The 115,343-nt window shown below is 49.9% G+C and carries 107 protein-coding genes and 1 pseudogene (1 of these 108 only partly in view); 66 read left to right on the top strand and 42 right to left on the bottom strand.

From position 1 onward, the window contains the following. The 3 genes from A6301_RS01845 to A6301_RS01835 all read left to right on the top strand — a co-directional run. A protein-coding gene (locus A6301_RS01845) for an LLM class flavin-dependent oxidoreductase (RefSeq protein WP_234256961.1) crosses the window boundary here: on the top strand, positions 1–88 show its end. Its footprint begins 893 nt before the window's first position; 88 of the gene's 981 nt are visible here — the last part of the coding sequence; the start codon falls outside the window, past its left edge; its stop codon occupies positions 86–88. Between the two features lie 81 nt (positions 89–169). Further along, entirely contained in the window at positions 170–676 is a 507-nt protein-coding gene (locus tag A6301_RS01840) for a ClbS/DfsB family four-helix bundle protein (protein WP_215483009.1), read from the top strand. 803 nt (positions 677–1,479) lie between these two features. Next, a complete protein-coding gene (locus tag A6301_RS01835) occupies positions 1,480–3,432 on the top strand; it encodes an autotransporter domain-containing protein (protein ID WP_234256960.1) in 1,953 nt (650 codons plus the stop codon). Positions 3,433–3,525: 93 nt separating this feature from the next. Here A6301_RS01835 and A6301_RS01830 read toward each other — a convergent pair whose 3' ends face one another. Continuing rightward, the gene (locus A6301_RS01830; protein WP_234256959.1) at positions 3,526–4,539 is read right to left on the bottom strand and encodes a LacI family DNA-binding transcriptional regulator; all 1,014 of its coding nucleotides are present in this window, start codon (positions 4,537–4,539) and stop codon (positions 3,526–3,528) included. Between the two features lie 360 nt (positions 4,540–4,899). Between A6301_RS01830 and ascF the strand changes: the two genes are divergently transcribed. The 4 genes from ascF (at position 4,900) to A6301_RS01810 (ending at position 9,302) form a co-directional block, all read left to right on the top strand. Next, on the top strand, positions 4,900–6,360 hold the full coding sequence (ascF, locus tag A6301_RS01825; RefSeq protein WP_234256958.1) for a PTS cellobiose/arbutin/salicin transporter subunit IIBC: 1,461 nt from the start codon (positions 4,900–4,902) through the stop codon (positions 6,358–6,360). A 40-nt stretch (positions 6,361–6,400) separates the two neighbouring features. Further along, positions 6,401–7,831, top strand: a complete 1,431-nt coding sequence (locus A6301_RS01820; RefSeq protein WP_234256957.1) for a 6-phospho-beta-glucosidase — start codon at positions 6,401–6,403, stop codon at positions 7,829–7,831. A 234-nt stretch (positions 7,832–8,065) separates the two neighbouring features. Next, the gene (gene hisN / locus A6301_RS01815; protein WP_234256956.1) at positions 8,066–8,866 is read left to right on the top strand and encodes a histidinol-phosphatase; all 801 of its coding nucleotides are present in this window, start codon (positions 8,066–8,068) and stop codon (positions 8,864–8,866) included. Between the two features lie 49 nt (positions 8,867–8,915). Continuing rightward, positions 8,916–9,302: a VOC family protein gene (locus A6301_RS01810; protein ID WP_234257175.1), complete on the top strand. Its 387-nt coding sequence runs from the start codon at positions 8,916–8,918 to the stop codon at positions 9,300–9,302. 101 nt (positions 9,303–9,403) lie between these two features. On the opposite strand, the gene A6301_RS01805 is transcribed toward A6301_RS01810, so the two are convergent. Together A6301_RS01805 and zinT are read right to left on the bottom strand one after the other, a co-directional pair. Further along, positions 9,404–10,021 carry a hypothetical protein gene (locus tag A6301_RS01805; RefSeq protein WP_234256955.1) on the bottom strand — a complete coding sequence of 206 codons (618 nt, stop codon included), beginning with the start codon at positions 10,019–10,021 and terminating at the stop codon, positions 9,404–9,406. Positions 10,022–10,242: 221 nt separating this feature from the next. Further along, the gene (gene zinT / locus A6301_RS01800; RefSeq protein ID WP_370642155.1) at positions 10,243–10,953 is read right to left on the bottom strand and encodes a metal-binding protein ZinT; all 711 of its coding nucleotides are present in this window, start codon (positions 10,951–10,953) and stop codon (positions 10,243–10,245) included. A gap of 149 nt (positions 10,954–11,102) precedes the next feature. Here zinT and zigA point away from each other — a divergent pair, with 149 nt between their 5' ends. Together zigA and A6301_RS01790 are read left to right on the top strand one after the other, a co-directional pair. After that, a complete protein-coding gene (zigA, locus tag A6301_RS01795; protein WP_107169556.1) occupies positions 11,103–12,326 on the top strand; it encodes a zinc metallochaperone GTPase ZigA in 1,224 nt (407 codons plus the stop codon). A 621-nt stretch (positions 12,327–12,947) separates the two neighbouring features. Then, a complete protein-coding gene (locus A6301_RS01790; RefSeq protein WP_234256954.1) occupies positions 12,948–14,813 on the top strand; it encodes a rhamnogalacturonan acetylesterase in 1,866 nt (621 codons plus the stop codon). Between the two features lie 132 nt (positions 14,814–14,945). On the opposite strand, the gene aztD is transcribed toward A6301_RS01790, so the two are convergent. From aztD to aztA, 4 genes are read right to left on the bottom strand one after another with little or no spacing between them, the layout of a single operon-like run. Next, a complete protein-coding gene (gene aztD / locus A6301_RS01785) occupies positions 14,946–16,202 on the bottom strand; it encodes a zinc metallochaperone AztD (protein WP_234256953.1) in 1,257 nt (418 codons plus the stop codon). 39 nt (positions 16,203–16,241) lie between these two features. Continuing rightward, entirely contained in the window at positions 16,242–17,177 is a 936-nt protein-coding gene (gene aztC, locus A6301_RS01780) for a zinc ABC transporter substrate-binding protein AztC (protein WP_234256952.1), read from the bottom strand. 6 nt (positions 17,178–17,183) lie between these two features. After that, entirely contained in the window at positions 17,184–18,074 is an 891-nt protein-coding gene (gene aztB / locus A6301_RS01775) for a zinc ABC transporter permease AztB (RefSeq protein ID WP_234256951.1), read from the bottom strand. Beyond that, positions 18,074–18,799 carry a zinc ABC transporter ATP-binding protein AztA gene (gene aztA, locus A6301_RS01770; RefSeq protein WP_205543346.1) on the bottom strand — a complete coding sequence of 242 codons (726 nt, stop codon included), beginning with the start codon at positions 18,797–18,799 and terminating at the stop codon, positions 18,074–18,076. Before aztA ends, aztB begins: the two co-directional genes overlap by 1 nt. A 410-nt stretch (positions 18,800–19,209) precedes the next feature. Here aztA and A6301_RS01765 point away from each other — a divergent pair, with 410 nt between their 5' ends. The 4 genes from A6301_RS01765 (at position 19,210) to A6301_RS01750 (ending at position 22,590) form a co-directional block, all read left to right on the top strand. Next, positions 19,210–19,803, top strand: coding sequence for a hypothetical protein (locus A6301_RS01765; protein WP_234256950.1), 594 nt, complete (start codon positions 19,210–19,212; stop codon positions 19,801–19,803). 239 nt (positions 19,804–20,042) lie between these two features. Beyond that, positions 20,043–21,107 carry an MBL fold metallo-hydrolase gene (locus tag A6301_RS01760; RefSeq protein ID WP_234256949.1) on the top strand — a complete coding sequence of 355 codons (1,065 nt, stop codon included), beginning with the start codon at positions 20,043–20,045 and terminating at the stop codon, positions 21,105–21,107. Between the two features lie 377 nt (positions 21,108–21,484). Beyond that, the gene (locus A6301_RS01755) at positions 21,485–22,093 is read left to right on the top strand and encodes a hypothetical protein (RefSeq protein ID WP_234256948.1); all 609 of its coding nucleotides are present in this window, start codon (positions 21,485–21,487) and stop codon (positions 22,091–22,093) included. After that, positions 22,090–22,590 carry a surface-adhesin E family protein gene (locus tag A6301_RS01750; RefSeq protein WP_205542471.1) on the top strand — a complete coding sequence of 167 codons (501 nt, stop codon included), beginning with the start codon at positions 22,090–22,092 and terminating at the stop codon, positions 22,588–22,590. The genes A6301_RS01755 and A6301_RS01750 overlap by 4 nt, the downstream gene beginning before the upstream one ends. A 122-nt stretch (positions 22,591–22,712) precedes the next feature. On the opposite strand, the gene ychF is transcribed toward A6301_RS01750, so the two are convergent. Both ychF and pth read right to left on the bottom strand, forming a co-directional pair. Next, positions 22,713–23,804 (bottom strand): redox-regulated ATPase YchF, encoded by a 1,092-nt coding sequence (gene ychF / locus A6301_RS01745; protein WP_005968457.1) that lies wholly within the window; start codon positions 23,802–23,804, stop codon positions 22,713–22,715. Positions 23,805–23,933: 129 nt separating this feature from the next. Then, positions 23,934–24,521 (bottom strand): aminoacyl-tRNA hydrolase, encoded by a 588-nt coding sequence (gene pth, locus A6301_RS01740; protein WP_107169547.1) that lies wholly within the window; start codon positions 24,519–24,521, stop codon positions 23,934–23,936. A gap of 313 nt (positions 24,522–24,834) precedes the next feature. Between pth and ychH the strand changes: the two genes are divergently transcribed. Next, positions 24,835–25,104 carry a stress-induced protein YchH gene (ychH, locus tag A6301_RS01735; protein WP_107169546.1) on the top strand — a complete coding sequence of 90 codons (270 nt, stop codon included), beginning with the start codon at positions 24,835–24,837 and terminating at the stop codon, positions 25,102–25,104. A 170-nt stretch (positions 25,105–25,274) separates the two neighbouring features. On the opposite strand, the gene prs is transcribed toward ychH, so the two are convergent. The 3 genes from prs to lolB form a co-directional block, all read right to left on the bottom strand. After that, positions 25,275–26,222 (bottom strand): ribose-phosphate diphosphokinase, encoded by a 948-nt coding sequence (gene prs / locus A6301_RS01730; RefSeq protein WP_005968468.1) that lies wholly within the window; start codon positions 26,220–26,222, stop codon positions 25,275–25,277. A gap of 137 nt (positions 26,223–26,359) precedes the next feature. Beyond that, a complete protein-coding gene (gene ispE / locus A6301_RS01725; protein ID WP_234256947.1) occupies positions 26,360–27,232 on the bottom strand; it encodes a 4-(cytidine 5'-diphospho)-2-C-methyl-D-erythritol kinase in 873 nt (290 codons plus the stop codon). A gap of 3 nt (positions 27,233–27,235) precedes the next feature. Beyond that, positions 27,236–27,859 (bottom strand): lipoprotein insertase outer membrane protein LolB, encoded by a 624-nt coding sequence (gene lolB / locus A6301_RS01720; protein ID WP_107169544.1) that lies wholly within the window; start codon positions 27,857–27,859, stop codon positions 27,236–27,238. A 232-nt stretch (positions 27,860–28,091) separates the two neighbouring features. Here lolB and hemA point away from each other — a divergent pair, with 232 nt between their 5' ends. The 6 genes from hemA to kdsA all read left to right on the top strand — a co-directional run bounded on the left by hemA (position 28,092) and on the right by kdsA (position 33,458). Next, positions 28,092–29,348, top strand: coding sequence for a glutamyl-tRNA reductase (hemA, locus tag A6301_RS01715; protein ID WP_137741328.1), 1,257 nt, complete (start codon positions 28,092–28,094; stop codon positions 29,346–29,348). A 33-nt stretch (positions 29,349–29,381) separates the two neighbouring features. Beyond that, positions 29,382–30,464, top strand: a complete 1,083-nt coding sequence (prfA, locus tag A6301_RS01710) for a peptide chain release factor 1 (protein ID WP_107169542.1) — start codon at positions 29,382–29,384, stop codon at positions 30,462–30,464. Next, entirely contained in the window at positions 30,464–31,309 is an 846-nt protein-coding gene (gene prmC, locus A6301_RS01705) for a peptide chain release factor N(5)-glutamine methyltransferase (protein WP_234256946.1), read from the top strand. Before prfA ends, prmC begins: the two co-directional genes overlap by 1 nt. A gap of 5 nt (positions 31,310–31,314) precedes the next feature. Then, on the top strand, positions 31,315–31,716 hold the full coding sequence (locus A6301_RS01700) for a SirB2 family protein (protein WP_107169540.1): 402 nt from the start codon (positions 31,315–31,317) through the stop codon (positions 31,714–31,716). A gap of 2 nt (positions 31,717–31,718) precedes the next feature. After that, the gene (gene sirB1 / locus A6301_RS01695; protein WP_234256945.1) at positions 31,719–32,528 is read left to right on the top strand and encodes an invasion regulator SirB1; all 810 of its coding nucleotides are present in this window, start codon (positions 31,719–31,721) and stop codon (positions 32,526–32,528) included. A gap of 75 nt (positions 32,529–32,603) precedes the next feature. After that, entirely contained in the window at positions 32,604–33,458 is an 855-nt protein-coding gene (gene kdsA / locus A6301_RS01690) for a 3-deoxy-8-phosphooctulonate synthase (protein WP_234256944.1), read from the top strand. 80 nt (positions 33,459–33,538) lie between these two features. Here the strand turns inward: kdsA and ydgH are convergent, their stop codons facing one another. Further along, positions 33,539–34,492 carry a DUF1471 family protein YdgH gene (gene ydgH, locus A6301_RS01685; RefSeq protein ID WP_107169538.1) on the bottom strand — a complete coding sequence of 318 codons (954 nt, stop codon included), beginning with the start codon at positions 34,490–34,492 and terminating at the stop codon, positions 33,539–33,541. A 581-nt stretch (positions 34,493–35,073) separates the two neighbouring features. On the opposite strand from ydgH, the gene pntA reads away from it, so the two are divergent. Continuing rightward, the gene (gene pntA, locus A6301_RS01680) at positions 35,074–36,603 is read left to right on the top strand and encodes a Re/Si-specific NAD(P)(+) transhydrogenase subunit alpha (protein ID WP_205542466.1); all 1,530 of its coding nucleotides are present in this window, start codon (positions 35,074–35,076) and stop codon (positions 36,601–36,603) included. A 10-nt stretch (positions 36,604–36,613) separates the two neighbouring features. Then, a complete protein-coding gene (pntB, locus tag A6301_RS01675; protein WP_103860658.1) occupies positions 36,614–38,002 on the top strand; it encodes a Re/Si-specific NAD(P)(+) transhydrogenase subunit beta in 1,389 nt (462 codons plus the stop codon). Between the two features lie 134 nt (positions 38,003–38,136). On the opposite strand, the gene uspE is transcribed toward pntB, so the two are convergent. From uspE to ogt, 3 genes are all read right to left on the bottom strand, one after another. Beyond that, complete coding sequence (uspE, locus tag A6301_RS01670; protein ID WP_234256943.1) at positions 38,137–39,087, bottom strand: universal stress protein UspE; 951 nt, start codon at positions 39,085–39,087, stop codon at positions 38,137–38,139. Between the two features lie 189 nt (positions 39,088–39,276). Further along, positions 39,277–40,023: a fumarate/nitrate reduction transcriptional regulator Fnr gene (gene fnr / locus A6301_RS01665; protein WP_005968491.1), complete on the bottom strand. Its 747-nt coding sequence runs from the start codon at positions 40,021–40,023 to the stop codon at positions 39,277–39,279. Between the two features lie 267 nt (positions 40,024–40,290). Beyond that, positions 40,291–40,824: a methylated-DNA--[protein]-cysteine S-methyltransferase gene (gene ogt / locus A6301_RS01660; RefSeq protein ID WP_107169535.1), complete on the bottom strand. Its 534-nt coding sequence runs from the start codon at positions 40,822–40,824 to the stop codon at positions 40,291–40,293. A gap of 487 nt (positions 40,825–41,311) precedes the next feature. On the opposite strand from ogt, the gene A6301_RS01655 reads away from it, so the two are divergent. Beyond that, entirely contained in the window at positions 41,312–42,607 is a 1,296-nt protein-coding gene (locus tag A6301_RS01655) for a Gfo/Idh/MocA family protein (RefSeq protein WP_234256942.1), read from the top strand. 108 nt (positions 42,608–42,715) lie between these two features. Beyond that, positions 42,716–44,035: an ABC transporter substrate-binding protein gene (locus A6301_RS01650; protein WP_107169683.1), complete on the top strand. Its 1,320-nt coding sequence runs from the start codon at positions 42,716–42,718 to the stop codon at positions 44,033–44,035. Between the two features lie 67 nt (positions 44,036–44,102). Here A6301_RS01650 and sodC read toward each other — a convergent pair whose 3' ends face one another. The 11 genes from sodC to A6301_RS01595 all read right to left on the bottom strand — a co-directional run bounded on the left by sodC (position 44,103) and on the right by A6301_RS01595 (position 58,170). Next, the gene (gene sodC, locus A6301_RS01645; protein WP_234256941.1) at positions 44,103–44,627 is read right to left on the bottom strand and encodes a superoxide dismutase [Cu-Zn] SodC; all 525 of its coding nucleotides are present in this window, start codon (positions 44,625–44,627) and stop codon (positions 44,103–44,105) included. Between the two features lie 110 nt (positions 44,628–44,737). Further along, positions 44,738–45,538, bottom strand: coding sequence for an N-formylglutamate amidohydrolase (locus A6301_RS01640; protein ID WP_234256940.1), 801 nt, complete (start codon positions 45,536–45,538; stop codon positions 44,738–44,740). Positions 45,539–45,685: 147 nt separating this feature from the next. After that, positions 45,686–46,915: a cyclopropane-fatty-acyl-phospholipid synthase family protein gene (locus A6301_RS01635; RefSeq protein ID WP_234256939.1), complete on the bottom strand. Its 1,230-nt coding sequence runs from the start codon at positions 46,913–46,915 to the stop codon at positions 45,686–45,688. Further along, entirely contained in the window at positions 46,912–47,637 is a 726-nt protein-coding gene (locus A6301_RS01630) for a DUF1365 domain-containing protein (RefSeq protein ID WP_107169532.1), read from the bottom strand. The genes A6301_RS01635 and A6301_RS01630 overlap by 4 nt, the downstream gene beginning before the upstream one ends. Then, entirely contained in the window at positions 47,630–48,904 is a 1,275-nt protein-coding gene (locus A6301_RS01625; protein WP_234256938.1) for an NAD(P)/FAD-dependent oxidoreductase, read from the bottom strand. The genes A6301_RS01630 and A6301_RS01625 overlap by 8 nt, the downstream gene beginning before the upstream one ends. Before the next feature lie 4 nt (positions 48,905–48,908). Then, positions 48,909–49,625 (bottom strand): SDR family NAD(P)-dependent oxidoreductase, encoded by a 717-nt coding sequence (locus A6301_RS01620; protein WP_234256937.1) that lies wholly within the window; start codon positions 49,623–49,625, stop codon positions 48,909–48,911. Beyond that, positions 49,622–50,101 (bottom strand): nuclear transport factor 2 family protein, encoded by a 480-nt coding sequence (locus A6301_RS01615; protein ID WP_234256936.1) that lies wholly within the window; start codon positions 50,099–50,101, stop codon positions 49,622–49,624. Before A6301_RS01615 ends, A6301_RS01620 begins: the two co-directional genes overlap by 4 nt. A gap of 257 nt (positions 50,102–50,358) precedes the next feature. Continuing rightward, positions 50,359–52,821: a putative virulence factor gene (locus A6301_RS01610; RefSeq protein ID WP_107169528.1), complete on the bottom strand. Its 2,463-nt coding sequence runs from the start codon at positions 52,819–52,821 to the stop codon at positions 50,359–50,361. Then, a complete protein-coding gene (locus A6301_RS01605) occupies positions 52,818–55,805 on the bottom strand; it encodes a virulence factor SrfB (protein WP_234256935.1) in 2,988 nt (995 codons plus the stop codon). Before A6301_RS01605 ends, A6301_RS01610 begins: the two co-directional genes overlap by 4 nt. Before the next feature lie 2 nt (positions 55,806–55,807). Beyond that, positions 55,808–57,193 (bottom strand): SrfA family protein, encoded by a 1,386-nt coding sequence (locus A6301_RS01600; RefSeq protein WP_234256934.1) that lies wholly within the window; start codon positions 57,191–57,193, stop codon positions 55,808–55,810. A gap of 287 nt (positions 57,194–57,480) precedes the next feature. After that, entirely contained in the window at positions 57,481–58,170 is a 690-nt protein-coding gene (locus tag A6301_RS01595; RefSeq protein ID WP_234256933.1) for an expansin EXLX1 family cellulose-binding protein, read from the bottom strand. Between the two features lie 330 nt (positions 58,171–58,500). On the opposite strand from A6301_RS01595, the gene A6301_RS01590 reads away from it, so the two are divergent. From A6301_RS01590 to A6301_RS01565, 6 genes and pseudogenes are all read left to right on the top strand, one after another. After that, complete coding sequence (locus A6301_RS01590; RefSeq protein ID WP_215483032.1) at positions 58,501–58,929, top strand: OsmC family protein; 429 nt, start codon at positions 58,501–58,503, stop codon at positions 58,927–58,929. Positions 58,930–59,217: 288 nt separating this feature from the next. Next, entirely contained in the window at positions 59,218–59,613 is a 396-nt protein-coding gene (locus A6301_RS01585; protein ID WP_107169523.1) for a cytochrome b562, read from the top strand. A gap of 110 nt (positions 59,614–59,723) precedes the next feature. Next, positions 59,724–60,302 (top strand): TetR/AcrR family transcriptional regulator, encoded by a 579-nt coding sequence (locus tag A6301_RS01580; protein ID WP_234256932.1) that lies wholly within the window; start codon positions 59,724–59,726, stop codon positions 60,300–60,302. After that, positions 60,247–61,152: pseudogene (locus A6301_RS01575) on the top strand (MFS transporter); the annotation flags it as partial. The gene A6301_RS01580 and the pseudogene A6301_RS01575, both read left to right, overlap by 56 nt. Positions 61,153–61,300: 148 nt before the next feature. Then, the gene (locus A6301_RS01570) at positions 61,301–61,789 is read left to right on the top strand and encodes a GNAT family N-acetyltransferase (protein WP_107169520.1); all 489 of its coding nucleotides are present in this window, start codon (positions 61,301–61,303) and stop codon (positions 61,787–61,789) included. A gap of 168 nt (positions 61,790–61,957) precedes the next feature. Further along, a complete protein-coding gene (locus A6301_RS01565; RefSeq protein ID WP_107169519.1) occupies positions 61,958–63,931 on the top strand; it encodes a methyl-accepting chemotaxis protein in 1,974 nt (657 codons plus the stop codon). Positions 63,932–63,995: 64 nt separating this feature from the next. On the opposite strand, the gene A6301_RS01560 is transcribed toward A6301_RS01565, so the two are convergent. Next, positions 63,996–64,262, bottom strand: a complete 267-nt coding sequence (locus A6301_RS01560) for a DUF3811 domain-containing protein (protein ID WP_107169518.1) — start codon at positions 64,260–64,262, stop codon at positions 63,996–63,998. A gap of 130 nt (positions 64,263–64,392) precedes the next feature. On the opposite strand from A6301_RS01560, the gene A6301_RS01555 reads away from it, so the two are divergent. From A6301_RS01555 to A6301_RS01495, 13 genes are all read left to right on the top strand, one after another. After that, positions 64,393–64,728: a nuclear transport factor 2 family protein gene (locus A6301_RS01555; RefSeq protein WP_107169517.1), complete on the top strand. Its 336-nt coding sequence runs from the start codon at positions 64,393–64,395 to the stop codon at positions 64,726–64,728. 70 nt (positions 64,729–64,798) lie between these two features. Beyond that, entirely contained in the window at positions 64,799–65,593 is a 795-nt protein-coding gene (locus tag A6301_RS01550; protein ID WP_234256930.1) for a hypothetical protein, read from the top strand. Positions 65,594–65,917: 324 nt separating this feature from the next. Then, positions 65,918–66,220 carry a hypothetical protein gene (locus tag A6301_RS01545; protein WP_015840314.1) on the top strand — a complete coding sequence of 101 codons (303 nt, stop codon included), beginning with the start codon at positions 65,918–65,920 and terminating at the stop codon, positions 66,218–66,220. Between the two features lie 411 nt (positions 66,221–66,631). Next, positions 66,632–67,675 (top strand): replication initiation factor domain-containing protein, encoded by a 1,044-nt coding sequence (locus tag A6301_RS01540; RefSeq protein WP_234256929.1) that lies wholly within the window; start codon positions 66,632–66,634, stop codon positions 67,673–67,675. 8 nt (positions 67,676–67,683) lie between these two features. Further along, positions 67,684–67,953: a hypothetical protein gene (locus A6301_RS01535; protein WP_234256928.1), complete on the top strand. Its 270-nt coding sequence runs from the start codon at positions 67,684–67,686 to the stop codon at positions 67,951–67,953. 11 nt (positions 67,954–67,964) lie between these two features. Continuing rightward, positions 67,965–68,282, top strand: coding sequence for a DNA-binding protein (locus tag A6301_RS01530; protein ID WP_234256927.1), 318 nt, complete (start codon positions 67,965–67,967; stop codon positions 68,280–68,282). 302 nt (positions 68,283–68,584) lie between these two features. Then, positions 68,585–68,821, top strand: a complete 237-nt coding sequence (locus tag A6301_RS01525) for a hypothetical protein (protein ID WP_234256926.1) — start codon at positions 68,585–68,587, stop codon at positions 68,819–68,821. 137 nt (positions 68,822–68,958) lie between these two features. Next, positions 68,959–70,206: a hypothetical protein gene (locus tag A6301_RS01520; RefSeq protein WP_234256925.1), complete on the top strand. Its 1,248-nt coding sequence runs from the start codon at positions 68,959–68,961 to the stop codon at positions 70,204–70,206. Positions 70,207–70,222: 16 nt separating this feature from the next. Further along, positions 70,223–70,501: a DUF2523 family protein gene (locus A6301_RS01515; RefSeq protein ID WP_255764361.1), complete on the top strand. Its 279-nt coding sequence runs from the start codon at positions 70,223–70,225 to the stop codon at positions 70,499–70,501. A gap of 5 nt (positions 70,502–70,506) precedes the next feature. Next, on the top strand, positions 70,507–71,538 hold the full coding sequence (locus A6301_RS01510) for a zonular occludens toxin family protein (protein ID WP_234256924.1): 1,032 nt from the start codon (positions 70,507–70,509) through the stop codon (positions 71,536–71,538). Continuing rightward, on the top strand, positions 71,535–72,716 hold the full coding sequence (locus A6301_RS01505) for a type II secretion system protein GspD (RefSeq protein ID WP_234256923.1): 1,182 nt from the start codon (positions 71,535–71,537) through the stop codon (positions 72,714–72,716). Before A6301_RS01510 ends, A6301_RS01505 begins: the two co-directional genes overlap by 4 nt. A 196-nt stretch (positions 72,717–72,912) precedes the next feature. Beyond that, positions 72,913–73,167 carry a hypothetical protein gene (locus A6301_RS01500; protein WP_234256922.1) on the top strand — a complete coding sequence of 85 codons (255 nt, stop codon included), beginning with the start codon at positions 72,913–72,915 and terminating at the stop codon, positions 73,165–73,167. 16 nt (positions 73,168–73,183) lie between these two features. Continuing rightward, a complete protein-coding gene (locus tag A6301_RS01495) occupies positions 73,184–73,507 on the top strand; it encodes an MbcA/ParS/Xre antitoxin family protein (protein WP_234256921.1) in 324 nt (107 codons plus the stop codon). Between the two features lie 68 nt (positions 73,508–73,575). Here A6301_RS01495 and A6301_RS01490 read toward each other — a convergent pair whose 3' ends face one another. Then, positions 73,576–74,109 (bottom strand): hypothetical protein, encoded by a 534-nt coding sequence (locus A6301_RS01490; RefSeq protein ID WP_234256920.1) that lies wholly within the window; start codon positions 74,107–74,109, stop codon positions 73,576–73,578. A 777-nt stretch (positions 74,110–74,886) separates the two neighbouring features. Between A6301_RS01490 and A6301_RS01485 the strand changes: the two genes are divergently transcribed. The 4 genes from A6301_RS01485 to A6301_RS01470 all read left to right on the top strand — a co-directional run bounded on the left by A6301_RS01485 (position 74,887) and on the right by A6301_RS01470 (position 79,797). After that, the gene (locus A6301_RS01485; RefSeq protein ID WP_234256919.1) at positions 74,887–75,177 is read left to right on the top strand and encodes a VF530 family DNA-binding protein; all 291 of its coding nucleotides are present in this window, start codon (positions 74,887–74,889) and stop codon (positions 75,175–75,177) included. A 5-nt stretch (positions 75,178–75,182) separates the two neighbouring features. Next, positions 75,183–76,478, top strand: a complete 1,296-nt coding sequence (locus A6301_RS01480) for a glycoside hydrolase family 10 protein (RefSeq protein WP_234256918.1) — start codon at positions 75,183–75,185, stop codon at positions 76,476–76,478. A 412-nt stretch (positions 76,479–76,890) separates the two neighbouring features. After that, complete coding sequence (locus A6301_RS01475) at positions 76,891–78,276, top strand: diaminobutyrate--2-oxoglutarate transaminase (protein ID WP_193555665.1); 1,386 nt, start codon at positions 76,891–76,893, stop codon at positions 78,274–78,276. An 18-nt stretch (positions 78,277–78,294) separates the two neighbouring features. Beyond that, positions 78,295–79,797: an aspartate aminotransferase family protein gene (locus A6301_RS01470; RefSeq protein ID WP_370642165.1), complete on the top strand. Its 1,503-nt coding sequence runs from the start codon at positions 78,295–78,297 to the stop codon at positions 79,795–79,797. 71 nt (positions 79,798–79,868) lie between these two features. Here A6301_RS01470 and pptA read toward each other — a convergent pair whose 3' ends face one another. Next, entirely contained in the window at positions 79,869–80,099 is a 231-nt protein-coding gene (gene pptA, locus A6301_RS01465; RefSeq protein WP_107169511.1) for a tautomerase PptA, read from the bottom strand. A gap of 247 nt (positions 80,100–80,346) precedes the next feature. On the opposite strand from pptA, the gene A6301_RS01460 reads away from it, so the two are divergent. From A6301_RS01460 to A6301_RS01430, 7 genes are all read left to right on the top strand, one after another. Continuing rightward, positions 80,347–81,123 (top strand): MBL fold metallo-hydrolase, encoded by a 777-nt coding sequence (locus tag A6301_RS01460; protein ID WP_234256916.1) that lies wholly within the window; start codon positions 80,347–80,349, stop codon positions 81,121–81,123. Positions 81,124–81,167: 44 nt separating this feature from the next. Next, complete coding sequence (locus A6301_RS01455) at positions 81,168–82,130, top strand: GlxA family transcriptional regulator (protein WP_234256915.1); 963 nt, start codon at positions 81,168–81,170, stop codon at positions 82,128–82,130. A 383-nt stretch (positions 82,131–82,513) separates the two neighbouring features. Further along, on the top strand, positions 82,514–83,698 hold the full coding sequence (locus A6301_RS01450) for a histidinol-phosphate transaminase (protein WP_234256914.1): 1,185 nt from the start codon (positions 82,514–82,516) through the stop codon (positions 83,696–83,698). Between the two features lie 248 nt (positions 83,699–83,946). Then, positions 83,947–84,696: a bifunctional NADP-dependent 3-hydroxy acid dehydrogenase/3-hydroxypropionate dehydrogenase YdfG gene (gene ydfG / locus A6301_RS01445; protein ID WP_205542434.1), complete on the top strand. Its 750-nt coding sequence runs from the start codon at positions 83,947–83,949 to the stop codon at positions 84,694–84,696. 263 nt (positions 84,697–84,959) lie between these two features. Continuing rightward, positions 84,960–85,310 carry a DUF1283 family protein gene (locus tag A6301_RS01440; RefSeq protein ID WP_107169506.1) on the top strand — a complete coding sequence of 117 codons (351 nt, stop codon included), beginning with the start codon at positions 84,960–84,962 and terminating at the stop codon, positions 85,308–85,310. Positions 85,311–85,463: 153 nt separating this feature from the next. Beyond that, positions 85,464–86,081: a hypothetical protein gene (locus A6301_RS01435; RefSeq protein WP_205542433.1), complete on the top strand. Its 618-nt coding sequence runs from the start codon at positions 85,464–85,466 to the stop codon at positions 86,079–86,081. Between the two features lie 103 nt (positions 86,082–86,184). Next, a complete protein-coding gene (locus A6301_RS01430; protein ID WP_205542431.1) occupies positions 86,185–86,484 on the top strand; it encodes a DUF1161 domain-containing protein in 300 nt (99 codons plus the stop codon). A 49-nt stretch (positions 86,485–86,533) separates the two neighbouring features. Here A6301_RS01430 and A6301_RS01425 read toward each other — a convergent pair whose 3' ends face one another. The 4 genes from A6301_RS01425 to A6301_RS01410 form a co-directional block, all read right to left on the bottom strand. Further along, positions 86,534–88,021 carry an MDR family MFS transporter gene (locus A6301_RS01425; RefSeq protein ID WP_215483051.1) on the bottom strand — a complete coding sequence of 496 codons (1,488 nt, stop codon included), beginning with the start codon at positions 88,019–88,021 and terminating at the stop codon, positions 86,534–86,536. Between the two features lie 102 nt (positions 88,022–88,123). After that, on the bottom strand, positions 88,124–88,789 hold the full coding sequence (bioD, locus tag A6301_RS01420) for a dethiobiotin synthase (protein ID WP_107169502.1): 666 nt from the start codon (positions 88,787–88,789) through the stop codon (positions 88,124–88,126). Positions 88,790–88,921: 132 nt separating this feature from the next. Continuing rightward, positions 88,922–90,139 (bottom strand): ROK family transcriptional regulator, encoded by a 1,218-nt coding sequence (locus A6301_RS01415; RefSeq protein ID WP_234256913.1) that lies wholly within the window; start codon positions 90,137–90,139, stop codon positions 88,922–88,924. 181 nt (positions 90,140–90,320) lie between these two features. Then, a complete protein-coding gene (locus A6301_RS01410) occupies positions 90,321–91,217 on the bottom strand; it encodes a LysR family transcriptional regulator (RefSeq protein WP_205542424.1) in 897 nt (298 codons plus the stop codon). Positions 91,218–91,331: 114 nt separating this feature from the next. Here A6301_RS01410 and A6301_RS01405 point away from each other — a divergent pair, with 114 nt between their 5' ends. Both A6301_RS01405 and tus read left to right on the top strand, forming a co-directional pair. Then, positions 91,332–92,600 (top strand): MFS transporter, encoded by a 1,269-nt coding sequence (locus A6301_RS01405; RefSeq protein WP_234256912.1) that lies wholly within the window; start codon positions 91,332–91,334, stop codon positions 92,598–92,600. A gap of 151 nt (positions 92,601–92,751) precedes the next feature. Next, on the top strand, positions 92,752–93,687 hold the full coding sequence (gene tus / locus A6301_RS01400; protein ID WP_234256911.1) for a DNA replication terminus site-binding protein: 936 nt from the start codon (positions 92,752–92,754) through the stop codon (positions 93,685–93,687). Positions 93,688–93,745: 58 nt separating this feature from the next. Here tus and fumC read toward each other — a convergent pair whose 3' ends face one another. Further along, positions 93,746–95,143 carry a class II fumarate hydratase gene (fumC, locus tag A6301_RS01395; protein WP_107169496.1) on the bottom strand — a complete coding sequence of 466 codons (1,398 nt, stop codon included), beginning with the start codon at positions 95,141–95,143 and terminating at the stop codon, positions 93,746–93,748. Between the two features lie 240 nt (positions 95,144–95,383). Between fumC and manA the strand changes: the two genes are divergently transcribed. From manA to add, 4 genes are all read left to right on the top strand, one after another. Further along, positions 95,384–96,556 (top strand): mannose-6-phosphate isomerase, encoded by a 1,173-nt coding sequence (gene manA / locus A6301_RS01390; protein ID WP_234256910.1) that lies wholly within the window; start codon positions 95,384–95,386, stop codon positions 96,554–96,556. Between the two features lie 95 nt (positions 96,557–96,651). Continuing rightward, a complete protein-coding gene (locus A6301_RS01385) occupies positions 96,652–98,202 on the top strand; it encodes a YdgA family protein (protein ID WP_205542414.1) in 1,551 nt (516 codons plus the stop codon). Between the two features lie 100 nt (positions 98,203–98,302). After that, complete coding sequence (locus A6301_RS01380) at positions 98,303–99,280, top strand: arsenic resistance protein (RefSeq protein ID WP_234256909.1); 978 nt, start codon at positions 98,303–98,305, stop codon at positions 99,278–99,280. A 121-nt stretch (positions 99,281–99,401) separates the two neighbouring features. Next, positions 99,402–100,415, top strand: coding sequence for an adenosine deaminase (gene add / locus A6301_RS01375; RefSeq protein WP_234256908.1), 1,014 nt, complete (start codon positions 99,402–99,404; stop codon positions 100,413–100,415). A gap of 100 nt (positions 100,416–100,515) precedes the next feature. Here the strand turns inward: add and A6301_RS01370 are convergent, their stop codons facing one another. From A6301_RS01370 to A6301_RS01340, 7 genes are all read right to left on the bottom strand, one after another. Further along, complete coding sequence (locus A6301_RS01370; RefSeq protein ID WP_107169491.1) at positions 100,516–100,974, bottom strand: SgcJ/EcaC family oxidoreductase; 459 nt, start codon at positions 100,972–100,974, stop codon at positions 100,516–100,518. A 227-nt stretch (positions 100,975–101,201) separates the two neighbouring features. Beyond that, positions 101,202–102,194 (bottom strand): bile acid:sodium symporter family protein, encoded by a 993-nt coding sequence (locus tag A6301_RS01365; protein ID WP_107169490.1) that lies wholly within the window; start codon positions 102,192–102,194, stop codon positions 101,202–101,204. Positions 102,195–102,311: 117 nt separating this feature from the next. Then, complete coding sequence (locus A6301_RS01360; protein ID WP_205542410.1) at positions 102,312–103,358, bottom strand: oxidoreductase; 1,047 nt, start codon at positions 103,356–103,358, stop codon at positions 102,312–102,314. Between the two features lie 115 nt (positions 103,359–103,473). Next, on the bottom strand, positions 103,474–104,406 hold the full coding sequence (gene araC / locus A6301_RS01355) for an arabinose operon transcriptional regulator AraC (protein WP_107169488.1): 933 nt from the start codon (positions 104,404–104,406) through the stop codon (positions 103,474–103,476). 63 nt (positions 104,407–104,469) lie between these two features. Next, complete coding sequence (araH, locus tag A6301_RS01350; protein ID WP_107169487.1) at positions 104,470–105,456, bottom strand: L-arabinose ABC transporter permease AraH; 987 nt, start codon at positions 105,454–105,456, stop codon at positions 104,470–104,472. Between the two features lie 18 nt (positions 105,457–105,474). Beyond that, on the bottom strand, positions 105,475–106,998 hold the full coding sequence (gene araG / locus A6301_RS01345; protein WP_107169486.1) for an L-arabinose ABC transporter ATP-binding protein AraG: 1,524 nt from the start codon (positions 106,996–106,998) through the stop codon (positions 105,475–105,477). A gap of 96 nt (positions 106,999–107,094) precedes the next feature. Then, the gene (locus A6301_RS01340) at positions 107,095–108,078 is read right to left on the bottom strand and encodes an arabinose ABC transporter substrate-binding protein (RefSeq protein WP_107169682.1); all 984 of its coding nucleotides are present in this window, start codon (positions 108,076–108,078) and stop codon (positions 107,095–107,097) included. Between the two features lie 374 nt (positions 108,079–108,452). On the opposite strand from A6301_RS01340, the gene A6301_RS01335 reads away from it, so the two are divergent. The 6 genes from A6301_RS01335 to rsxC all read left to right on the top strand — a co-directional run. Beyond that, positions 108,453–110,138, top strand: coding sequence for a ribulokinase (locus A6301_RS01335; RefSeq protein ID WP_234256907.1), 1,686 nt, complete (start codon positions 108,453–108,455; stop codon positions 110,136–110,138). A gap of 37 nt (positions 110,139–110,175) precedes the next feature. After that, positions 110,176–111,681, top strand: coding sequence for an L-arabinose isomerase (araA, locus tag A6301_RS01330; RefSeq protein ID WP_107169484.1), 1,506 nt, complete (start codon positions 110,176–110,178; stop codon positions 111,679–111,681). A 239-nt stretch (positions 111,682–111,920) separates the two neighbouring features. Next, a complete protein-coding gene (gene ydgT / locus A6301_RS01325; protein ID WP_107169483.1) occupies positions 111,921–112,136 on the top strand; it encodes a transcription modulator YdgT in 216 nt (71 codons plus the stop codon). Between the two features lie 225 nt (positions 112,137–112,361). Next, a complete protein-coding gene (gene rsxA / locus A6301_RS01320) occupies positions 112,362–112,943 on the top strand; it encodes an electron transport complex subunit RsxA (RefSeq protein WP_010296121.1) in 582 nt (193 codons plus the stop codon). Then, complete coding sequence (gene rsxB / locus A6301_RS01315; protein WP_107169481.1) at positions 112,943–113,521, top strand: electron transport complex subunit RsxB; 579 nt, start codon at positions 112,943–112,945, stop codon at positions 113,519–113,521. The genes rsxA and rsxB overlap by 1 nt, the downstream gene beginning before the upstream one ends. Further along, the coding region (gene rsxC, locus A6301_RS01310; protein ID WP_234256906.1) for an electron transport complex subunit RsxC at positions 113,514–115,343 on the top strand (1,830 nt) is incomplete at its 3' end. The genes rsxB and rsxC, both read left to right, overlap by 8 nt.

The following is a 115,343-nucleotide window of genomic DNA, read 5'->3' as shown; positions in this document are numbered from 1 at the left end:
CTTTGGAGTCGATGAATTCATTATCCACACGCCCGTGACGTCCTCGCGCGAACGTGAGGCGTCGATCCGACTGTTAGCGCAACGCTGAGAAACATGAGCAACAACAACACTGCGCTGTATCGCAGGCGGTAGTCTAGGTCTCTCAGGGGCAGAAAACCGAGGTGATGCGATGGCAGTGCCGGAAAGCAAAGAAGCCTTGATCAAGGCAATTAACGGTCAGTTTGCGCTATTAATGAAGAAAATCGATGCAGTATCTGCTGAACGAGCCTTCTCACCGGAGATGGTGGGACATGCACAGGGAACGCAGATGAGCCCCGCCAATCTGGTAGCATATTTGCTGGGGTGGGGAAATCTGGTGCTGAAATGGCATGAGGACGAAGAACAGGGTAAACCTATCGATTTCCCTGCGTCCGGTTATAAATGGAATCAACTTGGCCTGCTGGCGCAAAAATTCTATCGGGACTACGCCCATATCACCGACTGGGAGGAGCTGGTCGCGCTGCTTGTCGCGAATCAGTTGGCGCTTATCGCGCTGGTTGAACGCTATAGCGATGCACAACTCTATGGTGAATGTTGGTACGGCAAGTGGACGCGTGGGAGGATGATTCAGTTTAATACCGCTTCGCCTTATAAAAATGCGGCTGGTCGGTTGCGCGCGTGGGAGAAAAATAAATAACGGTTTGATAGTCAATCAGAATGATTTTTGGCCTGACCTTTCCCTTTATGAGTACTGCATCGGCGGCGTTTTTTCAGACAAAACCTTACATATTCCCCCTGTTTGACTGTTCTATACTCAGTAATAAGCAAGATAAGTTTTACTGACAGATGAGATAGATAGGGGGAAAGAAAAATGATTGGTCTCAACCTAGTTTCTCCAGTGTCATATTACGCTACGCCTGACAAACTTGATTATGTCCAAGGCATTTCCCGTTCGTCGCAGCTGTCTGGTTATCCTAATCAGGATGCTTCTACCCGAACTCGGGTAGCGTACGAGAATAGCGGTCCCGTCTTTACGCCACCTATAGCCGATGGGGTTAATCGCCCGACGGCAAATAACCAGCTTAATGTTTACGTTTAAATTTCCGACAAAAACGGGCAATCGCGTGCTGTAAACGATCGTTTTCGGTGCGTGTTTTGCCTTTTTGCCCTTACTACATCCTCGTAAAAGTATTTCCATCAATCCTGCCGTGTTTCCACTACTTTTTTATTCTCGTTCGACCCTGCCTGTTATTTGTGTCAATTCATGGCTAACCCTATGATTAATCAGGGTTACATAATCCTGATGATTTCCTTTCAGTTTGCTGTTTTTTGACACATTTCATCATATTTTCTTCTGCCCCCTGGTTTTGGAATGAATATTGCTGCTATTTTCCTTTCTTTAACAAAGACATGACCTGAATTAGGTTCCTCTGGCACTGCTATTGATAACGACAGCGTTCGATAGTGAAAAAGTCTATAACGAGAAAGGGAGTGGTGTTTATGTTGAAACAAGTAGCCGTTGCGGTAGGGATGGCGTGTTTATGTGTACCGGTCTGGGCTTATGATTACGGCGACTATGCACGCGAGACGGTGGATACGCTCATTAATGATTATCCCGGTCGCTATCGCGACACAGCCAATTTTGCGGGTGCGGCGGATTGGATGACGCAGCGTATGGCACCAGGCTATAGCACGGTCAGGCAGGATTTTTCCTGGACGGCAGGCGGCGCGACGCGTTCGTCACAAAACGTGCTGGCCTCTAATGTTGGGTTGAGCAGCGAATACATCATTACCGGTGCGCACTTCGATACCTTCTTCGGGCGGCCAACGCTACAAGGGTTGGATGACAACGCATCCGGTGCTGCCATTCTGACGGAAGTGGCGCGTAATTTTAGCGGCATCCAGACGGAAAAAACGCTGGTCTTTGCTGCCTTCGGTGCAGAAGAAGAGGGGCTACGCGGTTCGCGCGCGATGGTTAACGATCTGATGGCGCAAGGAACTGCGGGCGATCTGAAGGCCATGATTAACATGGACAGTATGATCACTGGCGATAAACTTTATGCTCACGCTGGCGATAACAGCGTGGCAAATCCCGCTCTGGCAAGCCTGCGTGAACAAACGCTGCGTATTGCGAATGAACTGGGCATCGATCTGTTCACCAATCCGGGGTTGAATGCCAGTTATCCGGCTGGAACGGGATGTTGTAGCGACGGCGATAGCTTCAATGCAGCGTTTGATATTCCCGTGCTCTATATGGAGGCCACCAACTGGGATATTGGCGATCGGGATGGTTATGAACAAACCACGAACCCCGCGGTGCCGGGGGGCGCGACATGGCATGATCCTACCGTTGATAACGAAGCCTTTCTGACCAGCGTGCTCGGGCAGGAACGTATCGACCAGCGCCTGCGTGACGTTTCGCGGATGGTGACGCGATTGCTGCTGGAAATCTCCAATACTGATTTGCTGCATTCGGCGTATTCCGCTGCCGCGATGCAACAGGCAATGGAAGAGAGCCTGAAGCGTCAGCGCCAGTCATTGAGTGACTTGCATAATCAGCGTTGGTTGCTATTGCAAAATACCACTCGTCGCGCGGGCACGCTGGATACGGCGATCGGAATTAAGGGCGATGTTATCCCGTCAAAGGGCTTTGACCGCGCACCGCAGCAGCGTTCTCGGCAGGCGATGGCCTATGCGCTAATGGATTATCAATTAAGTGACGGTGTCACTATTGGTGGCAGCCTGAGCCTGCTGCGTAGTAAGGATAAACTGGAGCGCAATGGACACCTTGAAAGCGATACCTGGCAAGCGGGAGTCTATGGTTTGCTGAATCACGGCGGGCCCGCCTGGTTGGGCAGCGAAGTGACGGCGGGGCGAGCGGCGATTGAATCACGCCGTTCGGTGCATCTGCAATCTGCGGGCGGTCCGGTTCTGTTGAACAACACGCTGGATGGCAATACTGAAGCGCAGTTTATCGGTGCCCGCGTGACAGGCGGTTATGACTTCCCGCTGGGTGGCCTGCGCACCGGTCCGGTTGCAGGGCTGGATTACGCGCGTTATCGCATCAATGCGTTTGATGACAAAGGCAATCTGCGAACTGGCGTTCGGTATGAAAAACAGGATGTCGATTCACTGGAGGCCAGTGTGGGCTGGCGCGTGCGTGGCAACGTGGAATTCAGCAACACAATGTCGTTACAACCTTACGCGACGGTGGCCTGGGTGCGTGAACTGGCCGATGGACTCGATTCCAGTTTTACCATAAAAGATCATGTCGATGGTGCAAACCGCCGTATTGCCGTGAGAGAGCAGGATAAAAATTTCGGCAAGGCGACGGTCGGTTTGCAGTGGCTTGCCGCAGAGAATCTGAATCTGTACTCCGAAATTGGCAGCCGTTTCGGTCATCGGGATGGCGAGCAAACGCGCTACAGCGTGGGCGTGCAGTGGCAGTTCTAGTCTGTTGACGCAGGCTCTTGTTGAAGATTAATGCTGACATAAGGCGCTAACGCGGGGTCTGAAACGACCCCGTATCTGATTCAGGCGGGTTGGTTACCCGTACGGCCCGTTTTGAACCGAGTCTCTGACTCGCAGTTCAGACAAGAACAGGTTATCTTTCGAGAAGTATCCGCCGTCCAGCATCGCGATCAGGCGGTTAATCACTTCGTTGATCATATCGCTCACCGGATCTTTTACGCTGGAGAGTGATGGCTTCAAAAACGGAGCAGTGGGAATATCGTCGAACCCGACCACAGAAACATCGTTCGGCACGGCAACACCGGCTTCATCCAGCGCTTTTATCGCGCCGATCGCCATATCGTCATTACTGGCGAGAACCGCGCTGAACGATATCTGGTTATTGCGCAGGGTGCTTATGGCGAGCGAACCACAGCGCGGCGTCCATTTTCCTCTCACAATCAGTTCATCCCGCACCGCAATGTTAGCTGCTGTCAGCGCGTCTTTATAGCCGGAAAGACGTTCGATAGCGGTCGGTGAATCCAGCGAGCCGGTGATAAACGCGATGTCTTTATGACCGCGTGCGATCAAATGCTGTGTGGCGTTATAGCTGGAACCTTTGTGATCGCAGCAGATGCAGTGACTTTGGTGTCTACGCAGTTTACGGTTGACCACCATGATTGGTTGCTTGTGTTGATCGATGATGTCATCCATCTCATCCACGTTGAGAAAACGAGGGTAAATGATAATCGCATCGCAGCGCAAACCGAGCAGGAATTGAATCGCGGCGCGTTCTTCATCCGCGCTGTGTTTACCGTCGACCAGAATGAGCTGACGCCCGTTGTCTTCCAGTTTCTTAGCGGCCTGCGACAGCAGTTCGTTAAAATAGCTACCGTGATAGAGCGTGTTCGTCACCACCAAACCGATACAGGCTGACTTGCTGGTCGCCAGATTACGTGCCAGTAAATTTGGCTGATACCCCGTCTCCTCAATAGCCTGATAGACCAGCGTTTTGGTTTCTTCACTGGTATAGCCTTTGCCTGAAAGCACGCGCGACACCGTCGCTTTTGATACGCCTGCTTTCTTCGCCACTTCCTGCATTGTTGACATGGGACATCCTGAGACGTTGAACACGCCCATCATTTTACACACTTTGGACCAGTAGCAGGGTGATGAGTGCAGAACCGAAGCGAGCGAGGGGAGTAATACGCTATTCATGACGATCGCGATCACATAAGAAAAATATTCATAAAAAAATTATTGAAATTACGTTCATATATAAACACTATCATGTGGAACCGGTTACCCATAAGCGTTTCATCACGTGGCATGGAGCAGGGATACCGGCATGAATAATTTCATAACTCCATGAAATTAAATAATAAATGTTCGTTAGCTAAACAATAAACTTGCGATGAGCAGTTTGTTGAAATCGGTGTAACGTGCGCGATTACGAGAGATTGTCTATCCATGTCAAAGAATTATGCGGCTGTATCCCGTTCGATTGTCGATGCCATCGGTGGTGCTGATAACATCGCTGCGGTAACCCACTGTATGACGCGTCTGCGCTTTGTGCTGAAAGATAATGATGCGGCGAATGTGGCCGAATTGAAGGCGATAAGCGGCGTGCTGGGTGTGGTGAAAAATGATAACCAGTGTCAGGTCATCATCGGCAACACTGTCTCTCAGGCCTATGCCGAGGTGGTGAAGCTGCTGCCGGAAAGTGCGGCGGCGGAAAAAGCGGTACCGGTGAACAATAAAATTACGCTGCGACGCATCGGGGCAGGGATTTTGGATGCGCTGATTGGCACGATGTCGCCGCTTATCCCGGCGATTATCGGTGGTTCGATGGTGAAGTTGCTCGCTATGATCCTCGATATGACCGGACTGTTTGAGAAAGGGGCGTCAACGATCACGATTCTGAACGTGATTGGCGACGGCGCATTCTTCTTCCTGCCGATCATGGTAGCGGCGTCTGCGGCGGTAAAATTCAAAACCAATATGTCGCTGGCAATTGCCATCGCCGGGGTATTGGTGCATCCGACATTTATCGATCTGATGGCAAAAGCAGCACAGGGCCAGCAGGTGGTATTTATGGGGCTGTCGGTCACGGCGGTGAAGTATACCTATACCGTGATTCCGGCGCTGTGTATGACCTGGATTCTGTCTTACATTGAAAAATGGGTAGACCGCATTACGCCAGCGGTGACCAAAAACTTCCTCAAGCCGATGTTAATCGTGCTGATTGCCTCTCCAATTGCCATTATGCTGATCGGCCCGATTGGGATTTGGATCGGTAGCGGTATTTCTGCGGTGGTGTACACGGTGCATGACTATCTGGGCTGGCTGTCCGTTGCCATCATGGGCGCTATTTGGCCGCTGCTGGTAATGACCGGTATGCACCGCGTGTTTACCCCGACCATTATTCAAACCATTGCCGAAACCGGCAAAGAGGGCATGGTCATGCCGTCTGAAATCGGTGCGAACCTGTCGCTTGGCGGTTCTTCACTGGCGGTTGCCTGGCGCACCAAAAACCCGGAACTGCGCCAGACGGCGCTGGCGGCGGCGGCCTCGGCCATTGTTGCTGGGATCTCTGAGCCCGCGCTGTACGGCGTCGCGTTACGCCTGAAACGTCCGCTGATCGCCTGTTTAATCACCGGTTTTATCTGTGGTGCCGTTGCTGGCATCGGTGGGTTGGCAAGCCATTCAATGGCGTCGCCAGGGCTATTCACTAGCGTACAGTTCTTCGATCCGACCAATCCGATGAGCATTGCCTGGGTGTTTGGCGTCATGATTCTGTCCGTCGTGATTTCCTTCTTCGTTACCTTGCTATTGGGCTTTGAAGACATTCCGGTAGAAGAAAAACCAGAAGAGAAACGCGTACAGAACGATGAGGCTTCCGCGCCGCAGCATGCAACGAACACGCATTAAATTAAGCACTAATTAGCTGAAGTACAAAGGAGAATAGCGTATGTCTGCATCAACATTTCCCAACGGGTTCTTATGGGGGGGCGCGATTGCGGCCAATCAGGCAGAAGGCGCGTACCTTGACGGCGGCAAAGGGCTGACGACGGTAGACATGATTCCCCACGGTGTGAATCGTCTACCGGTGAAGCTGGGGCAAGAGCCGCGTTTTGCGCTGCGTGAGGATGAGTTTTATCCCAGCCACCGGGCGATCGATTTCTATCATCGCTATAAAGAAGATATCGCGCTGATGGCGGAAATGGGGTTTACGGTGTTCCGTACCTCTATCGCCTGGAGCCGTCTCTATCCGAACGGGGATGAACTGACGCCCAACGCGGACGGCATCGCCTTTTATCGCGATATGTTTGCCGAGTGCAAGAAGTACAACATGGAACCACTGGTGACGCTGTGCCATTTCGATGTGCCGATGCATCTGGTCACGGAATACGGTTCATGGCGTAACCGGAAAATGGTGGAGTTCTTCACGCGTTACGCTCGCACCTGTTTTGAAGCCTTTGATGGGTTAGTGAAATATTGGCTGACGTTCAATGAAATCAATATCTTGCTGCATAGCCCGTTTTCTGGTGCGGGGCTGGTCTTTGCCGAAGGGGAAAATCAGGAGCAGGTGAAATATCAGGCTGCGCACCATGAACTGGTGGCGAGCGCACTGGCGACGAAAATTGCGCATGAGGTTAACCCGAACAATCAGGTCGGCTGTATGCTGGCCGGCGGAAATTTCTATCCGTGGTCGTGCAAACCGGAAGATGTCTGGGCGGCGCTGAATAAAGATCGTGAGAACCTGTTCTTTATTGACGTGCAGGCGCGGGGCTCTTATCCGGCGTATACCGGTCGGTTGTTTAAAGAGAAGGGCATCACGATTGCCTCTGAGCCGGGCGATGATGAGATTCTCAAGAACACGGTAGATTTTGTGTCCTTCAGCTATTACGCCTCCCGCTGCGCCTCGGCGGATATGAACGAGCACAACAGTAGCGCGGCGAACATTGTGAAGTCGTTGAAGAACCCGCACATCAAGGCAAGTGAATGGGGCTGGGGAATCGATCCGCTGGGTCTGCGCATCACCATGAACATGATGTATGACCGCTATCAGAAACCGCTGTTTTTGGTGGAGAACGGGCTGGGGGCGAAGGACGAGATTAACGCGCAGGGCGAGATTGATGATGACTATCGTATCAGCTATTTGCGCGAGCACATCAGCGCGATGGCGGACGCTATCGGCGATGGTATCCCGGTTATTGGTTACACCTCGTGGGGCTGTATCGATCTGGTTGCCGCGTCCACCGGTGAGATGAGCAAACGCTATGGCTTCATCTATGTCGATCGCGATGACCGAGGCGAAGGGACATTAGCCAGAAAGAAAAAGAAATCGTTCTACTGGTATAAGAAGGTGATTGCCAGCAACGGTGCTGACCTGAGCTAAAGGCAATAAGGCCGCTCGGTGATTCCTGCTATAGCCCCCTGACGGAGACGTCTGGGGGCTATTTTTTTCCAAAAAATGCGAAGAATGTGAATGGTGTTGGCTTACTTCCTTGTGCATAATCGAGCATATTAATTATGAACATAACGCATAATCGAGCTATAGTGAGCAATGCGGTTTATCATCGTCAGTACTCAACAACGCTGTCACGCAAACGCGATAGGAAGGTAAAAAACCATGAGTCAGTCGCTTCCCGATATTGCCTTTTTTCATGAACTCGCCACGCTGGCGAGTCAGGAAACGTTACCGCGTTTTCGTTCCCTTACCGCAAACCAAATCGATACGAAGCCAAAAGAGGGCTTTCGCTTTGATCCGGTCACGGAAGCCGACCGAGAGGCTGAGCGAGTCATCCGTGAGCACATCACGCGGCATTACCCCGAGCACGCGATTATGGGCGAAGAATTTGGCCTGAGCGGAGAAGGTCCGGTGCGTTGGGTTTTAGATCCCGTCGATGGAACCCGACCTTTCCTATGTGGGCTACCCGTGTGGGGAACGCTCATCGGCCTGCTGCACCATGAACGAGCCGTGATGGGGATGATGAGCCAGCCGTTTACCGGGGAGCGCTTTTGGGCCGATGGATCACTGGCCTGGCGCAGCGATCGGCAGGGCGAAACACGCTTAAGCACGCGTAAAGGCGTGTCGCTCGAACAGGCGATTCTTCACACCACCGCGCCGGAAGCGCTGAGTATGCATCCGACCGTTCGCTTCGCCGAACTCACCGAAAGTACACTGATGACGCGCTACGGCGGTGAGTGTTACGCGCTGGCGATGCTGGCAGCAGGTCAGATTGATATCTGCGTGGAATTTGCATTGCAGCCTTACGACATTGTCGCGCTGATTCCGATTATTGAGCAGGCAGGCGGCATCATCACCGATCTCAACGGACAGCGAGCGGAAGCGGGCGGCACGGTGGTCGCAACCGGTAACCCCGAGCTGCACCAACAGGTGTTAGCCATTCTTAATGGGACGCGGTCATAACCGCTTGTTTGTAAAACCAGCAAAAGACAACGGCTAATAAGGAATCATGATGAAAGTGGCACACGTTGCACTATGGACAGCCGATCTGGCCGCCCAGGCGACATTTTGGCAAGAGTTCTTCGCTGCTCAGGTGGGAGAAAAATATGTGAGTCAGAATCGCCCTGGGTTTGAATCGCATTTCGTTCAACTTAGCGAAGGGGCATCCATTGAACTGATGACGCTACCGGTGCTGGCAGAAGCGTTAACCAATAAAGAAGGCTGCGGCTGGGCGCACGTTGCGATTTCGGTCGGGAGCAAAGCGGATGTCGAAGCATTAGCCAGCAAAGCGGCGGAACGCGGCATTCTGGTTGCCCCACCTCGCATGACGGGGGACGGATTTTACGAAGCGATCGTCAGCGACCCTGATGGTAATCTGATTGAGATAACGTCAGACTGATACGGAAATCATTTTGTATGCGGCACGCACAGCATTCATTCGATCGACAACATAGCGCGATGTTAATTTATGCTGGTGCGTGCTTTGGCTACGTTAATGACTCAATCTTCCCAATGGAACAAGGCATCGAACTGTGTAAAACCGCGATCCGTGAGTACCGTCGGTACGCGAGTTCCAGTAGGTAGTCGCGCGGTTAACTGCACCTTATAAGCGCGAATAAGCCCGCACTTTTCCAGTTCTGACTGAACCTGTTGGCTCAATGCAATAACGGCAGGCGTCTCCAGCCTATCGAGCATTTCCAGTTCTGGAAGCGCCTGAGACCCTCCGCGCGCGTGCCAATTTTTCTCACTCTCCATAAAAACGAAGTAAGGCGACAGGCGGCTCAGTAAGACGGTTAACCCGGTGTGTTCTTCACCACAGCGAAGCGGACGTTTGACGTCAAAAGCCGGCGTGTTCTTATAAAACCAGGCGTCGACAAAAGAGGCATAACCAGAACCGTAATGATTCCATTCGATTCTCGATTGGGTATTGGTCAGACGCATAACCTGTGCACAAACGCCTTTAAAATGTTTATCGATCAACGTTTCATCATTGCTTACCCAGGGATATTCATCCGAAATACACTGCGATACGGGGTGTAAAAGAAGACGCGTGATTTCGTGTGACGAAAGCAGCGGCGAGACGGTGTGATGACTTTTACTTGCTGAACCACGTGCCATTTTTCGCTCCTTAAGTAATGGCTTAGCTTTTACAACAAACCGCATACATTTCCGAATACGGCAAACGCTTGCTGCATCTATCTTAACATTCTAATTTAGGAACTTGCTGTCTGGTTGGAGAAAGAAAAGGAGGGCAGGAAAATCGCTTCATTCTGGAGGCAGATCGGTAAGGCATAGCCTGAAAATGGGCGATGCCTTCCGGTTCGGGAATTCAACGGCTATTAATGATGCAGCAGCTCATCAACAACCTGATCGCTGGTGAGCTGATATGGGTAGTAAGTTGGCCAGTTGTCCATTTCTTTGAGGATCTCTGCTTGCGACGTATTTCCCATAAAAATATGGAAATGGGCGGATTTGCGCGGCGCAATGGTGTGATCGCTGAACTGAACGTATTTAGGTGCTTTTGACTGAGCATCTTTACATTCAAACAGATAGCGAACGCCTTTTTTACCCGATACATAGGTCAGTATCTTATACCCAGAATAGTCGTAATGGCATGAGGCCACTTCACCCTCTTTGTGGAACGTCATGACGCCATTGTCGACTTTTATTTCTGACACATCAGTGGCGTAACCTTTGCGGTAATAATCTTTAACTTGTTCAAATGTTTTGCTTTTATCCTGCTCAGCCTTCTTTTTAAAAACAGGGTCCATCTCACCCGATAGCATAATCGGGTTGACCGATTGCCACATTCCTTCCCAGTCGGTAAGCGCTCTGTCTTTCACATCGCTGTCATTGAAAACGCCATTGGATGCTTTCTTTTCGATTTCGGTCATAGGTTCGCCATGTGAATGAGCGTGAGTATGACCATGAGAATGGCTATGCGAATGATCGCCGTGCGCGGCAACCTGACAGGTTACGAAGAAGGCTCCCAGAGCCAGTGCAAGTTTCTTAATATTATTAGACAAAGCAAAATCCTCAATGATTTTCATGGTTGAATTGTTATGTTATAACATACCATTAAATGCATGGAAAGATTATCGCTATGGGTGTTCAAAAACGAAACATTTGTGGTGATAAATCATTCCAAAGCGGAACCGTAAACACGTAAACGACCTTGAATCATCAGAGAGTGTGAAATATGGCTGACGTTGTAGCTAGACAGAAATCAGAGGCAAGATTACCCGTAACCGTTCTATCCGGCTTTCTCGGCGCGGGGAAGACCACGTTGCTTAACCATATTCTGAATAATCGTGATGGCCGACGCGTCGCGGTGATCGTTAATGACATGTCAGAAGTGAATATTGATGCTGCCCTGGTGAGGGAGGGTGGCGCTGAGCTGTCACGGACGGACGAAAAACTGGTGGAGATGAGCAACGGTTGTATCTGTTGCACGCTGCGTGAAGATCTCCTGCTCGAAGTCAATCGGCTGGCGAAAGAGGGGCGTTTTGATCAGTTGGTTATTGAATCAACCGGCATCGCGGAGCCGCTTCCTGTCGCGGAGACATTCACCTTTGCGGGTGATGATGGCGAAAGCCTTTCTGAAGTGGCTCGTCTGGATACCATGGTGACCGTTGTCGATGGGTATAATTTCTTAAACGATTATGCTTCGGTGGACAGTATCCATTCACGCGGAGAGTCGTTAGGAGAGGGGGATGAGCGTAGTGTTGTGGATCTGTTGATCGACCAGATCGAATTCTGCGATGTGATCATCCTTAACAAAATCGATCTTATTGATGTGGCTCAACAACAGAAGCTGGTTGCGATTATTCGTTCACTGAATCCGAGCGCGAGAATACTTCACGCCGAGTTTGGGGCCGTGCCGTTGAACGAGGTACTCAATACGGGATTATTTGATTTCGACAAAGCAGCACAAGCTCCTGGATGGCTGAAAGAGCTACGCGGTGAACATACGCCTGAAACTGAGGAATATGGTATCGCCAGTTTTGTGTTCCGCGCGCGTCGGCCTTTTCACCCTGCTCGCTTTGCGCAAGTCATGGAAAGTTCGCTCGCTGGGGTTGTCAGATCCAAAGGCTATTTCTGGTTGGCGAGCCGCCCGGAATATGCCGGATCATGGTCTCAGGCTGGAGGCGTGGCGCGTCAAGGGCTGGCTGGTTCATGGTGGGTCAGTGCGCCGAAAGAAAGGTGGCCGACAGATAGTGAGTCGCTTGATTATATTCGTTCCATTTGGGTGGATGGCGTGGGCGATGCGCGGCAGGAACTGGTGTTTATCGGTATCGATATGGATGAGCACGCGTTGAGAACTCGTCTGGATGCCGCACTGTTGACGGACAAAGAAATGGCCGAAGGTCTGGCGGCGTGGATATCTTATCCTGATCCGATAGAGCCTTGGTTTGCGTCATAAACGTGCGGGAAAGGTAAAAAAGGCCTGATTTTTTCAGGCCGCGAGAGGATTTATCGTCCCCGTACGTTTCGAGGACGATAAGTTGAACGATGAAAAACGGCATTATTGTGGTGCAGAAATATGCGAGCCCGTTTAGCACGCAGTGGCTGAGCCAGAGTAACCCTTCTCCACAACGATCAAGGCGTACTCCAGCTTGAATTCGGAAGGAGATATTCATTTTATTTTCTTAGTTATGAAATCGATTATTAAATTTTCGATTAATAATAAAAATCATTTTATTATTAAGGCCGAAAAAACGATTATTTAAAATAAAAATAGCCTTCATGAATAGTGATTGACATGGAATTGCCAACCTCATTCATTGGAATGCGGAAATGAAAAAGGTGATGGTCAGTCAACTGCCAAGTCATATTCCATTTCTACCAAAAATAGTCATTACACACGCAAGCGGTAGCACGGTGAATACCGTAAAACACGAAATATTGGATAGCAGTCTACTGAAACACGTCTACAACAACATGAAAAATAGGAAATATCTATTTTTAGTGATGCTCGCCACATAATAATAAACTATATCGTGAAATATTACGGCGTACTCTGACTGCATGAATACACTGATGAATGACCACCGTGAATCAGCATAATTATTTTGGCAAAATGTTAATAGCGGTAGCCAGTGTGGTCATTGATGACAATACAATTAAAAAAAGGAGAGAATATTACATGAAGTATCCTGCTTTATTTGGAGCGCTAGCTCTGAGTGTTTTCGTTAATGCCTACGCAGCGGGCGGTAATGGGGATTCCTCGATAGTGAGTTATTCCAATTCGCAATCTAGCATGAGCGCCAGTAAACCGAGCAATCAAAAAGCCGTCACGATCCACATGCTTGGTGACTCAACGATGACACACTATACAGATGCCCGTAGACCGCAAATGGGATGGGGTGAAGCGATGCCCCAATTCTTCAATTCAAACGTCACCGTTAAAAACTGGGCGCTTGGCGGGCGTAGTTCGCGCAGTTTCTTTTATGAAGCCACGCGTTGGCCAGAGATCTTGCCTCAAATTCAGGCTGGCGATTATGTCATTATACAATTTGGGCATAATGACCAAAAAACGGACGCTAGCTATGCCGCATACGGTACTTATGCATATTGTAGCGATGGAACAATCGAGGGGGATACGTGTGCAGGTTCGCCGGATGCGATTGATCCGACAGTAGATAAATCTGAGCATTCGTACTATCAATTTTTGAAAAGATATATCACTGCGATTAAAGCGAAAGGCGCATACCCCATTCTGATGACGCCGATTGTACGCAAATACTTTGAAGGCACGACGATCAAACCAGAAGGCCGCCACAATGTGGGTGTCAAGAACGGCGAGATCTATGAACGTGGCAATTACCCAGCAGCGATGAAAGAGGTTGCCGCCAAATACCATGTGCCGATCGTCGATCTCACGACGGAAACCAAAACTATCGTAGAGGCTTACGGTGATGCGGCAGCCAAGGCAAATTTATACATTGCGGCGGATAGTACACACCCACAAATTCTGTTCGCCAATTTGATTGCCAAGCGCGCCGTCGAGGGAATGTCCAGGTTGGGCATCTTGAAGAATTACATGGTGTCTGTTACTTCGCTGATCGCCAGCCCGAACCCTCTTGCATGGGGTACACGCTACACTGGGGTTGCGACGATTAAGGCGATGACGGTTTCCGCCTTCGATCTGACCCCGGATCTGGGCACGGTGACGGTTCAGTCTCCTTCTACGAATTTTGAACTGTCGTTCGATCAAACGGCGTGGAATTCGTCACTCAACATTCCATACACGAATGGTTCTTTTACAAAAACAGTATACGTCCGTTTCACGCCATCCGATGTCGTAGATTACAACAAGGTCATCTCGTTTACTCTCGGTTCGTCTACTATCGGTTCTCTAACCGTATCGGGCAAGGGAGTGCAGGCGGGAGCAGGTCTTGATTCTTACGCGTCTTGGTTTAGCACGGGTTCATCCCTGGCACCAACCACTGATGGAACACTGACGGCAACGGATGCCACAGTAAGCAATCTAAGGACGACAACGACCAAAGTGATGGCCGTCGATGGTCAAGATACGAGCGTAGTTCGCTATGTAGTAGATACCTGGACATCGCGTGACAATACAAAATATCTGCAATTCATGGCAACACCGACAGGTTCGTTGAACGCTAACAAAATATCAATGCATTACGCGACAAGCGGCGGTTCGACAGTGCAAGCCGATATGGAGTACTCGACCGATAACATCAAGTGGACGCGCCTCAATGGGAGTAAACCCTTGTCTTCAGCGAAGGATGTGATGACATATGTGGAGTATGATAACCTTGCCATTCAGGTACCGTCAGGCAAATCCCTGTATATCCGTATCTATCCGTGGAATACGGCAGGTACAGCGGGTAAATCCCTCGCGTTGTATGGCGTGAAGGTGACAGGTAAAGTATCTAAGTAAGAAAACGTGATGAAAAGGTCGTAGCCATGCGGCAACTTTTCAGACCGGTGGACAGCGTCGAAAGCCCGCATGTTTCGCGGGCTTTCTTCATGGTGTCTAGCTCCCCAGCTAAGCTGGGGTTCCGTTTAGATCTTAATGCTGATGGTCATGGGAATGGCCATGCTCATGGTCGTGGGAGTGACCGTGTTCATGCACTTTTCCTGAACCGCCAACGGCAACAATATTGAAAGGATGTCCCTGTACCGTAATCGTACTGGTTTCTTTCAAATCCACCGCGTTCAGCACGTGAACTTTGCTCTTCAGAGGATCGGTAATATAGATATTGTCAGCCGCAATCGCGATACGTGGACGCGGATCGTTCCAGTGACCGTCCATAGAGTAGGGCTCCGTGACGCGTACTGATTTGGTAATTTCCCCCTTCAGCACATCAACCTGATTTAACTTGCCATCTTCCGTAAAGACGTAGGCGAATTTCGGACGTACCGGGTCGACGGCAAAATGTACGCGGCGGGTCGGAAGTTGCACCAGGCGGAAACTTTGGGCTTCGGTTGGGTCGATAAGCACGATACGATCTGGACCATAGTTACCGATGAAATACTGCATACCTTTGCCACCGATAAGTGTGGAGACGCTGCCTTTCGGTAATGTGCTGGAGTAAGGCAGATGGCGTATTTCAGGCGTATCGCCTTTCTGAGTGATCAGTAACAGACCCGTTTCGCAGGACAGGGCGTAAGTGTCACCGGAACCGGCAGAGCCATGCAGACCTGGGCAGGCCACATTGTCGCCGACAATTTTACTGTCCAGGCTAATCACTCGAGCACCGATCGGGCGTTTGGACGCGTCTTCTGGGTTCGGAACAGAGACAACGGCATGGTTGTCATATGGCACGGCAACACCATGATGCGGGGCGCTGACGAACACGCGTTTCGCATCATTGACGCCATCCAGCGCGGCGGCTTCGCTATAGACCATCGTGTAACGCTCACCGTCAAACCATTGAGCAACCTTACCCTGACGCTCAACGAAATGGCCCGGTTTGCCGCCGGTTAGCTGAGTTTTCAGTAGTTTGGGTTCATCGATGTCAATATCAGCGTGATCGCCGTGATCGTGAAACGAAATCCCAGAGCCGATCATCGATACGGTTCCTGCGCTGCCCTGAACGGCATACACTGTAGCACCGCTTTCACTGCGATAGAGCGCCGCGGGCCCTTTCAGGGCGAAGGAAGTCAGTTTGTCACCATCAAGGGCATCAATCACATTCACCACGGGTTTATCGTGATCGGCGACGAAAAGACGCCAGGCGGTAACATCCTCTTCTGCCGCCATTGCTGAGCCAACTGAGCTTAGCAAAAGCGCTGAAATGGACAGTGATAATAAACGCTTTTTCATGTGGTTCTCCATTATAAAATAGTCTGGATTAGGATGAAATCAGGGGACATGCTTGTCGTCGGCCAGCGCTGACACGATGGTGTTGACGTTATGCTGCATCATGTCGATATAGCTCGGTGCAGGGCCGGAAGGCGCGGAGAGCGCGTCGGAATAGAGCACACCTGAGACGGATAAACCGGCTTCGGATGCAATTTGTTCCACCATACGTGGGTTTGAAATATTCTCAGCGAAAACCGCTGCGGCATGGTTTTTCTTTATCTCGCGCAGAATGCCGGCGACATCTGCGGCAGAGGCTTCAGACTCGGTCGATACTCCCTGAGGGGATAAAAAGTGAATGCCGTGTTCGTGTTCGAAATAGCGAAAAGCATTGTGACCGACCACGACGGTACGGCGCGATTCCGGGATACGGGCTAGCGCGTTATTAATGTTTACGCCAAGTTTGGTCAGTTTTTCCTCATAGGTTTTGGCGTTCGCCTGATAAGTCTCACAGCCGTTTTTATCCGCTGCGCAAAACGCGGCGGTGATGTTCTTTACGTAGATATGCGCATTGGACAACGATTGCCAGGCATGAGGATCGAAAGGTGCGGCGTGGAACACGGCTTTGCCATTGTAGAAATGGTAATGACCACCTGCGGGGTCGCGAATGATCTCTGCGCCGTTTGTCGCTTCAATGACCGGAGCCTTACTCTCACTGGCCTGAATTAGCCGGTTGATAAAGCCCTCGAACTGTAATCCATTGATTAAAATCACGTCAGCTTTGGCCATGGCAATCGCATCCGCCGGGGATGGCTCATAGACATGCGCATCGCTATTGGGGCCAACGAGGGTACGTAATTCAATGCGATCCTGACCGATATTTTTCGCCATATCGCCAAGAATGGAAAAGCTGGCGATAACGTTAAGTCTGGCGCTGGCCTGTAGCGAGAACGACAGGAAAAGCAGGGCGGCGACGCCAAGCGTCGTGGTAATTCTCATGATGATTTACTCCGTGCGGGAAAGGCGCGTGTTAACTAAGGATGCATGAGGACGGCGTCGGGCGTTTTTCATCATCGCCACGCTGGTTGAGAGCAGATAGAAAACGCCGTTGGCGAGAATAATGGCTGGGCCTGATGGCAGCGAATAATGGTAGGAGAACAACAGGCCGGAAATGCAGGCCACCATGCCGATTAACACTGAAACCAGACAAAGTGTGATGACGCGCCGAGTCCAGAAGCGAGCGGTGACGGCGGGGAGGATCATCAACCCCACCGACAGCAGCGTGCCCAACGCCTGGTAGCCTGCCACAAGGTTTATCACCACCAGCGTGAGGAACAGAAAATGAACCGCCGAGCCGAGTCGGGACACTGTGCGTAGGAACAGCGGGTCCAAACATTCGGCAATTAAGGCACGCCACAGCAGCGACAGTATTAGTAAAGAAACAGCGGACACCGAGGCGATCAGTATCAGCGCCTCTGCATTCAGCGCCAAAACGGAACCGAATAGAACATGCATCAAGTCGACGCTCGAGCCGCGTAGTGAGACGATAAGTACCCCGAGCGCCAGCGAAATAAGGTAAAACGCTGCCATTGAGGCATCTTCCTTTTGTACCGTTAACCGCGATACGATGCCGGCACCCAGTGCTACCACTAATCCGGCGACCATGCCGCCGAGCGTCATCGGAATGATTTCCAATCCGTAGAGCAGAAAACCAATAGCGGCACCGGGCAGCACGGCATGGGACATGGCATCCCCTACCAAACTCATACGACGTAGGGTCAGAAATACGCCTACCGGACATGCGCTGAGCGACAGTAATAACGCACCCACTAGCGCTCGGCGCATGAAGCCAAATTCAACAAACGGGTTAATAAGCAGATCGTAAAGCCAGAGCATTATCGACCTCCTACTGCATACCGTACGGTATTATGCTGGCAGAAGACGGGCGAGTGCAGGCTATGTTCCATCACCCATTGGGTTTCTCCCCAGGCGACTACTGTACCGTTGACCATTAATGTCTCAGGAAAATGGCGAAGCACCAGTTCAGGGTCGTGGATCACTACGATGACGGTACGTTCTTGGGCGTGCCAGCTTTTAATCAGCGTCAGCATCTCTTGTGTGGTCGCGGTATCAATGGCATTAAAGGGTTCATCGAGCAAAATGATATTGGCATTCTGAACAATCACCCGTGCAAACAGAGCTCGCTGAAACTGCCCGCCAGACAGAGCACTGAGTGGCTTATTGTCAAAATTAGCTAGCCCGACGGTGGCAAGCGCCTGAGATATACGCATCCGATCGTCACGGCGATGCCAGCGTAATAAACCTCGATCCTGCCAGAGTCCCAGTGAGACCAGATCGCGCACGTTAGCAGGAAAGCTACGATCCAGTTCCGATAGCTGTGGCAGATAAGCAATGCGGGCACCCGATGCGATTCGGCAGGCGCCTGATAGCGGCTGGAGTATTCCGGCAATCCCTTTCAGCAACGTTGATTTACCTGAACCGTTTGGCCCGACTACTGCTGTCAGGGAGCCTGTGTGTACCGAACCGCTGACAGCGCTCAATGCTGGATTTCCATCGTAACCGAGGGTCAGTTCTTCGATCTGTACTGCAAAATCCGTCATCTCACTCATGTTCCATTCCAGTTTTAACAAGTGAAATGTTATAACATTACATTAATGAGTGTAAATATCTAAGACGCCTTTTGCTGCAAAAACTGAACACGGTATGAAAATTAACCCAATAAAAACGCACTAAGCGCAGGGAAAATTCCCTGATGATGTTTTTGATGACATCGAAATGTTTTATAACAGTAAATGCCGGCACGGTTTGAGTTGCCAGATTTCACTGGCTGAATATGAGCAACCGTATTATCAATGACTCGATGTTGCCTTAGCGGTGTTATTTCATTGGCAGAGATGCTGCTGTCGCGTTTAAACGTGGTAAAAAAGCCATAAAACTATCGACGTTAGCGTGATAAGAATTGCGAGTGGTGAGATAGAGTAATGCACACAATAAAGAGTAGGGGAATACAATGAAAACCAGTGTGATAAAGAAAGGGATTGCAGGGCTATTACTGGTACTGCCGCTGTTCGGGGTTGCCGAGACAAAGGACCCAGATTTGTTCGTCGGCTATACCACTCAAGATCTTACCGATGCGTTACCTACGCGGTTGTTGAGTATGGTTCAGCGAGACAAAGTCGTCGATGCGCCAAACCACATGGTTCAGACCGAATATGTTGACCCTACGACAGGCAATAAGGCGCTGGTTTCATTGTTTATGTTGCCACCAGATAAAGATGGCACTATCCCGATTGCCTCTAAACCCAGCGATTTGGATGCGGTGATTGCCAGTACGGAAAAAGAGATGCTGCGTCAGCGTATCAAACCCGATCAGCGCGCGGGAAAAATTGACGATGCGACGCCTTTTCGCTGCTTACAAACGATTCTGAATAACAAGGTTCTGCATTCGCTGTGCTCGACGCTGATTAAAGGACGCGTACTGGAAGTTCAGGCGATCAATACCGTCGAAAATATTCAGGATGAGGTCGGATTAAATAAAGTCATCGGACAACAGAACGAATTCGTTATCGGGATGGGAAAAACGCTGCTGGCGCTTAAAAAATAGTATTCAGGTGGCGCAGTATAAGAGAGGCGCCATCGATGAGATATCGCGGTTATTTCTCATCAAAGCCCTGAGCGAAGGCGAATGTCTTCGCTTTTTTTGCACCAAAAACCCCCCGATTCTCCCTTGCCATACTCTCTGCGTTCGTGCATAACTGCCAGAGCCAGAGAGTTGATGCCTGATATTATCATTACGAAAAAATATTCATTGTATTCATTACAAAACGACACCGGATAAACCCTATGCTTTTGTTACTCGTTTTGGTTGTAATCGTAGTCGCCATCTATGGGTGGTTAAAGCAGCCGCAATATGTTTCACCAGAGGTAAAACCTCAACCGGAAAACCCGCTCTTTCACGATGGCGCATTTCATAACCCAGTGGCTCGCCCGACGGTCGATAGCCAGAACCGATTCGCGCTGCTGTACCGCTTTCTTTTCGAGAAAGACGCTGGCGCGTTGCCAGATACCCGTCTGCCATCGGAAAAAACCGATCTGCATCAGTTAAGCAAAGCGGATAACGTCATCATCTGGATGGGACACTCTAGCTACTTTATTCAATTGGAAGGGAAAACCTTTCTGCTGGACCCGGTATTTAGCGACAATGCCTCGCCCGTGCCGCGCACCAATATCGCCTTTAAAGGCAGCAATGTGTATTCACCAGAAGATGTTCCCGAAATCGACTATCTGTTGATTACTCACGATCATTGGGATCATCTGGATTACCCAACGTTGAACGCGCTACGCGGAAAAATCCGGCGTATCGTCACGTTAACTGGCGTAGGTTCCTATTTTGTAAAATGGGGTTTTCCCCAGGAAAGTATTACCGAAGGTGACTGGTTCAGTTGCCTGAAAGAGAGCGGGGTGGACATTCATGTGCTTCCTACGCAGCATTTTTCCGGTCGGCTTCTCAAGCATAACCAAACGCTGTGGGGGTCATTTGCGCTGATCACAGCACGGCATCGCCTATATCTTGGAGGAGACAGCGGTTACGGTCCACATTACAAAGAGATCGCCAAACGTTTGGGTGGGTTCGATATTGCGATACTGGAATGCGGGCAATACGATCGGGATTGGCCTCATGTGCATATGAAGCCGGAGGAATGCGCGCAGGCAGCCAGCGATTTACAAGCCAAGGCGGTATTACCGAGTCACAACAGTAAATTTAAGCTGGCGCACCATCGCTGGAACGATCCGCTAGAACGTATTTCACAGGCGAGCGAAAACCAGAGCTGGCGATTAATGACGCCCCGTATTGGTGAGCGCGTTCAGGTTGATAACCCGCAGCAGATTTTTAGTCAGTGGTGGTAACGGGGCAAGAGCGAGAGTTAAGTACATACTGCCGTTATCAATTGTCGGGTTGTCGCCATCAACCAAACATTTTTTCACTCAGGCAATCAATGAATGCCCGGAGTTCAGGAGAGATGTCGCGGCTGGATCACATTATCCTGAACGTCATCAATAACCACGCCATCCATAGCGCATTGTTTTGATTGCCAGATGATTCCAGAATCCACGTTAATGAGAAATGTGTATAAAGACGTCGTTACAAGGAAAGTATTGCTGAGCACACTAGTGCCGATAGCAGGAAGCGGATACACATGACCGACATAATCGTGCAAATATAGGCTTTTTACTTCATGCGATACGATAACGTTATGATTTTATTTAAATAGTAAGGATACTTTATGAAACGTGTAGTTTTTCCTCTCGCCTTTCTGACATTCAGCGTGATGGGGCCAGTACAAGCCGAGTCTCTCCAGGAAAGTTTATTGCATTGTGATAATCGTTTCTTCAGCGAACTTTATGTCCAGCAGAAGATGTTCAGCGGATCTGCCCTACTGAAGATTGATAATAAACACCATGCCTGGTTTGTCCCTCCCAAAAATGGAGGAGACGTTATCTGGTTTTCCCAGCCAGTAAAATCTGACAACTTAGTGATTTCTGGCTATTTCATGCGTCAGAATGATTTAGATGAAATGGGAAAATATTACTTCTGGGGCTTGATTATTGATGGTTCAGCCACAGAGGTTGCTGCTGCTTTATCCAAAGCAAATTGGCAAAAAGCGGGAGATGAATATTTCGCTAATCCTATGATAAAACGCCCCGGAGACCAGATGTGGAAACATAACCCTGGAGCTGCAAGCGGTATTGCGCCAGCGAAAGGAAGTGTGGAAAAACTGGCCTTGTTAAGCGACAGCGGGGATAAAGCGCAATTACTATGCTCGGTACAAGGTAGTGTGACTGATGAGATTTTACTGCCTCTGCGCCCTGACCTGATAGGGAGCGAAAAATGATTAAGTCTTTTGGGCTATGTGCAGTATTAGCATTGCTGGCTGGCTGTACCAGCCACAGCCAACTGAAGAAAGAAAATGTAAATCCCCCTCCAGCAGGCGTGATTAAAATTATGGGCGACGAGCAAGTTCTGACCTTTGCGGATTTGCGTAATGTCTCAACTTATCAGGGTAATAACCGTCTTCGTCGGCTATATATGATCAATAACTATACCGAAAGTAAAAAGATCGGTAAAAACCCCGATATTTATATCACGAGCTCACGAGCTATTACCGTCATCAATTGTGACTCTCTTGAAAGGGCGGTATTCGAACGTGTCTATTTTTCGCAGCCTTATGCACTTGGTGATGTAATAACAATCGTAGACGAAATAGGGCAATGGGCTCCATTTCATAAGGAGTCAATGATGGGGCTTATCGCAGGGATGGTTTGCCAAATTGCGCCAGAACGATTGAAACCGGAACTACCAAAAGAAACGCGCACACCAGTGCTAGGATAAAAAACACGGCTATAAATTGTTTATTTGTTTGTTAAGAAAAATCCACGCAACTGCGTGGATTTTATGGGGTTTGTCAGTCTTCATGCGATGCATTGAGATCGCATGAGACAACAAAATCAAATTTAGACGTTGAACAGGAAGTTCATCACATCGCCATCTTTCACAATGTACTCTTTGCCTTCTGAACGCATTTTCCCAGCTTCTTTCGCGCCTTGTTCACCTTTGTAGGTGATGAAGTCGTCATAGGCGATAGTCTGTGCGCGGATGAAGCCTTTTTCGAAGTCAGTGTGAATTTTTCCTGCGGCCTGTGGGGCAGTAGCACCGACAGGAATGGTCCATGCACGAACTTCTTTCACGCCAGCGGTGAAGTAAGTTTGCAGGTTCAGCAGCTCATAGCCCGCACGGATAACACGGTTCAGACCAGGCTCTTCCAAACCTAACTCGGCCATAAATTCTTCACGGTCGGCATCATCCAGCTCTGCAATATCTGATTCAACGGCGGCACAGACGGCTACGACGACAGAACCTTCAGCAGCAGCGATTTCACGCACTTTATCGAGGTAAGGGTTATTCTCGAAACCGTCTTCGTTAACGTTGGCGATGTACATCGTTGGTTTCAGCGTCAGGAAACTCAGATAACGGATGGCTGCTTTATCGTCGTCACTTAAATCCAGCGAGCGCAGCATGCCTGCGTTTTCCAACTGCGGTAAGCATTTTTCCAGTGCAGCCAGTTCCGCTTTAGCATCTTTATCGCCGCCTTTGGCTCTTTTCTGCACGCGATGAATAGCGCGTTCGCAGGTGTCGAGGTCAGACAATGCCAGTTCAGTGTTGATGACTTCGATATCATCAGCCGGATCAACTTTATTGTTAACGTGGATGATGTTGTCGTTCTCGAAGCAGCGTACAACGTGGCCGATAGCTTCTGTTTCACGGATGTTGGTCAGGAACTGGTTGCCCAAACCTTCACCTTTGGATGCACCTTTTACCAAACCCGCGATATCCACAAATTCCATGGTGGTAGGAAGAATGCGTTGTGGCTTAACGATCTCAGCCAGTTTGTCCAGACGTGGATCGGGCATTGGCACTACGCCGGTGTTCGGCTCGATGGTACAAAACGGGAAGTTGGCCGCTTCGATGCCGGCTTTGGTCAACGCATTGAACAGAGTGGATTTACCGACGTTAGGCAGCCCAACGATACCGCATTTGAATCCCATGTTTATATCACCTTAAATAACTTATTAATCAGGCAATTACTTTCTTTTGCCTGTCAGAATGGAAATATTTCGGCCAATTATACACGGAATGGCGATTTATCTCGATCTGCCATCCGCATTATGAGCAGATTATGCCGCTTTGAAGGCATGCAAGCGGTTCATCGCTTTTATCATGTCTTCTTTCATCAGGATTTCTGTGCAGCGCACCGCTTCGTCAATGGCTCCATCGATCAGCGCTTGTTCACTCATCGGTGGTTTACCTAGCACAAAACCGGTCACTTTGCTTTTATCACCCGGATGGCCTATACCAATGCGTAAACGATGGAAATTCGGGTTATTACCCAATTTACTGATGATGTCCTTCAGTCCATTATGACCGCCGTGCCCACCGCCTAGTTTAAGTTTGGCAATCCCCGGTAATAAATCCAGTTCATCATGTGCAACCAGGATCTCATCAGGCTGAATGCGGTAGAAGGTGGCCATTGCCGCGACAGCTTTTCCACTCAGGTTCATGAATGTAGTAGGAACCAGCAGGCGTACATCTTGCCCAGCCAGATTCAGACGGGCGGTGTAACCGAAAAATTTGCTTTCTTCTTTTAGCGACTGACGATAAGACTCTGCCAAACGATCGACAAACCAAGCGCCCGCATTATGGCGGGTGGCGGCGTATTCAGCGCCGGGATTCGCCAGGCCGACAATTAATTTAATGCTGCTCACGGTATATTCCAGATTACGTGCTTAAGCTTACACAGGGTAGCGTGATTATGAGAACGCTAGTTTACACACCGAGTAGGGGATAACCAAATCTCGGTATTGGGAGGTTAATATAATGTTATTTGTTTAGTTTGGTGATTATTGTGTTTTTTGTCTGTTTACTTATTTAAAAGTAAAAAAATATTAATCATTCCTTTTATCTGTGATCCCTCCCGCAATCATCCGAAAGCATTATTGTCTATAATTACATCAATAATAAGAAAGTAAACGGGAATGGCACTCCGATTCATCCACAGAATTAATCTGGAGGTGGCAGATGAAACGTAAAAACGTGACAGCATTGGGTAATGTGTTGATGGGGCTAGGTATGGTTCTGATGGTTGGCGGTTTTGCCTTCACTATCGCCAGTCAGTTCCCGAAACTGAATGTCCCTGAATATATGACTTATATTGATCTGGTAGGTATCTTTTCTGGCGCAATATTTTGGTTAGTGGGGGCGCGTGTTGGCGGGCGCGAAGAAGTCGCAGACCGTTATTGGTGGGTTAAACACTTTGATAAGCGTTGCCGTCGCCAGCATCACCCATAAGCGTTAATGAAGTTGAATGAACATTGAACAGAAAAGCCGCTGTAGCCTCGCTATGGTGGCTTTTTTCGTTTGTGCGTCAATCAAGGCATTACGCGTACAAATAAGAAAGCCACCTTATTACAGGTGGCTTCATCATTATCTTCCGCGATCGGTTACCCGGTCAGCAGTGATTAATGTTCAAACATCGCAGAAATGGATTCTTCGTTGCTGATACGACGAATCGCTTCGGCCAACATACCAGACAGCGTCAATGTCCGAACATTCGGCAGTGCACGAATGTTTTCCGCCAGCGGAATGGTATCGCAGACAATCACTTCATCAATGACAGAGTTTTTGATGTTCTCGTAAGCATTGCCTGAGAAAATTGGGTGTGTGGCATAAGCGAATACACGTTTAGCCCCACGTTCTTTCAGCGCTTCCGCCGCTTTGCACAGCGTGCCGCCAGTGTCGATCATATCGTCAACCAGCACGCAGTCACGACCCGCGACATCCCCGATGATGTGCATCACCTGAGAAACGTTGGCTCGTGGACGGCGTTTGTCGATAATCGCCATGTCGGTATCGTTCAGCAGTTTAGCGATTGCACGGGCACGTACAACGCCACCGATATCAGGAGAAACCACGATTGGGTTTTCCAGATTCTGTTGCAGCATATCTTCCAGCAGGATCGGGCTACCGAATACGTTATCTACTGGCACATCGAAGAACCCTTGAATCTGCTCAGCGTGCAGATCAACGGTCAGAACACGGTCAACACCGACGCTGGATAGGAAGTCAGCAACAACTTTCGCGGTGATTGGCACACGTGCGGAACGCACGCGACGATCCTGACGGGCATAGCCGAAGTAGGGAATAACGGCGGTAATACGTCCCGCGGAAGCGCGACGCAGAGCATCGACCATCACAACCAGTTCCATTAGGTTGTCATTGGTGGGTGCGCAGGTGGACTGGATGATGAAAATATCACCACCGCGTACATTTTCATTGATTTGCACGCTGACTTCGCCATCGCTAAAACGACCGACAGCGGCGTCGCCAAGGCTAGTGTACAAACGGTTGGCAATACGTTGTGCTAGTTCCGGGATGGCGTTACCAGCAAAAAGCTTCATATCAGGCACGAGAAGAACCTCAGGCTTGCGTCCAGAGAAATATTGTACCTGCCAGGCAGGGAAGAGCAACAGGCACAATATGCATACGGGTGTATGAATTAAGTTTGATACAGACAGGCCGCACGGCAACCGGTGTGTATCAAAACCTAACGTTGCCCAGAAAGTTTACGTTGTAGCGGAGAGACGTTAACGCCTCGTGCGACAAAACCGTTTAACCATTCCGGGGCCTGGTCAAGCACCTGACGGGCTGCGAACTCGGTGTCAAACTCTGCAAACACACAAGCCCCCGTTCCAGTCAGGCGCGCCGGGGCATATTCTAGCAGCCATGAAAGTAGCTGTTCAACCTCACGAAAACGTTTTCTTGCGATAGCTTCACAATCATTGACGAAGGTCTGGTTTAATAAAGTTTCTAAATCACGAACTGGCGAATTTCGCGTCAACTCTGGATCGCCGAAAATCAACGGCGTGGCAATGCTCACGCCAGGGTGCGCTACCAGATACCATTTTTCTGGTGGATTCGCGGGTGTTAACTGTTCGCCGATACCTTCGGCAAAGGCGGCATGTCCACGAACAAACACAGGAACATCTGCACCCAGCTGTAACCCCAATTCAGCCAATGAATCAACACTCAACCCGCTTTGCCACAGATGGTTAAGGGCGACTAAAACAGTGGCGGCATTAGATGAACCACCGCCTAGCCCACCGCCCATTGGCAGGCACTTATCGATACGGATGTCTGCGCCGCGCTGGATGGTGAGAATATTATGGTGTTCGCAGTATTGTTGTAGTAAGCGTGCGGCGCGAACGATCAGATTTTGCTCGTTATCGACACCCTCTACCGGTGTAAGCAGATTAATCTCATCGTCATCACGTGACTGAATCGTCAGCGTATCGCCATAATCCAGAAACTGAAATAGCGTTTGCAGCAGGTGATACCCGTCCTGTCTCTGGCCAGTAATGTAAAGAAACAGATTCAGTTTTGCAGGGGCAGGCCATGTCTCGGTAACCGTTGGTTGCATCGCTTATTTAACCATCCAGTTATTCATTTTCAGCTTAATACGCTGTTCCCCCTGTACGAGTTCCAGACTGGTTGGGAGTGGCGGCGTTAGCTCAGTGTTGTAGCTTTGATAGCTGACATTCCAATTCTGATTACCCTGCCGATAGGTGATGGTTTTCAGCAGATAGCGTTCATCCAGTGTGAATTCGGTGGCATCACCCGGTATACCCAGTATCCATTGGCGTAGATTATTCAATGGTATTGCCATGCCGGTCAGTTGCTGAATCATGTATTCGGCATCTTTACCCACATAACGTTTGCCTTGATTGTCGGTGATTTGCACGCCATCAGGTTGGGCTCGTAGTTCTAATTCAGTGCTGCCGAGTGGATTGGTCAGCAGCAGTCGATAACGCTGTGGCGGAGTGTCCTGCCAGAAAAAATTAGCTGATACTCTTTTGCTATCGGAGATATAGGCAAAAGCGCCGCGGGTTTGATATTGGCTGAGTTGCTGTACTTTTTGCTGATGCTGTTGCCACTCTGGCGACGTAGGACTTGTCCCCGTTTGAGTCGGTTGATTAATACTACAGGCGGCGAGCAATACGCTGGCTAAAGGCAGTAAACGCAGGCATCGGACGGTTTTGGTTGGCATGTCGGTCGTATCCTGTAAATGAATGCAGTTCGTGAAATACGTCACGCTAACGGGCTTACCGCTCAGCGTCAATGATTGTTATTGATTAATGACGTTTATTGTTTTTTGTCAAAAAGTGACTACCTCAGACGAGGTGTATCACGTGCTGTCGCTTTTCTTGCACCCCTGCATCAAGTAGAATGCGACTCAAACGAAATCCATACTAAGACCGGTATTACTCAGAAACAGCCTAATGACCCTGCTTGCGCTTGGTATTAATCACAAAACCGCACCGGTTTCTTTGCGTGAACGCGTTGTGTTCTCACAAGATAAACTCGGCGTGGCCCTCGACAGTCTGTTACAGCAACCGCTGGTACAGGGCGGCGTTGTGCTGTCTACCTGCAATCGCACGGAACTCTATCTTAGCGTTGACGAACAGGAAAACCAGCGTGAGCAATTGATTCGCTGGCTGTGTGAATATCATCAATTGCGTCCGGAAGAGGTTAACGACAGCCTGTACTGGCATCAGGGTAACGCGGCAGTTAGCCATCTGATGCGCGTTGCCAGCGGTCTGGATTCTCTGGTGCTAGGCGAACCGCAGATTTTAGGGCAGGTGAAGAAGGCGTTTGCCGAATCACAGCGTGGTCATTCTCTGTCCAGCGAACTGGAGCGGTTGTTCCAGAAATCCTTTACCGTCGCCAAGCGCGTGCGTACAGAAACGGATATTGGTGCCAGCGCGGTATCGGTAGCGTTTGCTGCATGTACGCTAGCGCGGCAGATTTTTGAGTCACTGGCGGATGTCACGGTGCTGTTGGTGGGAGCAGGAGAAACCATTGAGCTGGTTGCTCGTTATCTTCGCGAGCACAACGTACAAAAGATGGTGATTGCGAACCGCACTCGTGAACGCGCACAGGCGTTGGCAACGGAAGTGGGGGCTGAGGTCATCACGCTGGCAGAACTGGATGAACAACTCGTTCATGCCGATATCGTGATCAGCTCAACGGCAAGTACGTTGCCGATTATCGGAAAAGGAATGATGGAACGGACGCTGAAAGCGAGACGGAATCAGCCAATGCTGATGGTGGATATTGCGGTTCCACGTGATATTGAACCGGAAGTCGGCAAACTGCCGAACGTTTATCTCTACAGCGTGGACGATCTGCACGCGATCATTCAGCATAACCTCGCTCAGCGCAAAGCGGCGGCGGTGCAGGCTGAATCCATCGTGCAGCAAGAAAGCTCCGATTTCATGGCGTGGCTGCGTGCGCAGTCAGCGGTGGAAACGATCCGCGATTATCGCGCTCAGGCCGATGAACTGCGTGCGGAAATGACGGCCAAGGCGTTGGCTGCCATCCAACAAGGCAATGACGTTGAAGCGGTGATTCAAGAATTGACACACCGTTTGACCAACCGCCTGATTCACGCGCCGACCAAATCCCTTCAGCAAGCCGCTCGTGACGGCGATCAAAACCGATTACAAATTTTACGTGACAGCCTTGGGCTGGACTAGCATTCATCTCTATTACAGGATTTAACCGCCCGTATGAAGCCTTCTATTGTTGCTAAACTGGAAGCGTTACAAGAACGCCATGAAGAAGTCCAGGCGTTACTCGGCGAGCCCAGCGTCATCGCTGATATGGATCGCTTTCGCGCATTGTCGCGAGAATATGCTCAGCTTACGGACATTACCCGCTGTTTCCAGCAATGGCAGCAGGCGCAAGAGGATCAGCAGACCGCCGAAATGATGTTGGACGATCCCGAAATGCGCGATATGGCCCAGGAAGAACTGAAAGAAGGTAAAGCGACGATTGAAGCCCTGGAGCAGCAGCTTCAAGTCCTATTGTTGCCGAAAGATCCTGACGATGAGCGCGGCTGTTTCCTTGAAGTGCGCGCGGGAACCGGTGGTGACGAAGCGGCGATCTTTGCTGGCGATCTGTTCCGTATGTACAGCCGTTATGCCGAATCACGCCGCTGGCGCGTCGAGGTTGTGAGCGCCAGCGAGGGCGAACATGGCGGCTATAAAGAAGTCATTGCCAAAATCTCTGGTGACAGCGTGTACGGCCAACTTAAGTTTGAATCTGGCGGCCATCGCGTGCAGCGCGTTCCTGCTACGGAATCTCAGGGACGTATCCATACATCAGCGTGTACCGTCGCCGTCATGGCGGAAGTGCCGGAAGCGGAGATGCCAGACATCAACCCTGCTGATTTACGCATCGATACTTTCCGCTCTTCTGGCGCGGGCGGTCAGCACGTGAATACCACCGATTCCGCTATCCGTATTACCCACTTGCCAACCGGTATTGTTGTGGAATGTCAGGACGAACGTTCACAGCACAAGAACAAAGCTAAAGCGCTGTCTGTGTTGGGCGCGCGCATTCGTGCGGCTGAAGTGCAAAAACGGCAGTTGGAAGAAGCGTCAACGCGCCGTAACCTGCTCGGTAGCGGCGACCGTTCCGACCGTATCCGCACTTACAACTTCCCGCAGGGAAGGGTGACCGATCACCGCATTAACCTGACGCTTTACCGTCTGGATGAGGTTATGGAAGGAAAATTGGATACGCTGATCCAGCCGGTAGTGCAGGAATATCAAGCCGATCAGCTTGCTGCGTTGTCCGAGCAGGAATAATGACGTATCAGGATTGGTTCGTTTCTGCGATGACGCAGCTCGCAACGGGAGAAAGCCCAAAGCGAGATGCGGAAATTCTGCTGGGTTTTGTAACTGGCAAGTCTCGTACATTCTTGCTGGCGTTTGGTGAAACTGAGCTAAGCGCTGCTGAACAGCAGCAACTGTCCGAGCTGCTGGCGCGTCGTGAACAGGGCGAACCTATCGCTTATTTAATCGGTGTGCGCGAGTTCTGGTCACTGCCGCTGGCCGTGTCGCCCGCCACGCTGATTCCTCGTCCTGATACCGAATGTCTGGTCGAGCAAGCGCTGTTGCGTCTGCCACAAACGCCGTGTGATGTGCTGGATTTAGGCACTGGAACCGGCGCGATCGCGTTAGCGATTGCCAGCGAACGGCGCGATTGCCGGGTGACGGGTGTCGATCTTCAACCGAAGGCTGTGGCGTTAGCGACGAAAAATGCCCAGCAATTAAGGCTCGATAACGCTCGTTTCTTGCCCGGAAGTTGGTATTCACCGCTCGATCGCATGCGCTTTGCGCTTATCGTCAGTAATCCACCGTATATCGATGCCGACGATGTGCATTTGTCGCAGGGGGATGTTCGTTTTGAACCTGCCAGCGCCCTGATTGCTGCCGACAACGGGTTGGCGGATTTACGCATCATTATTGAATCTGCCCCACACTATTTAGAGGTCGGTGGCTGGCTGCTGTTGGAACATGGCTGGCAGCAGGGCGACGCGGTGCGCCAGCTATTGCAGGCGCGAGGATTTACACAAATAGCAACGTGTCAGGATTATGGTGGCAACGATCGTGTGTCGTTAGGGCGCTGGTTGGATACCATCAATTATTAGGAGCAATGGACGTGATAACTCTTTACCCAGCCACGATATATCTGCATCTGGCAACGATTGGCATCAGTATTTCCCTGTTTGTCATCCGTTTTTTCTGGCTTTGTCGGCAATCGCCTCTGCTGCAACAGCGTTGGGTTAAAATTCTACCGCATATTAACGATACCTTGTTATTGATCAGCGGTATTGGTTTAATCATTCAGAGTCACACTTATCCGTTTACGCCGGAGCAAAGCTGGCTGACGGAAAAACTGTTTGGCGTTATCATTTATATCCTTCTTGGCGCTATCGCCTTGGGGAAACGCCCCCGTAGCCAGAATGTTCGCGGGCTGGCGTTTGTATCTGCTTTAATATGCTTTGGTGTGGTCGTGCTGCTGGCACTGACCCAGTCACCGTTGCTGATGGAATAATTATGAGTGCTATTGCTGATTTTGAATTCAACCAGTCACTGCTAAGTGATGGTGTCGTGTTGGTTTCACAGGCTATTCGCCGCGACTTTCCCGCTCAGGATGTGCGGCAAAATCTGCAACAGCTGGTTGAGAGCGCCCGGGCTGTTATTCCTGACGATCTTGAGCAAGATCTTCAGCTTGAAAAACTGATTGAGCTGTTTTATCACACGTGGGGATTTGGCGGAGCTGGCGGCGTTTATCGCCTGTCTGATGCGCTATGGTTGGATCAGGTGCTGGAATCTCGTCAGGGCATGCCCGTGTCACTTGGTATCATTTTCCTGCATATCGCAAACGAACTTGGCCTACCGCTGATGCCGGTGATTTTCCCGACGCAGTTGATTCTACGTGCCGACTGGCTCGACGAAGAGATGTGGCTGATCAATCCACTTAATGGCGATACGTTAAGTGAGCACGTGCTGGAAGTCTGGCTGAAAGGTAATATCGGCCCGTCAACCCGCCTGCTGGATGAAGATCTGGATGAGGCTGAGAACGTCCTGATCGTGCGTAAAATGCTCGACACGCTGAAAGTCGCTCTGATGGAAGAAAAACAGATGGAGCTGGCGTTGAGAGCCAGCGAAGCGGTGCTGCAGTTTGACCCGGACGATCCCTATGAAATCCGCGATCGCGGCCTGATTTATGCTCAACTGGATTGCGACCATATTGCGCTGTCCGATCTCAACTATTTCGTTGAACAGTGCCCGGAAGATCCGGTGAGTGAAATGATAAAAGTGCAGATTCACTCGATAGAGCAGAAACAGATTGTCTTGCATTAAAAAAACAGTCTTACATTAAGAAACCGTTTTGCAGTAATGCTACGTTAATTTATTTCCCGACATGAAGGTAAAAGTATGACGAATAAAGTGGTCAAGATAGGGGATATCCCCGTCGCCAACGATCTGCCTTTTGTGCTGTTTGGCGGCATGAATGTTCTTGAATCACGCGATCTGGCAATGCGCATTTGTGAGCATTACGTCACGGTCACGCAGAAGTTGGGCATTCCTTACGTGTTCAAGGCGTCATTCGATAAGGCTAATCGTTCCTCTATTCACTCTTACCGTGGCCCTGGTCTGGAAGAAGGGATGAAAATCTTCCAGGAACTGAAACAGACCTTTGGCGTAAAAATTATCACTGACGTGCATGAATCGCATCAGGCTCAGCCCGTTGCCGATGTGGTTGATGTGATCCAGCTTCCTGCGTTTTTGGCGCGCCAAACCGATCTGGTGGAAGCGATGGCGAAAACCGGTGCGGTAATCAATGTGAAAAAACCGCAATTCGTCAGCCCGGGTCAAATGGGGAACATCGTCGATAAATTCATCGAAGGTGGCAACGATCAGGTAATTCTGTGCGATCGCGGCAGCAACTTCGGTTACGACAATCTGGTTGTCGATATGCTGGGCTTCAATGTCATGAAGCAGGCTTCCAACGGTGCGCCGGTGATTTTTGACGTTACGCATGCGCTACAGTGCCGTGACCCGTTTGGTGCGGCGTCCGGTGGCCGTCGTGGGCAGGTGACTGAACTGGCGCGTGCCGGTATGGCCGTCGGTCTGGCAGGGCTGTTTATTGAAGCTCACCCGGATCCTGCGAATGCGAAGTGTGATGGTCCGTCTGCGCTGCCGCTGGATAAACTGGAGCCGTTCTTGCAACAGATCAAAGCGATTGACGATCTGGTGAAAAATTTCCCAGAGCTGGATACCAGCAAATAATCTGTCGTATTGATGACTGATAGCAAAAACCCGCGATATCGCGGGTTTTTTTATAAGGCTTAGCGGCTACACTGCGTCCGTTATTTATAGAGATCGGCACTGATGGTCATGTTGTTGCCTTTACCTTCCCACTGTCTGGTAATGTGGTAGTACTTGGCACCTTTCTCGCCCGCGCGTTTAGCAACCGCTTCGGATATTTGTGTAATATTGGTGTAGTTGCCGCGGAACTGGATGGAGTCGAAAGGCACCATCTGTGCTGCCGTGGCATTGTTAAGTTCCTGAATTTGCGTACCATCAGGCAACGTTACCGTGTAACGTCCACCTTTTGATGACTGCGTTTCAAAGAAGTTGCCCACGCTGCGGCTAGGACTATCAGAGTAAGCAACGCCAGGGATTTCCACCTTCGCGGCTTCAGCACCACCGGCCGCCAGCGCAGCGCGACCCGCATCAGAATCGGCAGGGATCGCATCAGGTTTTTGAAGCTGGCGTTTTGGCGCATCGGCTTTATAGATAAATGCCGTTGCTCGTTGATTAGCGCTATTCGAGTTCACATCAATCTGGCGTACGATGTAAAACGAGTCAGCATTTTTCTCTTTTGCCGCTTTTGCAATTGCATCGATTAGGTCAGGCTGAGTGCTGAATAAACCGCTCACAGTGACCGTGTCATAAGGTTCCAGCAAATAGGCCGCATCTTTCGGCAGTTCTTTCACGCCGTAGATGGTGCGATATTGCACATCTTGTTTCGCTTTTGGCGCATCTTTGCGATACAGGTCAACAGTAACATTCCAAGAGTCGCTTGTATTCGCATCCGTCATAGATTGCACATAAAACGACGCTGCGCCCGCTTTGTCGGCGCGTTTTGATGCTGCGGCTACCGCTTCATTGATTGCGTTAAATCGTCCTTTAAACGTAATACGTTCAAAGGGTTGCAGGGATTCTGCCTGCTCAGGTGTCAGTTCCTGTGCCGCCTGCGCTGAAAATGCCGAGAGTGATAACAATAATGTGGACGCAATAACAGTAGTCTTCAGCTTCATAAAAAATCCTTTCGCCTTCCTGCAACTCGAATTATTTAAGGTATAGCAATCAACCTGTAACGGAATGGGGTTGATTATCGCACGGAATAAATTCTTGTGCTTTAGCATTTTCAGTGGAGCCGAAAAGCCGTAATGCTTCAGCTAAGAACAAGAAAAGTGCTAATAATAACGGTTAATGATTGTTTTGCCATCATAAGGGATATTTATGTGATTTATCACATTAACAACCTTGTAACACATCGTTTTTGTGAAACAGCACAGAAAAATACTTCCATAATAATGCTACAAAAGGCAGAGAAGAGCATGATTTTCGACCAAGAAAGGCTGGCAGAACCTGTGATAACTCGGCTTTTCTGTGAAATTCATTTTATTTATGGATCATCGATCACATTTTCAGTACGTTATAAATGAATTCGCCTACAGTGAGACGCCCCGAAAAAGCGTGTGGTAGAAGATGAGTAAACCCTCTTCCTGCCGCGTGAATGCGGGGATACAGGGTGCAGTGGGTCTCGGCGAATTCGTATAACAGAGTAGGGTGAGAATAATAACCTTCGTTAAAAATAAGCGAAAAGGGTATCAGCATGCGTATTGGTGTACCAAGAGAGCGGTTGGCCAATGAAGCCCGTGTAGCAGCTACGCCGAAAACGGTTGAACAGCTGCTGAAACTGGGTTTTACGGTCTCGATAGAACGTGAGGCAGGAAAACTGGCAAGTTTTGACGATGCGGCATACGAAGAAGCCGGCGCGTCGATTGTTGACAGTTCAGAAGTCTGGCAATCCGATATTGTCCTGAAGGTGAATGCGCCGCAGGATGATGAAATCGAGCTGACCCGTGCGGGCAGTACGGTTGTCAGTTTCATTTGGCCGGCGCAAAACCCGGTACTGCTGGAAAAACTGGCTGCCCGTCAAGTGACGGTGATGGCAATGGATTCTGTGCCACGTATTTCGCGCGCACAGTCACTGGATGCACTGAGTTCGATGGCCAACATTGCAGGCTATCGCGCTATCGTTGAAGCTGCCCACGAATTTGGCCGTTTCTTTACCGGACAGATTACCGCTGCGGGTAAGGTTCCGCCCGCTAAAGTCATGATTATTGGCGCAGGGGTAGCCGGTTTGGCTGCGATCGGCGCAGCAGGTAGTTTAGGTGCTATCGTTCGTGCTTTTGACACCCGCCCTGAAGTGAAGGAGCAGGTTAAAAGTATGGGAGCCGAGTTCCTCGAACTCGACTTTGAAGAAGAGGCGGGCAGCGGTGACGGCTATGCCAAAGTCATGTCTGAAGCCTTTATTAAAGCGGAAATGGAACTGTTTGCGGCCCAGGCAAAAGACGTCGACATTATCGTCACTACCGCCTTGATCCCTGGGAAACCGGCTCCGCGCCTGATTACCAAAGAGATGGTGCTGAGCATGAAGCCCGGCAGCGTGATCGTCGATTTGGCCGCGCAAACGGGTGGGAACTGCGAATTGACCGTTGCCGACCGCGTGACCGTGACGGAGAACGGTGTCAAGATTATCGGTTACACCGATTTACCTAGCCGTCTACCAACACAATCCTCACAGCTTTACGGCACGAATCTGGTAAACCTGCTTAAGTTGCTCTGCAAAGAGAAAAACGGCGAAATCGATGTCGATTTTGACGACACCGTGATTCGCGGTGTGACCGTTATTAAAGAAGGTGAAATTACCTGGCCAGCGCCGCCAATTCAGGTTTCAGCGCAGCCACAACAGGCAAAACCGGCCGCTGCACCGGTGAAAGCAGAAGCCAAGCCAACATCACCGTGGAAGAAATACGCGTTCCTCGTGATTGCCATTCTGCTGTTTGGCTGGCTGGCTGATGTTGCACCTAAAGAGTTCCTGTCTCACTTTACTGTTTTTGCGTTGTCCTGCGTTGTGGGCTATTACGTGGTCTGGAATGTCAGCCACGCGTTGCACACGCCACTGATGTCAGTGACTAACGCGATATCAGGCATTATCGTTGTCGGAGCATTGTTGCAAATCGGTCACGGCGGATGGGTGTCATTTTTCTCATTCATTGCCGTATTGATTGCCAGCATCAATATTTTCGGTGGTTTCACCGTGACTCAGCGCATGCTGAAAATGTTCCGTAAAAACTAAGGGGTAACACATGTCTGGTGGATTAGTAACTGCTGCATACATTGTTGCCGCAATTCTCTTTATTTTCAGTTTGGCCGGGTTGTCCAAGCACGAAACGTCGCAACAAGGGAACATCTTCGGGATCAGCGGGATGGCGCTTGCGCTGATCGCGACGATTCTGGGGCCTGATTCTGGCAACGTTGGCTGGATCATCGTGGCAATGGCGATTGGTGGATCAATCGGTATTTATCTGGCGCGTAAGGTTGAAATGACCGAAATGCCAGAACTGGTCGCTATTCTTCACAGCTTTGTGGGCTTGGCTGCGGTACTGGTCGGCTTTAACAGCTTCCTCGACCACGGTGAAATCACCGATCCAGTGATGGTCAATATCCATTTGACGGAAGTCTTCCTGGGTATCTTCATCGGTGCGGTGACCTTCACAGGCTCAGTTATCGCGTTTGGTAAACTGCGCGGCAATATCTCTTCCAAACCGTTGATGTTGCCTCATCGCCATAAAATGAATCTGGCGGCGCTGGTTGTGTCCTTCCTGCTGTTATTGGTTTTCGTCAACACCGGCAGCGTAGCGTTGCAGGTACTGGCGCTGATTCTGATGACGGCGATTGCGCTGGTGTTTGGTTGGCACTTGGTTGCATCGATTGGCGGTGCAGACATGCCGGTCGTCGTTTCCATGCTGAACTCCTACTCCGGTTGGGCGGCCGCAGCAGCAGGCTTCATGCTGAGCAATGACCTGTTGATCGTGACCGGTGCTCTGGTGGGTTCTTCCGGTGCAATTCTGTCTTACATTATGTGTAAGGCGATGAACCGCTCCTTTATCAGCGTGATTGCCGGTGGTTTTGGTACCGATGGGGTATCCTCCAGTGAGAGCGAAGAGGTCGGAGAATATCGTGAGGCTTCAGCGGAAGATGTAGCTGATTTGCTCAAGAACTCAACCTCGGTCATTATCACGCCGGGATACGGTATGGCTGTTGCACAGGCGCAATACCCTGTGCATGACATCACTGCAAAACTGCGTGCTCGTGGTATCAATGTTCGCTTTGGTATTCACCCGGTTGCCGGGCGTTTACCTGGACATATGAACGTACTGTTAGCTGAAGCGAAAGTGCCTTACGACATCGTGCTGGAAATGGATGAAATTAATGACGATTTCACCGACACTGACACTGTGCTGGTCATTGGCGCGAATGACACCGTTAACCCAGCGGCGCAAGAAGATCCGCATAGCCCAATTGCTGGCATGCCAGTACTGGAAGTGTGGAAAGCGCAGAATGTTATCGTGTTTAAGCGTTCCATGAATACCGGTTACGCTGGCGTACAGAACCCACTGTTCTTTAAAGAGAACACGCAGATGCTGTTTGGCGATGCCAAAGACAGCGTTGAGGCGATTCTGAAAGCGCTGTAAGCGTGGTAGAACGTCAAAAACGAAAGGGGCGAATATCGCCCCTTTTTCACATCTATTATATCTATGATACTGCGAAAAATAATGCCAGCACGAAGGCTGGCATTATTTGATGCTGAAAGCGATGCAACGAGCGATCAATCGTTTTCGCTATCTTCCTGCGTAATCGGCGAAACGAAATCATCGGGCTTGATCGCTAGCAGGTCGCACTTCAGGTGATCAATCACATGTTCGACGGTGTTGCCGATAAAGGCAGCGGAAAGGCCGGTTCTGCCCAACGATCCCAGAACCACGACGCCAGCCTGCAAATGTTCCGCCAAGTCGGGAATCACCTCTTCTGGCAGCCCTTTTTCTACGTGTGTTACGCGTTCATCCAAGCTGAACTTCTGGCGTAGCGATTTCATGGCAATCAAGTGCTGCCCTCGAATCGCATCGTTGTAGACGCTGGGATCGAAATCAGGCAATTCAATGGCGATATTGATGGGGGTAACCGGGTAAGCGCCAACCAAGTGAACTTCGGTTTGGTCAACCTGCTGCGCTAGCTCCAGCGTTTCTGATACCAGTTTGATATTGAGTGGATCGTGATAAGGGTCTTCACTGGCCAGATTGACGGCAACCAATGCACGGCCTTCGGCCGGCCATGGCTGATCTTTTACCATCCACACGGGGCAAGGACATTTTCTCAGTAATTGCCAGTCTGTTGGCGTAAAGATAACGGCTTCCAGCCGATCGTGCTGATGAGCCATTTTCAATAACAGGTCATGTTGCCCAGAAATCACTTCCCGAATGATGGCTTCAAACGGCTTATTGTGCCAGACCACTTTGATCTCTATCGAAACGCCAGCCTCAAGGTAGTGTTTACACTGTTCCTTAATCCACTCGGTCCGTTGCTGAATAACACCTTGACGCATCTCCCCCCTTTCATCAGGGGAAAGCAGGGTAGTCATTTCATAAGAGAAATCATAAATCGGCAGAAATGCCTTAATATGGCCGCCAAGTCGCTGAACCAGATAAACCGCCCGACGCAGCGCTGGTTGGTCATCCTGATTTGGGTCAATAGCTACCAGTAAATTCTGATACTTTGCCATAGCTCCTCCAAACAGCTGTTACTCCACAGCCCGTAAATTAAGAGTACCGCAATGGGATCGTTTTGAACAACAGAGATAAGCCGCAGAATAACAAAATAGGAAATATCACGGATGATGCAGGGAAGGGGAAAACGATGACGCTGCCACAGCAAAAAAAAGTGGTAGCGTCAACGAGTTAGGCTGGAAGTATTATTTACGTGAAGACCCGGCTAATTCGGAAAGCGCATCGATATTCTCGATCGTAATGTATTTCCCTTTTACTGCCAGCGTACCACTTTTCTGGAAACGTCCCAGCAGACGGCTGATGGTTTCAACGGTCAGCCCCAGGTAGTTACCAATGTCACCGCGCGTCATGGTCAGACGGAATTCACGCGGCGAGAAACCACGTTGGGCAAAACGGCGGGAAAGGTTGTAAACAAACGCTGCCAGACGCTCTTCAGCGTTCTTCTTCGACAGCAGCAGAATCATGTCCTGGTCGCCACGGATTTCGCCACTCATCAAGCGCATCATCTGTTGACGGAGGTTCGGCATTTTCCCAGAGAGATCGTCCAGCGTTTCGAACGGAATTTCGCAGACCATTGAGGTTTCCAGCGCCTGAGCGAAACTCGGGTGTTGAGCGGTGCCAATCGCGTCAAAACCGACTAAATCGCCCGCCAGATGAAAGCCGGTAATTTGCTCATCGCCTTGCTCTGTGATGGTATAACTCTTTATCGTACCGGAACGAATCGCGTACAGCGATCTGAGTTCATCACCTGCTTTGAATAGCGCTTGCCCCTTCTGGATAGGCTTCTTCCTTTCAATGATGTTGTCGAGCTGATCGAGCTCGTGTTCATTCAGGGTGAAAGGGATGCATAGCTGACTGATACTGCAATCCTGACAGTGGATTGCACAACCGCCAGACTGGATGCGTCGGATAATTCGCTTTTCCGGGATCATAGGCTTTGCTCAGGCAATAATTGATATTGGTCAATTTTAACAGCTTTTATCGGCCGTGATAAGAGCGGCAATCACAGGAATAGACCAATAAATAGTGAACTAACTATAATTTTTCGATTTTGCTGAAAAATATTCTGATATATAAACTTTGCGTGGCAATAATATTTTCGCCTATCGCGTTACAGAATGGTTAACGCATTGGTTAACCCGAATCACTTACGAATAAGCAATTCGGCGTGGATTTTTTACGTGTCGGACGCGTTATAATTATAACGGTAAACTATTTTGGCGAGCCAAATAACCTTCGTGTTTTAGCAGCCACTGTTTACGGTGAACCCCCCCAGCATAGCCGGTCATCGCCCCACCGGCACCGATAACACGATGACACGGAACGACGATGCTGACAGGGTTTGAGCCGTTCGCCATACCGACTGCACGTGCTGCACCTGTGCGCCCTAATAGCGTCGCAAGCTCGCCATACGTGGTAATTTCTCCGCAGGGGATGTTGCGTAATTCCCGCCAAACCTGCTGCTGAAATTCGGTTCCTACAGAAGCGACGGGCAGCGTATCAATAATCGTTAATTCGCCATCAAAATAGCGTTGCAGGCTGTCGGTCAAACCACCGGGATTATGACGTGGCTGTAACGAAAAGGGATCATTCCGATAACTGCGATTGAGTGAGCGAAATAGATCGTCTTCATATTCGCGCCACTCAACGGCACGCAAATGATTATTTTCATCAGCAATAATCAATAACTCCCCAAGTGGCGTAGCCATGGTGTCCTGGAAAAAAATCTGCATAGTGATTCCTTACGCGCTTGTCGCTTTCTTGCATCTCTCATTAGTTGCACGCCGATTATCCTGCATCATCAGATGGATTGAAAATAAAATGAGAGATGTGTCACGCAGTGAGGCGAAAAAGGAGAAGGCCATCACGATCGTAACCCGTGCCGCTTCGGTGCATTCTCAGTCTGGCAAAAAATGGAAGAACGGGACGCTATTGTGGAGGGAATCCTGCTGGCGTATGAGCAGTTAAGAGAATCAAGTGTGAGGTATGTGGGATAAATCGAATCTAACATTACCAATAAAATCAAACGGTAATATAGTAAATATGCAATTTGTATTTATGAGAGATGGAGCATGCCAATCTTTATCCTACTGCCAGATGACGTTATCACATGGCAATAATATGAAGGTGAATGATGTGGGTATGTTCTATTTTTTATGGCAACGGCGTTTTATGCACGAATAGCTATGTGATCTACGTTATTTGGGGGACATGCGCAGAATGAAAAAGAAATATGCTGTAGTGGGAACGGGTGGCCGAGCGGGCCTTTATCTGGAATCGATCGCCAGAGATTATCAGGAACAGGGGCACTTTGTTGCATTTTGCGATACAAACCAGACGCGAATGGATTACGCCAACCAGATTGTCCATAAATTTGGCCACAATAATGTGGCGACGTATCATGCCGATCAATTTGAGCAGATGATCGCAGAAACCACACCAGATGTTGTTATTGTTGCATCGATAGACCGGACGCATCATCACTATATTATCCGGGCAATGGAATTAGGGTGTGATGTTATCAGTGAAAAACCGATGACGATTGACGAAGAAAAATGTCAGGCGATTATCGACGCAATTAACCGCACCGGCCGTAAATTGCGAGTGACCTTTAATTACCGCTACGCCCCTCACCACAGTAAAGTCCGTGAATTAATTGCCGCAGGCGTTATTGGTGAAGTCTATTCTGTCCATTTTGAATGGCTGTTGAATACCGAACATGGGGCAGATTATTTCCGTCGTTGGCACCGTGACAAACGCAATAGCGGCGGGCTGCTGGTGCATAAATCCACTCACCATTTCGACCTGGTGAATTTCTGGCTGAATAGCGAACCGGAAACCGTCTACGCACAAGGTGATTTGCGCTTTTATGGTAAAGCGAATGCCGAAGCGCGTGGTGTCACCGCATTCTATGCACGTTCACATAATAGTGTTGCAGCAGAGAATGACCCGTTTGCACTGCATATGAATCAAAGCGAACAATTGACGGCTTTATATTTAGATGCCGAACATGAAGATGGTTATTACCGCGATAAAAGCGTGTTCGATGACGGTATTAATATTGAAGATGTGCTGGGTGTCATGGTGCGTTATAAGAACAAAGCCATTATGACGTACTCATTAAATGCCTATTTACCGTGGGAAGGGTTGAATGTGGTGTTTAATGGCAGCAAGGGCCGGTTAGAAATGAAACTGGTAGAAAAATCTTATGTAAACGGAGGCGGACAAAAAGAAGATGAAGGTGCGCTGGATGAATGTGAAATAAAGATCTATCCGATGTTTGACGCGCCTTATACCGTACCGGTTGAATTTAAATCGGGTGGGCACGGCGGCGGCGATCAGGTCATGTTAAACGATCTATTTGGTACACCGGAACCCGATCCATTACATCGTGCAGCAGATTATCGTGATGGGGCGATGTCTATTTTAACGGGTATTGCCGCTAATCGGTCGCTACGCACCGAACTGCCAGTGAAAATAAGCGAGCTGGCCGTTAACCTGAAAAGAGGGAATTAATCAACGTACCTGCTATTTCGCAGCAAGCGCGTCCGCATCCGTAGTACCCGTCTGCCTGTAATAAGGAGAAGGGTGGAAACCTCCAAATACTATTATAAGGGTTTTATTATGGCGAAAACACGGAACACATTACCTCACCTGCTCTTACTCTGTGCAGCTCTTCCCGTCGGGGCTGCTTTCTCTCACTCTGCTGACGCCACGGAGATCCGTATCTCCTGGTGGGGAGGGAATCAACGGCACGAAGCCACACTGGCTGCTATTAACGCGTTTCAAAAAGCCAACCCGACGATTACCGTCAAAGCGGAATATGCTGGCTGGGATGGTTATCTTTCTCGACTATCAACGCAGATGGCTGGGGGGCAAGAACCCGATGTTATGCGTATTGACTGGAACTGGTTACCGCAGTTTTCCCGCAACGGCGACGGTTTTTATGATTTGAATAAGCAAAAAGACGTTTTAGGGTTGGGGGATTTTCCACCTAACTACCTGAAAACGTCCGACGTAAAAGGGAAGCTGCAAGGTCTCCCGATTTCGATGACGTCCCGTAGCATGATTTACAACAAAACCACCTGGGATAATGCGGGTGTTGCTTACCCGAAAACCTGGGATGAACTGTTTGCCGCAGGCCCGGTGTTTAAACAAAAACTGGGTGACAATTTTTACCCACTTGGCGTTGCCCAAGGGGCAAGCGATGTGCTGGATATTCTCACGCTCGGCCGTAGCTACATGGCACAGAAATACGGCATTGATCTCATCGATGAGAAGAAGCAAAGCATTGCCTATAGCCGCGATCAGGTAAGAGAGCTCTTCGGCTTTTATAAAAAGCTGGTTGATTCCCATGTGATACCCGATCAGCGCTATTTCTCCTCGTTCGGGCGGACTAACGTTTATGAAATCCGTCCGTGGATTAACGGTGAATTGGCGGGTATGTATCTGTGGGATTCTGCCATCTATACCTATTCCAGCAATATGCCGAAAGAGACGGTCTTAGAAACCGGGCCATTTATCACGATGCCGGATGCGAAAGATTCCGGGCTGACAAGTAAACCGTCTTCGCTGTTTGCGATCAGTAAAAACAGTAAACATCCGAAGGAAGCGGCGATGTTGATGAGTTTTATGCTGAGTAACCCAGAAGGCGTGAAGGCGGTTGGGCTGCAAAACGGGATGCCGGCTAATCCGAAAGCACAAAAACTGCTGGAGGATATTGGTGTGATCAACGCCGGTAATCTGTTAGCCAATGCTTATCGAGCAGCCGCTGAGCAACCTGCATCGAAGGTGCCCGTTTCACCGTTTATGGAAAATCAGGAGCTAGTACAGCTGTGGACCACGAGCCTGCAAAAACTGGACTACGGCAATGGTGAGGTGAATAAAGTTGCCGATGATTTCCTGAATAGCGCTAATCGCATTTTAAAGCGCGCTATCCGATAACCACCGCTGTTAGTGTGCGATGCCGTATCGTGAAGGATATGGCATCGCATGTCTTGAATGTTATGCCTTACTTAATCACACCACACGCCATTCGGGCTCCGCCACCGCCCAATTTTGCTGGCGTGTCAGCATAGTTATCCCCGCCAACATGAACCATCAACGCATGATTCTTCACCTCAGACAGTGATTTTATCCGTGGAGCCAGAACCGGATAGGTTGACGTGCCGTCGGTATTAGCCACCAATCCGGGTAAATCGCCTAAATGCCCTTGGGCATTATAGGGGCCAAGGTGTTTACCCGTTTTTTTCGGGTCAAGGTGGCCACCTGCCGCCAGTGCAGGAACCGGTTTACCGTCTTGCTCGGCGGGTTCACAGCTGGCATTTTCATGCACGTGGAATCCGTGAATACCCGCGTCCAGCCCCTTCAGATTCGGCGTGAAAAGCAGTCCGTACGGTGTTTCTGTTATGGAGACTTCACCGATACTGCTGCCAGAACCGGTAGGTAACGCTTCATTAAGCGTTACCGTGGTGCTTGCTGCGAAGGTGGAACAGGAAAAGAACACGCCTGTCAGGATAAGTGCCTTCAGATTCATTGTCTTTTACCTCTCATATTCGATGATGGCTGCAACACAAACGGATTTAACATATTGAATTGAAATGGTAGTTGAGTCAGGCTACGCGTCAAATCAGGTGATTGTCCGTATCATGCCTTCACATTCACTCGGGATTGGATTAATTGGTTAAAGGCTCGAATAAGACGAGGCTGCAATGCAGCTAACCTATCGCTATCCAATTCTGGTCGTCCTGGTTCATCGATCTGGTCACAATCCATGTAGTTGGTATAACGCAGCTCAAATTGTATCGCTTCTACCTGCGGGCCATGATGGCGACGCAATATATAAACACCGCCAAAGGGAACATTGACAGAAGTTACGAATCCTTCACTGATAAGGATATTTTGCAGGTGTTCTATCGTGGTCTTACTGCTTGAAATGCCATGCAAGTTGCCTAAACAAATATCGTTCTCTGATGGTCCCATGAAGGCATGTAAATCAATAAACAAACATGAACCGAAACGTGCCACGCTATCTGCCAGTAGCGCTTCCAGTGCTTGATGAAAAGGCTCATGGTAACGCCGTATACGCTCTGCCAGCTCCTCTTCTCCAGGGGGATGAATATGGGTTTGTTGACCGGAAAGAAGTGTTTGAGCAACGGGGGCGCGACCAAATGGTCCGTAAAGTTCGCCACTGGCATCTCGGTTAAGATCGACAACATAGCGACTATGGGTCGCTGTTATAGTTGTTATCCCGAGATCGGGTAAAAAGTTAAAAACGTCAGGAATAAACCAGTCTGTATTTCTCAACCATGCTAAATGCTCGGGTGTGAACTGTTTTGCGATGGTTGGAGGAACAAACAAACCGCTATGTGGAATGCTTGCGATGACCGGTATTGCTTTCGCTCGTGGCGGCGTGATGTTGAAAACAGGATGATTATGGGTACTCATGCGGTTCCTGTAGTAGTTAAAAAGAGTGTAGATAATTTGGCTACCAACCAGACAGCTTGCCCTGCGGCCGACAGATGTGGTGATGATTTATCTTTCGCTTTTTAGAGATGAGTGTAAAGACAGTAATCACGGCCTGCTTTATTTTATTCATGATCTTTCTGCCGTGAGCTGTACCGTGCTAATGGTTCGGGCGCGAAAGCCCGCTTCACAATAGCAAAGATAAAATATCCACAGGCGTTGGAAAGATTCATCAAAGCCCTGCGCATTCAACGTATGCCACTGCTGATAAAAACGCTGACGCCATTCGCTCAGGGTGCGGGCATAGTCCTGACCGATATCGAACAGGTCACGGGTGATAAAGTCGGTATGCCGCGTCATAGTTGCGGTCATCGCGGTGACCGAGGGAAGAAAACCGCCGGGGAAAACATAGCGTTGAATAAAGTCCACATGGCGGGAGTAATGATGGTAGCGTTGGTCGGCGATGGTGATGGCCTGAAGCACCATGCGGCCTTGTGGCTTCAATAATTGCTGACAGCATTTGAAGAAGATGGGTAAATAGGCTTTCCCGACTGCCTCGATCATTTCGACCGAGACCAATTTGTCATATTGGCCGCTCAGGGTGCGATAATCCTGTAGCAGCACCGTGACTTTATGGCTCAACCCTGCTTGCTGGATACGTTCAACTGCGTAGTCATATTGCTGCTGTGACAGCGTGGTCGTGGTGACGTAACAACCGTACTCACGTGCGGCCAGTTCGGCTAACCCGCCCCAGCCGGTGCCAATTTCCAGTAAATGGTCCGTTTCACACAGCGCTAATTGTTCACAGAGACGGCACAATTTGGCGCGCTGTGCGTCTTCTAGCGTCATGTCGGGGTGCTGATACCAGGCGCTGGAATAGAGCATTTCGCTATCGAGAAAGCTGCGATAAAAATGATTGCCCAGATCGTAATGGGCGGCGATGTTTTTCTGTGCCTGCTGCGGACGATTACGACGACACCAGTGTATAAACCGATGGAATGGCGCCGTCAGCCAGCCAAAACGTGCTTCAAGCGTATCAACTAACGCCTGATTCTGCGCCAAGAGCTGAAGAACGAGCGTGAGGTTTGTTGAACTCCAGTCACCATCAATGTAGCTCTCTCCAGCGGCGATGCTTCCACCCAGCAAGATTCGGCGATAGACGCGAGGATGATGTATCGTGATGTCACCTTGCAATGCTGCATGCTGGTCTCCGAAGAGTATTTCATGACCTTCCGGTTCGCGGAGGCGCAAATATCCGCCGTCTATTCGCCCAAGCAGGGCAAAGACCACTTTTCGAGCTCGGAGATAGCGAGCGCTATTGTTCGGGCGACGTACCAGCTGTGTTTCCGTTGAACTCATGGGTTGTCCTTCTTTCCAGACTGCGGATGAGGATAAACGGGGGAACGTTTAATCCACAGTTTCAAAGCCTGCCAATATATGGTGCAGGCGATCTTTATCGTCATTAACGGCAGGGACCAAAGCTGGCTGCGTAGGGCGGCGCGAGTGAGCGGCTGACGGTGTAGCAGCAGCGTTGCATCAAACTCGCGCCCCTGTCTGTGATTCTCGATGTGAATTCTCAGCCGAGCAACGGGCGGCGTGAGTCGCCAGTGGTAGACCATCTCCATCGGGTTAAACGGCGATACATGAAACGCCTTGGATACGGGCTTAGAACCATCGGGGACGACGGCATAAGTATGGCGTTCATTCCAGGGCGTATTACGCACCTCTGCCAGTAACCAGCGCAGTTCATTGTGCTCATCGTATAAATAATAGAAATTAACTGGATTGAAATAGCAGCCGAGATAGCGTAGCTGGCACAGGAGGAAAACCTTCCCTGTGAGACGTTCCCCGGTTAATTCCGCAATTCGATCCTGTGCTTTGGTTTTGATATCGCCGCCACTGAGGTAATCACCGCGATAGAATGACGCTGGGGCAAAGCGTTCTAAAGCGATACCCGCGTGCGGCAAGGCGGGAATTTCATCTAAATCAATGAGCGTCATGAATAGCGCATAGTCAAAACGATGCGTGACGGGCGTGAAGCGCCGATGACGAACTTTACCCACATACAGGGCGCTATTCATACGGCATACCTTGGTCGAATTGGCTAATGACATCCAGCGCGCTTTTTACACCATCTTCATGAAACCCGTTGTACCAATAGGCACCACAAAACCAGCTACGGTGGTGTCCATTAATACGTTCACGCTGCTGTTGGTACTCCGTTGTCTGTTGAGTAAACACCGGGTGATGATAAACCGCGTGGTGCAATGTTTTATCCGGGTCAATATCCTGCTGAGGGTTCAGTGAGACACAGAAGGTGGTGGATGAACGAAAACCTTGCAGGATATTCATATTATACGTGACGGACGCACGCGAACGGCTAAGCGCTTGATCGACCGGCAGACGATAATTCCAACTTGCCCATGCTCGGTGGTTATGGGGTAAGAGTTGGGTATCGGTATGCAGAATCACATGATTAGGTTGGTAGCGTATGCCTCCGAGAATGCGTCGTTCATCGGACGTACTTGTTTCCAGCAGCGCCAGCGCCTGATCGGAATGGCAGGCGAAAATGACCTGATCAAACCGATACACCTGTTCGGCAGTATGCAGCGTAATCCCTGAGTCATCACGTATAACCTGACTGACTGGCGTATGGAGATGGATCGTTGCTCGATCGCGGATACGCTCGGCAATGCGTCGCACATACTCCCGTGAACCGCCAGGCACGACCATCCACTGCGGACGATTGACCAAATCCAACAACCCATGGTGGTTGAAGAAGGTGAGGAAAAGCGATAGAGGAAAATGCCGCATATCCTCAAGCGACGATGACCAAATTGCTGCTCCCATTGGCAAAAGATAGTGTTGTGCAAAGAACGGCGAAAATTTTTCCTGCTGTAACAAGTGGCTTAGCGTCAACCCACACCTTTGGTGTTCTCCACTGGCAAGATATCGCTTGCACACACGATTGAAGCGCACGATTTCCGCAACAAAGCGATAGAACGCAGGGCGGAACAGGTTAGCACGCTGGGCAAACAGCGTATTTAGCGTATGTCCGTTATATTCCAGGCCAGAAACTGGGTTACTGACCGAGAAACTCATTTCCGTGGGTTGGCCGATTAAGCCCAGTTCATCCAGCAGGGCAATGAAGTTTGGATAGGTTCGCTCGTTATAAACAATAAAACCTGTATCGATGGCATAAGGGATGCCATCCTGAACCACATCGACTGTTGCCGTGTGTCCCCCCAGATAATCGTTCGCTTCAAATATCGATACCTGAAAGCGTTCGGATAACCTGAGTGCGCAGGTTAAACCAGAAATACCGCTACCAATAATGGCAATCTTCATACCTTTACCTTACTAACCGGCTGGCCAGCAGACGTTGCCATGACTGTGGGAGCACAGAAATCAATTTGAGTAATAGCGCAAAGCCCAAAGGGAAGGCGATTTCGCGTTTCTTCTTTTCCAGCCCGCGCCGAATAGCATCAGAGGCGTGTGACGCAGAGATCAACATCGGCATGGGGAAATCATTACGCGCGGTTAGCGGGGTATCCACAAAACCGGGTAGGATCAGCGACACGGTGATATTGTGAGCCTGCAAATCCAGCGACAGGCTACGTGCGAAATACGCCAGTGCAGCCTTTGAAGCCCCATAGGCTTCTGCTCGCGGCAGGGGAACGAGGCTGGCGGTTGAGCCGACAAACGCCAGATGACTGTGGCTAGCAAGCTGCGGTAAGAGCACCGACAGACAATTCACGGGTCCTATCACGTTGGTTGTTAGTACCCGGCTGATTTTTTCCGCATCAACGACGCCGTTATCCAGATATTCACAGGTTCCCGCGCAGAGAATCACCAAATCGGCTGTGACGCCGTCTAATGCCTGCCGCGTATCGGCTACGTTCGTCATATCAAATGCTGTGGTACGGAGGGCTGGGAAGGCGGTAGTTAATGCGCGAAGCCGCTGCTCATCGCGCCCGCAGGCGAGGACGTCCCAGCCGTCTCTGGCATAATCCAGCGCCAGTTGTTGACCGATTCCAGAACTGGCTCCGGTAATCAACACGCGTTTCATGCCTGAAGTCTCGATTTTAGGTAACGGATTGACGAGCCCAGCAGGGGAACATGCTGATAAAGCATCGCACCCATGTCGTAGTAATCGCGGTGGTAGATAACTTTGTCGTCAGCAAAGAGTAGGTGGCTACAACCCGCGAGCGTCAGCGGCGCATTATGCTTTAGCGACGGATGGGCATAGTGCATCGTCCAGAACATCGTTGCGCCACCGCGAAAGGTATGGATATCGCTGATATTGAACTGACAATAGCTCAGATTGTTGAGTGAATTGGAAAAGTAACGCTGTAAGGCACTCAGCCCATGATGGTTGGAAATAGGATCGATAAAGTGAATATCCTGATGATAAATATCACCGAGTGCCGTTAATCCTTCGGTTGTCAGTTCTCGATAAAATGCCTTTATTTTCAGCAAAATGGGCTCATACTCGCCGTTTTCTAGCGAGATACCGTCTTCCTCGCGCGCTTTTTCTATCGTCATAACCACTCCTGTTAAGGTCACCCACATCCACGTCGTGGAAATGGCTAACAGATAGAGGAACGTCAACGCTTATTAATTGAAAGTCATCAGCTTAGGTATAGATTGAATCCACCATTCGTCAAATAAGATTTTTAGGAATGACAAGGGCGCGATAAATACATTAGGAGGGGAAAATGTGGCAGAAAAAGGAAACATGACATGAATAATAGTGACAACGTCACGCCATGTTTCCTATATCACTCTTGATAGCCTGGAAATTATTTCTCTGCGGGTTTAATTAACGCCAGAATCGTGCCCAACTGTTCGCGCTGTTCAGCACTGACTTCTCGCGCAGCGGAATAACCAGCATTCTGGATAATCATCTCATTCAGGCCAACTAGCCAGTCATAGATATAAAACGCCGTATTGTTGGTGGGCGTTAGCGATAGCTTAGTTAGGCGCTGCGAAGCACCAAAGCTGACTGCCTGTTTTTGCGGCTTGGCGAAAATTTTATGGCCGCGATTAATCCGGCTGGCAGGGCGCAGAGATTCATCAAGCTGCTGGAAGCCAAGCCAGGCAACAAAGTCCCCGAGAATAGTGAGCACGCGCGAAACCTGGCGGTCAGCTTTATTCTCGCGGTTGATGCCCAACGACTCACCATCGACCAGCATATCGACCAACGCTTCTTCGATCCGCAAACGGATACTACCGGTAATCAATTCTTCAACCAGCATTTCGATCGTTGATTTCGGCACATTCAGCAGATCGAGGAGTGGAGCATTTTCCGGCAGGCCGCGTAGGTAGTTAATCCAGTAACGATAAACGCCATGCGCATAGTCCGCCTCATAGCCATGATCGACGGTAATGACGGGTGCAGCGGGTTGGTCGAGCGCGATCGGTTCATCGGCAAAGAGATCGATTTCGATCCCGACACCAAACGGATCGCTATTGGCCAAGGGGGCTGAAGGGTCTTCAGCATCGGTGAGAAAATTGCCATAGCTTGCGCCTTGCTGTTGCAGATACAAACGGCGCAGTTCATCACGCGAAGGCAGAAGACGTTCCAGTAACTCGCCGTGTACGCCGGTTCGAGTCTGGAGCGATTTAAGCAAGGTTTCTGCGATGCGCTGTTTTTCCGCCGGATCGTCAACATCGACGGGCAAATACCAGTTCCCCAGCAGGTTATCGCTGAGTTCACGCTGGAGTTCGTTAAGCTGTTCACCGATGCGACCGAGTTTCACTTCCCGGTGGACTTCAGCACCCAACCACGTGGCCATACGTGCCACGCCGCGCTTATCCATCGCTAGCATCGTTCCCCAGGCATCGCCTGGGTTACCCACATAACGCTGTACTGCTGCATCGTAGTTTTGCCCGTGGGTAATACGCCGATCGTGGCGAGTGACCGCCCAAATTAGCCCCGGTTTACGGTGGCTACGAACCTGCGCGTTTTCGCCCTGCGTTTGTTTCACCCAGTGATCCAAGGCCTTACCGACCACTTTAACATCACCACGATCGCCAGCGGCGCTGCATACCATCAGTACGTTCATTTCCTGATTATCGGTATAGCGCTCTAGCAGATAGGCGCGTTTTGCACGCAATAATGTATGAGCCAGCGGATACGGTATATGTTGGCGTTTTGCTGGTGGCTCGTCCCGCGTTTCGCGGATTTCACCAAAGCCGGGAAAATCCAACACATCGACCTGCTCGAACAGCGCTTCTTTGGGAGGCAAGTGCAGCGGGACAAGCAACTCTGCGGTCAGCATCGTTAATTCAGCCAGCGAGAGCTCGGTTGTTTTCCCTGCGCGCCCATTCTGAACCGGGCGCACCAACACGCCGGGATCGTCGGCGCTGTGCAAACACTCCAGCGCGGAACCGTCGATCAGACTGTCCGCTGGATTCAAATCATCATCTACTAGCGTTCGTAACGGGGCTAACAGCTTGCTTGTACCGGACAGGTGTTGCAGTGTGTGACTGAAATGGCGATACGCAGCGGTCAGCGAATTCAATTCTCCCCATAACACAGAGAAAAGTTGGGCGCGGTCATCAACGGTGAGATAGGGCGCTAATTCAATCGCAACTGGCCAGAAGTGTGCCTCCAACTGTTTCTGCCGTTTGACATCGTGACGTGCGAGATAGTCCCAGAGTTCGACCACTTCATCGCGGCTCATCCCTTCGACGGGTTCTGGCTGACGGTGCATCAACAGCGTTTTGATGTGCTCGGCGATATGGCGTTCATCGAGTTCCTCGAACGTTGTCTCTTGGTTGAGATCGTTCAAAAATGCGTTGGCCATGATCTTGCCGATATCCAACTCGCTGAGGAGTTGCAACTGAACGGGAAACGATTTGTTCTTCACGCCAGACTGTCGGCTAAAACGCGTGACGAGCGCAGCGGCACGGTCAGACGGGTTAATATGATCGATATAATCCAGCTGTTGCCCTTCAAACGAGGTTTCCAGCTTACCGTTTTCTCCCCCGGCCAGTGACGCGATCAGATAGTTTTTTCCCGCCTGAGATAGGCCAAAAAAGCCGATGGCAATCTCTTTCTGTGCAACATCGGACAGATGCTGCGCTTTATTATGATTACGGCGCAATTTGACGATCAGTCGGTCTGCTTCAATATCCAGGCGTGGGGCGTTCTGGCGCGTGTTTTCAACCCAGTCGATGGCTTGTTCAACACCTTGTGTAACGGCCTGTAGCTGGCCGTGAAGTCGGGTGGAAAGCTGTTTAGGCGTTAATCGTTTCATTTTTTAAATACACTCCCACTATCGATCCAATAATGGGTCGCTCCTGAACCGTTAGCGGATAATGTGTTCAATTTGAGTCGTAAATGATGGGGCGGCACGCGGGTGCCATCTTCCAACACAGCATCGGCAATCTCAAAGCGCTCGGGGCTGTCCTGATCGTCGCTTTTTGTCACGGCCAGCCGGACGCGCAGCTTACTGTCGCCAACAACCTTACGGGCTAAATCCTGATCGACGATTGATAGCATATAAAGCGAGGACGCGGGCCAGCGCTCGTTGTCTAACTGGCGGAATCCGAGGCAGAGTGAACCGCGTACCTGGAAGCTATGTTTCGGATCAAGTACGAAATCCGAGGCATCCAGATCGATATCGCTGTAATACACGTTATCCAGCGTCAGTGCGTTATTGCTGTCCATCATGCCGAGGTAGCGCACCGTCGAGTATGGCTGAAAATCACCGACCTTAAAGTAAAAGCCCGGCAGACGCAGATCGAGCGCCAGCAGGCACAGCATCGCACCGACGGCTGCCGTGGATTTTGGGTTATCGATACGCCCACGTTTGTTAAACGGATACCAGTCGTTGGTGTGATATCCATCCAGTGACAGCATCCGGTTAATCGGCAGCGGTTGCAGGTGGCGGAACAGTGCCTGAATCCCAGGGAAACGCGAAGGACGGCCGGTGAGCAGCAGCACGTCGCACGAATACAGCGACACCACTTCAGACATCAGGCGCAGATTCTGCGTGATATTCATTTTGTTGGACAGGAATTCGCCGTGCAGCTTGTTCAGTTTGAGGATGAGCGGCACCTGCAAAATATCGAATACGACATCGCTAACCGGCAGCTCGCGCTGCACTTCTGTATTGATGTATTCCAGCACTTTACCTGTCGGTGCCTGTTCCAACAATTCGCCGAAGGTGGATTCGATTTCGGCACTGGTGTCCAGTGGGTCAAAGCGCTCATAGGCTTCCAGAATCGCGCGACCGATCGGGATAAAGACCTGCAACGTCACCTGCTGGCGTAGCGTAAGCTGCGCGTCCATACGGCCTTCATTGCCGAACAATTTTGCCATCAACGCATCCGGGCTGGCCAATCCTGCGGTTTTCAGCGCGCTCTGTAGCGCGGGAAGGATGTAAAGCTGAATCACGTCCAGCAGGATATCGTCACCGGCGACCTTAAAGCCTTCGCGGAACAGCAGGCGTGGAATGATTTTAACGTTGTTGCCCACACCGTCATCGAGCAGATACTGCGTAATGGCGAGGTCGGTGGTGCCGCCACCGATGTCGATTGAGGCAATGCGCAGCGTTTTCCCTACGGGTTCGCCTTCGTCAAGTTCTTTATCTGGTCGCGCCATGCTGGCGAAGAAATCTTCCGCTCGGCCACCAAAATTCACCTGCGCTTCGTTATACAGGTAAACCATCTGTCCGCACGTCGCTTCGTCCCATTCGATTTGCACCTCCGGCACCGGAACCCGACTCTGTTGCTTGTCGGCTGGCGTGGTGAAATCGTCATCCATCGGATGCCAGTCCATCGCTTTCCAGACCAGCGCAATAGCCTCATGCATACGGCGACGGAAAATTTCACGTTCAGGCTTCGGCATTGCGGAAGGCAGCGTCAGAATGATATTACGCAACTGGCGCGGCGCGCTGCTGTGAATCATCTTCAACCGTTGAGCGGCGCTATTCATCTGCATGAGCGCCTGTGCCAGCAGTTCGGAGAGCATGAATGTCATGATCGAGCTGCGGCTGTAGTGCGGTGAAAATACCGGTAAACGCTCATCCAGCGGCTGATTGTAGAGAGGTTGACCTTCATCATTTAGCATGATGGTCAACGGCATGGCCGTCGCTAATGGTTCGGTCTGCGAGTGGGCGTCCGTTTGGCTGAAGCGCCAGCCTGGTGCATAGCTTTCTTCGTCCCACAAGTAACGGCGCGGGCTGGAAATCCCGCTCGATCCTTCCGTTCCCTGACGCAGCAGCGCCATGTGGCTAGCCTCACGCCCGACGCGAGTGATCGACGGCCAGATGAAGGCATCATCACGGCCGCTTTCTACAGAGAAGTTTTCCTTGCCGAATTTTGCCTGTGAAAATTCAACGCGGCTCTCAAACAGTTCGTTATACAGATAATGTGGCTCACTCAGATCGCGCAGTTGCAGCTCATAGGTCTGCTTCAGGCCGTTGCTTTCGTCTGCATGATCTTCAACCAGAATGCCGCAGGTGTGCGAGTTGCCAACATCCAAAATCAGGTCAACGTTGACCGCGGGTTCCTGCAATGTGCTGGTATTGATGCGGATTTCCGGCACTTCGAGTTGGTTGCCCAACATATCCAACACATTCAAATAATGTGCCTGATATTCAAATCCTCTGAGCGCCACTTTTACATCATGGCTATCGCGGTTTTCCTGCACTTTAACCTGCTGAGTAAAGACTTCACGCAGCCACCCGTCGACCCAGGTTTCATCGAGGAATTCACCCAATTCATCGCTGTGATAAGCCAGCGCGAAATTCCCCCCCGTTTTGATGTCATTGGCATTCGGTGCCAGGGACTCGTACTCGTGGCCTTCGGGATAGGTTTTGGTATCGAACGCTAAACAAATGCGGTGCGTGTTGCCGTCCTGATCGGGCGTATCTAAAGTGAGAATCTGCATCCGCGCCCAGTTGTCTGGACCGCCCATAAAAGTACGCGGCGGATTGAAACGGAAGAAGGGCAGTGGCAGCCAGACTTTTTCCAACAGCTTAAGCGATTGCTCAAGCGAGATACTCAACTCAGGCTTCACGACTTCCGGTGGCATACCGGTTGCTGAAGGCAGCAGGTATTTGTCCGAGTGTTCATCGTAAAGCAGGTGCAGTAAGGGGCCGTTGGCACTTTTACGCACATAACAGTTAGGCTGTTCAGCTAAAAACTGCGGCTTTAACGCAAAATCCAAAAACTGAATCCCGCTGTCCTGAATCAACGTAATGCGTTGTTTATAATCGGTAATCGTCGCCAGCATGATTATTTACTCTCGCGCTTTATCGTCATCGGGAAAACGGTGTCTGCGTCATAACGACCAATACACTCCGCAGCGGTGCCAGATGCACCTTGTTTACAGACCAGTTCCGGCATTTGGAAACGAGAATTATCGGAACAGCGTGCACCAGAACGACTATTGATGATCAGATTGCCAGAGCCCATTAATCCCGCCTCAACATTGGCACGACACGTGACACCGTCACCATGAGTGATACGCGCAGTCCCTTTGCCATTTTGGATTTGGTAGCGCAGGCTCGGTGGCCTTCCGGTAATTGGGGCTTTTCCATCAACAATGACGCGCCAGTTGCCGTTCAGGAATTTGATAGATCCGATTTTCACCGCATCTGCCGGCATGACTAAGTCATCCCGGCCCGCAGGAAGTGCCGGTACTTGTTCAATAACCGGTTCAACCGGTGGTGTAACAGGCTCTTTGGGTTCAACAACCGCAGGGGCTTCTGGTTTGACTGCCTCTACAATCGGCGGTGCTGAAACGGGTGGCTCAACGGCTTTTACGATCTCTTTTTCTACGACAGGCGGAGCGGGTGGCGGTGTGGGTTCAGCCGGCGTTGAGGCAGGCAGTGCGCGTTTTTCCTGCTTGACCGTTGCAGCCTGTTCGGATGTCGGTTTGTTGTCTTGTCCTGACACGCAGCCACGTATTTGTAATGCCAAAATAGCGAATAGCGCGGCGGCAGGTAACAGCCACCACAGGCGGAAGAATGGCGGGCGAGCAGGTAATGTTGCCGCAGCGGTAGGCGCTGGTGTCGGCTCAACAGGTTCGGGCTGAGCGATAGGCTGTGGTTCTGGCTCGGGTTCAGGGGCAACCAATGGAAGCGTTGGTACGCTTGCTACGGGCGTGGAGGCGACCACAAGCAGTTCAGCTTCCCTGATGACAGGGCGCAGGCAATCCAATGCATCAAGGCGGGATTTCTTATCAAGGTTGACGAAACCCCAGAACGTTAAAACAGGTTTACCATCAACCAGATAGACGTGGTTTGCTCCAGGGAACTGTATCGCTTTTGCCAGCAGGACACCGAAAAGTTTCTGCCCCGCTTTTTCTGCATTTTGCGCACGCAGGCTGATGTCGGCAACCGCGGTTTGATAGGTTTCCAGTAATGACAGCGCCTTTTCCCGTTCTTCTTCACTGGCTGCAATCCAGGAGGTGACTTTACCGTCAATTGGCGCATACCAGTCAATACGGTCGCCATGCTCGTTGGGTTGGGGAATCGCCAGACAATCGGCAATTTGCTGCTGTTTTCTGAGACGTAACGTTTCCCGCAATTGAAGTGCTGATGCGTAAACTGGCTGCCCGTTCTCACCCAGCGCCAGAAAATCATCCAAACTTCCACTACGTAAAAATAATTTTGCCACGCAAAAGAGACCTTTTGTAATGATGCCTAAAGCAGAAAATAGAATGTAATCTGCGACAGGGTATACTGTAGTGCGAATGATGGCGAATCAAACGCTTAAAGAAGTGATAAAACTAACAAATATTTGGGCAATAGAAAAAGTGGGAAGCGAGATGCGTACTCACGAAGAACGGACAATATCCAGATAATACAATGAAGATTCTTAAAAAAGTGTCTACTGCTTCAATCGCAATCTGGCAGAAATGAGGGATGCTGCGTAGTGTCAGCTTCCCTCAAGGTTTTGAGTGATTACAGTTTGACGTTGCCTGTGATCAGATACGCAGATGACGTGCTTTGTGACATCGGCGGCAGCGTATCACTGAGGACGTTGCCTTTTACATCGGTAAATTCAATCGGAATGTTGTTCATTCCGACGTGCTCCACAATAAAGTGGTTGTAATCGGTTTTTTGTGCAGCAATCCATTGGTTATTGCGCATATATTTCATTTCAATAACCGGATATTTCACATTCCTAAATTGCACCGCTGCCCAGTAAGGGTTTGAACCTTCCTTTATACGATAAATAACGTTGCCATTGACTGGCGCTTCGATCAGCGTCCAGTCGATATTAATTTTCCCATCTCGCAGGTCGCCTATTTTCTCGAATGCATTAAACGATAAATCTAATGCGCAATCTCCACCTTCTGGATAAAGATCCGTGACATAAACCACCGTGCTACCTTTTGGACCATTCACTTTCAGGTATGCTCCAGCCAGCGATGCTTTAATACCGCGATAATCCAGTTGGCTCCGGTTTAGCGCGGTGATCTCCATATTTTGTGGAATAGGGTCCAATAAGAGTGCGCCACCCTGATACCCAGAGCCCGTTGCGGTAGCGTAACCGTAACAGATATCGTCCAGTTCCCACTGGGCGTGAGCGGTATTAATCAGGGGGATAACGCATAATGCGGACAACGCTAATGAGGTTATTTTATTCATGTTTCACATCCAATATGATTCAAGAGTAATAACATAGGTGAGTCGTAAAAATAAATGCGCCAAAACAGAATTCCATTTTCTTAAAACCCATTGTTCTGACACATCGATAATCCAGAGTTTGTATAAATAGGTAAATCGGTTTTATCTTAAAATAATAAAGCAGTGAATATATCTCTGAGTTTATTTATATATAGTGAAATAATTATGTGCATAGAATAATTGATTTGGGGTTATGCCAAATATGTTCTACGGTTTAAAGGGCGTGACGATTACATGGCTACGTTCCAACTCGGATAGCTGCCAATGGCTAATCTATAACGAGGAGATTGCATGACTATTCATAAGAAAGGGCAAGCGCATTGGGAAGGTGATATCAAGCAGGGAAAGGGCTCGGTTTCAACAGAAAGCGGGGCATTGCGGCAGCAACCTTATGGTTTCAATACCCGCTTTGAGGGTAAACCCGGCACGAACCCGGAAGAGCTGATTGGTGCGGCGCACGCTGCCTGTTTCTCTATGGCACTATCGCTGATGTTAGGCGAAGAAGGCCATAAGCCCGAGTCGATTGATACTACGGCAGATGTATCGCTGGATAAGGTCGATGGTGGATTTGCGATTACTAACATCGCGCTTCACAGCACAGTGAAGCTACCGGGGATTGATGAAGCCACGTTCGATAAGATTATCCAAAAAGCGAAAGCGGGTTGCCCGGTGTCAAAAGTGCTCAAGGCTGAGATTACACTGGACTATCAGTTGAACTAACGACTGAGCGTGACGACTACGGGAGCGATGAAAGGGCTTGCCAGACGATACTGGTGAGCCTTTTTACATTCATCCAATCAAAAACAGCAAAATGATTAAAAATAATTTAACATCTTTACGATAATAACCATAAAATCAGAATTGCCATTACGGTGTAATCTGGTCGTGGTGTTGTAGGCAATATAGTTGTAGGCAATATAAATAACAAAAGCAATATTGGGCTGGCCGGCGTGTGGGGGCCAGATTCTTTGAGTATGTCGTGCTGTGGAACACAAGCGAGAGTTCAAGATGAATAGAATGACCAAGATCTGTTTTTCTGTGCTGTTGGCCGGTAGTTTGCTGACACCTGTTTTAGCAAATGCGACCGTGTCGGAAGACATGCGCGGTATGCAAAAAAGTTATACTGCCGCGACTAAAGCGGACGATGCTACAACATTGAAAACTGCGTTGAGCACATTCCGTGAACATGTTGTGAATGCCAAAACGCAGGTGCCGCCTGATTTCGCCAAGCAACCCGCTGATGGCCCAGACAGAAAAGCCTATGTGGAAGGTCTGGATAAGATTTTGCAAAAAGTCGACAGCGCGCAGGCTCTAGCGGATGCCGGTAAACTGAGTGAAGCGAAAGCGGCACTAGCAGAAATCAACACCTTGAAAGGTGAATATCACAGTAAATTGAGAGGCTAAACCGCTTTTCGTTTACCATAAGCCGCCAGTGGGAACCAAACTCACTGGCGGCTTTTTTATTATAAGAATTACGATCGCCAGAATTACCAGTTAAAAGGGGGAACAGAACGATGTCACCATCACTCGATGCAACGCATGATGGCAAAGATACACAACACAGAATTCTTGAAGCCGCGCTGGAAGTCATACTGGATCATGGCGTGCGAGGGGCAACCTACCGAAAAATTGCGCAACAGGCAGGGCTGTCACCGGGGACGCTGACCTATCGCTATAGCAGTATTGAACTGCTGCTGAACAACGCGTTCGTTTATATGGTTGATGGCATATCACACGCCTTCCGAGTTCGTCTCAAGCAGGCAAAAGACATCGAGAGCGCGCGCGAAGCGGTGGTTGACTTGATCTGTGGAGATATTTGGGCGACACCGCGTCATCTGACATTGAGCTTTGAACTGTACGCGCTGGCATCGCGTAAAGAAGAGTATCGGCTGATATTGCAGGAGTGGATGACGCGAAGCAGAAAATCACTTCACCTCCATTTCAGTATTGCGACCGCGTGTTCGCTGGATGCGGTGATTGAAGGATATACGATTCATAACTATCTCAATAATGAAGCCGTCAGCCGCGAAGACATTCACACCGGGTGCCTTTATGGGACTGTTGATTTTCGGTGCAGGCGTTGGGCTGGTTGATATCGCCATCAACATTGAAGGTGCGGCGTTTGAGCAACATTTGAAGAAAAGCCTAATGACAACGCTGCACGGTTTCTTTAGCCTGGGAACGCTGGTTGGCGCACTGACTGGGATGGCGATGACCGCGTTCGGCGTTAATACGACGCTGCATTTTGTCACGGTAGTTGCACTGTCGATACTTACCGCTATTTTATTGATGCGCCAAATGCCATGGCTGAGCGATCTAGCCAGTTCTGAGCAAGAAGAGAAAGGGAATTACAAAACCCAGGTTTTCAACGAACTTAAGGACCGCCGTCTGTTGATTCTTGGCGTGGTTATTCTTGCGATGGCGCTTGCAGAAGGTTCAGCCAACGACTGGCTGCCGTTACTGATGATCGATGGCCACAACTTCGGCCACACAACAGGGACGTTGGTTTATGTCGGATTTACGGCAGGCATGACGCTGGGTCGTTTTGCCGGAGGATATTTTGTCGATCGCTTCGGTAAGGTCAATGTCCTCCGATTCAGTGCTGCTTCCGCCGCACTGGGGCTGGCGCTGGTGATCTTCTCTAATGCTCCACTATTGGCCGCCGCTGCGGTTATCTTCTGGGGCATTGGTGCATCGTTGGGATTCCCACTGACGATTTCTGCCGCAGGAAGTGGAGAAAACAGTGCCGTTCGCGTCACGATTGCCGCAACATTGGGTTACTTTGCTTTTCTCGTGGGCCCGCCTGCATTGGGCTTTCTTGGCGAGGTCGCGGGGTTGCGCATCGCGATGTTACCCGTACTTGCCATGGTGATTCTGGCTTTTATTTGTTCTTCTTCCGCCCGCGATCGGGTGGCCAGTACGGCATCTGAAACGCCATCCTGACGTTTTTGCACGGTTCCATTTCGTATTATCGGAACCGTGCAGTTTGTGTCATGATGTTGATTATGTTGAAAATAAATTACGTGATAGCCGCCAATGTTGAATACCGCAATGAGTCTGGCTGTCACACCAATCTAGGAACGCGAACGCAATGGTAAATTTAACGGATATGACCGAGTTGGATTATCCCAACTATCGCCAGTTCTTCATTCTTGAATATGCTCAGGATTTACAAGCATCCCGAGGATATGATGCGGAAAAGGCGAGGGCGATTGCCACGCAATCAATCGATATTGCGCTACCGCAGGGTACTCATACACCCGCCAATAAATTATGGTCCATTCAGTCTTTAAATAATGAAGGTGTCACCATCGGCTATTTGTGGGTAGTGTTGAACGGAAATTCGGCCTGGGTATCTGATTTTTGCCTTCTGCCAGCGTGGCGTGGCCGAGGTTTTGGTAAAGCCTCACTAGCCGCGATGGACGCGGCGATCGCGGCGTTAGGTATTTGTGAAGTCGGGCTGAGAGTCGCTACGCATAACCCGGTCGCCAAGGCGTTATATCAAAAACAGGGATTCCAGATTACCGGTTTTAACATGCACAAAAGTCTGGTGCCAGCCTCATCGTCAGACTGCGACTAAGCCTATGACGTAAAAAACGATCTCCGACGCCCATTGGCCTCCGGCCCTTATCCCTTGTTCATTCCTGCGCCGCTAAAGTTCAAAAAAAAAACGCCGATAGACAAATAGCAGGGAACTCATTGCAAGGGAATGTTGATTACGATAAGGGTCAACACCAGGAGAGCCATAATGGCCAAACAATTAATACAAAAAAAGACAATGAGCACCCGCGCCCAGGTATTGTTAACTGGCGCACTCACCATCGCACTCGGTTTCGCTGTCACCATCGGTGTGCTCAGCTGGCAGTCTAGTCGTGAACAAAAGTCTCTTGCTGAGCGCTATTTACAGCAGATAGCCCAAAGCGAAGCCTTGAGAATTCAACAAGAACTCAACTACGCCCGTGATGTGGCGCATAACCTCGGGCAAGGGCTGGTCGCTTTGCCATCCGCAGGCATTAAAGACCGCGCTGTGGTCGATAAAATGATGGAATATGCCCTGCGGGATAACCCGGAATACCTCTCAGTTTCAGTCATTTTTGAAGAAAATGTGTTTGACGGGCGTGATGCTGAGTTTGCCGATCAGCCGGGTCAGGCACCGAAAGGCCGCTATGCCTGGTTTGTTGACCGCGATCAGGCTGGCAATTACACGATGCATCCTCTGCTTTCTTATCTGACTCCCGGCCAGGGCGATTACTACCTGCTGCCACAAAAGAGCCAGAAAGATACGCTAATCGAACCCTATACCTATGCTTATAATGGCGTCCCAACGCTACTGACGTCAGTTGCTGCACCGATTGTCAGCCAGGGAAAACTGTGGGGTGTCGTCACTTCCGATATTTCTCTTGCGTCATTGCAGCAAAAAATTAATCAGATTAAACCTTGGGAAGGCGGTGGCTACGCGATGTTGCTATCCAGCGCCGGTAAAGTCATCTCTTATCCTGATAAATCCCAAACGAGCAAAGCCTGGCAAGGACCGACTGACAATTTTACGTCTTCAGTGGTACAGCACGACGATGCGATTCTGGGCGAACAGGCGCTGGTGACTTGGCAGCCTGTCACCATCGGAAACAGTACGGAGAAATGGTATTTGGGGATTGTTGCGCCAGTGAGTCAGGTGATGGCCGCGTCTGAGCGCCAGCTAATGAACGCGGTGATCATGATGGTGATTAGCATTCTGTTGGTAAGCGCGCTGTTGGGCTGGGTATTCAGCCGTAAAGTGCTTAAACCAATTGGTGGTGAACCACTTGAAGCCGCAACTATCGCGCTGTCTGTTGCTGAAGGGCGACTGAGTAATGTGATTGACGTGAAAGCCAACGATCGCAGTAGCCTGTTCTTCGCGCTGCATACGATGCAGTCACAACTACGCCAGGTGGTTGGGCAGATCAAAGATGCCAGTGATTCAGTGCGACAAGGTGCCGCGGAAATTGCCAGCGGCAACCTCAATCTTGCCTCGCGTACAGAGCAGCAAGCCGCCGCACTGGAACAAACGGCAGCGAGTATGGAAGAGATCACCGCCACGGTGAAACACAATGCCAACAATGCCCATCAAGCCACAACGTTGACAGAGAATGCCACGAAGATAGCCCAGCGCGGTGAGTCGCTGGTTAGTCAGGTGGTGCAGACGATGTCGCAGATTGATGATAGTGCGAAGAAAATTGGCGACATTACCGCCATGATTAACAGTATCGCTTTCCAAACCAATATTCTGGCACTGAACGCGGCGGTAGAGGCGGCGCGAGCAGGAGAGCAGGGTAGAGGGTTCGCCGTCGTGGCATCGGAAGTTCGCAATCTGGCACAGCGCAGCGCCAGTGCAGTAAAAGAGATTGCCGCATTGATCGAGGAATCCAGTCAGCGCGTTGAAAGTGGCGTTAAACTGGTGAATGATGCGGGTAAAACCATGCAGGATATGACGCATGCCGTCAGTTCAGTACAAAGTATTATCGGTGAGATTGTCACCGCATCGGATGAGCAGGCGAAAGGCATAAGCCAGGTAACGATCGCCGTTAATGAAATGGATGGCGTCACGCAGCAAAACTCCGCGCTGGTACAGCAGATGTCTGCGGCAGCCAGTTCGTTGGAAGATCAGTCCATGCTGCTGGCACAAACGATAGAGCATTTCCGTCTGGAACAGCAGCACACTTTACCTCAGGCGCTTTTAAGATAAAAAGAAATACGATCGCCCGGCGACCCTGAGGTTGCCGGGTAACACGTCTAGTGTTACAGCGTGACTAGCGGCGGCCGCGTAAATTTGTATTCGCGGACCATTCGTAAGTTGTGGATGAATCAGGTTTAAATTTATTTTTCTTCTTCTCTGCTCTGGCTTGTTTTGCCACGGCCTCACGTTCCTTCATCAGCTTATCGATATAATCGTCTTTAATATGATTACCTTCAGAGTTGGTTAACGGACGACCCTGTTTTTTTCTCGCCTGATCGAGTAACGTCTTAAGCTGGCGTTGTTCGCTTTCTGTCATGTCTTTCTGAGTCAGTCTAGGCATGGGAATTGACCTGATAAGCGGGTTGGAAAATACATTGTAGAGGAAAACGAACAGAGTCCCAGATAAATCATACCGCGTGTCTTTAACTTGAAGTAGCATGATGAATATAAACGCATAATGGAGAGAAGTAATGTCACCCGAGTTAGTCGTAGCAGCACAGTTTAAGGCTTATAACGAACATGATATAGATGCTTTCATGGTATGTTTTTCGTCGGACTTCAAAGCGTACCGCATGCCGTCAGAAACACCGTCAATGGAAGGAAAAGAGGCGCTGAGAGAGTTTTACGTGAATAACCGATTCAATAACCCAGAACTGAGGGCTGAGCTGGTGTCACGTACCGTATTAGGTAATAAAGTATTTGACCATGAGTTAATTCATGGGCTTTCAGTTGAACCAATAGAAAGCATTGCCGCTTTTGAGGTAGAACAGGATCTTATTAAGACAGCCTGGTTTTTCTTTTCTTAGCAAATGTATTGAGTATCAGATTTTTCCATTTAGGTAATGAAATTCGTAGCGTAAATAAACAGGACGTTTTATGACCCAATCTTTAAAAGCATTGCTGCTTGTCTCATTGCTAAGCGCATGTTCCCATTCTCCTGCATCCATCGATAAAAATGCGTTAGTTGGAACTTGGGCAATGTTGCCGTTGAAAAATGGTATTGCCAATGTTGTCGAGTTTAGAGCAGACGGAAAAGTGCTGCTGCACGCTTTCAACTGTGAGAAACCAAACGTTGAAGAAGGCGTTGAAACATCAGATTACGTTGTCGATAAGCATGGGAAAATATTACGTACTTCCTCACTTGGAAATAATAACACGCTGAAAATAATAGATTTAAAGTCTCGCACCATGAAGATGGAACAGGCTATCATGGATGAGAAATTGACCTTTTCCTATGTGAAAGTGGATAAGGTCATGCCGTTATGTTTCTTATATACACCTAAGGATAGGAGCAGGGAAACTGCTTTTCAAAAGAGCGATTTTATTCCCGCACCAGAGATACCCAACCATAAGGATCTCGCTAATTACATCGGCAAATGGCTGAATAACGGTGTGACTCAGTTGGAAATCCGCCAAGGTACAAATGGCCAAGTTTATCTGTATATGCCTGCGAATGAAAATTGGCATACTCTATACAACAATGTGCATTGGGAAAATGATGCGTTATCTTTTAATAGCTATGCCTACTCAGAGAAACCAAGTCTATTTAGCCACCCATATCATAAATCGCTAGCGCCTAATACAATCAGGTTATTACCGAATGGAAAAATGCACGTCACGATCCTGATGAGTGATGGCGAGAAAATCTATTTTGACTTCACGCGGGGATAGCGTAAAGAAAGAATGGCGACGTTGTTGATGAATAACAAGCGCTCGCCATTCAATGTATGCGGATGCCGGAAACGCGTTTTACGGATGTGGGGATTTGCTCAGTTTAACGGCCAGTTTCCGCCTGTTCACCCACTGGTTCGCATAATGTGGGCAGGGATTATGTAAAAAATGGCCCTGCGAAACTGAAAAATACGCAGGGTCATCTTTTGCATAATCCCCATTATGCGAAACCATTATCAGGAAAATGCATTTTTTTGGTCAATTTTTTTCGGGGACGTTCTGTGGCCGAAAATATCTTTTGCTGATTTTTTGTGCGGAGTGGTGATGAGCAACCTGAAAATTATTTTAGATGCATGTGATGTTTTTATTTCAGGGCAATTTGTAGGGTTTGTGAGTTTGGATTTTTATCCTGCGTGCGGATTGCACACGATTGTTATTAGGCGTGTTAATTTTGGTCACACAGAAAATTATTCAATTCTGGTTCCTGCCGCCGATTGGGATTATATTCATGGTTTGGGATTGCAATCTGGGGACGGAATTTTGGTTCCAGTTGTAGTAGATTTTGATTTTGATGCCTCACATCCTCTAATGTGGCTATCTGACAGGCATGAAATAACAAAAAAATAGTTATTCCCACTGCAGAACTTTATCGTTTTTTTACCATTCTGATTGTAAATTTCCTGTTAAATTCCTTATAGGCAAAACACATCCGCTGACAGCATAAAATATCGCGATATCACTATGTTTTTAAATGAAAAATAACGGTATTTTTCTGGCGGAACCTATTCAGTTTCATCTCTAAAATGGCCTGTTTGCCATGCCCGTTATTTTTTGATCAAATTGCCTCAGAGAGTTTTCGTGGGGCCCTTATGCATATATACGACACCGAAAACCCCCGTACCAGTAATACGGGGGTAGACACAGACAACACCTCTGCTGAATATTTCTCGGCCGATTTTTACCTGATTATAGAATCGTTCGATGGTGAGGGGTTTCACCTAAAAATCGGTAATTTTTATTACTGTTGTAAAAACGCAGATGAATTACGAAATTTTTGTTTTAATTTTTTCATGGGTGAATTCGATGCCTCAGACAATTATTGACACGTTGTCATTTTCTGCGCCAATTTCCAGCCTGAAATATATGGACAACTATTTTTTCGGTGAGATCTGTCCGTGGTCAGAATTCCCTAAAATGCCAGAGTCGGGTGATCTACATTTATTTCAGCTGCAAAGAACCGAGGCGTTGGAGCAACGCCTGACAGGATTAGTAAATAAATTTCTAGGCCTGTATCTATCATCACCAACGGGTCGCGGTTATCAGGGGTATCTCGAACACCACGCTATTCTCGATTCCTCTGGCAAGCAAAATTGTGGGGTTCTCGCGCATGGTGGAAACGGGGATACATTCTATCTCTATCTAAATGGCCATGGTTGTAAATTGTTTTTTGAGAACCGCACACCTCTAGAATTGCACAAATTTTTGCATGAGGTTTTGCAGGTTTTTCGGTTGAACCGGTTAGATATCGCATTTGATGATTTTTCTGGCGCGACCAATGTTCAGTCCGCTGTGGATGCCTATGACTCGGGGGCGTTCTATGGTGGGGTCGGTATGCCGCCCCAGATTCAGATTATCACTACTCGCCGAAATCAAAAATCTCTCGGCGAAACCTGTTACGTCGGCTCCCGCTCGTCTCAGGTCTACTGGCGCACCTACGATAAGAACTCAGAACAAAAAATTTCCGACCCAGCGACGCCGTGGATTAGACACGAGGCCGAGCTGAAAAAAATCTCGACTGACCTGCTGCTGGATATCGACGCCGCATTTGCTGGGTGCAATGAATTCGCGGAGGCTCTAGTGGCAGTTGAACCCGCCGTTGTCCGAACTCCGGTAGAAAAAACGGTTGTCTCACTGGAGTCGAAAATTTCGTGGGCTCGACGCGCTGTTGGTAGGACGCTCAGAGATTTAATCGATTTTTTTGATGCACCGACGGCGCTGGCGCTACTGACGGCCGGACAGGGCGGAAAACTACCCCTAACACCGGGGGAAATTTCTGTTTACCGCGAGGCGCTGCAAATTTGAGGGATTAAATGATTGATTCGGAAAACATTTATTTTGATTTTGATTTCTGGGTAGATGGGCTGTATCTGGGCTGTCGGCCAGCCGCAGATGGGCTGGTCGAGATTGGAGTTGGTTCCGAAAATGGGCTAGAGCTGTCGATTTTTTGCGCTGAATCCATGTTCCAAAATTTTCCGCTGGAATTACAGCAGGGTCAGATGGCTCGATTCCCGATTTTTTTGTGGCCAGCATCAGGGGAAAAACGTGCGTGGTTGCGGTCAGTAGATGTGCAAACTATATAGGAGTTAATATTATGTCTTTGTTATTACAGGGTAAATTCCTTGGCGCTAGAAATCGTGAGTTTACTAATAGTTCCGGTTCGTACAGTTTTTACGAGCTCGGTGTGGAAAATCTCCGCCCAGACGGCTGGGGTGGTCAGCAATCGGTTCAGACTGCTGTGCGCATCCCGAAAAAATTTGTCGATTCTGGGATTCTCGATAAATTTCAACGTCTTGTCGGTAAAAACGTTCTTGTGCCGGTTTGGGTGGATGCCTATAGCGGTAAAAACGGTGCCGCCGTTCAGATTACGCTCGAATCAGATTTGATCGACGTGCTGCCAGACCAGAAATAAAAAACTGTTTTAGGGGGGCAGATGATAGACGCGATTTTTTGTTTCGTGATTTTCGGTGTGGCCATCTACAAAACCTGTCGTTTTTTTAGGAGTTTTTTTATCGCGGTTCTCACCGATTACAGGAGGGATGCGTGAGTGAGTTATGGACGCAAAATTCTGATTTTTATTTTTTTGCGTTCAATAGCGTATTGGGTCTGTGGTTGGTATCCCACTGCTGTGGGTTGCTGCTGCGACTGGCGAGGTTTGGCTAAAAAAGCCAAAAAAATGTGTTTTATCAATTAATTAATCTGGAGAAATAAATCATGAAATTGAAAAAAATTTTTGCATCTGTTGTTGTAGCTACAGCGTCAATTCTGGCACCGGCTGCGGTTTTTGCTGCTGATGGCTCGTCGGCGGCGCTGGATTTTTCCGGCGTGACCGAGGGATTTTCTGTAACCGCTGTGGTTACTGCGGTGATGGCGATTGCCGCCGGATTGATGGGGTTATATCTGGCCATCAAAGGCGTGCGAACGATTATGGGGCTCGTTCGCGGCGGATAATTCTGTTACTGGGAGGGGGAATCCTCCCATTTTTTTATTATTTTTCATGGGGTTGAAAAATGGATTGGCAAATGATTTTTTTCCTCTGGGGGTTGGTCTGCGGATGGGCAGTTATCACCGGACTGAGGGGCATCTAGATGAAAAAAATTGTTTTTGCAGTAGCAGGGGCGGCGTTTCTGTGTGCCACAGCTCATGCCGTGATTCCGGCGCTGGTCGTCGGGGCAGAAGCCATCGGCGGGTTCGCACTGAGGTCGGCCATTAGTCGGGGAGCAGCCCAGATGGCCGTATCTGCGGCAGAACGGCAGGTTCTTAGCAATGCGACAAAAGCTGCTGTAAATCAATCAGTTGCTAGGATCGCCACAGGATACTCGAATCCAACCCGCTGGCAGTTGGCTAATGGCGCGCTGTCGTGGGCGGGGCTGGGGGAGATTCTGCTGAATGTGGGGGATGAAATTTTTGGTTCTGACCCGAATGCGGGAATTTCGTCCAGTGCGGACATAAAAAATGTTGATAATGGCAGGAAATTTTATATCGGTGCGGGCAAGGGCGGCACAACTCCGTTTTTATCGGGAGATCATCCAGAAAATTTAGTCTTGTCGGCCTATAAATTTCGTGCGGACAGTGGGGGCCTGTATTGTCCTAGCGGTGCGCAATGCACCTACGGGGCGGCCCTCCGGATGAATCGAGTCACTCCCTCTGGCGATGGTCGATTCACCCAGTATGAGGCTGGGTATGATATTTCCTACAGCGGCAAAATGGTTTCGCTCGGAGAAATTTTTTCCGTTCATAAAAATGCTAGTTATGACCAAAATATAACCCCAACATCGCCGGATATCACGACCGCCCAGCAGGAAACCGCAAGAAAAACACCGTTGAACGCGCAGCAAATGGCTGACGTTTTAAATTCGTTGCTGCTCGATACGGCCAGCCAGCCCGACTATCAGGGAATCTCGATTTCCAGTAGTCAGCCGCTGGTCACTGCGCAGGATATTCGCGATGCCGCTGCCGCCGTTGGTCGGCCCAATCCATCTCAGGCGGAATGGACTACCCCGTGGTCTGACCTGCAACCAGAAATCCAGCCGCAACCGGAGCCGAATCCTGAACCCAATCCGCAGCCAGAACCGCCTGTCGTCCAACCAACATTGGATGCACCGCCAGACGGAAAAACAATTTTAGCGCCTCTAATTGGGGCATTTCCTGAATGGGAAAATTTTTCGATCGGTTCGCGGTCAGTTCAGTGCCCAGTGGCTGAATTTTCCGTCTGGGATAAAAATTTCATTGTCGATTCGCATTGCGAATTAATTGAGAAAAACCGCGAGCTCATAAAATTGTTTTGCCTGATTTGCTGGGGATTTGCCGCATTTCGGCGCGTGATGTCTGCCTGATAATGGAGGAATAAATATGCTGGCTGCACTATATACGGGGCTGGGGTTTCTGTTGCGCGGAGTCGTAGTTAAATTCGGAATCATGTTCGCTCTATTTTTTGTCGTTCAGGAGTTCGTACCGGTTTTGTTGTCATTGGTAAATGTATCTCCGCTCCCGTTGATTGAGTTATTCGGTCAACTACCTGATGCGGTGTGGTATTTTCTAAATTTATTTCAGGTTCCGACTGGAATCACGATGATGGTTTCCGCAATTATCGCGCGATTTATTATCCGACGAATTCCAATAACAGGTTGATAATTATGTCAATTTCAGCGTATGTCGGTGTGCCTGGCAGCGGAAAAAGTTTTGAGGTCGTTAGGTCGGTGATAATCCCCGCAGTGGCGCAGGGACGACGAGTTGTTTCCAACGTTTATGGCCTCGACCCTGAAAAAATATATGCGTTTATTCAGAAAAATAATAAAACCGAAAATATGGGCGAGGTTATTTGCGTCACTAATGAGATGGTGCAGGATGAATTATTTTTTCCATATAAAGATGCTGAAACAGATGGGAAAGAAACTTTTTGCCGTGCGGGGGATTTAATCTGTGTTGACGAAGCGTGGCGTATATGGGGAGCTGATTCCAGCGTCCCTAAAAATCATCGTTCGTTCATCGCCGAACACCGGCATTTTTCTCACCCAGAGACCGGAGTAACCTGCGATTTAGTTGTTATAAATCAATCGATTAGCAACCTTCCCAGATTTATTCGTGACCGGACAGAAACAACCTACAAAATGACCAAATTGAAAAATTTGGGGCTGCGGTCTGCATATCGGGTGGAGGTTTACGGCGGTGCGAAATTAACTAAATCCGAGCGTGTATCGGTTAAAAATTATTTTTACGACAAAAAAATTTTTCCTTTATATCAGTCATATGACGGGAATGGTTTGGAACAAATTGTCGATAAACGGCAATCCATTTTTTCAAATATGACCCTGCTAATTACTATCGCGGCGTTAGTAATTTTAGTGTCAGCAGGAGGCTGGTATTTATGGGGATTTTTCCATCCTGACAATAAAAAAGCACCCGTTCACCAAAATCAGCCTGCGGGAGCGGTCAGCCAGCCCCAGCAAAATCCCGCCGTTCCTGCGCCGGTTGCCTCCCCGAAAATTTCAACACAGTGGCGGGTTAGTGGGCTAATTCAGGATAAAAATGGTCGGTTCGTCATCCTGTCTGGCGCTGATGGCCGTCAACGGATCGAACCGGCAGGGGGTTTTGTTGTAAACGGCGCGATTATATCAGGCGTGTTAGATGGCGAACTTGTAACCACATGGTCAGGGAACGTTAAATGAAAATGAGAAAAATTGTTTTACCGATGCTTCTGGCGTTGTCGACTCAATGTTTCGCGGCGGGGTCTGGTTCTGGTGTTGATTTTGAGCTGAAATCTGTCGCGATTCCCGATGCGCTGTCTGTTTTCTATGCTCAGGTATTGAAACAGCCGTTCAGGTTGTCGCCTGACGTGGTCGCGATGCCTGAAAAAATCTCGTTCCGATTGATGCCGGAACAGGATGCTAGGAAATTTTTAATCGAGTATATGTCCGACATCGGTGTGGAGACGAAATCCAAAAATGGGACAGATTTTTTCTATAAACGAGTTCAGGTCGAGAAAAAAATATCTCAATTCTCATACACCTACCAGCCTCGTTATCGGTCTGTTCAGTACCTATCAGCCCAACTAGCGCCGATGGCGGGCGAGGGTGGGAAATTTAACTCCTTGGCTACTGGTGATAAAAACTCTCCAGATTCACTGGTTTTTTATGGAACGAAAGCTGAAATTAGGCGCATTAGCGAGGCGCTGCCGCTAGTCGACGTTCGGGCGGATGAGGTTGTCGTTTCTGGCTATGTATATGAAATTCAGGCTAATTCCCGCGATGGTTCGGGGTTACAGCTGGCAGCTAGCCTGCTGAATTCAAAATTAAATTTTCAAATAGGAGGTAGCGACTCTCGCGGATACGAAAATTTTCTAAAAATCGGTTCGGGGTCGATGACGGCTTTGATAGAGTTGTTTAAAACAGATTCGAGATTTACAACCATCTCCGCGCCAACGCTCAGGGTTCGATCAGGCGCTAATGCAGTTTTCTCGGTTGGCAATTCGACGCCCACGCTAGGAAATACCAGTTTTCAGGGGCAATCGGCAATCCAATCAGTGGTTTATCGGGATGCGGGAATAATTTTTGATGTGGCACCCGCAGTCAGACTGGATGTCATTGACCTGAGAATTCGGCAGGAGTTGAGTAATTTTACAGCGACGAATAACGGCGTGAACGGTTCGCCTACACTGATAAAACGGGAAATCTCTACCGACATTTCGTTGAATGATGGGGACATTATTTTGCTCGGTGGTCTGGCGGATGATAAAAAAACCAACACAGAAACCGGATTTTCGTGGCTCCCATCGTTCACTAGTCAGGGTTCTAGTGCAGATAAAACTGATATTGTTGTCGTTCTGCAGGTCAGAAAAATCCGCTGACCGCTCACCGCAGCGCTCAGCGAGGAGGGCGGTTAGTGGGTTTTCCCGCTGTAGCACATCGTTGAATTCGGCGTATTTTTGTACTGAAATTCATCTGGTTTAATTTTAATACATTGAATTTAAATAATTTTATTTTTCGTTGTGCGCAGTGTCAGGGAATTTTATCGCATGTGCTGTAGAGGGAGGCTCGTTGTTGATGTCTGTAAAAAATATTAGTCGGCTGGAGAAATATCGTGCTAGCCAGGCTGAGCGCATCGAGGCGATGAGTCGCGCCATTGACGAGGGCAGAACCACAGTCGTGTCATCGCAAACTCCGGCATGGAAAATTATCCGATGTATTTTTATCGGAACGCCGTACAGTTCAAAAACTCGTTTTTTGGGCTGTGCGGCGTTGGCCGCAGGCTACAATCTAGATGATTCTCCCGCACTGAATTCACTTTTATCTGATTGATATATTGGAGGTTTATATGAAAATTTCAGGACGAAATCCCATAACACACGATGTTGCCAGCCTGAAACAGATGGGTTCGCTGGAGCGAAAAACCTACGAAATTTCTCAATTGAAAAAATCATTCGATGACGCGACTGGTAGCGGTACATTGCGAGTGGCATCTGTATCAGAACGAGCTGTGGAACTATTCGAGGGTGACGCTGGTCTGGCTGAGCGCTGGTTATCAGAGCCGAATCGCGCACTAGGATGGAGGTCGCCCAAGGAAGTGTTACCCCATCAATCTGGGGTCGATGAGGTTCTCAGGTTGATCACCCGTATTGAGCATGGTGTTCATTCCTGAATGTTAAAAAGGCCGAAGTGAAAATCTTTCCCACGTTGGCCTTTTTACTATAGTCATTATCATGACAACTATTCGCAATTTTTTGTATTTATGTTATTTCTACGGGCTTCCCAGAAATCGTCTTTTTTCAGATGTGCGACCCATCTTTCATACTTCGAATCAGCGTCTTTCCTTATAGCCTCAAGGTAATCATCTAACTTATAATATTTAAAAATCCTATTTATTAAATTATTTCTAACAATCAAGGCGTTATAATTATTTATATATCGTTGCTTGTGAAAATCATATTGCATTTTATATTCATCGAACTCAGCTCTTGATACTTCTTTGGAATCAATCTCATACAACCCACCATCCCCACTATCAGGTACATCTCTTGCTGACCACTCCTTATTGTATTTGATATCTAGATACGCTTTATCCATTTGCATAAACTCCATTTTCTCCCAATAATATTTGTTCAATATGAAATGTTTAATTAGGCGAAGAATGAGAAAATCTCTTGCAATCATTGCTGCGGGGGATAAAACATAAGCACCTACAAAAATAAGCAATGCATTAATTATTGTAGATGTAGGAATAATAATTTCGGAAATTTCCATTTACTTCCCCTAATGGATGAATATTTCAATCCCGACCATTTTTTCACCACGAAGCAGTTCGGGGTTCAGTGACACTCAAGCCGGTGTAGCACTAAATTTATCTCTATTGAGAAACAGAGGCTTACATCTACGGAACAGAAGCGCCAAAACAGCTCGTAGTTATGCCAGTAGAGTGTGAATCAAGCTCTGTCTACGATAACATTGATCGTAGTTTTAAGTCGGCAATTAGGCAACATTGCCTAATTGGAGTACGCATGAAGCGGAAAATTATTTCTCGCAATAAACGGTATTTGACTCGTTTGCTGGGAATGGCTATGCGTGGGATTGGCCATTGAGTTCGGTTGTTAATTTTTCGACTGATAGTGCAGAGTCCAAAAATGCCGCACGTTTGTTGCGGCGTGGAAAATTGCGGCCTGACTGGACTCGAGCTGAACCGTGGGATGGTGGAGAGTTTTTGCTGCCGTTCGCTGGCCCGAGCGGAAAATTTACCATTACCAGATTGTCAGCCACAGAGATGATAGTTGAGGCTGGAAAAGAGTTTTGCGAATGCGGGGATTTGCTCAGTGGTACGGCTAGTTTCCGCCTGTTCATTCGTAGGTTCGCATAATGTATATTATGTTAAATTGCATTTAAAGGTCGTTTATCTTGGCCCCACATACTCTCACTATCTTGGTGCCAACATTGTCATACTCACATGGCCGCATATCATTGCCGCTCACTCCACTTTCTTGTACCCTTCCTTTGATGCAAAATCTGAAACTACCGGACTTCGACTACATGGCTGCTCATATTTCTAAAGACCCTTTACATGGCGTAACGCTTGAAATGCAAGTCAATGCGCTGGTTGCACGTTTTGGCTGGGTTGAGTTAGGTAGACAGATCAACATCAATTGTTTTAAAAACGATCCCAGTGTGAAATCCAGTTTAAAATTTTTGCGTCGGACGCCGTGGGCTCGCGCTGAGGTTGAAGCACTGTATCTTGATTCTCTGGATGATGCCTCGCTCGCAAAACCTAATGATGATGGCGTTGTTGATCCATGGGCTAATAGCCGCAAAAATAAGAGCTAACCCACGTGAAAAAGCCAGTTGTACTTATTGCTGCTGCGTTTCTACTTGCCAGTTGCGCCTCCAAGCCGCCGAGCTCGCTTGTCACCCCGCTCCCCTCAGCTAAACCGCCACTCCCAGCTACTCCTCAGCAGAGTCAGGAGCCGGTGCGTGGTATCTGGCTGGCGACGGTTTCCCGTCTTGACTGGCCGCCAGTGGCGTCAGTCAATGCCAGCAGCCCTGTAATCCGCATGACTCAGCAGCAGGAGGCGCTGAAAGGCAAATTGGATAAATTGAAAAGCCTCGGTATCAATACCGTATTTTTCCAGGTTAAACCTGATGGCACTGCGCTTTGGCCATCTAAAATATTGCCTTGGTCAGATATGTTGACTGGCAATATTGGTGAGGCTCCTGGCTACGATCCGCTTCAATTCATGCTGGATGAAGCGCACAAGCGTGGTATGAAAGTCCATGCCTGGTTTAATCCCTATCGTGTATCCGTTAATACCAAGCAAGGAACCGTGACGGAACTAAACCGTACATTGTCGCAGAATCCGGCCAGCGTATTTGTGTTGCACCGTGACTGGGTCCGCACTGCGGGCGATCGTTTCGTACTCGACCCTGGCATACCTGAAGCACGAAGCTGGATCACCAGTATCGTGGCCGAAGTCGTGGCGCACTACGCTATTGACGGCGTGCAGTTTGATGACTACTTCTATGCTGAATCATCGACCTCAACGCTTAACGATAGCGAAACGTTTAAACGATATGGTCAGGGATTTGGCTCAAAAGCAGACTGGCGTCGACACAATACTCAACAACTGATCGAGCAGGTTTCGCGCACCATCAAGCAGTTGAAACCCGAGGTTGAATTCGGCGTCAGCCCTGCGGGTGTATGGCGCAACCGATCGCACGATGTGGCAGGTTCCGATACACGAGGTGCTGCGGCCTATGATGAAGCCTATGCCGATACCCGCCAGTGGGTGCAACAAGGGCTGCTGGATTATATTGCTCCGCAGCTCTATTGGCCTTTCGCACGTGACGCTGCTCGCTACGATGTGTTAGCAAAATGGTGGGCGGATGTGGTGAAACCTACGAACACGCGCCTTTATATTGGTGTTGCACTGTATAAAGTGGGTGAGCCGTCAAAGAATGAGCCAGACTGGATGATAAAGGGTGGCGTGCCAGAACTGAAAAAGCAGCTCGATTTGAACGACTCTACGCCACATATTAATGGCACGATTCTGTTCAGAGAAAACTACCTTAATCAGCCACAGACTCAGGAAGCGGTTAATTATCTTAAAAACCGCTGGAATCCGATCTGATGGAACCGGTTGTCGAGGCATCCAAAATCTCTGCATCAGTCTTTATATAGACTGAAAACAGCACGTAAAGCAGTATCACATTCCCCTATCCTGTGGTTCCCTCTCTGTTTTCCCTCGCTAAAAAGTGCTGTTTCCCCCTGTTGTTACCACCTTTTTGGCTCAAAAATCCTGCGGCGGGAGGATTTTTTTTGCTTATTTAATAAGCATGTAAGATAACCATGGCATCATGATTAGCAATTAATCATTCAAGCTATTGATTTTTATGTTAAAAAATAAAAGTTTCGAAACGAAATAAATCATTGAGTCGGTGACTGAAAAACCCTATATTGGCCGCGTTTTTCTTATAGCAGTTATATGTTTAATTCATTTATTCAACTGTGGTTGCCAGTGAGCACACGGTTGTAGGAGAGATATGATGACGGATAAAGTCCGTATTGACAGTTTAGGTGCGAATTCATTAAACGGAAACAATGAAACCTATTTGGCAAGACAAGCTGAATTTGAATCGAACGTGAGGAGTTATCCACGCAAATTGCCTCTGGCAATTGCGAAAGCGGAAGGCGTGTGGATCACCGATGTTGAGAATAATCAATATCTTGATTGTCTGGCGGGTGCGGGTACGCTCGCGCTTGGACATAACCATCCTGACGTGCTGCAAAGCATCCAACGTGTCATTACTAGCGGCTTGCCGTTACATACACTTGATCTGACAACGCCATTGAAAGATCAGTTCTCCGAATATCTGCTTTCCTTATTGCCTGGTCAGGGCAAAGAGTACTGCCTCCAGTTTACCGGCCCTTCGGGTGCCGATGCGGTTGAAGCTGCACTGAAACTGGCAAAAAAATACACCGGCCGTTCTGGTGTGATCAGCTTCTCTGGTGGCTACCATGGCATGACGCACGGTGCGCTGTCCGTCACTGGTAACCTGTCACCGAAAGAAGCAGTCGACGGCATGATGCCTGAAGTCCAGTTTATGCCTTATCCGCATCTGTACCGCTGCCCGCTGGGTATTGGCGGTGACGCTGGCGTTAAAGCATTAACTTACTATTTTGAAAACCTGATCAACGACGTTGAGAGTGGCGTACGCAAACCGGCTGCGGTCATTCTGGAAGCCGTTCAGGGTGAAGGCGGCGTTAACCCGGCACCTGCCGAGTGGTTGCAGCGCATCCGTAAAGTGACGCAGGAGCACGGTATTCTGCTGATCATCGACGAAGTTCAGGCTGGTTTTGCACGTACTGGTAAATTCTTCGCCTTTGAACACGCGGGTATTGAGCCAGATATCATCGTGATGTCCAAAGCGGTCGGTGGCGGCTTGCCATTAGCTGTGTTGGGTATCAAGAAGCAGTTCGATGCTTGGGCTCCAGGCCACCACACCGGTACTTTCCGTGGTAATCAACTGGCCATGGCAACTGGCCTGACGACACTTAAGCACCTCAAAGACAATCAGGTGGCAGACAAAGTCGCTGAGCAAGGTGAATGGCTGAAAGCCAAACTGGCTGAGCTGCAAAAACGTTATCCGGTGATTGGTCACATTCGCGGTCTGGGCTTGATGATCGGGATTGAGATGGTTAAACCAGGTGAAGCGCAGGACCACATGGGTTGCTATCCTGCTGACGGTGAGTTGTCTGCTCTGTTGCAGAAAAAATGCTTTGAATCAGGCCTGATTCTGGAGCGCGGTGGCCGTAACGGTTGCGTTCTACGTCTGCTGCCTTCCCTGCTGATCAGCAATGCTGAATTGGAAATCTTCCTGGATAAATTTGAAAACGCCCTGCTTTCTGCTGGCGTGAAGCCAGTCTGAGTGGAGCGAATGACCACGATGTCCCAATTAGTGGAAAAAGAAGCAGTGGAAACAAAAATCAATCCGATTCTGGCTTCTTCTGCGCAGAGTATCGAAGCCTATCAGGAAGCGATTACGCAAAGTAGCCAAGCTGTTATGCAGTGGCTGCAACAACCTGAGATGTATCAGGGAAAAACGGTTGCCGAACTGCGTGAACGCATCACGCTGGATTTTAATCCTCAGGGCCTGGGTAACCAGGCCGCTATCGAGCGTGCGGTTGAGTACTTTTTGAAAGACAGCCTGTCGGTACATCATCCACAGTGCGTTGCTCACCTGCACTGCCCGAGTTTGGTGGTCAGTCAGGCGGCTGAAGTCTTGATTAATGCCACCAACCAGAGCATGGACTCTTGGGATCAAAGCCCGTCAGCGACCATCATTGAGATGAAACTGATTGAATGGCTGCGTACTCAGGTCGGCTATCAGTCTGGCGATGCTGGCGTATTCACCAGCGGCGGTACCCAAAGTAACCTTATGGGGCTGATGTTAGCACGTGATGCCTTCTTCGCACGCCAAGGACACTCGATCCAGCAAGATGGATTAGTTGGTAACCTGAAGAAAATTAAAGTGTTCTGTTCTGAAAATGCCCATTTCTCGGTGCAAAAGAACATGGCTTTACTGGGCTTGGGTTATCAATGTGTCACGCTGGTGAAAACCGATCGCTTCGCGCGGATGGATCTGAACGATTTAGCGGAGAAAGTGGCGCAGGCCAAGGCTAACGGCGAGCAGATTCTGGCGATTGTCGCGACGGCGGGAACGACCGATGCTGGCGCGATCGACCCTCTGCGGGCGATCGCAACACTGGCAGCGGAACACCAGATTTGGGTACACGTCGATGCAGCCTGGGGCGGCGCTCTGCTGCTGTCCGAGAAGTATCGTGATTATCTGGACGGCATTGAGTTAGTGGATTCCATTACGTTGGATTTCCACAAACAGTTCTTCCAGACCATCAGCTGTGGCGCATTCTTGCTAAAAGAAGCACGTCATTATGAGCTGATGCGCTATCAGGCCGCTTACCTGAACTCTGAGTTCGACGAAGCGCAAGGCGTACCCAATCTGGTGTCAAAATCATTGCAGACGACGCGCCGTTTTGATGCCTTGAAACTGTGGATGGGTCTGGAAGCGTTAGGCCAACAGCAATACGCGGCGATCATCGATCACGGTGTTACGCTGGCACAGCAGGTTGCACAGTATGTGGCTGAACATGCCTCGCTGGAATTAGTGATGCAGCCTCAGTTGGCAAGTGTTCTGTTCCGCTATCGTCCACAGCAGTTGGCGACAGCAGACGATGCGGCGATTGCATTGCTTAACCAACGCATTGGCGATGCATTGCTGGAGTCAGGGCGTGCCAACGTCGGGGTCACCGAGTTTAACGGCGTTACCTGCCTGAAGCTGACGTTGCTGAACCCAACGGTCAATCTGGATGATGTTAAAATCCTGCTGGCTCTGGTTGAAAGCACTGCACAGCAACTGCTAACAGCGTAATCCCCTGCTCTATCTTGCATCATGAAAGCCGATAATACTCAGTGTGTTATCGGCTTTTTTCTGCGTATTTTTTAATACGAATATCCCGGTTTTTTTGCCAGCGTATCCAAATGTGGTTTGATGATCGGATCGTAAACGTCATCCTTCCAGCGTTCTGGCTGAACTTCGTTAAACGCGACAGAAAGCGAATCGTTAGAAGAACCGAAGTGTTTCTTCAGAACCGCCGCAAGATCTTCGGCAATGACTTTCTTCTCTTCTTCAGACAGGTCTCTTGGGAAGTGTTTGACATCAATATGGGGCATAGGATGATCCTTTTCAGTGATGAAACAGCACGTTGGTTAAGATAGCCAGTTAGTTAAGATAGCTAGTGTGCATGAAGACAGCAATAGGATAGCCCCACCCGATGATAAACAACGAGTCTGAAACAAATTGGCCTAAACTCATCGAAGAGTGTCATTCAGGCCACTGTTAGCGATCTGCCAGATTCTTATACTGATCCTATTTGGCGCGTACCAACGCAACCCGTTCACCTGATATAGGAGCAATAAGATGAAGATAACGCAGATTCGTAATGCGACATTACAACTGGAATTTGGTGGGAAAACGTTTCTGATTGACCCGATGTTGGCGCCAAAGTCGACCTATCCGGGTTTTCCAGGAACAGCAAACGATCATTTGCGAAACCCACTGGTCGATCTTCCCTTGCCTTTAGCCACCATTCTGGATGTTGATGCCGTAATCGTGACACATACGCACCTCGACCATTGGGACGATGTGGCGATTGACGCTATCCCGAAAACGATGCCGATCTTTAGCCAAAATACACAAGATGCCGGTATCATACGCCGCGCGGGGTTTACCTCGGTGCGTGTGTTGGGTGAGCAGACGGAATATGATGGAATCACGCTGATAAAAACGTCTGGTCAACATGGTTCTGATGAAACCTATGCCAATCCACAACTGGCGGAACGGCTGGGTGAAGTTTGCGGCATCGTTTTCCGGCATACTCATGAGAAAACGTTTTATCTGGCAGGCGATACCGTCTGGAATCAGCATGTTATTGATGCCTTGACGCATCACACACCTGATGTGGTGGCGCTGAATATCGGTAATGCCACTATCCCCGGTTTAGGTTCGATTATCATGGGAAAAGAGGATGTACAACGCGTTCATCAGATCGTACCTAACGCGACGATAGTCGCTACACATATGGAAGCGGTGAATCATTGCCTCCTGAGTCGTGTCGAATTGCGTGATTATCTGCGTGAAGAAAAGCTTCAATCCATCGCGCACGTACCAAATGATGGTGAATGCGTGCAATTCTGAACCGAGAAGCAACCGAAACATATTGATCTTTAACGAGGGCTATTATGGCTTTGCTAACCGTTGCGGTGGTTGTCTGCGAAAATTTTAGCCCGTTTCATTTATCAATACCGAGTATGGTTTTCAGTGACATGCTCTATGAAGAAAAACAGTTTGCGCTTTTTTTCTGTGCAGAAAAACCGGGCATGGTTGCTTCTCAACACGGTTTTTCCATCAATGTTGAGCACGATTTTTCCGCATTGGAAAAAGCCGATTTGATTATCGTTCCCTATTGGAACCACCCAGATACACGCCCTACTGCGTCGCTTCTGGATGCACTACGTGCAGCAGAATCCCGTAAAGCACAGATCGCTGGATTATGTCTGGGCACCTACGTGTTGGCTTACGCAGGGTTGTTAGATGGCCGCCGTGCCTCGACACACTGGGCGTTTGAGCAGGATTTTATCGTCCGTTTTCTGGATGTGCAGTTGGATACCAACGCGCTCTATGTTGAAGATGGACGTCTGATCACGTCTGCGGGCACGGTAGCGGCAATTGACTGCTGCCTTTATTTGGTTCGCCAGCATTGCGGTAGCGCTATTGCTAACCGTGCCGCCCGCCGCCTGGTTATTCCGCCTTATCGGGAAGGCGGGCAGGCTCAATTTATTGAGCATCCGGTGCCGGAAAATACGCGGGATAGCAAAATCAATCAGTTGCTAGATTATCTGCGCAGCCATCTCCGTTCACCCCACTCTTTGGATGCCTTGGCGAGCCGGGTGCAGATGAGTCGCAGAACATTTACCCGGCATTTCTTCCGTGCCACAGGCATGACGGTTAGCGACTGGTTAACGGCGGAACGGCTTCACCATAGCCAGGCATTGCTAGAGTCGACCTCTCACTCCATCGAAGCGATTGCGGATAGCGTGGGTTTTCAGTCAGTAGTCACTTTTCGACAGCAGTTCAAACAGCGTTTTAGCGTGAGCCCGACCGACTGGCGTAAAACGTTTCAGGATAAAAGCAGCATCCACTAACTCTTGTTTCGCACGCCGCTTTCTGGCTGCGCCACCACTCGAATAACCTCTAGCATATTCTGAGCGATCGGGTAGAAGCCAACATGACTCAATTGCTATCTCATAGTGCAAACGCATCATGATGCATCAGTTCATTCGTCATGATGGTTCTCTTACATAAGTAATTCATATCATTTGGTTTAATTACCGGATGAATAAATAAATTTTTTTTACCTTTAATCGATACGCAGAGAAGGTGAACTTTCCCGCTGTACGGGAAAATCTGGCGTAAGAAAATATTATTTCGCCTATTTGGCAAGGTATTAGAGAACGATCGGTTAGAAAAATTGGCGCGTTTTATGCTTTAACTCTCCTGCCATTATGTAACTAAGGAGAGTGTTTTGATGAATTTTTTAATCAATGAAAGCGACGTGTTAAACCCGAAACGCAGAGCATTATTAAAACTTTCTGGCGCATTGCTGGGGTCTGCGGCGGTAACAACGGGATTAAGTTCGCAAGCTTTTGCCGAGACTCAGCCTGAAAATGCAGCATTTGCCGCCCCGTCGACCAATAACCCGATCCGTATTAATTTTAATGAAAATCCACTGGGTATGTCGCCCAAGGCGCAAGCTGCTGCTCGTGATGCCGTTGTGAAAGCCAACCGCTACGCAAAAAATGAAATTTTGATGCTTGGCAATAAACTGGCAGCGCATCATCAGGTGGAGGCTCCTTCTATTTTACTGACGGCGGGATCGTCGGAAGGCATCCGAGCGGCGATCGAAGCCTACGCGTCGCTGGATGCACAGTTGGTTATTCCTGAATTAACCTACGGTGACGGCGAGCACTTTGCCAATATTGCCGGAATTAAAATCACTAAAGTCAACATGCTCGACAACTGGGCGTTTGATATTGAAGGGCTAAAAGCCGCCGTTGCCCGTTACTCTGGCCCCTCCATCGTTTATCTGGTCAATCCTAATAACCCTACTGGCACGATTACGCCAGCGGATTTAATCGAGCCGTGGATTGCCAGTAAGCCTGCGAATACGATGTTCATCGTCGATGAGGCCTACGCCGAGTTTGTCAATGATCCTCGTTTTCGCTCTATTTCACCGATGATTACCCAAGGCGCAGAGAACATTATTCTGCTTAAAACGTTCTCTAAAATACATGCCATGGCCGGTATGCGCGTTGGGTATGCCGTCGCACATCCCAATGTCATTGCGTTGCTGGGGCGACATGTCGCGGGCGAGAAAATCAACTTCAGCGGCGTGGATGCCGCATTGGCATCGATGGACGATCGGGCATTTATCACCTACAGCAAAAAGAGTAATGACGTGTCGCGTCAAATCCTGCTGAAAGCGTTAGATGACCTAAAGCTGCCGTACTTGCCGTCTGAAGGAAATTTTGTTTTCCACCAGTTAGTCGTCCCACTTAAGGATTACCAAAAACATATGGCGGATGCAGGCGTGCTGATCGGTCGCGCGTTTCCTCCGGCAGATAACTGGTGCCGCATTTCGCTAGGTACACCGCAGGAAATGCAGTGGGTCGCGGATACCATGCGCGAATTCCGTCGCAAGAACTGGATTTAACTCTCCATCATACCGATCTTGTCGCTCCACTATGGCGCGGCATGCTGTCTCCCAGGCTTGTATGCCTCGATCGGTATTCGACTTCCGCCCCTCTCTCTGAGGGGCAATAATTCCTGAACCACCGTTGTTGCAACCAGAGTAACACTTGACCCACGGGGAATTGCGCGGCTAAATGAACCCATGCCTTTCATTATTTATATTGATATCAGGCACAAGCAGAACATGAAAACGGTCAGGGAGAAAAGAGCATGATTATTTTTGTTACCGGTGCAACCGCTGGGTTTGGTGAGTCAATTACCCGTAAATTTATTAGTGCGGGCCATAAAGTGATCGCGACGGGCCGCCGTCAGGAACGTCTGGATGCGTTGAAGGTGGAGTTGGGTGAGGCGTTGTATACGCTAAAATTAGACGTGCGCGATCGTCAGGCGATAGAACAGGCGGTTTCCTCTCTGCCTGCTGAATGGCGGGCGATTGATGTGCTGGTGAACAACGCAGGTCTTGCGCTGGGTCTGGAACCGGCACACAAAGCATCGGTAGACGATTGGGAAAATATGATCGATACCAACAACAAAGGACTCGTGTTTATGACGCGCGCGCTGCTGCCTGACATGGTAGAGCGCAATGTCGGTCACGTCATTAACATCGGTTCCACCGCGGGAAACTGGCCTTATGCCGGCGGTAACGTGTACGGTGCCAGCAAGGCGTTCGTACAGCAGTTTAGCCTGGGGTTACGAGCCGATCTGTCTGGCACCCGAATCCGCGTGACGAATATCGAACCAGGTCTGGTTGGTGGAACCGAGTTTTCGGCCGTACGTTTCAAAGGTAACGATGAAAAGGTGAACAAAACCTATGACAACACCACGCCGCTGACGGCCGAAGATGTGTCTGAGGCTGTTTTCTGGGTTGCCACCCTGCCTGCCCACGTCAATATCAACACGCTGGAAATGATGCCGGTCAGCCAATCTTTCGCCGGTTTAAGCGTACATCGCGAAGGCTGATAGCCAATTACAGCATGAAGACCCAGGGCATAGACGCATGCTTTATGCCCTTTTCTCTTACCTTTTGGCGCAATGCCGTGCGGTTATAGTGCCGTTGAAGCGAAGGATGTATACTTCTCGTTATAGGCAACCTTTCGTTTTGCACGACGCGCGAAGGTTACAGGGAACGGCGGTCGCCTTTTGTTGTCTATCGCTTGCCGTGCGCGTGCTATCGTTTGCGGCATCGGCGTTTGTTTTTATCATTCGTTCTGTCAAGGTGAAACATGAACCACTACTCTTTTTCTTCTTTGATTCGGGCCTTCATCCCGCTTTCTCTGGTTATCGTTTCTGCTGCCTGGCAGCCTGCCGCACTGGCTGATACGCGTCACATCATTGTCGATTCTGGCGACAGCGCGTTGTCTAAAGAAGCAGCGCGTCAAAGCAAAGAGCAATGGGACTCAACCCGCTCACTGCGTAACAAAGTGAACAACCGCGTTGAGAAAGAATTCGATAAAACCGAAAAAGCCATTGATGGGCGTGAAAAATGCAATGCCAGCTATAACGTCAATGCTTACTGGGAAAACACGACCGAACGCTGCCTCGATCGTAGTACTGGTCGTCCGGTTACCCCATGATTCTTTACCCACGCTTCCCAGCGTGGGTGTTTCGCTTTTCCCTTCGTATTACAGCAAATTCGCCCGATCTCAAAAGGTGACATCTCCTTTCAATTCAACGATTATCGCTATATCGTAGCAACGCGCATTTTATCCAAAATGGAGTGCATCAGGATGAATATGGATTTAGCACGGTTGTTTTTACGCCCTTTTCACATCAAACGGTGGGGCGTGTTCATCATGTGTTTACTGATCAGTTCGTGCGCAAGCACGTACCCAGAGACGGATAACATCACGAATATTACCAACGATCGCGGAACGATTATTGCCGAGTCCAATACCTACGTTTACACCTTCCCCGACGCAAAAGCTCAAAAAGAATATCAGGACTATTACGCGTTTTATCGTGATTACAAAGACATCATCCTTGGCGTGAGGGTCGATTTTTCTCTCCGTAACGGTCAAGTCTACGCAAGATATAAAAACGTGATTGATACTCGCCGATTGACCAAAGAGCAAGAAGTTGATTTACGCGAACTCTTCGCGGCAAACATTCCCACGGCAATGGGAAAAGGTGAAGTCACGTTTAGCGCTAACGGCACATTCAGTAAGAAAGAGGGGTCATCGATCGGCCTGACCCAAAATGGACGTTTACCGCAGCCTATTCCTGTGGTTATCAACAGCAGCGATAACTCCGGCAAAGAGGTGTTGCTTGCTCCCCTCATGATTCCTGCTATCGTCCTTTTCCCTCTGTTTATGATGTACGGCTGCGCCACCGGCCCCTGTGTTTAACGTGCTTTGGCCATCATTGATGGCCTGATTCCTCAGCATTTTCGCGTTATCTTCATCGTTTGATATACTCAAAGAGACTTTTTTCAGAGCAAAGGATCAAAAGATGAAAAAAACCGTCATTTTTGGTGCCGCGTTACTCTTGGTCGCTCCGTTGGCTGCACTGGCATCTTGCGAGAGCGTGAAAGCGGATATTGCCCAGAAAATCATCGCCAATGGCGTACCTGAATCCGGTTTTACGCTGGATATTGTCCCGAACGATCAGGTGAGTCAGGCCGGTGGTCAGGTGGTTGGTCACTGCGAAAGTGATTCACACAAAATTGTTTACACCCGCCATGCCGAAGGTGATGTCAATACGGAAAGTATGCCTGTGCCAGCAGAAGGCCAGCCGACAACCACACCGTAACTCTTCCTCTGGAGAGTCAAAAGGCGCTTTCGCGCCTTTTCTTTTATCGCTATTTTTTTCCGTTTTCGATATGTCCCGGCCGCTGATTTGCGGGAATCATTCTGGCAGAAAGCAGCGTAATAGCCGCGATGAGCGCGGAAACGATGAATACGCCATGAATTGACGAAGCAACTTGCGATGCCAGCGTATCGAGCTGGTTTGCGCTCAGCAAAACGCGTTTGGCTGGGTCCATGAGCGTTTGGAGCGGATCGCTCACTTCCGGCAATCGCCAATGCAGGTTGATGTTCAACGTGGCGCCAAGAATTGCCGTCCCCAAGGCCGACCCCAGCATGCGAGTAAACATGGCGGAGGCCGTCGCAATGCCGCGAATGGAGTAGTCCACCGAGTTTTGTATTGAGACCAGAAACGTGGTGCTGCTTAACCCCATTCCCGAACCGATCAAAAATGCCGCGAGCCGGGCCCACATGAGATTGCTATCTGGTTGAACGGTTAGCAGCGTCAGACTGCCGATAATCAGTATGATACCGCCGCACATCGCCGTAAACCGGTATGACGTCCACAGCATTAAGCGCCCACTCAGCGTGCTGGCCAGCGGCCAGCCAATTGACATCATCGCCAATATGCTGCCCGCCTCTAACGGGGTTCTACCCATGACACCCTGAATAAACGTCGGTAAAAAGGCACTCACGCCCATCATGGCAGCCCCGACAACTAATCCGCCGAGATTGCCAGCGATAATGACCCGATTGCGCCACAGTGCTAACGGGAATAGCGGCTCTGCCGTACGTTTCTCCTGTCGAACCAGTAAGATACTGCCTACGACGAAGATTGCGAGCAGCGGAATCACCCAATAACCAAACACCTCCGCCTGTAGCAACGCCATCAGCAAGCTGGCGACGGAGACTACTAGATAAAATGCCCCAACCCAGTCCAATTTATGTTGGCGCACTGCATTGATCGTTGGTAGATAGCGAGCCAGTAGGAAGATCGAAAATATCCCGATTGGTACATTGACCCAGAAGACTAGCGCCCAGTTGAAATGTTGTACGATAAATGCTCCCAGCAGCGGGCCGATGATGGCGGAAACGCCCCACACGCTGGATAGATAACCTTGAATTTTCGGGCGTTCGGTTGAGCTGTACACATCGGCGACAATGGTGAAGGCAATTGGCGTAATCGCGCCTGCACCCAGTCCTTGCAAGGTGCGAAAGACAATCAGCCAGCCCATCTGCGTGGAGAATCCGCACAGAATCGATCCCAGCAGAAACACAACCATGCCAAAAAAGAAAACCTTTTTACGACCGTATAGATCGGCCAATCGACCATAGATTGGAATACTGATCGACTGTGTCAGCAAATAGCCTGCAAAAACCCAACCTAGTAGAGAAAATCCACCTAAATCCGCGATGATAGTGGGCAACGCTGTGGCGACAATGGTTACCTCAATCGCTGCCGTGAACATAGCCAGCATACAGGCAATTAAAATCCAATGACGATGTGGGACAGGTGTTGGTTTCTGGTTATTCTCTGTTTTCATTATATTTTCAGGATAAGAAGAAAAACTGCCTGTGAGTATAACAGGTGGCATGGCGGAGAAAATTTATTCCCGCAGAGATGCGGGAATAGAAAATGGGAGAAATTAATCGCTGACGGCAGAAAGATCGATATAAGGCGAGAGATCCCGTTGCTCAGCGCGGGGTAAGTAAGGTAATTCGCCCAGTTGCGGTGCCGGGATTTTTTTGCGCAGAACATGAATAATTTCTGCGTAATTCGCCAGACCAGGATTAATGCGGTTAGCAACCCAACCGACCAGCGGTAATCCGTCATTGATGATCGCCTGCGCTGTCAGCAATGCATGGCTGATGCAGCCCAGCTTGATGCCAACAACCAGCACAACGGGTAGTTGTTCCTGTACTACCCATTCGGAGTATGGCCGCAGATCGTTCATGATGGTTCGCCATCCACCCGTGCCTTCAACCACTACGATATCGGCGGTTTCGCTCATATGGCGTAGACCTTGCGTCATCGTGCAGTAATCAATCGCTTCTTCACTGGCGCTGATTTCATCTTCTCGCAGTGCGATGGGGTTAACCATGTTATAGGGTAATTCCAGCGTAGAGGCTGCCTGTAGCAACAGCGCATCTTTATTACGCAAACCCGCTTCGGTCTCTTCGCACCCTTTTGCGATCGGTTTGTAGCCCGCCACCGATTTACCTGCCAGCGCCAGTTTTTGCAATAGCGCCTTGGATACCACCGTTTTGCCAACGGCGGTATCAGTACCAGTGACAAAAATACGTTTCAACATGGGATAACTCCAGACCACCTAAATACAACAAAACAAGCACAGCTAAATGCTTTCCAAGCGTGAAAGTCTAGGCTATGCCTCATTCGGGCGGTTTGCGTTAGCGCAATGTTTTGTTGCTCTACACCTTTATGGTTATCCCTGTAGCAATTTAACCAGCAGCGATCCATTGTAGAGCGCATCTTTTACCAGTGCTGCGCCGGGCATCGTACCTTGATTGTAGAACTGGGTCGCTTCCACCTGGATGTTGTTACTATAGGGTGGGAATGACTGTTGTTGAATACAGCCTAAAATGGCGGGATGCAAAATGCTGGCTGCTTTGTTCAAGGGGGAACCAACCAGAATTTTATCGGGATTGAAGAGATTCACCATAATGGCAACAATGCGGCCCACGTTATTACCCACATCATTAATAATGTCTTTGGCTAATTGATCGCCATTTAGCGCCGCATCACATAGGTTCTCAACGCTGAGCGGTGAACCGTGTAAGAGTGAACTCATGGAGGTATTCATGCGTTGCTGCGCCAGTTCCAGCATGTTAGCCGTGCTGGCGACAGTTTCCAGGCAGCCGTGATTGCCGCAATAGCAACGTTTGCCATAAGGGTCGACCTGCGTATGCCCTATTTCGACCAAATTTCGGCTTCCCGCGTGCAGAATACGCCCGCCGGTAATCACTCCCGCACCGACGTTATGGTCGATCACCACCTGAATCACATTTTGGCAATCGCGTGATGCGCCGTACAGCGCTTCGGCCATTGTCCAGGCGCAGATATCGTGCTGCAAATACACGGGCAAGCCCGTGCGCTGTTCTAGTGCCGGACCAATTGCCATTTCCTCAACGTCATAAAACGGCATCCGGTGAATAACACCCTTGCTCGCATCAATCATGCCTGGTGCGGTAATCGCGATGGCTGTTAATCGCTCCAGCCGTTTTTGGTGTCGAATAAAAAATTGGTCGATTTCATTCAAAATGCGATCGAGCAGCGGTTGCGGCGCTTCTGTGGGAAGCGGAATCTCTTCCTCCACAACCAGCTTACTGCTGAGATCGCGTAGCGCTAACAATAGAGTATTGTGGCTGATACGTGCTGAAAGATAGTGCCAGGCTTGGGTATCCAAAATCAGGCCGATAGCGGGACGCCCCCTGCTGCCAACATCCTGGTATTCCGTTTCCTGTACCAAATGAGCTTCCAGCAGTTCACGGACGATTTTGGTAATACTGGCGGGCGCGAGCTGAGCGCGTTTGGACAGTTCGATACGTGATATCGGGCCGTACTTATCGATCAGCCGATACACTGCTCCGGCATTCATTTGTTTGATTTGATCGATGTGTCCTGGTTGACCGTCGGTTATCACAAACCTGGCTCCTACTGATTCGTATTATTGCTGGCACAGCTGTTGAAAAATTTATCTTTATTATCGCAGCATGACTATTTTTCACGCTGCAAAATAAAAAAACTGCGGGTATGGTGGGGCTTTTCACTAAACTCGTCAAATATTTGATTCGTTATGTGATTTAGCACGCATATTTTAACGATTATCCGCCCAGCATCAGCGACATAAGCATGTTAGCTGCCGCACTTTGTGGGTGATGTCGCGCTGTAACCAACCAGACTTCCGTTGTGGCGTCGTCTTCCTCCAACAACAGATATTTCACCCCATCAACCCGAATACGCAAGAATGACGCAGGCAAAATAGATACGCCCAACCCTGCCGATATCAATCCAACAATGGTCATCGCCTCGCCGACTTCTTGCGTGATGTAGGGGCTGATGCCATAGCGTTTCAGCAGCGTTAGCGTATCGTCATACAGTGCAGTTCCGACCGCGCGAGAGAAGAAAACGAACGGCTCATTCGCCAACTGTGTGATGTTTATCGCACGTCCTGCTGCTTGCAGCGCTAATGGATGAGATTCCTGCACCACGGCAATGAGCGGTTCACGCAACAACAGTTGATGATCCAACGCATCAGGCAGTGGGTTATTGCGCATAATGCCAATATCGAGCTTACCGTTCAGCAGCGGTTCAATTTGCTGTTTGGTATTAAGCTCCATCATCTGAATATGGACTTCCGGGTGTGTTTGGCGAAAACGCAGCAGGCTGCTGGAAATCTTTTTGATAAACGGTGCGGATGACGTAAAACCGATCGTTAATTCTCCAATCTCGCCGCGTTGAATACGGGACGCCCGCTCTGCCGCCTGATCAACCTGGCTGATGATTGACCAGGCTTCTTTCAGAAACATCGTGCCCGCCGGGGTGAGCTGAACATTACGGTTGTTACGCGCTAAAAGTTTTGCTCCCACCTGCTCTTCCAGAATTTGAATCTGTTGACTCAGTGGCGGTTGTGAAATGCGTAATCTTTCCGCGGCGCGCCCGAAATGTAGCTCTTCGGCGACCGCAATAAAATAGCGAAGGTGACGTAGTTCGATATTCATATTTTAAAAATATCAATCATGATTATTAATATATTATACAAAATAATATCACTCTTCTATGATCGCTTCATTGTTGTTTTACGCCTGATTTACCTTTTCCGGTAAGGAATCATTGTGAGTAACCTGCCATCTTCGGCACCAAATGATTGGCCTATTTCTACGGCTAACGGTGCGGATGATATTGTCCCGAAACCCTCTGCTAAAACGCCTTATATCACGCGCGGTACACCGCAATTTATGCGTGTCACGCTGGCGCTATTTTCTGCCGGGTTAGCCACGTTTGCCTTGCTATATTGTGTACAACCCCTGTTGCCGGTGTTATCTCAGGATTTTGGTATTTCGCCAGCAACCAGCAGCCTGTCGCTTTCTGTTTCAACGGTGATGTTGGCGTTTGGGCTACTGTTCACCGGCCCACTCTCCGACACGCTGGGTCGTAAAAATGTGATGGTCGTGTCGCTGATGCTGGCAGCAATCTGTACCGTGATTTGCGCGTTCATGACCAGTTGGAACGGCGTATTGATTATGCGAGCGATGATCGGCCTGTCGCTAAGTGGCGTCGCCGCCGTCGCGATGAGCTACCTGAGTGAAGAAATTCACCCCAGCGTACTGGCATTCTCGATGGGGTTATATATCAGCGGTAACTCGATCGGCGGGATGAGTGGACGTTTAGTCAGCGGCGTATTAACGGATTATTTCCCGTGGCGGGTTGCCATCGGTACGATCGGCGTACTGGCGCTCATTGCGGCGATAACGTTCTGGCGCATTCTGCCGGAATCACGCCATTTCCGCTCCGGTTCACTGCGTCCAAAAACGCTGCTGCTGAATAGCAAACTGCACTGGCGCGATGCGGGCTTGCCGCTGCTGTTCCTTGAGGGATTTTTGCTGATGGGCGCGTTCGTTACCCTGTTTAACTACATCGGGTATCGGCTTTTAGCTTCGCCATACTTGCTCAGCCAGGCTGTGGTTGGTTTACTCTCCGTGGTTTATCTCACAGGAAGTTACAGCTCGCCAAAAGCCGGAGCATTAACGGCCCGCTACGGACGCGGCCCGGTGCTAAGCGTTGCGATCCTTCTGATGCTGACAGGACTGGGAATAACGGCACTGACACCCGTATTCGCTATCTTTGGCGGGATGATGCTCTTTACCGCCGGCTTTTTTGCTGCTCACTCGGTGGCTAGCAGTTGGATTGGCCAACGGGCAAGACGTGCCAAAGGACAGGCGTCATCCATGTATCTTTTTTCTTACTATCTAGGGTCGAGCCTGGCTGGTACGTTGGGGGGATTCTTCTGGCATTCATTTGGATGGATGGGGATTACCGTGTTCCTTGCGACGCTCTTATTCCTCGCACTGGGAGTCAGCCTGATACTAAAACGCCGCTTTTAAACCCTTTTCTTATAGGAGTTTACCTAACTAGGGTAAACTCCTCGTTATATTTTCCCTAATGCCCTGCTTGAAAATAGTGATAATCACGATTGCTGAAGTGTGCATTTAACAGTATAAATATAAGTATGTTGTAACTAAATTAAGTTTATCTATGAATCGCTACGCACTAATCGATCGCATGAACCGCTGTTTCCAAACCTTAGAGACAAAACTAGCCGTGATGCAGAAACAATTCTCTGCGTATCGACTGCTGGCAGGCCGCGTCTACACTCTTCCCCATGTGGAAAAAGGAACGGAGCACGATCCTATCGAGCATATCGCCGTCACGCAGTACATTGGCCAAGAGGCTCGTGATAAAGGGCTAGAGCATTTTCAGCGTCTGTTCATTCACCACTACCCGGAAACGCTCAGCAGTAAAAGCGCAATACGCTTGCCGGGCGCACTCTGCTTTTCCGTCAACGCCGCGCAGTATCAGCAGGCACAGTTGCTCATTGCGGAAATTAACGCACTGAAAAAAGAGCTGGAGCAGATTATTACCGTCGAGTCGGGGCTAGAGCCGGAACAACGATTTGAGTTCGTCCACACGCATTTGAAAGGATTGATCACGCTTAGCGCTTATCGTTCGCTGACTCTCATAACGAACCCGGCGTCAGTCCGATTTGGCTGGGCGAATAAGCACATCATCAAAAACATGACGCGTGGTGAAGTGCTGGAGAAACTGACCAAAAGCCTGAACGCAGCAAAGCATGCGGCGCCATATACCAAAGCGCAGTGGATTGAGCATGTAGAACAGGAGATGGATGCCATATTGCCGCTGCCGGAAGAGGCGGTATTGAAGATCAAGCGTCCGGTGAAAGTGCAGCCCATCGCACGCGTGTGGTATCCCGAGCAGCAGAAACAGGTACAGCATCCCTGCCCGTCTCCTCTGCTCGTGCTTTGTCAGCAGGAATCCGGCGGCGAGGTGCCGATCATCGGCGAACTGAATCCTTATGACGCCAACAACATCAAACATAAGCACAAACCGAAAGCAGCCGAACTGCGCTTGCTCATCCCGCGTTTGCATCTGTATACCGATGCACCGGAATAAAAAAAGCCTGCGAATAGACATCGGCAGGCTATGTGATAATACGCTGACTACAGCGGCATTATTTCTTTAGGCTACCGACCATCTCTTCTGGTCGGACCCACTCATCGAACTGCACTTCAGTGAGATAGTTCAGTTTGAGCGCCGCCGCCTTCAGCGTCAGCCCTTCTTTATGCGCTTTTTTGGCAATCTCTGCCGCTTTGTCATAGCCAATATGCGTGTTCAGCGCGGTTACCAGCATCAACGATTCGTTTAACAGTTGGGTGATGCGATCGTGGTTAGGCTCAATCCCCACTGCACAGTGCTCATCGAAGCTCTTCATACCGTCAGCCAGCAGGCGAATCGATTGCAGAAAGTTATGAATCACCATTGGGCGGTATACATTCAGCTCAAAGTTACCAGAAGCTCCACCGATATTCACGGCGACGTCATTGCCCATCACCTGGCAACACAGCATTGTCAGCGCTTCACACTGGGTCGGGTTGACCTTGCCCGGCATGATTGAACTGCCCGGTTCGTTTTCAGGAATACTCAGTTCACCGATGCCACAGCGCGGGCCAGATGCCAGCCAACGCACATCGTTAGCAATCTTCATTAACGATGCTGCCAGCCCCTTCAAGGCACCATGCCCATGAACCAGCGCGTCACAGGTCGCCAGCGCTTCAAATTTATTCGGTGAGGTAACAAATGGCTGGCCGGTGAGTTCCGCCAGTTCCGCTGCTACACGTACCGCATATTCAGGATGCGTGTTTAGTCCGGTTCCTACCGCCGTACCGCCCAGTGCCAGCTCGCAAATATGCGGCACGCTGTTTTCGATGTGCTTCAGGTTATGCTGCAACATCGCCGCCCAGCCGGAGATTTCCTGCCCTAGCGTCAGCGGCGTTGCGTCCTGTAAATGCGTACGACCGATTTTGACAATATCCTTAAACTGCTCAGCCTTCGATGCTAGCGTCGCGTGCAATACTTTCAGTTCAGGAATCAGATGTTCGTTGATCGCCACCACGGCAGCAACATGCATCGCCGTCGGGAACACGTCGTTAGAGCTCTGGCTTTTGTTGACATCATCGTTCGGATGAACCAGCCGATTGTTGCCTCGCTCTCCCCCCAGTAGCTCACTGGCACGATTAGCCAGCACTTCATTCATATTCATATTGCTTTGCGTGCCAGACCCCGTCTGCCAGATCGCTAACGGAAATTCTCCCGCGTGTTTATCCGCTAACACTTCATCCGCGGCCTGAATAATCGCATTCCCTCGATCGGCAGGCAGAAGCGCGAGGTCCATATTGACACGGGCCGCCGCACGCTTGGTTTGCGCCAGCGCATAAATCAGCGCTTGTGGCATTTTCTCTTCAGAAATACGGAAATGCTCCAGTGACCGTTGCGTCTGAGCTCCCCATAAACGTTCAGCAGGAACATCAATTGGCCCCATTGAGTCTTTTTCACTACGCGTCGTGCTCATTACCTTTCCTCCTTAAAACACAGATTCAAATAATAGAAGACATCGAATCACATCGCTGGGCCTATTCTGATAACACTGACTGGCCTATAACACTTATTGTGTCTACTAACACGGTCTGGTATCGCGCTACATAAAACATTACCATGAAGCGAAGAAGATGCAGTGTATTCATAATCATTCAAGTAGTTAACAGCTGGCATCACAAAAATTAACAATTTAATGCAATAGCAGGGAGCCGACATGCAAAAAATGCTCAATAGTGTCCAGCATTACGCCTGGGGCAGCAAGCACGCCTTAAATGAGCTTTATGGCATTGATAACCCTAATAATTTACCGATGGCAGAACTGTGGATGGGCGCCCATCCCAAAAGTAGTTCAGCGATTATTGATGAAAAAGGCAACACTCGCAGCTTACGTGACGTCATTGCCGAAGACGCCATAACTCATCTTGGCGCAGCGGTTACACAGCGTTTTGGTGAATTACCCTTTTTATTTAAGGTGTTATGCGCAGAGCAACCGCTCTCCATTCAGGTTCATCCAAGTAAATCAGCAGCAGAACAAGGCTTTGAGAAAGAGAATGCCGCTGGCATCCCGCTCGATGCGGCTGAAAGAAACTATAAAGATGCCAATCACAAACCAGAATTGGTCTACGCGTTAACACCTTTTCAGGCGATGAACGGGTTTCGAGAATTATCTGAAATTGTGCATCTACTCGAGCCGATAGCCAGTGCACATCCGTCAATCGTCGCGTTTTTACAACAGCCCGACGCGAAGAACCTCGCCATGCTGTTCACCAATCTACTCAGTATGGAAGGCGAACAAAAGTCACGTGCACTCGGCGTATTGAAAGCCGCGCTAAACAGTCAGAACGGTGAACCTTGGGCGACGATCCGCGCGATTACACACTATTATTCCGATGACAGCGGGTTGTTCTCCCCGCTACTACTAAACGTGATTACGCTTCAGCCTGGCGAAGCCATGTTCCTGTTTGCTCAAACGCCACATGCCTACCTGAAAGGCGTGGCATTAGAAGTCATGGCGAACTCGGATAACGTGCTGCGTGCGGGATTAACGCCGAAATACATTGATATTCCAGAGCTACTGGAAAATGTCGTGTTTGAAGCCAAACCAGCAAACCAATTACTGACGACGCCGCAGCGCCAAGGTAATGAACTCAGCTTCCCTATCCCTGTGGATGATTTTGCTTTTTCACTGCACGAGCTGAGCGAAAATCCACAAACGCTCAGCCAAAACAGTGCTGCTGTTGTATTTTGCGTTGACGGTCATGCCGTCCTGCAAAAAAATGAGCAGCGACTCTCGCTACGCCCAGGAGAATCCTGCTTTATTTCCGCCAGTGAGTCACCGATAACGGTTGAGGGACAAGGGCGTCTCGCTCGCGTATTTAACCGATAACGCGTTCCGTACACTGTTGTTACACGTGTATCGCATGAAAAATTATCTGCGTTTCGCGTTGAAAACGCGCATTTTTTACTAAAGGATGAATAAAGATGAAGAAATCGCTAGTCGCCGTAGGCGTTATTGTTGCTCTGGGCGCCATCTGGACCGGTGCATCCTGGTACACCGGCAAGCAGTTGGCTCAGCAGATTGATGGTTTTACCGATACGTTGAATACCCAGATTAAACAAGCCTACCCAAACTCAGGGTTGAAAGTCGTTTATCGTGACTATCAGGGTGGCGTATTCAGCAGCACGCTAGCCTATGTATTACAAAGCGATGGCACAGCAAAAGGCACACAATTCCTTGCGCCCGGTGAAGAACTTGTCTTCAACGAAACGGTCTCTCATGGGCCGTTCCCGTTGGCTCAGCTCAAGAAATTCAACCTCGCACCGGCGATGGGCTCTGTCCATACCGAGTTGGCTAACACGCCAGCCGTCAAAGCCTGGTTTGAATTGACTAAAGATAAGCCGTTCTTTACGGCAGAAACCCGCGTCGCCTACAGCGGTGACACACAGTCACTCATTACGCTGGTGCCGATCGACCATCAAACGCCAGAACAGAAATTTTCCTTCAGCGGCGCGGATATCTTGCTGGATATCGGGCATGACCTGCGCAGCAGCAAGATAGATACCACCATCGGCAGCGTGAAGATGGAAAGGAAGAATGCCTGGGGCCAGACAGAAAATGTCGATATCACCGATTTTTCTATCAAGGGAACCAATCAAAAAGGCAAATTCGACCTTGATTTAGGTGATGGCGCCCTATCTCTTAAATCCATGACGTTTACCGTAGAAGGTGGCGAGCCCGTTAAACTCAACAACTTCTCTCTGCAAAGCAGCGCGACAGAAGATGACAAAAATTTGGCAGCCAAAATAGCCATTACGCTGGATTCCTTAATTATCGGTGACCGCAATTTGGGTTCGGGTAACGTGAAAATGTCTATTTCGCAGCTTGATGGCGAAGGCACGAAGCAATTCCTCACTGCCTATCAGGCAAGAGTGCAGAAGCTGTTGCAAGACCCGAGCACGATGGACCCCGATGCTTATCAGCACGACGTTGCCATGTCTGTTCTGCAATATCTGCCACAGCTGCTGAAAGGCAACCCGAGCGTTGAAATCTCTCCAATCAGTTGGAAAAACAGCAAAGGCGAAGGGGCATTCACGCTAGCGCTGGATTTAACCGATCCGTTGCAGAGCGCAGATAAAGCCGCTGACGCGGCGGTATCGGATGAAGAAAAAATCATTCGTCAGTCGGTCAAAAAGCTCGATGCTAAACTCAATGTTCCTCTGGATATGCTGGCAGAGTTAATGATACAAGCAGGGCCAAAACCAGCAAACGCTGAAGAGCAAAAGCAGGCGACAGAAATGGCGCAGCAGCAGGCTAAGATGATGGCGGACATCGGCCAAATGAACCAGTTGAGCGTCACCAAGGACAATGCGATTACCAGTTCACTGCACTACGCTGATGGTCAAATTGACTTCAATGGCAACAAAATATCGCTAGCTGATTTCATCGCGCCTTATTTCTCCGTTCCCACGGAAGAAGGTGAAGAGTCTCTGCCCGGTGCACAAGAAGAATCCGTTACGCCACCAGCGCAATAATCCAGCGCTCGGTAGCATTACGCGTTAAAACACACGGTGGACGCCCTTTCGTCCACCGTTTTTTTGCCCCACATCTTCTGCTTGATATTGAGATAACGTCATGTCCGCGCTGAAACCTCTTATGGAAACCTATCAGGCCGCGATCTACTTTTTTGCTGTAATAGCCGCAGTGGCAGCAGCCATGGTTCTACCAGAAACAGAGCGACTGGATGTCGTGATTAATCCGGCGCTGGCACTGATGCTGTTTGTCACGTTCCTGCAAGTTCCGCTGACTACGATTGGAAAAAGCATCACTCAGATTAGGTTCATTGGCGCACTGCTCGTTGCCAACTTCATCGTAATCCCCTTGCTGGTCGCGGCGCTGCTCCCCTTTCTTCCTACCGAACCGTTGGTCAAACTGGGCATCATATTGGTGTTACTTGCACCGTGTATTGACTACGTGGTGACATTCGCGCATTTGGGGCGTGCCGATGCCACCCGCCTGTTGGCCGCAACACCCATACTGTTGATACTACAAATGCTGGCGTTGCCCTTTTATTTGACGTTATTCCTTGGCCATGATGCCGCTGAGCTTATCGCTTTCGCGCCCTTTATCGACGCATTTATCTGGTTGATTGCCGTGCCTTTAGCGTTGGCTGCCCTTCTACAATGGCTAGCGCTACGCCAGCGTACGATGGCAGTATTTTCGGATGCGTTGGGTTATCTACCTGTTCCCGCTACCGCGCTGGTACTATTTATTGTGGTTGCGGCAGTCATTCCTCAGTTGCGAACCACGTGGGAGGGGGTTTTACTCGCCGTACCGTTTTATCTGCTTTTCGCACTGTTAGCACCGTTGCTCGGCTGGTTGACTAGCCGCGCGTTCCGGTTGGATTCTGCTGGAGGGCGGTCCGTGGCGTTTAGTGCCAGCACGCGCAATTCTTTGGTTATTCTACCGCTCGCGTTGGCAATACCGGGCGCGTTACCGCTACTTCCGGCCGTGATCGTCAGCCAAACTTTAGTCGAGCTACTCAGCGAGCTTATTTATATCCGGGCTATCCCCAGGTTGAATGCGCCAGAAACAGAGCAAAAAAACCAATAACAGATTGTTTTTGCTCAATGATTGTCCAGAATGCTTGGATTTTAGCGGTAACAATTAGCTATTTACCACGATTTCTTTTTATACTTTGTCGTATGAAAAACAGTAATCAGACAATAACATTATGATTGATTCACTCCTGCCACTGACGGATATCCACCGCCACTTGGATGGTAATATCCGCGCCCAGAGTATTCTGGAGCTTGGACGTCAGTTCAATATTGCGTTACCTGCCAACGATCTTGAGGCACTTCGCCCTCATGTTCAGATCACTAAAAACGAGCCAGACTTACTGAGTTTTTTACAAAAACTCGACTGGGGTGTCGCCGTTCTCGGTTCACTGGACGCCTGTCGCCGTATCGCCTATGAGAACGTTGAAGATGCGATGAAAGCCGGGCTGGATTACGCCGAGCTGCGCTTCTCTCCCTACTATATGGCGATGAATCATAAGTTACCGATTGCTGGCGTTGTTGAAGCGGTGATCGACGGTATTACCGCCGGGAGTCGTGATTTCGATACCGACATTCGTCTGATTGGCATCATGAGCCGGACATTCGGCACTGAAGCTTGTCAGCAAGAACTGGATGCCCTGTTGTCCCAACGCGATCGTATCGTGGCGCTCGATTTGGCGGGTGATGAGCTAGGACACCCTGGTGCGCAGTTTACTTCTCATTTCCAACAAGCTCGCGATGCTGGCTGGCACATCACCGTTCACGCAGGTGAAGCCGCCGGGCCTGAAAGTATTTGGCAGGCGATTAATCATTTGGGCGCAGAGCGCATTGGACATGGCGTTACTGCGATTATCGATCCTCGCCTGATGACACACATGGCGGAACATGGGATTGGCATTGAATCCTGTCTGACATCCAACATCCAAACCAGTACGGTGGAATCACTGGATAAACATCCGTTGATCCACTTCCTGCGTTACGGCATTCCAGCCACTATCAACACAGACGATCCCGCGGTTCAAGGCATTGAGATCCGTCATGAATATGAAGTCGCTGCTCCCCTTGCTGGCCTGACGGAAGTCGAAACCCGTAAAGCGCAGGAGAATGGCCTGAACATTGCGTTTATCAGCGAGCAAGAAAAGCAACAGCTGCGTGAGAAGATTTTGCGCAAACGTGGAGCGGCCTGATTGCGCCATGTCATAAAATAGGGTCATGTCACCCATGCACGAAAAACGGCTAACACTTGTTAGCCGTTTGATGCGAATTGTCACAGATGACGGATATAAATCACCCGTTTGGTGTTGCCGATGAGTGGTGTGAACTGATCAACCACTGCTTCCCATCCCAAATATAGGTATAGGTAAAGCGTGCTTTGGCTACGCTTCCATCACCAAATGTGAAGGTATAGGTTCCGGTGTCAACCGCGTCATTACAGCCGATACGAATCGTGCGGGTGTCAATTTTTCCAACTGGTTTTTTCGCCAGGAAATGCTCGAAATAATCAATACGCTCCGCGTCATTCGTGCGCGGTTTACCTGATAATGTCGGTAACAGTACGGCATCCGGCGCATAGTTTTTATCAACTTTCTTCGCATCACCGGTTTGCAACGACGCATTCCAGCGGTCAAATAACGATGCAATCTGTTTTTGATCGGTTTTCACACAGTCCACATGCTGCGCTGCCTGTACGGATGCGGAAGCCAACGTCCCTAGCATTGCTAAAGTTAACACCGTTTTTTTTAACATATTCCCTCGATCTCAAAGACTCATTATCATCAACTGTGCCCTGCTCTCGACAACGCATGTCGATAAGCCAGCATTGTTATAACGTACCCGATCGAGAAAGTGATACAGTTTTGAAACTATCACTGTAATAGATTATTTAACCTATTTCTAAATAGTTACAGATGACAACGCCCCCGAACCGTGAAAATTCGGGGGCGTTATTTATGTATCAAAGGAACGATAATACCTTACTGATGAGACGTATCTTGTTCCTTGGCTAGCCGTTTGGCATAACGTTGTGCCAGCGCGGCGCAAACCATCAATTGAATTTGATGGAAGATCATTAACGGCAACACCATCGCGCCAACAGCAGCTGCAGGAAACAGTACGTTCGCCATAGGAATCCCATTCGCCAGGCTCTTTTTCGAACCACAGAAAACAATGGTGATTTCATCAGCGGTATTAAAGCCCAACTTGCGCGCAGCCAGCGTATTCACCACCAGCACAATGGCTAGCAGTACCATAGAACAACCTACCACTGCCAACAGCGACCAGCCGTTGATCTGTCCCCAAATGCCCTCAACCACCGCCTCACTAAAGGCGACATACACCACTAAAAGAATCGATGACCGGTCAGTAATATTAATCAGCTTACGGTGGCGTTCGACCCATTTGGCAATCAGCGGACGAGACAAATGTCCAATGACGAAAGGCACCATCAATTGCATGATAATGGAACCAATGGCGTGTAGCGTATCCGTTTCGCCCCCCTGCGTTTGCATCAGTAAACCGACCAGAATCGGCGAGAGGAACACGCCCAAAATGCTGGAGGCAGACGCACTACAGATTGCCGCCGCTACATTCCCCCCGGCCATAGAGGTATACGCTATCGCCGACTGCACCGTCGCCGGTAGCGCGCACAGATAGAGGAAACCAAGGTATAACGTCGGCGTCAGCACAATCGGCGACAGCAGACTCATGCCCATTCCCAGCAGCGGAAATAAAATAAATGTGCTGGCAAACACCACCAAATGCAAACGCCAGTGCCCCATACCGGTAGTAATCGCTTCACGCGAGAGCTTCGCACCGTGCATAAAGAACAGCAGAGCAATTGCCGCCGTTGTCAGGTACTCAAAGAAAACCTTTACGGTGCCTTCAGCAGGAAGGATCGACGCTGTCACCACGACCAAAATCAGAACCAATAAAAACTTATCAATACGTAACCGTTGTAACCACCCCATGCCCGACACCTTTCCCCTAGCCTGTTATCAGCCCAATTAACACCCTAACAATACGGGCGATCCTAAGATCGCCCGTTTAAACAAACTGTTAACTATCTGGAATTAAACGCAGTAAATCTAGCTATTTTTCAGCGTAACGGCTTTTTTCTGCTCATAGGAGAGCAGCCCCAGCTCGATCAGTTCCATCACCTGAATCGCCTGATGTACGCTAACAGGGTTTTCACCTTTACCCAGCAGCGCATCGCGTACTGCCGCGTAGTACGCCGGATAATTACCCGGAATCGTTGCGATAGTTTGCTCTGCCGTGATGCCATCGCGGGACAGCGTCAGCACGCCATCACGCTTATCCTGCCCCCAATCGGCTAAAGGCGGACGTTCACCCGCTTTCAGACGGTCTTCCTGTGGATCGAGTCCGTATTTTACAAAACTGCCGCGCGTGCCATGCACGGTATAACGTGCGGAAGCCGCCGCCACCAGCATACTGGCGTGCAACACCACCCGTCGTTGCGGGTAAATCAGCGTCGCGTGGAAATAATCTGTTGCTTTACTGCCCGGCCTCAGTTGCGCCATATCTACCTGAATCGCCACTGGCAAACCAAACAGTTCCAGCGCCTGATCCAGTAAGTGTGGTCCAAGATCGTACCAGATCCCGCTGCCTTCGCTGCCGTCTTCACGCCAGCGCTGGCGAACTTCAGGCCGGAATCGATCGAAATGCGATTCCATATACACGACATTTCCCAACGTTCCCGCCGACAGTAGCTGCTTCAACGTCAGAAAATCGCTGTCCCAGCGGCGATTGTGAAATACAGAAAGGACTTTTCCGACGCGTTCGGCAATCTCGCCCAGATCGTAGGCTTGTGACAACGTCACCGTAAACGGTTTATCGACGACGACATGCTTGCCCGCTTCCAGCGCCAGTTTCGCCAGCGGGAAGTGGGTATCATTAGGGGTGGGGATAACAATGAGGTCAATATCGGGATCGTTAAACAACGCCTGCGGGTCGTTCTCAACGCGCAAATTTGCCCAATCCGCGTGCACTTTTTCAGCATTGCTGCTGGACACGGCCACCAGCTCCATCCCTGCCGTCCCTGCAATTAACGGCGCGTGGAACGTCTTACTGGCATAGCCGTAGCCCAGCAGTCCAACACGAACGGTCTCACTCATGACGATTCCCCTTAGCTTATTTGACTTTGTGATTTCTCACTCAGTATATACCCGTCCCTCGCCAGATTGCAGATAGGGATCGCCGTCAGGGGAATCTAGCGCGTTTTAATACCCGTTAACCGCTCACGGCATGGGATATCTGCTCTCCCCATGCGACGGGCAACGTTTTGGCTGCGGGATAATTAATTTCGCTGCTGCGGCGGCGAAAATCGCTGGGGCTGACACCGACTCGCTTGCGGAACACACGTGAGAAATAGAGCTGATCGTCATACCCTACTACGCGGCCAATATTGGCGATGGATTCCTGTGTCGTCTGCAATAACAGCTTGGCGCGAATCACGCGCTGATCTTCACGCCAACGCAAAATATTAATACCGACCTGTTCGCGGAACAGATGTGCCAACCGCGACGGCGACAGACAAACGTGCCGCGCTACTTCGTCAATACGCAGTTCTCCGGCCAGATTACTGGTAATAAACTGGCAGGCTTCAATCACGCGCGGGTCCATAATCTTCTGTGGGCTCTGTGGATCTTCTTCCATCGCTCTGAGCAACAGTCGTTCCAGTAGATTCATACCCAGCTCTTCCGAGAAACGCCGCCCGGAACGCTGTGTCTGCTCGATATTGGCAAACAGCCTGTCGAACTCCAGTAACAGTTGGTTATTCGGTAAACTCATGCGACCAATCCCGCTACTTTTGGTGTGCCACTCCAGCCAGTCAGCCCAATAGGCACGAGGACGGAAATAGACCCAGCGGTGGTACCAGCAGTCGCTGCTCGGTGAGCGCCCATAAAAATGCGTCGATTTCGGCGGAAACAGCAGCAAATCGCCGGGATTACAGAAAAAGGTTTCATCGCCATCAAAAACCTGGCCCTGTCCTTTCATCGTGAGATTAATAATGTAGCCTTTCATGCCATCAGGACGATCGATAAAGAAGTCGAGCGGCCCTTCAGCCAGAATTGGCGTCAGACCTGCAACGAGATAAGCGTTGAACGAATATCCCGGCAACAGTGGATTAGGCTGAGATTCATGCGCCATACGGTGATACATCAGGCCTCCGGTATACGCTAGTAATGATAAGACGCGGCAGGCTCTTACCTGCCGCACGGGCATTTATACCGTTTTCTTCGCCAACTGTTTGTAGCGGTCGAAGATCACCGCCGCCAGCAGAATCAGGCCACGAACCACATACTGAGAGAACGGCGAGATATTTAGCAGGTTCATCGCGTTCTCGACCGTACCTAAAATCAGCACGCCAGCCACCACGAAGGAAATTTTACCGATCCCGCCTTTTAGCGATACGCCACCCAGCACACAGGCAGAAATAACAATCAGCTCATACCCGATGGACGTCATCGGCTGACCGCTGGTCATTCGCGAGGCCAGAATGATCCCCGCCGCCGCCGAGACCAGACCAGACAAGGCGAAAATGATGATCTTAGTGCGCACAACAGGTACCCCTGCCAAACGTGCCGCTTCTTCATTGCCGCCAATCGCCAGCGTATTGCGGCCAAATGTTGTCTTGTTCAGCAGCAGGCCAAACAGAATCATACAGCCGATGGTGATCCAAATTGGCGCAGGCAGGCCCAGCCAGTTGGCGTAGCCCAGTTCGAAGAAACGCTCATCTTCAATCCCTACCGCTTTACCATCGGAAATGATGTACGCCAGGCCGCGCGCAATCTGCATCGTCGCCAGCGTCGTGATCAGCGCGTTGATCTTCAAACGGGCAATCACGAAGCCGTTGAGCAAACCAAACGCCACGCCGAGCAGCAACCCGGCACCGACGCCGATCCACAGGCTTTCACTGATATTAATCACCACCGCCGTCGCGACCCCAGCGCAGGCGATAATTGAGGCTACCGACAGATCAAAATCACCCGAAGCCAGACAGAACAGCATCCCGCACGCCACCATACCGGACATGGAAATTGCCAGCCCCAGCCCTTTCATGTTGATAAACGAGGCGAAATTCGGCACGAAAATCACGCAGCCAAGAAACAGCACGGCAAACACCACCAGCATGCCGTAGTTATCCCAAATGCGGGACAGTCCCATACCGTTTTTCTTCTTTTCTGAGGTTGCAGACGTAACCGTTGACATTATTTTGCTCCTTCGCGGTCAGGCAACCGCAGATTCGATATCGGGGGTTCGTAACATGGCCAGACTGAGCACCTTCTGCTCCGTGGCATCGGCATGCCGCAGTTCGCCGGAGACGGCACCTTCGCGCATGACGATAATCCGGTCAGCCAGCCCAAGCACTTCGGGTAAATCGCTGGAGGCAAACAGTACCGCAATCCCCTGATTCGCCAACTCATAGATGACGTGATAAATTTCGTGCTTCGCGCCGACGTCGATGCCGCGCGTGGGCTCATCGAGCAAAATGACTTTCATCTCTTCGGACAACCAGCGGCCAAGAATGGCTTTCTGCTGGTTTCCACCGGAAAGATTCATAATCAGCTGTTCAGCGGACGGCGTTTTGATGTTCAACGCATCAATGCGCTGCGAGGCGTTATCCGCTTCCCACTGGTTATTAATAATAAAACCGGCTTTAAGGCTCTTACGTCTTGCGCTGATATTGATGTTATCGCGCACCGAGTGCACCGGAATGATACCGTCCGCTTTGCGATCCTCGGGACAAAGCATCACACCTTGGCGAATCGCATCGATGGGAGAATTCACCACCAGCGGTTTGCCATCCAACAACACCTGACCGCCGGTGATTTTGGTCGCGCCAAACAGCCCTTTCATCAGTTCGCTGCGGCCCGCGCCAACCAGACCAAATAACCCGACAATCTCCCCTTGCTTCACACTCAATGAAATCGTGGATTTCACGCCCGGCGCTTTCACGTCTTTCAACGTCAAACGTTCTTCGCCGTGCGGACGCGCCGCGTAGCCATAGATATCCCCCAGGTTACGCCCTACCATCGCCTGTACCAGCGACTCATGGTTCACCTGCTGCATATCGTCAAACGTGCGCACATAGCGACCATCTTTAAACACGGTAATGGCATCGCTCAGCGCAAAAATTTCTTCCATTCGGTGCGAAACGTACAAAATGATCCGGCCTTCACTGCGCAGTTCCGTAATCACCCGGAAGAGTTGCTCAATTTCGCGGGCAGACAGCGAGCTGGTCGGCTCATCAAAAGCGATAATCTTGGCATTACGAGCCAGCGCCTTGGCGATTTCCACCATTTGCCACTGCCCGATCGACAGGTACTTCAGCGGAGTATCAGGATCGATATCCAATCCCAGATGTTGTAACTGGAGCTTGGCTTCATAGCGCAGCAACGAATAGTTCACCATGCCGTATTTATGCGGCAGTTGCCCCAGATAGATGTTCTCGGCAACCGTCATTTCCGGCACTAAATGCAGTTCCTGATAAATGATAGCAACGCCCGCATTCAGGGCATCCATCGTATTACTGAACTGCACAGGCTTGCCCTGAATGCGGATTTCGCCCTCTGACGGTGCATAGTTGCCACTCAGGATTTTTAACAGCGTCGACTTGCCCGCCCCGTTTTCCCCCATCAATGCATGGATCTGGCCGGCATGGCAGGAAAAGCTGATATCCGAAAGCGCCTTAACACCGGGAAATTCTTTACCAATCCCATGAAACGACAAATAGGGTGACTGTGCTGTCATGTCTGTTTCCTCATAACGATGCAGGTAGAGCGCGGATAACCTCGACCCGCATCATGCCGATCGGTGTTATCCGCGTCTTTACGAAATCAGGCGTGATTACATCAGGCCTTTTTTCTCCAGTTCGACCTTAAAGTTGTCACGCGTGATCAGCACCACGTCTGTCACTTCGGTGAATTTCTCCGGTTCTACGCCTTTGGTTACCCAGTCATTCAGCATCTGGATACTCTTGTAGCCGTGAATATCCGGGCTTGGCAGCAGTGAACCAAAGAAGCCCGTTGCCTGACCTTTGGACAGTTCGCTCACCGCATCCACGCCGTTGATGCCGATACCAATGACGTTTTCCGCTTTAAAGCCCTGTCCTTCCGTTGCACGAACGCCACCCAACACGGTGTTGTCGTTCATACCGATAATCAGCCAGTTTTTCACGCCGGGATGCTGAACCAGCATAGAGTTGGCAGCGTCAAACGCGCCGGGGATATCGTTAGATTTGGTGGGGACCCGATAGATCTGTTTTTCTGGGAAGCCAGCGGCCTTCAGCGCATCCATAGAGCCAGAAGTACGACGGCGCGCGGTGTCCAACTCATCAGCGGTAATCGCCATCACCGCTGTTTCATCCACTTTCCAGCCACGCTTGTTCATCTCTTTATACAGTTCCTGACCCTGACGCTCACCAATTTTGGTCGCCGCCATCATCACCAACGGTACCGTATCCATCGGTTGACCTTTGGCATTCACGAACTGGTCATCAACCGCAATCACCTTAAGATTGTAGCTGCGCGCCTTGGCCATAATGGCAGGCCCTAATTTCGGATCGGGCGTACAGATAACAAATCCTTTCGCCCCGCTGGCCGCCAGGCTATCAATCGCATTCAGGGTTTTTTCCCCATCAGGCACCGCAATTTTTATCACATCAAAACCAAGATCTTTTCCTGCCTTATCAGCGAATTTCCATTCGGTCTGGAACCAGGGTTCTTCCGGCTGCTTAACCAGAAATCCCAGCTTTAAGTTCTCTGCCATAGCTGATTGTGACATAACAGCGGCTAACCCGATTGCTGCCAGCGCCTTAGTGAATTTATGCATGATGTTCTCCGGTGTCATTATCTTTTCATTCGCCAGCGACGCTGAAACGAATTCGAGTTCCTGGTAAGGGTATTTCCGGTCTGGATAAAGGAAAAACACAGACTTAGCGCGATTCCTTTACTCAGTAGCATTCAGACGCTTTATGTTTTAGTCGTTATTTTTAGTCCGAATATAGAGCTTTATCACATCCCGGAACAATGACAGGTTTGTGCATACATTTAGCAATTTTAACCAATCATTAACCTTTGACGGGCTTCACAAAATGGCTGCTGGCGACAGAAAAATACATACTTCCAGCTAACCGCTCCTAACCGCCCCTCCCTATCCCTGCCTATCGTAAACATCAACGATCTGGGATTAATGAGGAGCAAAGCATGAGCGCGGGCGCTATTACGATTGGTCTCGACTTCGGCAGTGATTCGGTACGCGCCTTAGCCGTTGACTGCCAAAGCGGGAAAGAATTGGAAACAGAAGTGGTCTACTACCCCCGCTGGCGTGAGGGTAAATATTGTCAGCCTGCCAACAACCAGTTCCGACACCATCCGCTGGACTATATCGAATCGCTGGAGCAGGCGATTAAAGTCGTGGTTTCCCGTCTGACGGATGAGCAGCGACAAAGCATCATCGGTATTGGCGTGGACTCAACGGGATCAACACCCGCACCGATTGACGAATACGGTCAGATTTTGGCGCTGCGACCCGAGTTTGCCAACAATCCCAATGCGATGTTCGTGCTGTGGAAAGACCATACTGCAATAGAAGAAGCGGATGCCATTAACGCGCTGTGTCGGAGCGGTCACTTCCCGGATTACACCCGCTATATCGGTGGCGTTTACTCGTCTGAATGGTTCTGGGCCAAAATTCTCCATGTTTCGCGTGAAGATGCGGCAGTACGTCAGGCGGCCGTTTCCTGGGTGGAACTGTGCGACTGGGTGCCCGCCCTACTTTCCGGTACGCAAGCGCCTGCCGATATGCGTCGCGGCCGTTGCAGCGCCGGACATAAATCACTCTGGCACCCGAGCTGGGGCGGACTACCACCGAAAGATTTCTTACACGCGCTCGATCCCTGCCTGACCGAGACATTGCAGTATCCGCTGTTTACCGATACCTGGACCGCCGAACAGCCAGTCGGCACCCTCACCGCAGAATGGGCACAGCGGCTTGGCCTCCCCGCGACGGTCACGCTTGCAGGTGGCGCGTTTGACTGTCATGTCGGCACGGTCGGCGCGGGCGCTCAGCCTTACTCGCTGGTCAAAGTGATTGGTACTTCTACCTGCGACATTCTGATCGCGGATGAAGAACGCATTGCCGATCGCACTATCGCTGGCATCTGTGGACAAGTCGATGGCAGCGTCGTCCCTCATTATATCGGCCTTGAAGCTGGACAATCCGCCTTCGGCGACATGTACGCCTGGTTTGGCAGACTGCTGGGCTGGTCGTTACAAGAAGCTGTAAAAGACCACCCGGAACTTAAATCATACCTACAGGCGGTGGAAGCCAAGCTGTTGGAGCGGCTCACCCGTAACTGGGCGGAAAATCCCACGTTGGATCACCTGCCTATCGTGCTGGATTGGTTTAACGGCCGCAGAACACCGTTCGCTAACCAGCGCTTAAAAGGCGTGATTACCGATCTCAATCTGGGCACCGATGCCCCGACACTATTCGGCGGTTTTATTGCTGCTACCGCTTTTGGCGCACGCGCGATTATGGAGTGTTTTGAAGATCAGGGCGTCCCTGTCGAAAACGTGCTGGCACTGGGCGGCATCGCGCGGAAATCGCCCGTCATCATGCAGGTCTGTACCGATGTAATGAATCGCCCCTTACAGATCGTTGCGTCCGATCAGTGTTGTGCACTCGGCGCGGCGATCTTTGCCGCCGTCGCCGCTGGCGTTCACGCCGATATTCCAACCGCACAACAGCATATGGCCAGCGGCATAGAACGCACCTTAATGCCTGATAGTGAGCGCGTCGCACGTTATCAGCAGCTTTATGAACGCTATCAGCAGTGGTGCCGCCTTGCGGAACCGGCTTATAGCCCCGCGTCTACGGCAAAAAACTAATTTTTATCCCTCTGGGGATCACGTTACAGGAGTCATCATGGATCATTTTAAGCAGCTTGAAGTCTGGTTCGTCATCGGTAGCCAGCATCTCTATGGGCCAGAAACGTTGCGTCAGGTAAAAGAGAATGCGGAAAAAGTCGTCGCGGGATTGAATCAGCAGGCCAACCTACCGGTTAAGCTGGTGCTGAAGCCACTGGTAAAAACGCCGGATGAAATTCTGGCACTGTGTCGCGATGCCAACTATCAGGATAACTGCATCGGCTTGCTCACCTGGCTGCACACCTTCTCTCCGGCAAAAATGTGGATTGGTGGCCTGAGCGTACTCAGTAAACCGCTGCTGCAATTCCATACCCAGTTCAATGCCGAAGTGCCATGGGACACCATGGACATGGATTTCATGAACCTAAACCAAACCGCACACGGCGGGCGCGAATTTGGCTTCATCGGCGCCCGGATGCGGCAGGCGCATCAGGTGGTGGTCGGCCACTGGCAGGATAAGAATGCGCATGCCCGTATTGGGAAATGGATGCGGGTTGCTGCCGCACTTCAGGAAAGCAAGCAGCTGAAAGTCGCGCGATTTGGTGACAACATGCGCGAAGTCGCCGTCACCGAAGGCGATAAAGTCGGCGCACAGATTCAGTTCGGCTACGCCGTCAGCGCCTGGGGACTCGGTGATTTAACTGCCGTGGTTGATGCCGTTTCCAAAGGCGATATTGATACGTTGGTCGAAGAATACGAAGCCAGCTATCAGTTGACGGACGCCGTGAAACTCAACGGGGCAAATCGTCAGAATCTGCTGGATGCCGCTCAGATCGAACTTGGGATGAAGCGCTTTCTGGAACAAGGCGGTTATCACGCGTTCACCACTGATTTTGAAAACCTGTACGGTCTGAAACAGCTACCGGGACTGGCGGTACAGCGTCTAATGCAGCAAGGCTATGGTTTCGGCGGTGAAGGTGACTGGAAAACCGCAGCGCTACTGCGCATCATGAAAGTGATGGCTGGCGGTTTGCCGGGCGGTACCTCCTTCATGGAGGACTACACCTATAACTTCCAGAACGGTAACGATCTGGTCGTCGGCTCCCACATGCTGGAAGTGTGCCCCTCCATTGCAAAAGAGCAGAAACCGATTTTGGATGCGCAGCACCTTGGAATTGGCGGAAAAGCCGATCCTGCCCGTCTGATATTCTCCACGCCAGCCGGCCCCTCTCTCAACGCCAGCGTGATCGATATGGGCGATCGTTTCAGGATGTTGGTTAATCTGGTCGACACCATCGAGCAGCCGCGTCCATTGCCAAAATTACCAGTTGCCCGTGCTATCTGGAAAGCACAACCGTCGCTGGAAGTGGCGGCAGAAGCCTGGATTCTGGCAGGTGGTGCGCACCATACGGTCTTTAGTCAGGCATTGGATCTCGACCACATGCGGCTCTACGCCGAGATGCAGAACATTGAACTGCTGGTGATCGACAACGAAACTCGACTCCACGAATTCAAAGATGCGCTGCGCTGGAACGAGGTGTACTACAAACTTTGTAGCCGCTAGTTTTACGCATTGAGACAGGTTGTCTATGGTTCTTTCATCCGTAGACAATCTGCTCCTTTATAGGCATTCATCGCTCCTACTCTCCAAAGTCGTCTTATTTTTCTCTCAATTCGTTATTTTTTATTTCTAGTCGTTTGTTATTGAAAAATAAGCGTACTTTTTACCTCGCCCTCTAGACAGACTTTCTCGCTTGAATATACTTAGTCATCTCAACCACATAACTATTAGACCAACTCACCATGACCGTTCATGATTACTTGCTCAAATTCAGGAAAGTCAGCTCAACAGAAAGTCTGGAAAAACTCTTTGATCACCTCAATTACTCTCTGACAGAGAGTCAGGAAATCATCAACATGTATCGTGCAGCCGATCATCGGCGGGCTGAATTAGCCTCCGGCGGGCGCTTATTCGATGTCGGCTGCGTGCCAAAATCCGTCTGGCGTTATGTTCTGTAGCGATAAATTGTTATCTGCGAAAAAAGAATAATTATGCAATAATTCCCTTCCGGGCTATGGCTCAGAACGCACTGCGTGTTGCGGTTTGATAGCCCGGCATTTCTCTTATTCAGAGAACCTGATCTTCCGCTTCTTGAAGAGGACAGCGATAACCCTACTTTGGGTATGTTGTCGAAAACCCAACAATACCTGATAATAGTCCGGTTTTGTTTTGTAGGCACCGTAATGACCGAATACGCATTGCTCTTTGTTAGCATCCTTCTGGTAAATAATTTCGTCTTAGTGAAGTTTCTTGGGCTATGCCCCTTTATGGGCGTGTCCAAAAAGCTGGAGACGGCGATTGGCATGGGTATGGCGACCACATTTGTGATGACTGTCGGCTCCATGTTTTCCTGGTTGGTTAACGAATTTATCCTCGTTCCGCTCGATATTCTCTATTTGCGCACCATGGCTTTTATTCTGGTACTCGCCGTTGTGGTGCAGTTTTCCGAGATGTTTGTGCGTAAAGTCAGCCCTGAGCTGTACCGCCTGCTCGGGATTTTCCTGCCGTTGATCACCACCAACTGTGCCGTGCTTGGCGTTGTCTTGCTCAATATCAACTTGTCGCACGGCTTCCTGCAATCGACGATTTATGGTTTCGGCGGTGCTGCGGGCTTCTCACTGGTGATGGTGCTCTTCGCCGCCATTCGCGAGCGCCTCGCCGTGTCGGACATTCCCGCACCGTTCCGAGGCTCTTCTATCGCGCTGATCACAGCAGGCCTCATGTCGCTGGCATTTATGGGCTTTACCGGATTGGTGAAATTCTGATGACCGCTATCTGGATCGCCATTGCGGCATTAAGCGCACTCGCGCTGGCATTCGGTTTGGTGCTTGGCTACGCCTCGCGTCGTTTTGAAGTCGAAAACGATCCGATCGTGGAAGAAGTGGAAGCGATGCTGCCACAAAGTCAGTGTGGTCAGTGCGGCTACCCCGGCTGCCGCCCTTACGCCGAAGCGGTCGCGCTGAATGGTGAAAGCATTAATAAATGTGGCCCCGGTGGCGAAGCGATGATGCTGAAGCTGGCTGAAAAACTCAACGTTGATCCGCAGCCGCTGGAAGGTGATGCGGATGTTCAATCCCCTGCACGCCATGTTGCCTGGATCGATGAAAGCAACTGCATCGGCTGTACCAAGTGTATTCAGGCGTGTCCGGTTGATGCCATCATCGGCAGCACTAAAGCGGTACACACCGTCGTCAGCGATTTATGCACCGGTTGTGATCTCTGCGTCTCCCCTTGCCCAACGGACTGTATCGAATTACGGCCCATCGCTCCGACTCCCGCTAACTGGAAATGGGATCTCGACACGATTCCAGTACGCGTTATTCAAGTAGAACGACATGCTTAAGCTGTTTTCCGCCTTTAGAAAAGACAGGATCTGGGATTTCGACGGAGGCATTCATCCGCCAGAAATGAAGACGCAGTCCAGCCAGACGCCGTTACGCCAGATCTCGCTGCCAGAACAGTTCATTATTCCGCTCAAGCAACATCTTGGACCGGAAGGCGAAATCTGCGTCAGCGTCGGCGATAAGGTGCTGCGCGGCCAGCCGCTGACGCGGGGAAAAGGCAGAACACTGCCCGTTCACGCACCCACATCAGGAACGGTGAACGCGATCCGCCAACACACTACGGCGCACCCTTCTGGCCTGTCAGAACTCAGTATCATTATCATACCGGACGGTGAAGATCGCTGGTGTGAGCGTCAGACCTATGCGGATTACCGTGCGCAAAGCATCGATACCCTACTTGCCCATCTCCATCAGGCGGGTATTGCGGGTTTGGGCGGTGCAGGCTTCCCTACCGCAGCTAAATTACAGGGCGGGATGCGCGGGATTAAAACCCTGATTATTAACGGCGCAGAATGCGAACCCTATATTACCGCCGACGATCGGCTCATGCAGGAGTGTGCCGATGAGATTATTCAGGGCGTCGAGATTCTGTCGTTCCTGTTGCAGCCAACGCGTATTTTGATTGGCGTTGAAGACAACAAGCCAGAAGCCATCAGCGCTCTGCGGCAAGCTTTGGGTAAACGCAGCGACATGCAGTTGCGCGTCATCCCCACCAAGTATCCGTCAGGTGGTGCCAAGCAGCTCACCAAGATTTTGACCGGCAAAGAAGTCCCGTTCGGTAAACACTCCGCCGCAATTGGCGTACTCATGCAAAACGTCGGCACGGCGTTCGCCATCAAACGCGCCGTGATTGACGGCGAACCGCTCACAGAGCGCGTGGTGACGCTGACTGGCGAAGCCTTGCGTCAGCCTGGGAACGTGTGGGCGCGATTGGGGACACCCGTGCGCCATCTGCTCAAACAGGGTGGCTTCCATGTTAATAAGCAGCCGATGGTGGTGATGGGCGGCCCGTTGATGGGCTTTACACTGCCGTCGCTGGACGTACCCATCGTCAAAATCAGCAACTGCCTGCTCGCGCCGTCACATTCGGAAATGGAGCCCGTTGCCGAAGAACAATCCTGTATTCGCTGTAGCAAATGTGCCGATGCCTGTCCGGCAGGGCTTTTACCGCAGCAGTTGTACTGGTTCAGTCGCGGACAGGAGCACGAAAAAGCCCGCAACCATCATCTATTCGATTGTATCGAATGTGGTGCTTGCGCTTACGTCTGCCCCAGCAATATCCCGCTGGTACAGTACTATCGTCAGGAAAAGGCCGAAATTCGGGCCATCGACGAAGACGCACAGCGTGCCGCACAGGCCAAAGTACGTTTTGATGCCAAACAGGCTCGTCTGGAGCGGGAAAAAGCCGCGCGCGAACTGCGCCACAAACAGGCTACTGCTGGCGTCTCCACCAGTGACAAAGATGCCGTTCAGGCCGCGCTGGAACGAGTACGCCGTAAACAAACCGCAGAAACCGAAATCGGTGCTCCTATCGCGGTAATCCCCGATACACAACCGGATAACAGTGCAGCCATCGCCGCACGTGCCGCACGCAAAGCATTAGTGCGTGAAGAACGGGCGCGCGAGACACAAGCGCAACAGGACACATCAACAGCAGACGTGACACCTGATGAGCGTGATCCACGTAAAGCCGCCGTAGCCGCTGCCCTTACGCGAGTTAAAGCCCGTAAAGCCGCGCAGCAGTCCGAGTTAAATACGGCAGAGTCGGCATCATCAGTCGTTCCCGAATCAACAACAGAGCCGATTACGGTCGTCGAAGTA

This window comes from Pectobacterium sp. IFB5596 (assembly GCF_021432585.1).
Classification (GTDB): Bacteria; Pseudomonadota; Gammaproteobacteria; order Enterobacterales; family Enterobacteriaceae; genus Pectobacterium; species Pectobacterium punjabense.
The sequence above is the reverse complement of the archived record's forward strand: the minus strand, read 5'-3'. Positions and strand labels throughout refer to the sequence as shown.

Coding starts and splice junctions, on each gene's coding strand:
- A6301_RS01840 (WP_215483009.1), top strand. CDS start 170: ATGGCAGTGCCGGAAAGCAAAGAAGCCTTGATCAAGGCAATTAACGGT.
- A6301_RS01835 (WP_234256960.1), top strand. CDS start 1,480: ATGTTGAAACAAGTAGCCGTTGCGGTAGGGATGGCGTGTTTATGTGTA.
- A6301_RS01830 (WP_234256959.1), bottom strand. CDS start 4,539: ATGTCAACAATGCAGGAAGTGGCGAAGAAAGCAGGCGTATCAAAAGCG.
- ascF (WP_234256958.1), top strand. CDS start 4,900: ATGTCAAAGAATTATGCGGCTGTATCCCGTTCGATTGTCGATGCCATC.
- A6301_RS01820 (WP_234256957.1), top strand. CDS start 6,401: ATGTCTGCATCAACATTTCCCAACGGGTTCTTATGGGGGGGCGCGATT.
- hisN (WP_234256956.1), top strand. CDS start 8,066: ATGAGTCAGTCGCTTCCCGATATTGCCTTTTTTCATGAACTCGCCACG.
- A6301_RS01810 (WP_234257175.1), top strand. CDS start 8,916: ATGAAAGTGGCACACGTTGCACTATGGACAGCCGATCTGGCCGCCCAG.
- A6301_RS01805 (WP_234256955.1), bottom strand. CDS start 10,021: ATGGCACGTGGTTCAGCAAGTAAAAGTCATCACACCGTCTCGCCGCTG.
- zinT (WP_370642155.1), bottom strand. CDS start 10,953: ATGAAAATCATTGAGGATTTTGCTTTGTCTAATAATATTAAGAAACTT.
- zigA (WP_107169556.1), top strand. CDS start 11,103: ATGGCTGACGTTGTAGCTAGACAGAAATCAGAGGCAAGATTACCCGTA.
- A6301_RS01790 (WP_234256954.1), top strand. CDS start 12,948: ATGACCACCGTGAATCAGCATAATTATTTTGGCAAAATGTTAATAGCG.
- aztD (WP_234256953.1), bottom strand. CDS start 16,202: ATGAAAAAGCGTTTATTATCACTGTCCATTTCAGCGCTTTTGCTAAGC.
- aztC (WP_234256952.1), bottom strand. CDS start 17,177: ATGAGAATTACCACGACGCTTGGCGTCGCCGCCCTGCTTTTCCTGTCG.
- aztB (WP_234256951.1), bottom strand. CDS start 18,074: ATGCTCTGGCTTTACGATCTGCTTATTAACCCGTTTGTTGAATTTGGC.
- aztA (WP_205543346.1), bottom strand. CDS start 18,799: ATGACGGATTTTGCAGTACAGATCGAAGAACTGACCCTCGGTTACGAT.
- A6301_RS01765 (WP_234256950.1), top strand. CDS start 19,210: ATGAAAACCAGTGTGATAAAGAAAGGGATTGCAGGGCTATTACTGGTA.
- A6301_RS01760 (WP_234256949.1), top strand. CDS start 20,043: ATGCTTTTGTTACTCGTTTTGGTTGTAATCGTAGTCGCCATCTATGGG.
- A6301_RS01755 (WP_234256948.1), top strand. CDS start 21,485: ATGAAACGTGTAGTTTTTCCTCTCGCCTTTCTGACATTCAGCGTGATG.
- A6301_RS01750 (WP_205542471.1), top strand. CDS start 22,090: ATGATTAAGTCTTTTGGGCTATGTGCAGTATTAGCATTGCTGGCTGGC.
- ychF (WP_005968457.1), bottom strand. CDS start 23,804: ATGGGATTCAAATGCGGTATCGTTGGGCTGCCTAACGTCGGTAAATCC.
- ychH (WP_107169546.1), top strand. CDS start 24,835: ATGAAACGTAAAAACGTGACAGCATTGGGTAATGTGTTGATGGGGCTA.
- ispE (WP_234256947.1), bottom strand. CDS start 27,232: ATGCAACCAACGGTTACCGAGACATGGCCTGCCCCTGCAAAACTGAAT.
- lolB (WP_107169544.1), bottom strand. CDS start 27,859: ATGCCAACCAAAACCGTCCGATGCCTGCGTTTACTGCCTTTAGCCAGC.
- hemA (WP_137741328.1), top strand. CDS start 28,092: ATGACCCTGCTTGCGCTTGGTATTAATCACAAAACCGCACCGGTTTCT.
- prfA (WP_107169542.1), top strand. CDS start 29,382: ATGAAGCCTTCTATTGTTGCTAAACTGGAAGCGTTACAAGAACGCCAT.
- prmC (WP_234256946.1), top strand. CDS start 30,464: ATGACGTATCAGGATTGGTTCGTTTCTGCGATGACGCAGCTCGCAACG.
- A6301_RS01700 (WP_107169540.1), top strand. CDS start 31,315: ATGGACGTGATAACTCTTTACCCAGCCACGATATATCTGCATCTGGCA.
- sirB1 (WP_234256945.1), top strand. CDS start 31,719: ATGAGTGCTATTGCTGATTTTGAATTCAACCAGTCACTGCTAAGTGAT.
- kdsA (WP_234256944.1), top strand. CDS start 32,604: ATGACGAATAAAGTGGTCAAGATAGGGGATATCCCCGTCGCCAACGAT.
- ydgH (WP_107169538.1), bottom strand. CDS start 34,492: ATGAAGCTGAAGACTACTGTTATTGCGTCCACATTATTGTTATCACTC.
- pntA (WP_205542466.1), top strand. CDS start 35,074: ATGCGTATTGGTGTACCAAGAGAGCGGTTGGCCAATGAAGCCCGTGTA.
- pntB (WP_103860658.1), top strand. CDS start 36,614: ATGTCTGGTGGATTAGTAACTGCTGCATACATTGTTGCCGCAATTCTC.
- uspE (WP_234256943.1), bottom strand. CDS start 39,087: ATGGCAAAGTATCAGAATTTACTGGTAGCTATTGACCCAAATCAGGAT.
- fnr (WP_005968491.1), bottom strand. CDS start 40,023: ATGATCCCGGAAAAGCGAATTATCCGACGCATCCAGTCTGGCGGTTGT.
- ogt (WP_107169535.1), bottom strand. CDS start 40,824: ATGCAGATTTTTTTCCAGGACACCATGGCTACGCCACTTGGGGAGTTA.
- A6301_RS01655 (WP_234256942.1), top strand. CDS start 41,312: ATGAAAAAGAAATATGCTGTAGTGGGAACGGGTGGCCGAGCGGGCCTT.
- A6301_RS01650 (WP_107169683.1), top strand. CDS start 42,716: ATGGCGAAAACACGGAACACATTACCTCACCTGCTCTTACTCTGTGCA.
- sodC (WP_234256941.1), bottom strand. CDS start 44,627: ATGAATCTGAAGGCACTTATCCTGACAGGCGTGTTCTTTTCCTGTTCC.
- A6301_RS01640 (WP_234256940.1), bottom strand. CDS start 45,538: ATGAGTACCCATAATCATCCTGTTTTCAACATCACGCCGCCACGAGCG.
- A6301_RS01635 (WP_234256939.1), bottom strand. CDS start 46,915: ATGAGTTCAACGGAAACACAGCTGGTACGTCGCCCGAACAATAGCGCT.
- A6301_RS01630 (WP_107169532.1), bottom strand. CDS start 47,637: ATGAATAGCGCCCTGTATGTGGGTAAAGTTCGTCATCGGCGCTTCACG.
- A6301_RS01625 (WP_234256938.1), bottom strand. CDS start 48,904: ATGAAGATTGCCATTATTGGTAGCGGTATTTCTGGTTTAACCTGCGCA.
- A6301_RS01620 (WP_234256937.1), bottom strand. CDS start 49,625: ATGAAACGCGTGTTGATTACCGGAGCCAGTTCTGGAATCGGTCAACAA.
- A6301_RS01615 (WP_234256936.1), bottom strand. CDS start 50,101: ATGACGATAGAAAAAGCGCGCGAGGAAGACGGTATCTCGCTAGAAAAC.
- A6301_RS01610 (WP_107169528.1), bottom strand. CDS start 52,821: ATGAAACGATTAACGCCTAAACAGCTTTCCACCCGACTTCACGGCCAG.
- A6301_RS01605 (WP_234256935.1), bottom strand. CDS start 55,805: ATGCTGGCGACGATTACCGATTATAAACAACGCATTACGTTGATTCAG.
- A6301_RS01595 (WP_234256933.1), bottom strand. CDS start 58,170: ATGAATAAAATAACCTCATTAGCGTTGTCCGCATTATGCGTTATCCCC.
- A6301_RS01590 (WP_215483032.1), top strand. CDS start 58,501: ATGACTATTCATAAGAAAGGGCAAGCGCATTGGGAAGGTGATATCAAG.
- A6301_RS01585 (WP_107169523.1), top strand. CDS start 59,218: ATGAATAGAATGACCAAGATCTGTTTTTCTGTGCTGTTGGCCGGTAGT.
- A6301_RS01580 (WP_234256932.1), top strand. CDS start 59,724: ATGTCACCATCACTCGATGCAACGCATGATGGCAAAGATACACAACAC.
- A6301_RS01570 (WP_107169520.1), top strand. CDS start 61,301: ATGGTAAATTTAACGGATATGACCGAGTTGGATTATCCCAACTATCGC.
- A6301_RS01565 (WP_107169519.1), top strand. CDS start 61,958: ATGGCCAAACAATTAATACAAAAAAAGACAATGAGCACCCGCGCCCAG.
- A6301_RS01560 (WP_107169518.1), bottom strand. CDS start 64,262: ATGCCTAGACTGACTCAGAAAGACATGACAGAAAGCGAACAACGCCAG.
- A6301_RS01555 (WP_107169517.1), top strand. CDS start 64,393: ATGTCACCCGAGTTAGTCGTAGCAGCACAGTTTAAGGCTTATAACGAA.
- A6301_RS01550 (WP_234256930.1), top strand. CDS start 64,799: ATGACCCAATCTTTAAAAGCATTGCTGCTTGTCTCATTGCTAAGCGCA.
- A6301_RS01545 (WP_015840314.1), top strand. CDS start 65,918: ATGAGCAACCTGAAAATTATTTTAGATGCATGTGATGTTTTTATTTCA.
- A6301_RS01540 (WP_234256929.1), top strand. CDS start 66,632: ATGAATTACGAAATTTTTGTTTTAATTTTTTCATGGGTGAATTCGATG.
- A6301_RS01535 (WP_234256928.1), top strand. CDS start 67,684: ATGATTGATTCGGAAAACATTTATTTTGATTTTGATTTCTGGGTAGAT.
- A6301_RS01530 (WP_234256927.1), top strand. CDS start 67,965: ATGTCTTTGTTATTACAGGGTAAATTCCTTGGCGCTAGAAATCGTGAG.
- A6301_RS01525 (WP_234256926.1), top strand. CDS start 68,585: ATGAAATTGAAAAAAATTTTTGCATCTGTTGTTGTAGCTACAGCGTCA.
- A6301_RS01520 (WP_234256925.1), top strand. CDS start 68,959: ATGAAAAAAATTGTTTTTGCAGTAGCAGGGGCGGCGTTTCTGTGTGCC.
- A6301_RS01515 (WP_255764361.1), top strand. CDS start 70,223: ATGCTGGCTGCACTATATACGGGGCTGGGGTTTCTGTTGCGCGGAGTC.
- A6301_RS01510 (WP_234256924.1), top strand. CDS start 70,507: ATGTCAATTTCAGCGTATGTCGGTGTGCCTGGCAGCGGAAAAAGTTTT.
- A6301_RS01505 (WP_234256923.1), top strand. CDS start 71,535: ATGAAAATGAGAAAAATTGTTTTACCGATGCTTCTGGCGTTGTCGACT.
- A6301_RS01500 (WP_234256922.1), top strand. CDS start 72,913: ATGTCTGTAAAAAATATTAGTCGGCTGGAGAAATATCGTGCTAGCCAG.
- A6301_RS01495 (WP_234256921.1), top strand. CDS start 73,184: ATGAAAATTTCAGGACGAAATCCCATAACACACGATGTTGCCAGCCTG.
- A6301_RS01490 (WP_234256920.1), bottom strand. CDS start 74,109: ATGGAAATTTCCGAAATTATTATTCCTACATCTACAATAATTAATGCA.
- A6301_RS01485 (WP_234256919.1), top strand. CDS start 74,887: ATGGCTGCTCATATTTCTAAAGACCCTTTACATGGCGTAACGCTTGAA.
- A6301_RS01475 (WP_193555665.1), top strand. CDS start 76,891: ATGATGACGGATAAAGTCCGTATTGACAGTTTAGGTGCGAATTCATTA.
- A6301_RS01470 (WP_370642165.1), top strand. CDS start 78,295: ATGTCCCAATTAGTGGAAAAAGAAGCAGTGGAAACAAAAATCAATCCG.
- pptA (WP_107169511.1), bottom strand. CDS start 80,099: ATGCCCCATATTGATGTCAAACACTTCCCAAGAGACCTGTCTGAAGAA.
- A6301_RS01460 (WP_234256916.1), top strand. CDS start 80,347: ATGAAGATAACGCAGATTCGTAATGCGACATTACAACTGGAATTTGGT.
- A6301_RS01455 (WP_234256915.1), top strand. CDS start 81,168: ATGGCTTTGCTAACCGTTGCGGTGGTTGTCTGCGAAAATTTTAGCCCG.
- A6301_RS01450 (WP_234256914.1), top strand. CDS start 82,514: ATGAATTTTTTAATCAATGAAAGCGACGTGTTAAACCCGAAACGCAGA.
- ydfG (WP_205542434.1), top strand. CDS start 83,947: ATGATTATTTTTGTTACCGGTGCAACCGCTGGGTTTGGTGAGTCAATT.
- A6301_RS01440 (WP_107169506.1), top strand. CDS start 84,960: ATGAACCACTACTCTTTTTCTTCTTTGATTCGGGCCTTCATCCCGCTT.
- A6301_RS01435 (WP_205542433.1), top strand. CDS start 85,464: ATGAATATGGATTTAGCACGGTTGTTTTTACGCCCTTTTCACATCAAA.
- A6301_RS01430 (WP_205542431.1), top strand. CDS start 86,185: ATGAAAAAAACCGTCATTTTTGGTGCCGCGTTACTCTTGGTCGCTCCG.
- A6301_RS01425 (WP_215483051.1), bottom strand. CDS start 88,021: ATGAAAACAGAGAATAACCAGAAACCAACACCTGTCCCACATCGTCAT.
- bioD (WP_107169502.1), bottom strand. CDS start 88,789: ATGTTGAAACGTATTTTTGTCACTGGTACTGATACCGCCGTTGGCAAA.
- A6301_RS01410 (WP_205542424.1), bottom strand. CDS start 91,217: ATGAATATCGAACTACGTCACCTTCGCTATTTTATTGCGGTCGCCGAA.
- tus (WP_234256911.1), top strand. CDS start 92,752: ATGAATCGCTACGCACTAATCGATCGCATGAACCGCTGTTTCCAAACC.
- fumC (WP_107169496.1), bottom strand. CDS start 95,143: ATGAGCACGACGCGTAGTGAAAAAGACTCAATGGGGCCAATTGATGTT.
- manA (WP_234256910.1), top strand. CDS start 95,384: ATGCAAAAAATGCTCAATAGTGTCCAGCATTACGCCTGGGGCAGCAAG.
- A6301_RS01385 (WP_205542414.1), top strand. CDS start 96,652: ATGAAGAAATCGCTAGTCGCCGTAGGCGTTATTGTTGCTCTGGGCGCC.
- A6301_RS01380 (WP_234256909.1), top strand. CDS start 98,303: ATGTCCGCGCTGAAACCTCTTATGGAAACCTATCAGGCCGCGATCTAC.
- add (WP_234256908.1), top strand. CDS start 99,402: ATGATTGATTCACTCCTGCCACTGACGGATATCCACCGCCACTTGGAT.
- A6301_RS01370 (WP_107169491.1), bottom strand. CDS start 100,974: ATGTTAAAAAAAACGGTGTTAACTTTAGCAATGCTAGGGACGTTGGCT.
- A6301_RS01365 (WP_107169490.1), bottom strand. CDS start 102,194: ATGGGGTGGTTACAACGGTTACGTATTGATAAGTTTTTATTGGTTCTG.
- A6301_RS01360 (WP_205542410.1), bottom strand. CDS start 103,358: ATGAGTGAGACCGTTCGTGTTGGACTGCTGGGCTACGGCTATGCCAGT.
- araC (WP_107169488.1), bottom strand. CDS start 104,406: ATGTATCACCGTATGGCGCATGAATCTCAGCCTAATCCACTGTTGCCG.
- araH (WP_107169487.1), bottom strand. CDS start 105,456: ATGTCAACGGTTACGTCTGCAACCTCAGAAAAGAAGAAAAACGGTATG.
- araG (WP_107169486.1), bottom strand. CDS start 106,998: ATGACAGCACAGTCACCCTATTTGTCGTTTCATGGGATTGGTAAAGAA.
- A6301_RS01340 (WP_107169682.1), bottom strand. CDS start 108,078: ATGCATAAATTCACTAAGGCGCTGGCAGCAATCGGGTTAGCCGCTGTT.
- A6301_RS01335 (WP_234256907.1), top strand. CDS start 108,453: ATGAGCGCGGGCGCTATTACGATTGGTCTCGACTTCGGCAGTGATTCG.
- araA (WP_107169484.1), top strand. CDS start 110,176: ATGGATCATTTTAAGCAGCTTGAAGTCTGGTTCGTCATCGGTAGCCAG.
- ydgT (WP_107169483.1), top strand. CDS start 111,921: ATGACCGTTCATGATTACTTGCTCAAATTCAGGAAAGTCAGCTCAACA.
- rsxA (WP_010296121.1), top strand. CDS start 112,362: ATGACCGAATACGCATTGCTCTTTGTTAGCATCCTTCTGGTAAATAAT.
- rsxB (WP_107169481.1), top strand. CDS start 112,943: ATGACCGCTATCTGGATCGCCATTGCGGCATTAAGCGCACTCGCGCTG.